This window comes from Sphingomonas oligoaromativorans, from assembly GCF_011762195.1.
GTDB lineage: Bacteria > Pseudomonadota > Alphaproteobacteria > Sphingomonadales > Sphingomonadaceae > Solisphingomonas > Solisphingomonas oligoaromativorans.
This window is the reverse complement of the sequence record NZ_JAASQK010000003.1, coordinates 386,450-474,321: the sequence shown is the minus strand read 5'-3', so window position 1 is coordinate 474,321 and position 87,872 is coordinate 386,450. Positions and strand designations below refer to the sequence as shown.

The window sequence follows — 87,872 nt, the reverse complement described above, 5'->3', positions numbered from 1 at the left end:
GGCGCTGTAGCGCTTCCTCGTCGTCTTCATTCCCGTACCAATCCATCAGGTCGGGAGTAGCTTAACACCCTGTCCAGAAAACCGGCACCACCTCATAATAAGGAGCCGCATCACCGGCTCGCGTGGCTGCACACGCTTCTACCCTACTGCCCCGAGAGCCTCGAGCTGCTGATCGACGAATGCCCATCCTGCCGCTCCAAGCTCGGCTGGCGCCGCGCCTGGGGCATCGGCGTCTGCGAGCACTGTCGTTCGGTTGTCGAACATCCGACGGGCGAAAGTCTGCCGCCCGCCCTTGCCGACGGATACCGGGGTTTCGCCACCCTCGCCGCCGGCACCGCCGAGCGCCGGTCCGCGGTCATGGCCAGCCTCGCACCGGCGCTGCACGACCTGTCGCCGCTCACGCTCATGCTCATGACCGTGGCGCTCGGACGCCTGTTCGTCCTGCCGGACGACGACGGACGCGGCGACGTCAGACGGTTCGGACCCGCTCCTGTCGGTAGGATCGTCGCCGCCGGCTTCGACCTGCTCAGCGGCTGGCCAACGCGACTGCGCGACCGCGTCAGCACCGAGATGGCCAGCCTCGTCGACCGCAGCCACGGTGAGCACCGCGCCTTCCTCGCCAAGGTCCGGGCGCTCGGTGATCCCCGCAACACACCCGACGGCCAAGCCGCCGTCGTCCGGACCGCCATGCCCGAGATCTTCGAGCACGCCAGCCGGGCGTTGAGAATCGGCCGCGACGTCCTCGGTGGCGCTGAGCTCTCCAGGCTCACCGGCCTATCGTCTGCGCAGCTCGGCCTGCTGCGCGACGGCGATGCTCTCCCGTTTGCCGTCCTGCGCGAAGGCGAGCGCATCGGCGCCCAGTATTCCCGTGCCGAGGCCGAGCGGCTCAACTCCAGCCTGCGGAGCTCGCATCCGTCCTCGCGCGTCGAGCGTCGCTTCGGTCTGCCGCACTACGCGGTCGAGCAAGCTGTCTGCACGGGCCTCCTCGAAATGGAGGATCATCCCGGCGCGGCCGCGCTCGGACTCGGCCTGCGCATCCGCGACGGCAGCGCGGACGACCTCGAGAACGCTATTATGGCGCGCGCTCTCCGAGGCATGCCGTCCCCCGACGCCATGCCCCTCGATCGCGCCGTCCGCGCCATCGGTGGCCGGCGCAAGCCGTGGGGCGTCATCCTCTCCGACGCCGCCGCCGGCTCGCTTCCCTTCTGGATCGCCGACCGCGGAAGCGGCGCTCCCCTCACCGCGCGGATGCTGGTCCGGCGGGACTCGATCGACCGCTTCCTCGACGTCGAGTTCGTCCGTCCAGCCGAGCCGCCCTTCCCCTTCGCGACGTCCGTCAGCCAGCGTGACGCCTGCGAGATCCTCAACCTCAACAGCCTGCTCATCCGCCCCGCCGTAGAGTCCGGCCTGCTGACGATGACGCCGGGGCCGAAGAAGTCCTTCGCCCACCCCCTGCAGGAGGTGCTCGCGCTCGCCGCGGAGATCATCGCCGCCGCAGAGATCGCGCCGCGCGTCGGCGTGCGAGAGAACAACGTCCGCAAGTGGATCGCCGACAATCTGGTCGACGTCAGCCCTGCTGTCGTCGGCTGGCCGCGCAATGCCATTATTCAAGGTTTGGACGCTAGATCGGCTCCGATCCAGACGCGAACAGTCTGCTAATTGCTTAGGTGTCTCCGCCTTCAGAACGAAGCTGGTTGACGAGCTAGTGTGGCCTGCAGCACATGCCCCCACAACCAAGCTCGTCCACCCGTGCAACCTCAACTGTCACGGGAACGCGGAATCGAAACCAACTAGGACGACATGAAAGCCCACGGCGCCCACTTAGGAGCGATGTCAGCGAAACCCCAGACGAGCGTCGCTAGGATCAGAAAGCTGGCTTGAATCCATGTTATCGTTCGGTCTGCAAGGTTGGTATTAGTGCGCGCGATCGCCTTAACGCGCTCACGTGATGCCGCCCCAGTATAGGTAAAAGTTTTCGTAAGGTGTGCGAAGAGGTCATCCACCGAGTCCTCACCCTTCTTCAAGGCACCCTTGTAGTCGTAAAGGGTGACAGCAACCGACACCGCAGTTGCAAAAGCGCCAGCATGGACCAAGGGGCTAGGATCAGAGGCGGTCGACTGCCTCCAACCGAGCACATAACATACCGTCGAAATAACCCCGGTAAGTGCTGTTGGCAGAGCATGCTTCCAAAGCGACCATCGCCTCTGTGTCCATTTTCTCAATTCCTCGAAGGACATTAACCTCAGCTCTCTGTGTGATTCATAACGGTTACGAAACTATCTGTTTCGAGCCCTCGCCGCTATCCCCAGAACCTCGTAAGCGTCATCGCCCCCACCTTCCAAAGGCACGAACCGATTGTCGCATGCTGCCTTAAAGGCACCTTCAGGATGTTTCTGAAAGGTTGTCAGATCTCAAAAGCCGCGACTTTCCGCACGCTTGGAAGGCAATGCAAGGCTGGCCCGACAGCTGGAACGTGTTGGGCATCCTGCGCCCAGGCTCGTCCATCGCCACAATGTTCTTGATTTGTTCTAACCGATCTGGTACATGTCCCTTCCAGGATTCGCTGGCGCCCGCGAGTTCTCCAACGCCCCGAAAGGCAAGCATCATGGCAAATGATGAAATCGAAAGGCTGCTGAACGAGGTAGGGAACGTCCTGGCCCAGGACACCGCCTATCCGCTCGATGGCACGTTCCTGTACACCGAAGCGGCATCACAGATGGTCGACATGTCGATCTTCAAGGATTTAGGGGACCATCTCCTGTTTCGGTTATCGATGCACGGGCTGAGCGACGTCCTGCTCGAACTGTGGGAAGCGAGCGATCCGAAGAAGCGCTGGGTGGCCATGCAATACTGGATCACGGACGGTCAATTCACCGCCTCCTTCACCTACCCGGAAGAGATCGATCCGAACGAACGCACGATGGATCGCCGCGACCGCATCGTACGGCAACGCTATGGCAACAAGCGGATCGTCTACCCGTCCCTTTGAAAGCGTGATCGCCACGCCGGGGCCTGATCGCCAACAGGCGCGGCCGCACGGTCCACGGCGATCACCGGCGGCCCCATCCGCCCTCCCGCATCGTCAAGACCGTGGCATCGGACGAGGTGGAGGCAGTTCACGCCAGGGGGCCGTTCGCCACCGGCTCGCCGAAGGACGGCACGCCTTCCGCCGTATAGCCGAAGGTCTGCACCCGCGTATGGCGATTGGGATCGAACAGCGGATCGCCCTTGATCGTCTCATAGTCGCGGCCGTGGTAGACGAGCATGTCGCGCCCCCGCTCGTCGACCGTGAAGCTGTTGTGGCCAGGCCCCCAGACCTTGTTTCTCGGGGAGGACTGGAAGACCGGAACCTGCGATTTGATCCAGGCGGCCGGGTCCATGATGTCGGCATCGTCGCGCACGCTCAACATGCCCATGCAATAGCGCGCGTCCGTCGCGCTCGCCGAATAGGTCATGAAAAGGCGGCCATGGCGCGCCAGCACCGCCGGCGCCTCGTTCACCTTGAACCCTCGGGTCTCCCATTCGAGCGTGGGGACGGACAGCCGCGACGGCCTGGCGGCGAGCGTCAGCGCGGAGGCCATGGGCGCGATATAGAGATTGGAGTTGGTGTCGATCCCCTCCTCACGCTGCGCCCAGGCGAAATAGCGCTGGCCGCGATGCACGAAGCTCGTGGAATCGAGGTTGAAGCTGTCCCACGCCATCCGAAACTGGCCCAGCACATTCCATTGCCCTGTCATCGGATCGTCGCCGTCGCAGGCGATCGCGTGGGTGCGGATGCGGAACACGTCCTCGCCGCCGCCGCTCGGGCCGGCGGCGAAATACATGATCCAGCGGCCGTCGACCTCGTGCATCTCCGGCGCCCAGATGAAGCCGGACAGCGGCCCGCTCGGCAGATGGCGCCACAGCACGCGCTCCTCGGCGGTGGCGAGGCCGGCGATCGTCTTCGCCCGGCGGAGGACGAGCCGGTCATATTGGGGCACGGACCCCGTCATGTAATACCAGCCGTCGGTGTGGCGGAACACCTGCGCATCGGCGCGCTGACGGACGAGTGGATTGACGATACCGCCCCGCGCCCGCGGGGTGCGCGCCGCCAGCGCCGTGGCGGAAAGCGCCGCCCCCGCCACGAAGCCGCGTCGATCGATCAGGCCCATGCATCTTCTCCCTTCGGCGGCTCGTCCGATCCGTGATGGCGCCGATCGGCCGGCATCACCGGGCCGAGAAGCGGAACATGATGTCGTTCCGGTAGGTCTGGCCCGGATCGAGGCGGACCGAGCCGAACTCCGGCCGGTTGGGCGTATCGGGGAACATCTGCGGCTCGAGCACGATGGCATCGCCCTCGCGATAGATATGGCCGGATTTGCCGGTGATCGTGCCGTCGAGGAAATTGCCCGAATAGAACTGGATGCCCGGCTCGCGCGAGAGCACCTCCATCACCCGGCCCGAGACCGGATCCTCCACGCGCGCCATCAACCGGGGCGCCGGCGCCATCGTGCGGCTCACCACCCAATTATGGTCATAGCCGCGGCCATAGCGGATCTGCACGTCGGACGCGTCGCGGACGCGATCGTTGATGACGGTCGGCTTGCGGAAATCGAACACCGTGCCGGCCACCTTGCGGAACTCGCCGGTCGGGATCGAGGTGGCGTCGGTCGGCGTATATTCGTCGGCCGGGATGGTGAGCAGCTCGCCCAGCGCACCGCGTTTCGATCCCTCACCCGCCAGATTCCAATAGGTATGGTTGGAGAGATTGACGATCGTCGGCTTGTCGGTGGTGGCGGTGTAGCTGACCGACAGATCGCCCTTCGCGTCGAGCGAGTAGGTGGCCGTGGCGGTGAGCGTGCCGGGATAGCCCTGATCGCCGTCCGGGCTCACGAGGCGCAGCACGACCTTCGCGCTCGGCCCCTTCTCGACCGACACGACCTTCCACACCAGCTTGTCGAAGCCCCTGGTGCCGCCATGGAGCGAGTTGGGGCCGTCGCTGAGCGGTGACTCGTAGGTCTTGCCGTCGAGCGTGAAGCGCCCCCTGGCGATCCGGTTAGCGACGCGGCCGACCGTCGCGCCGAAATAATTGGGCTTGGCGATATAGCCGGCGAGATCGGGATAGCCGAGCACGACGTCGGCAAGCTTGCCGGCGCGATCCTTCACGAGGAGCGACTGCACGCTGGCGCCCAGGGTGATGATGGTGGCGCTGCTGCCCGACGGGTTGCTGAGCGTGATCGCCTCCACCGGCGTACCGTCCGGCATCGTGCCGAACGGGCGTCGCGAGACGTCGGCGGCGGTCGCGGAGGTGGCGGTGAAGCCGAGAGCGGCAATGGCGATCGCCCAGGTTTTCATGACGTGTGTCTCCAGGGGAAAATGGTCAGAGCGCGGCCCGTGGCCAGCCATCGGCCGTCCACGGGACAGGGGAGATACGAAGCGTTGGGGGCGCCATCATGCTCCCTGTCATAGGCATGATGGACGATGTAATCCCTGTCTTCGCCGGAAACGAAGGCCGAATGGCCGGGGCCGCGCAAGCGCTGCTGTTCCTTCAGATCGGCGTCAGGATCACGGTACTTCCGCCGTCGAGCACCCGGCTGCCGTCCTCGCTGAGAGAGGGGCCGCGCACATCCTTCGAGCGGCCGACCACCGTGTCATTAGGTGCTGTCCACGCCCTTGCGGAGGCTCGCCCGGACGCCGGTGACGACGATATCGTTCGCGGCCGAGTTGGCGGTGCTGGACTCAGGCCCTTGAGAACCGGCCACATCCTGCGGTTCGGACGGTTTCGAAGATGGATTCGCCGCATCCTGGGCGAAAGCAGGCGTGGCGGCCATGCCGAGCGCAAGCGCCGACGCAGCCGTCATGAGCACATGACGATCAAGGACCATGGATTCCCCTTCCTATACCCAAGCACCGCTTTTGCGCGGTGTCGTGTTTTATTGCTCAGACAAATAGGTAACGAAATCGGAGATGGCTGGCAAGAGGCTTCCGAATCCTCTTGCGACAATCTCGCAAAGGCGCGGGCCGGCGCATCCCCAATGCCCGCCACGATCGGCGGATTCGCTCGCCATTCTTGTCTGAGTAGAGTTCGACGCTATGCGGACAGACGGTAGAGAGCCGAGCCGTGCGCCGGGAGCTGCCGCTCGATTCGGACGGCCTCGCGCCCCTGTTCCTCACCGCTCCACAGGTCGAGCACGCGCACCGGTCCGCCGAGGCCGAGCTCGGACAGGGCGATGCCGATCCGCTTCGGCTTGTCCGCGATGTTGAACAGCGCGAGATAGCGATTGCCGTCCGCCCCCTCGGGCCGCGCCGACCAGATCGGCGCATCGTCCTCGACGAAGTGCGGCCGGTTGTCGCGGCTCGCCTGATTGACGGCGATCACCGCGCGGTTGGTCAGAAGCGCGAGCGTCGCCGTGTCGAGATGCCGCAGATCGCCGCCCATGATGAGCGGCGAGCGCGCGATGCTCCACAAGGTCACCAGCGTCCGCTGCTCATCCGGCGTAAAGCGGCTATCGCGGGCGCCGAGCGCCAACCGGCCGAGCGGCAGCATGTCGGCATCGGGCCAGGCCCCCGGCGCCCGATAGACGCTCCAGTTCGCGAGCCGCACGAACTGCGCCTTGAGCATCGCCCAGTCATCCCAGAAATCATCCGAGATGCGCCACATCTGCGCGAAACGGCGGACATGATCCCCGCGCGGCACGGGCGTCTCGCCCGGTGAAAGACTAAGGATGATCGGCCGCCCGCAGCGCCCGATCGCGCGATGCGCCGCCTCGATCTCCGGCGCATGGGCGTCATAGGGGCGGCTCATGTCGTCCATCTTGACGAAATCGACGCCCCATTCCGCAAAGAGGCGGAAGACGCTGTCATAATAGGCCTGGGCACCGGGTTTCGTCATGTCGACGCCGAACATGTCCGGGTTCCAGGGGCAGATGCTCCCGGTGTCGGCGATGTCCGCCGCGCGATAGGGCGTGCCGAGGATCGGCAGGTTCCTGTCGACCGCCTGCCGGGGGATGCCGCGCATCAGATGGACGCCGAATTTCATGCCCAGCCCATGCACATGGGCGGCAAGCGGCGCGAAGCCTTTGCCGCCCGCGCTGGACGGAAAGCGATTTGGCGCGGGCAGCAGCCGGCCATGGGCATCCAGCGTCGGCCGCGCTTCGGCATGATAGTCATAGCCCGAGGCGGTGGGCTCATACCATTGGATGTCGACCGTGAAGACGTCGTAGCCGAAGGGCAGCAGCTTCGCCGCCATGATCGCCGCGGTCTCGCGCGCCTGGGCCTCGGTGATGGTCGTGGCGAAGCTGTTCCAGCTATTCCAGCCCATCGGCGGACGCGGCGCGAGAAGGGGACCGGGAGACGAAGCGCCCGATGCGGCCGCGGGCTGGACGAAGGGGGTGGTCGCGCCCGCCAGGGCACCGGCGATCACCGCCCTGCGGCTCGGTTTTCCGAACATTCCTCACTCCTTCGAGAGCGTATTACGCCATGGCGGGCACGGCTGGCTCGTCGTGAAAGGCCTCCACCTCGATCCGTTCCGCGCGGAGAAAGGCATCGGCGACGTGGCGCAGCGGCCGCCGATCCACATCCTGTCCGCCCGCCCCGATGAGCGCGGCGAAACGGGCATAGAGGCCGCGATATTCCGCCTCGGGCGGCAGCGGCTGCGGCACGCCGTCGATCGCCATCTCCGCCCCGCCCCTGGACAGGAGGAGCTGCCCCCGATCGGTCTCGATGCGGATGTCCCAGGTCTGCGGGCCGGTCTGGCGGAAATCGAGATCGGCCGTGAGCGGCGCGCCATCCACCATCAGGAAGCTGAGATCGGCGGCGATCGGCGCCTGCTGGTTGGCGGGATAGGACAAGGTGCCCCCGCTCAGCAGGAAGGGCGGCAGGATATGCGTCGCGATCGAGAGCGCGTTGATCCCCGGATCAAAGACGCCGAGGCCGCCCGCCTGCCATATCCACCGCTGACCGGGATGCCAGACCCGGACATCCTCCCGCCAGACGATCGCCGCCGAGAGGATGCGCTTGCCCTCCAGCCAGGCGCGGGCCGGCCCGACCGCCGGCGCCTCGCGGCTGTGCCACGCCGTGAACAGCGTGAGGCCGCGCTCGACGGCGAGATCGTGCAGGAGCGCGACCTCGCTCAACGTCGCGCCCGGCGGCTTTTCGAGCAGCACATGCTTGCCGGCGAGCAGCGCCGCGCGCGCGGCGGCAAAGCGCGCCTGTGGCGGCTGGCAGAGCGACACGGCCTCGATGCCGGGCTCCGATGCGAGCATCTCCTCCACGCTGCGATAGGTGGTGCCGGCCGGGCAATCCCCCTGGAGGCTGGCCCCGCAGACGAGATCGAAATCCCGCGAGGCCGCGATGGCGGGCAGATGCTGGTCCTGCGCGATCTTCCCCAGGCCGATGACGGCAAGCCCGATCGCCATCAGAGCGCCTTCACCACCGGCCTGTCCTCCTCCGCGATCGCGATCGGATTGCGGACGGCGAGCCGGAAGGGCGCGGCCTCGATCTCGAAGACGTCGCCGGCCTGCGTCTTCACACCTTCGCTGAACGAGAGCGTGGCGGTGCCGAAGAAATGGACGTGAACGTCGCCCGGGCGGCGGAACAGCCGATATTTGAAATGATGATGCTCGAGATTGGCGATGCTGTGCGACATGTTGGCCTCGCCCGAGAGGAAGGGCTTTTCCCAGATCGCCTTTCCGTCGCGCAGGATGCGGCTGGTGCCGCGGACATCGGCGGGCAGATCGCCCAGCAGCAGCTCCGGGCCGAGCGTCGCCTGACGCAGCTTCGAATGCGCCAGCCACAGATAGTTGCCGCGCTCTGTCACATGATCGGAAAACTCATTGGCGAGCGCGAAGCCCAGGCGGACCGGCGTCCCGTCCTCGTCGATCAGATAGATGCCGGCGATCTCCGGCTCCTCGCCCGCGTCGAGGCCGAAGGACGGCGAGCGCAGGGGCTGCCCCGGCGCGACGAGCTGGCTGCCGTCGCCCTTGTAGAACCATTCCGGCTGCGCGCCGATCGCCCCATCCGCGGGCTTGCCGCCCTCGACCCCCATCAGGAACATCTTCATGCTGTCGGTCGGTTCGGGATTCTCCCTGGCCGCGCGGTGCATCTTGTCGCGCCCCTCGGCCGAGCCGAGATGGGTGAGGCCGGTGCCCGTCATCAGCAGATGGGCGGAATCCGCATGGTCGACCGGCGGCAGCATCTCGACCGCGTCCAGATCGACCGGAGCGCCGGCGCCCGCGGCCTCGACCGTCCGGGCGAGGCTGCGGCCGGCGGCAAGCGCCATGCGCGCAAGGGCGACGACGCTCTCCGCGCCGGGCACGATGCGCGCCTGACCGTCATCCGACAGCGCGGCGACATGGCGCGTGCCATCGGCAGCCCGAAACTGGATCAGCGATAATGCCATCTCTTCCTCTCCGAAATCTGGAAAATGGCAGCCTTCAGGCCGCTGGGACGAACCTTCCGTCGATACCGCGATCAGGATCGATCCCTTGTCATTGCCCATTTAATACTCAGACAAATAATGCCTAGCAGCTTTGCCGAGCGGGAGCAAGACGGGCGCCCTTCCTTCCATCCCGTCGGATCGGGCGCGGCGCTCGGGAAAAGAGGATTGATCCCATCCGCCGTCCGGCGAAGAGTGCGGCCATGCGCTATGCCCTCACGATCCTCGCGGCTCTGGCTCTGCCGGCCATCGCCCATGCCCAAGGCGCGACGGCAAGCTCGCCGCCCGAATTCGCGCGCAAGGCCGAACATCTGAAGCCCGGAGAGTGGGTCTGGGCCTCCAAGATCGCGCCGACCGGGCCGCTGCTCGTCTATGTCGATCTCTCGCGCCAGCTCGCCACGGTGTATCGCAACGGGGTCCGCGTCGCGGTGTCGACCATCTCCTCGGGCAAGGCCGGCCATGAAACGCCCACCGGCGTCTTCACCATCCTCCAGAAGGACGCGAACCACCGCTCCAGCCTCTACAACAGCGCGCCCATGCCCTTTCAGCAGCGGCTGACCTGGGACGGCGTCGCCCTGCACGCCGGCGGCCTGCCGGGCTATCCCGAAAGCCATGGCTGCGTGCATCTGCCCTTCGGCTTTTCCCGGCAATTGTTCGCGATCACGACGCTCGGCGCGACGGTGGTGGTGATGGGCAACGCCGTCGATCATGTCCGCACCAGCGAGGCCGGCCTGCTCGCTCCCATCGACGCGAAGGGCAACCCGACCGCCGTGAAGGATCTGAGCGATCTGGAGTTCCGCTGGCAGCCGGAGCGCGCACCCAGCGGCCCGCTCACGATCATCGTCGCCAAGAAGGACCAGCGCATCGTCGTGCTGCGCAACGGCATCGAGATCGGCCGAAGCGCGGCGCTGATCGATGACGACGATCCGGGCTCGCATGTCATCACCCTGTCCTCGACGCGGGACGGCAAGCCGAAGTGGATCTATCTCGGCCTGCCGGGGCATGAGGAGGATGCCGGGCGTATGCTGGACGAGGCGACGATCAACCGCGTCCGCGTGCCGCGCGCCTTCTATACGGCGGTCAAGGCGGCGCTCCGGCCGGGCACGACCATTCTCGTCACCGCGTCCAGCGTCGGCGCCTCGGAGGGCCAGCGGATCACGATCATGGATGCGATCGCCCCCACGCCCTGATCCGCGAAGACGGGGACGACGGGGCGCACCATTGGGGCGGTGATGAGGATGGCCGCGTTCGACATGAGGAGGGGATCGCTCAGACGATCCCGCCATTGGCGCGCAGCACCTGGCCGTTGATCCAGCCGCCGTCGGGGCCGGCGAGGAAGGCGACGGCGCTCGCGATGTCCTCGGGCTGGCCGAGCCGTTCGAGCGGGGCGGCGTTGGCCAGCGTGTCGATCACCGCCTGCGGCTTGCCGTCGAGGAACAGGGCCGTGGCGGTCGGCCCCGGCGCGATCGCGTTGACCGTGATGGCCCGGCCGCGCAGCTCCTTGGTGAGGATGTGCGTCATCGCCTCGACCCCCGCCTTGGTCGCGGCATAGACCGCGTAGGAGGCCGGACGGAGCCCGACCACGCTCGACGACAGGTTGATGATCCGCCCCCCCTCGCGCAGCCGCCGGGCCGCCTCGCGCAGCGTGTTGAACACGCCCTTGAGGTTGATCGCCACCTGCGTGTCGAACAGCGCGTCGTCGCTGTCCGCGAGGGTCGCGAGCTGCATGATGCCGGCATTGTTGACCAGCACGTCGACGCCGCCGAACGCGGCCTGCGTCGCATCGAACAGGCGCGCGACGGCGACGGGGTCGCTGACATCGGCCTGGGCGGAGATGGCCTTGCCGCCGGCCGCCTCGATCCGGGCGACGAGCGCCTCCGCCTCGGCGGCATTGCCGGCATAGTTGACCACCGCGGTGAAGCCGTCCGCCGCCAGCCGCTCCGCGATCGCCGCGCCGATGCCCCGCGAGGCGCCGGTGACGATCGCAACCCTGTCCTTGCCCATGTCCATGCCCGTTCTCCTGGTTCGCATCGGCCCCGTGCCGATCGGACAAGGAGCAGATGCCCCCTGGAGGCGGAAAGATAATCCCGTTAGAAACGGCTTAACTATTCGTAGATATGGAATAATGCATGGACCGTCTGGACGCGATGCGGCTGTTCACGCGCGTGGTGGACCGGCGCAGCTTCACCCAGGCCGCGCATGATCTCGACATCCCGCGCTCGACCGCGACGCAGGTGATCCGGCAACTTGAGGAGCGGCTCGGCGTCCGGCTCCTCCAGCGCACCACGCGCACGGTCAGGCCCACGCTCGACGGCGAGGCTTATTACCGGCGCTGCATCGCGATCCTCGACGATGTGGAGGATGCGGAGGGCGCCTTCCTCGGCGCCACGCCGAAGGGCATGTTGCGGATCGAGGTGCAGGGCACGATCGCGCGTCATTTCGTCATCCCCGGCCTGCCCGATTTCCTCGATCGGCATCCGGGCATCGAGATCGCGATGAGCGAGAGCGACCGCTGGGTCGACGTGGTGCGCGAGGGCGTCGACTGCGTACTGCGCTACGGCGCGCTGCCCGACAGCGACCTTGTCGCGCGCACGGTGACGACGCTCGGCCGGATCACCTGCGCCGCGCCCGCCTATCTCGAACGCCATGGCACACCGGAAACGCCGACGGATCTCGCCCGCCACCGCGCCGTCGGCATCCGCTCGATCACCACCGGCGCGCTGACACCGTTCGGATTCGAGCAGGCGGGCGGCACGACGCGGATCGGCGTCCCCGCCCCTTTCTCGGTGACCGGCACGGAGAGTTTCCGCGACGGCGTTCTGCTCGGGCTCGGGCTTGCCCAGATGCCGCTGTTCCACATCGAACGCGATCTGGCCGAAGGGCGGCTGGTGCGTGTTCTCGCGGCCTATCCGGTTCCGTCCGCGCCCGTCTCGCTGCTCTATCCGCGCAACCGGCAGCTCTCTCCGCGCGTGCGGCTGTTCATCGATTGGGTTGCACGTCGGTTTGCCGATCATCGCGCTTTTTGAACGGCACGGCGATATTTTTCGGAGTCGATGGCCATAGCGACGAGCCATCATGACTGACAAATCCTTCAATTAAGCTGATAAATCCGCCTTATTGCCACTCTCGCTCAAAACCCTTGACAGCGAAGGGGCTGATAGCGCTATCAATATCCCTAATAAGGCCCAGCAAATGTGGCTTTTAAGAATAAAAACACAGAGGAGGGGAGAACCAATGAATACTCATAGTTTTGCGCGCGCCCTTTGGACGCGATCGCCGCGGAGCCTGCTGCGTGCGGGCGCCTCCATCGCCGTCGTGGCCGCCTGCGTTCCCGGCATCGCTTTCGCGCAATCCACTGACAGCGCTGCCAAGACGGCGCAGGGCGGCGATCAGCCCGCGCAGAGCGAGATCGTCGTCACCGGCCAGCGCGCCTCGATCGACTCCGCCCTCGGCATCAAGCGCCATGCGGACCAGATCGTCGACTCGATCAATTCGGACGATATCGGCAAGCTGCCCGACCGCAGCGTGACCGAGACGCTCCAGCGCATCACCGGCGTCACCATCGATCACTTCATCTCGCGCGCGGACCCGGATCACTTCTCGGTCGAGGGCTCGGGCGTGAACGTGCGCGGCCTCACCTTCGTCCGCTCCGAGCTGAACGGGCGCGACGCGTTCAGCGCCAATGGCGGCCGCACGCTGAGCTTCGAGGATGTGCCGCCCGAACTGCTCGCCGGCGTCGACGTCTACAAGAACCCCTCGGCCGATCTGATCGAAGGCGGCATCGGCGGCCTCGTCAACCTGCGCACGCGTATGCCCTTCGACAGCAAGGGCGAGGTGTTCAGCGTCTCCGCCTCGGGCACGCTGGGCGATCTGCGCAACCAGCTCGAGCCGTCCTTCTCGGGGCTCTATTCGAACCGCTGGCAGACCCCGATCGGCGAGATCGGCGTGCTGGCCGACGTCGCTTACTCGCGCAGCGCGACGCGCACCGACGGCATCCAGGTCGAGCCCTATTATCCGCGTCAGGATCTCGTGGCCGGCAAGACGGTCTACATCCCCAAGGGTATCGACTGGCGCCAGCTCGACTTCACCCGCCAGCGCTTCGGCGCCTATGGCGCGGTGCAGTGGAAGCCGGCCGACAATCTCGACGTGTCCGCCACCTTCTTCCAGTCGCGCTACAAGTTCCACTGGAACGAGCACGCGATCTTCGCACAGACCAATCCGTACAACATCGTGCCGGCCGCCGGCACGCAGTTCCAGTTCGACGACAACGGCGTCTTCCAGAAGGGCGACGAGACCGATCCGAGCCCGGCGGACGGCGGGATGCCGTTCAACGACGACGTGCGCAGCGCCGATCAGCGCTCCAACACCACCGACATCTCGGGCAACATCAAATGGCGCCCGACCGAGCGCCTGACGCTGCGTTTCGACATGCAGCATGTCCACGCCACCAACAACGGCCTCGATTCCACGGTCGCGACCGGCGTCAACCTGCCCGGCCAGACGGTGGACCTGACGCACGGCGTGCCCAGCGTCACGGTCGACCAGAATTATCTGAACACCGCGTCCAACTATTATTGGGCGTTCACGATGGACGAGCGCACCAAGAACGTCGCTAACGAATGGGCCTGGCGCGCCGACGCCGATTACGATCTGGATACCGGCGGCATCCTGAAGAGCTTCCACTTCGGAGGCCGCGTCACGCGGACCAACGCCGAAAACCAGCAGGCGCCTTATAACTGGCAGGCAGTCAGCCAGACCTGGATGGTGGGCTCAACCATCCCGCACCTCGCCTATCTGTCCCAATTCCCGCTCGCGAGCCAGAACTTCAATTTCGGCAGCAATTTCTATCACGGCGGCGCAAACGTGCCGATGAGCGTGATCTTCCCGTCCGCCTCGCAGGCGAACGGTTATCCGAACACCTATTATGCGCTGCACGCCATCACGACACAGCTCTGCGAGGAGATCAATCCGGCCTCGTCCTGCCCGACCTTCGCGCTTTCCGCGTTCGGCGACGCGCAGCGCAACTTCCAGCGCGAGCGGACCTATGCGGCCTATGGCTCGCTGAAGTTCGACTTCGACAACATCAACCTGCCGCTGAGCGGCAATGTCGGCCTGCGCTGGGTCCATACGACGAACAATGCCAGCGGCTTCGTGGTCGAACCGCCGGCCATCACCGGCGCGCCTCCGGGCGGCCCCGTGTTCGACGGTACGGCGCAGGCGATCAACGCCAAGAACCATTATGACGATTTCCTGCCGAGCCTGAACCTGCTCTACAAGATCACGCCCAACCTCCAGGCCCGCTTCGCCGCGGCCCGCGCGATGACCCGGCCTGATTTCAACACCTTGCAGGCCTATACGCCGCTGTCGGCCGCCTATGACCAGACGACCGGCACCTATACCTTCAACTCGACGGCATCGGGCAATCCCAACCTCAAGCCCACCCGCTCGACCCAGCTCGACGGCGCGCTGGAATGGTATTTCGGCAAGGCCAGCTCGCTGACGGGCACGGTGTTCTACAAGCATCTGACGAACATCATCCGCAACGTCACCACGCCGTACGAATTCGCGGGCGTGACCTACAACCTCACCGCGCCGCAGAATGTCGGCACGGCGAACATCAAGGGCCTTGAGCTCGGCTACAATCAGGCCTTCACCTTCCTGCCCGGCTGGCTGAGCGGGTTCGGCATCACGTCGAACTTCACCTATGTCGACAGCAGCACCAAGGTGAACCTGTCGAGCCTCCAGTCGAACAGCGCGGCCTTCGTGTCGGCCAACGGCGTGGACACCAACGGCGCGATCTTCGGCAGGCTGCCGCTCGAAGGCCTGTCGAAATACAGCTACAACCTGGCCGGCTATTACGAGAAGGGCATCGTCTCGGTCCGCCTCGCCTACAACTGGCGCAGCCGCTACCTGCTCTCGACCAACGTCAACGGCACGCAGGGCTCGGACGGTTCGCCGATCACCCCGGACGGCGTGCAGTGCGACACCGCCGCGAACGCGCATTGCGTGGTCTGGGGCCTGCCGGTCTACAACGCCTCCTACGGCCAGCTCGACGGCTCGATCTTCTTCAAGTTCCTGAACGACAAGATCTCGATGGGCGTCGAGGCGCAGAACCTCACCAACGCCACCAACCGCGTGCTGATGAAGCAGTCGATCGGCCTGATGGGCCGTGCGTGGTTCGTCTCCGACCGCCGCTACACGGCGACGATGCGCCTCACCTTCTGAGGCTGACTTGCGGCGGCGGCCATCCCGTTCGAGGGTGCCGCCGCCATTCCATCATCGAGCGGGAGGACATATGCGGGATCAGCGCGGCCGGCGGCCATTCCATCGGGTCTGGCGGATGGCGCTCGCCGCCTCCGCATGGCTCCCCCTCGCCCCCGCGATCGCCGCCCCCGCCGACCGGGCGATCGACATCGACGTCTCCCGCGCGCAAAAGCCGGTCGATCGCTTCTTCGACATCTCGGTCGGCTCGGACTATCCGGGCACGCTGATCCGGCCGGATTCGCAGGCCCAGCTCAAGACGGCGGTGGACGAGCTCGGCTTCCGCACTCTCCGTTTCCACGCGATCTTCCATGACGTGCTCGGCACGGTGCGCGTCGAGAATGGCCGCACCAGCTACGACTGGACCAAGATCGACGAACTTTACGACGATCTGCTCTCCAAGGGCATCCGCCCCTTCGTCGAGCTGGGCTTCACGCCGCAGGCGCTCGCCACCTCGTCCAACAGCATCTTCTACTGGAAGGGCAACACCTCCCACCCGAAGCCCGAGGCGTGGCGGGCGCTGGTCGACGCGTTCGTCCGCCACGAGCAGCAGCGCTACGGCGTGGCCGAGGTGCGCCGCTGGTATTTCGAGGTGTGGAACGAGCCCAATCTCAGCGGATTCTGGGAAGGCGCCGACCAGAAGGCCTATTTCGACCTGTATGACCTGACCGCGCGCACCATCAAGGCGATCGACCCGGATATCCAGGTCGGCGGCCCGGCAACGGCCGGCGCGGCGTGGGTGCCGGAGTTCCTCGCTCATGTCGCGAAATCGGGCGCGCCGATCGATTTCGTCACCACCCACAGCTATGGCGTCGACGGCGGTTTCCTCGACGAGAAGGGCGAGAGCGACACCAAGCTCTCCGCCGATCCGCAAGCCGTCATTGCCGACGTCCGCAAGGTGCGCCAGCAGATCGCGGCATCCACCTTCCCCACCCTGCCGCTCTATTTCACCGAATGGAGCACCAGCTACACGCCGCGCGACCCCGTCCACGACAGCTATGTGAGCGCGCCCTATATCCTCTCGCGCCTGAAGGCGGTCGAGGGGCTTGTGCAGGGCATGAGCTACTGGACCTATAGCGATCTGTTCGAGGAGCCGGGTCCGCCGCCCACTCCCTTCCATGGCGGCTTCGGCCTCCTCAACCGCGAGGGCATCCGCAAGCCCGCCTTCTTCGCCTACAAATATCTGAACGCCATCAAGGGGCGCTCCATTCCCGTCGCCGACGCGCAGGTGATGGCCGCGACCGACGGCACGCGCACCACGGCGCTGGTGTGGGACTGGCAGCAGCCGAAGCAGCCAGTGAGCAACCGGCCCTTCTATACGCATCTCGTGCCGAACACGGCATCGGCGACGGCGAAGCTCGCCTTCGAGCATCTGGCGCCCGGCCGCTACCGGCTGCGCGCGTACCGGACCGGCTATCGCCATAACGACGCCTATTCGGCCTATATCGACATGGGGATGCCCAAGAGCCTCGACCCGAAACAGCTCGGGCAGTTGCAGGGCCTGACCCGCGACGCCCCGGAGGTCGACCGCACCGTACAGGTCGGCGCGGACGGGCGCACCGGCATCGATCTGCCCATGCGCAGCAACGACGTGGTGCTCGTCTCGATCGACCGGACCGGGCAATGAGCCGCGACAGGAAGGACGCAGGGTGACGATGAAGAGGACCGCACGGCATATCGGAATCGGGTTTGCCGCGATGCTGCTCGCCGGCGCGGCGACGGCCCAGCCCCAGCCGGCCTTCCGCAATCCCGATCTTCCCGCCGAGCAGCGCATCACCGATCTCCTCTCGCGCATGACGGTGGACGAGAAGATCGACGCGCTCAGCACCAACTCCGGCGTGCCGCGCCTCGGCGTTCCCAATTTCGGCTCGTCCGAGGGCATTCACGGCGTCGTCCAGCGCGGGTCCGACAAGCGGCATCTCGCGCCGATCCCCACGACGCAATTCCCTCAGCCGCCGGGCATGGGCGCGAGCTGGGATCCCGATCTCGTCCGTCAGGCGGGCGGCGTCGAGGGGCATGAGGCGCGCTACATCACGCAGACCGCGCGCTACGGGCGCCAGATCCTGATGCTGTGGGGGCCGCAGGCCGATCTAGCGCGCGATCCGCGCTGGGGCCGCACGGAGGAGGTCTATGGCGAAGACCCCTTCCTCAACGGCACGATGGCCACCGCCTTCGCGCGCGGCCTCGAAGGCGACGATCCGAAATATTGGCAGGCGGCGCCGCTGCTGAAGCATTTCCTCGCCAACTCGAACGAGAACCAGCGCACCTCGACCAGCTCAAACTTCGACGACCGGCTCTTCTGGGAATATTATTCCCTGCCCTTCCGCATGGCCTTTCAGGATGCCGGCGCGAGCGGGGTGATGGCCTCCTACAACGCCTGGAACGGCACGCCGATGGCGATCAATCCAGTGCTGCGCGATGTCGTCATCAACCTTTGGGGGGTGAACGTCGTCTCCAGCGACGGCGGCGCGGTGAAGCTGCTGGTCACGGCGCACAAGCGCTTCGCGACGCAGAAGGACGCGGTGGTCGCGACGCTCAAGGCCGGGATCAACCAGTATCTCGACACCTACAAGGACGAGATGCGCGCGGCGGTCAGCGAAGGCACGGTCAAGGAGGCGGAGCTTGACGAGGCGCTCCGTCGCAAGTTCCGCATCACGCTGAAGCTCGGCCTGCTCGATCCGCCGGAGCGCGTCCCCTATTCCGCCGTGCATGACGGCCCCGCCCCCTGGGATGGCGCGGCGGATCAGGCGGTCTCCCGCAAGATGGCGCTGGAATCGATCGTCCTGCTCAAGAATGCCGGCCACGCCCTGCCGCTCCGCAAGGACCGGCTGAAGTCGATCGCCGTCATCGGCCCGCTGGCCGACAGCGTCCATTGGGACTGGTATGGCGGCCACCCGCCCCACGCGACGACGCCGCTCGAAGGCATCCGCGACGCCGTTGGCCCGTCTGTGAAGGTCAACTATGCGGCCGACGACGCGAAGGGCGCTGCCGTCGCCGCGGCCAGGGCATCGGATGTCGCCGTGGTCGTCGTCGGCAATGACCCCACCTGCGGCCCCAACATGGCCAATGAATGGGACGATTCCGGCACCCGGCCCTGCGCCGATCCCGGCGACGGGCGCGAGGGGCGCGATCGCGTCACGCTCACGCTGGCGCAGGAGGAACTGGTCAAGAAGGTGAAGGCGGCCAATCCGCATACCGTCATGATCCTCGTGTCCAGCTTCCCCTACACGATCAACTGGTCACAGCGGAACGTGCCGGCGATCCTCAACATGGCCCACGCCTCCGAGGACGAGGGCTGGGCGCTCGCGCAGGTGCTGTTCGGGGCCTACAACCCCGGCGGGCACACCATCGTCACCTGGCCCGCGTCGATGGCCGATCTGCCGCCGATGATGGATTATGACATCCGCCACGGGCGGACCTACATGTATGCGAAGCAGAAGCCGCTTTACCCCTTCGGCTGGGGCCTCAGCTACACGCGCTTCCGTTTCGCCCGTCTTCGGACGGACCGCTCCACCCTCGCCCGCGACGGCCGGATCGACGTCGCCATCGACGTGACGAACACGGGGCGGGTTGCGGGGGACGCCGTGCCGCAGATCTATGTCCGCTATCCGAACTCGCGGGTCGCCCGGCCGGCGCTCCAACTGGCCGGGTTCAGCCGCGTCCATCTCGAGCCGGGCGAGACGAGGACCGTCCATGTCCCGCTCAAGGCCACGCAGCTCGCGTATTGGGATCAGGGGCGCAAAGCCCTCGTCGTCGAACCCGGCACCGTCCAGCTCATGGCGGGCAGCTCGTCCGCCGATATCGGCCTGCGGCAGGATATCGAGGTGCGCTGACCGCCTTCGCTCCCTCAGCCGCGCCTCAGCGAGGCGCGCAGGCGGGCGCGGACGGGCTCGTCCCAGACGATGAGGGCTCCCCGGGCGACCAGCAGCAGGAACGGCACCAGCGCCGCACCGATCGCCAGCATCCGCTGCGGCGAAGGGTGCGCGTTGGCGACATAGTTCATCCAGACGTACAGGAAGGGGAAGTGCGTGATGTAGATCGGATAGGATATCCGCCCGCTCGCCTTGCACAGCCCCATCAGGCCCCGGCCCGCATCGGAATGCGCGCCGGCGACGATGATCGCGGGAAACAGCAGGATGACGCACAGCGCTTCATAGGCGCCGTTGAGCTTGAAGCCGCCGATCTCGGGCAGCGTGGGGAAGATCACGATCGCGATGAGGATCAGGGTGAGCGGCAGATAGCCCAGCGACATACGGGGCAGCCTGTCGCGCACGCGATAGAGCCATAGCCCCGTCAGGAAGGGAAAGCTGAGGCGGACGGGCGCCATCCACAGATGATCCCAGCCCGAACCGCAATCGAACGTGCCGAAGTGGACGGCGCACACCGCCAGCACGACCGCGCTGAGCACCGCGAGGAGCCCGAGAATGCGCGTCGGCAGACGGCGAAGCACGAGGGCATAGGCGATGTTGCCGAGATATTCCTGAAACAGCGACCAGCACGGCCCGTTCAGCGGATGCGTGTCGGTCCACCGATTGGGCAGCGACGGGGACGGCAACGCCAGCAGCCCCATGGCAAGCGCGATCAGCAGGGCGCTCCACGACACCGCCTGCGCCGCGCCCGCATAGGGATCGAGGAGATAGCTGGCGAAACCCAACAGCGTCCCGACGATCACCATCGGATGCAGCCGGATCAGGCGCAGCGCGAAGAAGCGGCCCACCGTCATCCGGGGCCAGCGGTCGTCATAGGCATAGCCGATCACGAAGCCCGAAAGCGCGAAGAAGAAGTCGACCGCGAGCGGCGCGTGATGGAAGAAGACCTTAGCGCCATCCCAGTTCACCGTGATGCCCTGGATGTGGAACAGCACGACCAGCATGGCGGCGACGCCGCGCAATCCGTCAAGCACCTCGAAATGCGGCTTGCCCGTGGCCGTCCGGTCGGGCGCGATGTCGCCTCCGCCCGATGTCGTCTCCCATATGGTCCGTTCCGCCACATCCGTCACAGCGTTGCCCTCTCCCGCGATATCGGTGCCTCTTGTGGTAGATTTATCGATAAACCTCAAGCGCTGGCGTACTCAGCCCGACGCCCGCTCCACCAGCGTGAAGGGCAGCACGACGTCGCGCGCCTCGCCATAGCCATCCGGGTCGCGCACGGCCTGCGCCAGCAGCTCGATCGCCTCCGATGCCATGGCGCGGATGGGTTGGCGGACGGTCGTCAGCGCCGGCCACACCCGCGTCGCCACCAGCGTGTCGTCGAACCCGGTGACGGCAAGATCGGCCGGCAGGTCCAGCCCGCGCCGATGGGCCGCCCAGAGGATGGCGGCGGCCATGTCGTCATTGGCGGCGACGATCGCATCGGGACGGGGGTCGAGATCGAGCAGGCGCTCGGCCGCCCTCAGCCCCGACGCGAAGCTGAAATCGCCTTCGATGCAGAGATCCTCGGCGAAGGGCAGGCCCTGCTCGCGCAGGGCGTCGCGATGCCCTTCCAGACGGGCGAGGCTGTCCGAATGGCTCGCCGGCCCCGCCACCACCGCGATGCGCCGGCGGCCCCCCGCCAGAAGGCGGCGCGTCACGTCCCGCGCGGCGGCGCGATTGTCGATCCGCACGGTCGTGACGGCCGGGAAAGGCAGCGCCGTCGCAATGGCGGCGGCCGGCACGCCGAGGCCGGCCAGCGCCGGGGAATGCCCCAACATCTCTGCGAAGGGCGGGATGAGCAGCAGCGCCTGCGCGCCCGAGCGAATGAGCGCGTGGGCATGGTCCACCACCTCCTCCGCCGAGGCGGCCCGCGCCGAGCGGATCATCAACTGGAGCCCCTTCTCCGCCGCCACCACCGCGACGGCGGCGAGCGTGGCGTTGATGAACATGCTCTCTACGTCGGAATAGATCAGGCCGATGCGCGCCACCACCGAGCCGCCGAGCCTGCGGGCGGCCTGGTTGGGGACGTAGCCCAGCTCCTCGATGGCGGCGAGCACGCGGGCACGGGTCGCCTCGCCCACCTTGCCGGTGCGGTTGAACACGTTGGAGACGGTCATGGTCGAGACGCCGGCCCGCCGGGCGACGGCCTGTATCGTCACGCGCTCATTCTGTTGCCGGGGGCGTCCCATGCCGCTCTCGCGATCCCTTGGTCTGGCCGGTGTCGATGCCCTGTCGCGCCGGCCGGGGCAAGCCTATCTCCTGTTCCTCGCGCGAAGCGGGCCGCGTTGGAGAATGGCAGCCGATCCAGGGGCCGGTTCGTCTGCCGACGGTCGGATTATGACGATTTCCGACAAGAGAGGCCCCAACGCATCAAGAGAAAGCCGATGGGATAGGATAGCCGACCTCCGCCGGCTTCATTCTCGAGGAATAGTGTATGCGCCACCACAGCTTTGACGCATACATTCCATGCGAACGGATCGGATATTGCGCAACCCACAAGAAATGCAGATATTCGGCGCCCCAATACCCATCTTACGCTATCGCCTCCTGTTCTTTTATTTTAGTCTCGGCTTCGCTGCGACAGCCCGCGTGAGGAGCATATGAGCCATATTGTCGATATCCCGGCCGAGGCGGACGTCACCGATCCGCCTCTCTCGCCCTGGTGGGTGCGGGCCGTCCTGATCGTCATGATGATCGGTTTCGCCGGCCTGATCGGCGTGACCATGCTGTCCTATCGCAACGCGCCGCCCACGCCCGCGCAGGTGGTGGACGATCGCGGGCGACTGCTCTTCACGCGCGAGGATATCGGCGCCGGGCAGGCCGTCTTCCTCAAATATGGCCTGATGGACAATGGCTCGGTGTGGGGGCATGGCGCCTATCTCGGCCCGGATTATGGCGCGGCCGCGCTGCATCGCTTCGGGCTCGATACGGCCGACGCGCTGGCCCGGCAGCAATATGGACAGGACTATGCCGCGCTGGACCCCGTCCGGCAGAGCGCGATCCGCGGCGCGACCGCGGAATCGCTCAAGACCAACCGCTTCGATCCGGCCACCGACACGCTGACGCTGACCGCCCCCGAAGCGGCCTCCTATCGCCAGCAAATCCCCTATTGGCGGGCCTATTTCCACGATCCGGCACATAATGGCGGCCTCAAGGCGGATCTCATCACCGATCCGGCCGAACTGCGCCAATTCTCCGCCTTCATCAGTTGGGCGGCGTGGGCGTCGGTCGCGCGGCGGCCAGGGGCGACCTATTCCTACACCAACAATTTCCCCTTCGATCCCCTCGTCGGCAACCTGCCGACCGGCGGTGCGCTGCTGTGGAGCGGGCTCAGCCTCATCATGCTGCTCGGCGGCATCGCCACGGTGCTGCTCGCCTTCGGCCGCTATGAGCATCTCGGCTGGATCAGCAACCGCTCGCACGTCCATCCGCACCTGATCCCCGGCGCCGCCAGCCAGGGCCAGCGCGCGCTGGTCAAGTTCTTCGTCGTCGTGGCGCTGCTTTTCCTCGTGCAGACGCTCGTCGGCGGCGCCACTGCGCATTATCGGGCGGAACCGGGCGATTTCTACGGCTTCCAGCTCGAACGCCTCTTCCCCAGCAACCTGATGCGGACCTGGCACCTCCAGACCGCCATCTTCTGGATCGCCACCGCCTATGTGGCGGCCGCGCTCTTCCTCGGCCGCTCCTTGCGCGACGCCGAGCCCAAGGGCTTCACGCTCGCCATCAACCTGATCTTCGGCGCCTTCGCGGTGGTGATCGGCGCCAGCCTGCTCGGCGAGTGGGCGGGCATGACGGGGCTGCTCGGCCGCTGGTGGTTCCTGTTCGGCAATCAGGGCTGGGAATTCCTGGAGATCGGCCGCTTCTGGCAATATCTGCTGGTGGCGGGCCTGTTCGCCTGGTTCGCGCTCCTCGTCCACACGGTGCGGCCGAAGTCGGTTCCCGACGCCAACGCCCGCCCGCTGGCGCGCCTGTTCCTCCTCGCCGCGCTCGCCATTCCCGTGTTCTACGTCCCCGCGCTCTTCTATGGCGCCAAGACCAACTACACGGTGGTCGACACCTGGCGCTTCTGGATCATCCATCTGTGGGTCGAGGGGTTCTTCGAATTCTTCGCGACCACCACCGTGGCCCTGCTCTTCTACCAGCTCGGGCTGACCGCGCGGAACACGGCGCTGCGCGTGATCTATCTGGACGCCATCCTCTATTTCCTCGGCGGCCTGATGGGCACCGGCCACCACTGGTATTTCACCGGCCAGACCAACGTGAACATGGCGCTCTCCGCGATGTTCTCGGCGCTGGAGGTGGTGCCGCTGACGCTGCTCACCCTCGACGCGTGGGATTTCGTGCGGACCACGCGCCGCGAATGCGACGCTTGCGGCAAGCCGATCGACCTGCCGCACAAATGGACCTTCTACTTCCTGATGGCGACGGGCTTCTGGAACTTCGTGGGCGCGGGCGTCTTCGGCTTCCTCATCAACCTGCCGATCGTCAGCTATTATGAGGTCGGCACCATCCTCACGCCCAACCATGGCCATGCCGCGCTGATGGGCGTGTTCGGGATGCTCGCGATCGCGCTGACCAGCTTCGTGCTGCGCCAGACCAGCGACGAGGAGCGCTGGACGAGGATCGAGCCCTTCATCAAGACGAGCTTCTGGGGCGCCAATATCGGCCTGCTGCTGATGGTGGCGCTGAGCCTCTTCCCCGGCGGGGTCATGCAGGTGTGGGACGTCACCCAGTCCGGCTACTGGCACGCCCGCAGCTTCGATTACACGAGCGGCGCGGAGGCCCGGTTCCTCGAATGGATGCGGATGCCCGGCGACGTGGTGTTCATCCTGTTCGGCGCGCTGCCGCTGGCGATCGCGACGCTCAAGGCCTGGATCGACGGCTTCCGCGCCGCCGGCTGATCGGACGGACCACCCCTTCGCCGCGGAACCCGCGGCGCGGCGAAGGGTTGGCTCCCGCAATCACAGTACGGGAGAGATTCGATGCTTTGGACGATCGCCGTCATCCTCGTCATCCTGTGGCTGCTGGGCTTCACCGCCTTCCATGTCGCGGGCGGCCTGATCCACCTGCTGCTGGTGGTCGCGATCATCGTCGTGATCGTCCAGCTCGTCAGCGGCCGCCGGCGTCTTTGACGGACTGGCCAGCGGGCTGCGCCGCACGGACGCGGCGCAGCCTTCCGGTCACATCCGCGCGCGCACCCCGAAGAAGAAGGAGCGGCCCGAATATTCATAGAAGGCCGGCACGTTGCGATAGGTGTTGAAGCGCTGGATCGCCGAGCCCAGCAGGTTCGATCCGCTGACATAGGCCTGGATATGGCTGTTCAGGTCGTAGCCCAGCGTCGCCGACATCTCGTGATAGGCGTCCTCCTTGATCGGCAGATAATCGATCAGGCCGGCCTGCGCCTGCGTGTAGCGCGAGGCGTAGTTGTAGGAGAGCTGGGCGTGGATGCCGTGGCTCTCGTAGAAGATCTTGGCGTTGGCCGAGAAGGGGATGGCGCCGGGCAGCGCCGTCTTGATCCCGCCGCTGGTCGCGCGGGAATGGTTGTAGGTCAGGTTCGCCTGGAAGCCGAGGCCATTGTCGAGGAAATACTGCCCGCCAACCTCAAGCCCCACCACGTCCGCCTTGTCGCCGTTGCGGACTTCCACGCGCGTGAAGTCGAAGGATTGCTGCTGGTCGGCGGGCTGGTTGGTCGGCGTGATCGTCACGTCTTCCGGCAGCGTCGTCACGAAATCCTTGATGTGCTTGTAGAACACCGCCGCTGACAGCGCGAAGCGGCTGCCCTTGTAGAATTCCAGCGAGGCGTCGAGTTGGTCCGCCTTGGTCGGCTTCAGATTGGGGTTGCCCGAGTCATAGATGATGAACGTGCCCGACTGCGCGTTGGAGGCGTCGCTCGCCGGCGACAACTGCCCGAAGGTCGGCCGTGCGATCGCCTTGGAGGCCGCGAGGCGCAGGCGCAGATTGTCGGTGAAGTCATAGGCGAAATTCACCGCCGGCAACGCCTTGGTGTAGCTGCCGCCGCCCTTCACCGGCACGGACTCGTTGAACTGCACGTCGTAGTCGGCCTGATTTCCCGGCCGCTTGACGATGCTGCTGATCGTGGTCGACCAGCCCTCGGACGAGACGGTCGTGTTGACGATCCGCACGCCGAGGTCACCGCGCCAATGGTCGCCCGAGAGGTTGGCCTGCACATAGCCCGCCCAGGTCCGCTCCGAAATGCGGAAGGAGAGCGGCAGATCGGGCTGGATCACCTGCGTCGCATAGCCGGACGGATAAGGCTCGCCGGTCACGGGGTCGATCACGTCGGGGTTGTTCTCCGCACGCGGGAGGGCCGCCAGATAGCTGTCGATATCGAAGATCGGGAAATTGCGCGGGAAATTGCCCGGCTGCTTCGACAACAGGCCGCTGACCGGGAAGGGCCGCACCACATCCGCGCCGATCTGCCCGAAGGAGAAGGGGTAACCGCAGAAATTGCACTCGGTCTGGAGATTGTCGATCACCGTGTCGACCTTGCGCCGGTTCGTCCACGAACCGCCGAAGGAGAGCGACTTGAGCGGCCCGAGATCCGTCTCCCAGGTGCCGTCGATCTTGGTGCCTTGCGTGCGGTCCTTCAGATTGTCGCCGTTGATGCCGACATAATGGGCGTGGAAATCGTCGTTGGTCGCCTGATCGATCGTGCGGCCGCCGGGAATGGTGATCGACAGATCGGGCAGATGGCCGTCCCGCGTCGCGAAGACACCGCTCGAATCCGGGATGCCCGCCACGACGAAGGCCTGCTTGCCGCCGGAATTGCGCGTCGCCTGCCCCGTATAGCCATCGACCACGAACTTGAGCCGCTCGGTCGGCTGCCAGTCGACATGGCCGCCGATCTGATAGGTGTTGACCGTGCGCGGCTCGTTGGTGGTCAGCACCTCGGCGACCAGATCGTTGAGCGCGAAATTGGTGACGACGCCATTCGCATCGATCTTCACCGAACCGGGCACCCACTTGATCGGCGAGTCCAGATCGTTGCGCGGGCTCAGGAAGTTCGACTGGCGATAATTATGCTCGATATCGGAATAGCGGCTGTAGAGGCCGTCGAGCGTGAAGGTCAGCTTCTCGCTCGGCTTCCACTGATAGGAGCCCGAGATGCCGAGCCGCTTGCGTTTCCCCAGCACCACGCCATTGCTGTAGAAGAGCGGCCAGACATATTGCTTGCCGTCGTTATCGATGACGCCGTTGCCGTTGAAATCGAACTGCTGGCCCTCCTCGGTGTCGCTCGCGGGCGAATATTCGCCGAGATTGTCCGTCCTCAGCTTATATTGCGAGTAGGTGGCCGAGAAGAGCAGGCCCATCGTGTCGTCCGCGAAGGTGTCGCTGACGACGCCGGCGGCGCGGAAGCCCACCTTGCCGGGCAGATCATTATACTGTCCTTCCAGCGAGCCCGATGCCTGAAAGCCGCGATGATCGAAAGGGCGGGCCGAGCGCAGATCGATATTGCCGCCGATGCTGCCTTCGAGCGACGAGGCCTGCACCGCCTTGGTCACCTCCGCTCCCGAGATCATCTCGGAAGGCAGCACGTCGAAGGCGAAGGAGCGGTCGGTGGAGTCGGTCGGCAGGATGCGGCCGTTGAGCGTGGTGATCGCGAAATCCTCGCCGAGGCCACGGATCGTCACCTGACGCCCCTCGCCACGGCCGTCGCGCCCCACGGTCACGCCCGGAATATTGCCGAGCGCCTCGGCCACGTTGCGATTGGGGAATTTGCCGAGTTCCTCCGCCGAGATGGCGTCGACGATGGTGGCCGCGTCACGCTTGGTCTGGATCGAGCGGAGCAGCGACCCGCGCACGCCGCGCACGATGATCTCCTCGGTGCCGAGCGGCGCGTCGGCGGCGATCACGGCCTGCGCAGGGGAGGAGCCGGTCGGCGACTGGGCCGTAATCAGCGGCGACTGGGCCGCCGCCGTGTCGGCCGGTGCGCCGTCTGCCGCGATCGCGGCAGTCGAGATGGCCAGAGCGAGGGAACTGGCGCCCACCCGGAAGCCGGCTTTCCACAAAGTCACGCGCATATCTTACCCCTCTTGTCCCGAATGCTCCGCGATGGCCTGCGTGCGCTCCATCCCACCGCCGGTTCGAGCCGGCGCGAAGTTTCGATGGATTATTATCTGCAACAAATCTGCATTCGTTTTGCATCCAATGTCAAATCGAAAAATAACGAAACTTTGGAGGTGGATTGAAGCCCGCCCTGGCTGCTGATATCTGGAGGCCTCGTTCAAACCTTGGGGGAATGGCGCGTATGGCGCGCGACACCAGCGAAAGGCGGCAGCAGATCAGCGCGCTCGTGCGCGAGCGCGGCAGCGTGCAGGTGGCCCCCCTGTCCGAACGCTTCGGCGTTTCGATGCAAACGATCCGCAAGGATCTGCGCTTCCTCGCGACGCGCGGCGTGATGGAGCGCTCCTATGGCGGCGCGATCAGCGCGGACGCGGTCAACGTCACCGCCGAGCCCGCCGTCGAGGCCAAGCGCTCCAGCCATGCCGACGAAAAGGTGCGGATCGGTCGCCTCGCGGCGGCGATGGTGCGCCCCGGCGAATCGATCGTGCTCGATTCGGGCACCACGACGCTCCAGATCGCGCGCTTCCTGCCCGATGACGAGGATATCACCGTCCTCACCAACGATATCGATATCCTCTCGGTGCTCGCCGCCAAGGAACGACTCAACATCGTGATGCTGGGCGGGATGCTGCGGCGGAAGAATCGCGCCTTCTACGGCGCGCAGACCGTCGCGGCGCTGGAGGATCTGCGCGTCGACAAGCTCTTCCTCGGCGTCGACGGCTTCGACATCGAGTGCGGCATCACCACGCATTACGAGCCCGAGGCGATGCTCAACCGCAAGATGGTCGAGGCCGCGCGCGAGGTGATCGCGGTGACGGACGGCTCCAAGTTCGGGCGCGTCTGCCTGCACCGGATCATCACGATCGAGAATATCCACCATCTCGTGACGGACGGCACGGTGCCGGAGGATATCCGCTCCGCCTCCGACCGGCTGGGCTTCCGCATCCACGGCGCCTGACGGGCGGCCTTCCGGCCGCCCTGCCGCCGGCGCCGGTCACCCCTTCAGGTGAAAGAAGCGCCGGGCGTTGGCGTAATAGATCTTGTCGATCACGTCGCGCGGCAGCGCGAGGCCGGGCGCATCGGCCTTGATCGCGTCGATATGCTGGGAAAGCGGCGTCGCGAGATAGCGCCAGTCCGAGCGCCAGACATCGTCCGCCTCCTTGGTGAAAAGGCCGGTCGCGGGCGGATTCTGCGCACGAGCCGCGGGATCGGGCGGGCTGTCGGTGAGGTCCGTGCCGTACATCAGCCGATCCTGATATTTGACGAAGAAGGCGCGGACCTTGGCGTGATCGGCGTTGGACTGGAACTGCACCTGCGTCATCCGCGCGGCGAGATCGACCACGGCATTGGGATAGCGATCGAGGAAGCGCGCCAGCTCGTCGACGCTCCATTCGAGGCTCGCCATGTGCGCGCCATCGAAGGCGAGATGCGGATGGCGCGCCACGAACCGGTCCCGCGCCGCCATGAGCGCCTCGTAGCTCGGCTCCTCGGGGTGCTTGAACATATAATATTCGGGATGCTCTCTGAAATAGCTCCGATCGTTATCGGTCGTCATCTGATCGAGCGGGAGCCAGCAATTCTTGGGCTCGCCCTGATGCGCGATCAGCGGAATGCCCCGCGACTGGATATGCGCCATGATCGGATCGAAGCGCGGATCGTCGAGGAAGACGCGCTTGCCGGCCGCATCCCTGGCGACCATGCCGATATTCTTCCAGACCTTCACCGCCACTGCGCCATGGCGGAGGCCCTCGTCGACCTCCCGCTCGGCCCGCGCCGTCCAGCCCGGCGCGCCGAAGCCCTTCATCGAGAAGGTGGTCGCGAAATGAAAGCGCCTGGGATCGCGCGCGCGCATCTTGTAGGCGACCGCCGCCTGCGTCGCGAGCGGCGGGAAATCGGGATAATCGACATTGATCGACAGCAGCTCGAACCCATCCCTGCGCGCCAGCGCGAGGAAGGACGGATCGTCGACATTGGCGTGGACATGCGCATCCAGCTTGGGAATCCGCGCGAAATCGGCATCCGCATAGGGGCGCGGCGGCGCGGCGGCGCCCGTCAGCAAGACGGCCGGAACCAAGAGCAGGGTTCGCCATGCACGCATCACCACCTCCAAAAAGAAACGTAACGAAACACATTCTATGTTGCGTTTTGGTTTGCGCAAGCGATAACGTTCGGGCACCATCTCTCCATCAGGGCGCGCCGGCGCGTTTCCGGCAGCGGCCCGATCTTCGGGAGGCTCACCCATGTCGCACCTCATCCTGTCCCGCCGCGGGGTCATCGCCCGGCTGATGAGCGCCGGCGCGGTGGTCGCACTCGCCCCGCCCGCCCTCGCGCGGATCGCGACCGGGGACGCCCCCACGCTGCGCCTGACGGACGGCGTGCTCGCCATCGAGTTCGACAGCGGGCTCCACTCGCGCATCCTCCGGGGCGAGACGGCGCTCACCATGATGGAACCCGCCGATGCGATCCGGCTCGACGATCAGCGCATCGTCGATCGCTTCCTGCTGATCGGACAAGGCAGCGAAGCCATCTCTGGCCCGCACGGTGCCGGCCATGTCCACCATCTGCGCGGCAGCGCGGAGGGGCGGATCGAGAAGCATGTCTCGGTGACCTTCCTCGATCGCTATCCGGGCCTCGCACTCCTCGACATCGCCTATCGCAACACCGGGCCGGACCCGCTCGCGGTCGCCGGATGGCAGGCCGCGACGCACGATCTCCTCCCCCATCCAGATGGCGCATGGAGCTTCTCCGGCGCTTCCTATCCCGATCGTCGCGACTGGGTGCAGCCGGTGACGCCCGGTTTCGGCCAGCGCAACTTCATGGGGATGAATGCGTCGGATTATGGCGGCGGCACGCCGGTCGCCGTCGTGTGGCGGCGCGACGCCGGCCTCGCCGTCGGCCATATCGATATCGTGCCGCGCCTCGTCTCGCTCCCCGTCGCGGGGCAGCCGGGCGGCACCCGCATCGCCATCGCGAGCGACGAGCCGGCGTTGCTCGCACCCGGCGCGACGCTCCAACTGCCGCCGCTCTTCCTGATGGTGCATGAGGGCGATCATTTCCGCCCGCTCGATGCCTATCGCCGGCTCATGGCCGAGCGCGGCCTCGCCGCCCCGGCCATCCCCGAGCCGAGCTACGCACCCGTCTGGTGCGCCTGGGGCTATGGGCGGGAGTTCACCACCGACGAAATCCTCACCGCCATGCCCAAGGCCAGGGAGATCGGCCTGGAATGGGCGGTGCTGGACGATGGCTGGCAGACATCCGAAGGCGACTGGAAGCTCAACCGCCGGAAATTCCCGCGTGGCGATGCGGATATGAAGGCCTTTGCCGACAAGATCAAAGCCGCCGGGATGCGCCCCCGCCTCTGGCTGGCGCCGCTGGCGGCCGATCCGGGCACCGACCTGCTGCGCGACCATCCCGACATGCTGCTGCTGGATCGCACCGGCGCCGCGCAGAATGTGAGCTTCTGGGATGCCTTTACGCTCTGCCCCGCCTACCCGCCGGTGATCGAGTATTTCCGCAGCCAGGTCCGCCGCATTCTGGGCGAGTGGGGCTATGAGGGGCTGAAGCTCGACGGCCAGCATCTGAACGGCGTGGCCCCCTGTTATAACCCGGCCCATAACCACGCGCGGCCGGAAGAATCCTACGAGAAGCTCCAGGATTTCTGGAAGGCGCTTTATCAGGAGGCGATGGCGATCAACCCGCAGGCGGTGATGGAAATCTGCCCGTGCGGAGACTCCTTCGCCTTCCACAACATCCCCGCCATGAATCACACGCCGGCGTCGGACCCGACCTCCTCGTGGCAGATCCGGCTGAAGGGCAAGAGCTTCAAGGCGATGATGGGGCCGTCGGCGCCGTTCGCGGGCGATCATGTCGAGCTGAGCGACCGGCACAATGATTTCGCCTCGCACTACGGCATCGGCGCGATCCCCTCGACCAAATTCACCTGGCCGCACGATCCCACCCACACCACCGATCCGCTGCCGCCGGGCGGCATCGCGCTGACCGCGGAGAAGGAGGCGCTCTGGCGCAAGTGGATCGCACTCTACCGGGCGAATATGCTGCCCAAGGGCGAATATCTGGGCGGTCTCTACGATATCGGCTTCGACAAGCCCGAGGCCCATGCGATCCGCGCCAACCGGCGGATGCATTATGCCTTTTATGCCGACAGTTGGTCCGGCCCGGTGACGCTGCGCGGGCTCCCGCCCGGCCGACACCGGCTGACCGACAGCTTCACCGGCCAGCCGCTCGGCACCGTCAGCGGCCCCGTCGCCACCCTGCCCGCGCATTTCGAGCATTTCCTGCTCGTCGAGGCCGCGCCGCTTCAGGAAAAGACCGCATGAGCGCATCCCCATCTCCCACCGGCCGCATATGGCTGGCGAATGCCCTGACGACCGTGGTGCTATGGGGCATATGGGGCGCCTATTCCGGCCTTTCCCCGCAACGCGGCTTCCCGGAAACGCTGGTCTATTGCGTGTGGGCGCTCACCATGACCCCACCCGCCCTGATCGTGCTCGCGCAAGCCCGCTGGAAGCTCGACCGGAGCCCGCGCGCCCTCGCCCATGGCCTTGCCGTCGGCCTGCTCGGCGCGGGCGGGCAGATGATATTGTTCCACGCCGTGACACGCGGGCCGGCCTATCTGATCTTCCCGGTGATCTCCCTGTCGCCGGTGGTGACGATCGCGCTCTCCTATCTGCTCATGGGCGAGCGGACCGGGCGGCTGGGCGCATTCGGCATCCTGCTCGCGCTGATGGCGCTGCCGACCTTCGATTTCGCACCCGGCGGGGACGTGCATGGCGGGAGCTGGCTGTGGATGGCGCTGATCGTCATGGCCTGCTGGGGTTTGCAGGCCTATTTCATGAAGTCCGCCAACCTCGTCATGTCGGGCGAGAGCATCTTCTTCTACATGATGCTGACGGGCCTCGCGCTGATCCCGGTCGCGTGGGCGATGACGGATTTCAGCCACCCCATCAATCTCGGCGCGGACGGCCCATGGCTGGCGGCCGCGATCCAGGTGCTGAACGCGATCGGCGCGCTGACCTTGGTGTTCGCGTTCCGATACGGAAAGGCGATCATCGTCGCCCCGCTCACAAACGCCGGCGCGCCGCTCGCCACCGCGATCATATCGCTCGTCACGCTGGGGGTCATGCCCGGATCGATCAAGCTCGTCGGCATCGGGCTGGCGCTGGCGGCCTCGCTGATGCTCGCGATCGAGCCCGATACGGCCAACCTTCCCATCGAGGCGGAAGCTGAATCGATTTGCTAGTTTCGTTTTAGCTCGCTTTGTTGCGAACTGCGCTCAATCCCGCTACGGGTGAAGCGAAAGGAGCGCTCGATGCAACTGATTCGAAATCTGATCGACCGTCACAAGCGCGGTGAACCCATCGGCCTCACCTCGGTCTGCTCCGCGCACCCCCTGGTGATCGAGGCGACGTTTGCCCACGCGCTCCGCCACGACACGCCGCTGGTGCTGGTCGAGGCCACCTCCAATCAGGTGAATCAGGACGGTGGCTATACGGGGATGGTGCCCGCCGATTTCCGCGCGTTCGTGGAGGGGATCGCCGACCGCCTCGGCTTCCCGCTCGCACGGCTGGCGCTGGGCGGCGACCATCTCGGCCCCAATGCCTGGACCGCGCTCTCCGCCGGGGAGGCCATGGCCAAGGCCGAAGTGATGGTGGCCGATTATGTCCGCGCGGGCTTCGGCAAGATCCATCTCGATTGCTCGATGAGCTGCGCCGACGATCCCGTCCCCCTCCCCGAGCGCACCATCGCAGAGCGCGCAGCCCGCCTCTGCCGCGCGGCGGAAGACGCCTATGCCGGCGATCCGGCCGACGCACCCGTCTATGTGATCGGCACGGAAGTGCCCGTCCCCGGCGGGGCGGCGGAGGATCTCGACACGCTGGCCGTCACCGCCCCCGAGGCGGCGCTCGCGACGCTCGACATGCACCGCGCCCTGTTCCGCGAGGCCGGGCTCGACGGCGCCTGGGATCGCGTGATCGCCACCGTGGTGCAGCCCGGCGTCGAGTTCGATCATATGAAGGTGGTCGACTATCGGCCCGAAGCCGCGACCGCGCTCAGCGCCGCGATCGAACCTGTCGATCATATCGTCTTCGAGGCGCACTCGACCGATTATCAACAGGCGACGGCCCTGGCGGCGCTGGTGCGCGACCATTTCGCCATCCTCAAGGTCGGGCCGGGCGTCACCTTTGCCTTGCGCGAAGCGTTATGGGCGCTCGATGCGATCGAAAAGGAAACCATCGATGCACCGAAACGCGCCCGTCTGCGCGACGTGTCGATCGCCCGGATGAAGGCCGAGCCCGGCCATTGGCGGCGCTATTATCACGAGGCGGGCGCGGCACTCGACCTCCAGCTCCAGTACAGCCTGAGCGATCGCATCCGCTATTACTGGCCGGACGCGGAGATCGCCGCGGCGCAGGCGCGACTGTTCGACAATCTGCGCGAACACACGCCGCCGCTGCCGCTGCTCAGCCAATATCTGCCGGCGGCCTATGCCGCCGTGCGCGCGGGCTCGGCGACGCTCGACCCGATCGATCTCATCGTCGCCCATATCGGCGCGACGCTCGATGCCTATCATGGAGCCTGCACTCCCCATGCCTGACACCTCGCCCACGCCCGGCGCCGAAAGCTGGACCCGTCGCGAAATCCTCCAGCAACCCGACACGCTGCGCGCGACGCAGGCGGTTCTGCGCGGCCGGCAGGCGGAGATCGAAGCTTTCCTCGGTCCTCTCCTCGCCAAGCCCGATCTGCGGATCATGCTGTGCGGTGCCGGCACCTCCGCCTTCATCGGCGAATGCCTCGCACCATGGCTGACGGCCACGCTGGGCCGTCCGGTCGAAGCGGTGGCGACCACCGATATCGTCGGCTCGCCGGCGCTTTATCTGGATGCCGCGCGGCCGACGCTGATGATCTCGTTCGGCCGCTCGGGCAACAGCCCGGAGAGCCTCGCGGCAGTCGATCTGGCGGACGCGCGGATCGCGTCGATCCATCACCTCGTCATCACCTGCAATGGCGAAGGCGCGCTGGCCCGTCGCGGATCGGCCAACAGCCATGTCGTGGTGCTGCCCGAGGCGACGCACGACCGCGCCTTCGCCATGACGTCGAGCTTCAGCGCGATGATGCTGGCGGCACTGTCGATCCTGACCGGCATCGGCGCCATGGACGCGCGCGTCGATGGGATCGCGAACGCCATCGCCACCCTGCTGCCGCGAGCGGACACCGCCGCGGCCACCCTCGCCGCGCGGGATTTCGAGCGCGTCGTCTATCTCGGCAGCGGCGTGTTCCAGGGGCTGGCGCGCGAGGCCGCGCTCAAGCTGCTCGAACTGACCGATGGCGCCATCCCCACGACCTTCGATTCCTCGCTCGGCTTCCGCCATGGGCCGAAAACCATCGTCACCGCGCGCACGCTGGTGGTGGTGTTCGTGTCCGCCGATCCGCTGACCCGCCTCTATGACCTCGACATCATCGAGGAACTGCGCGCAGACGGACGCTGCGGCGCGGTACTCGCCATCTCTGCGCGCAACGAAGGCGGAGAGACGATCATGGTGGATGATGCCACGGACCTCGACGATGCCGGCCTGCTTTTTCCCTATATCGTGCCGGCGCAGCTTTTCGGGCTGCATTGCTCGCTGCATCTCGGCCGCACGCCGGACCGGCCCAACGCCAGCGGCACGGTAAACCGTGTCGTGCAGGGCGTCCGCATCCACACGACGGCGGCATGAGCGTCTTCCTCGGCGTCGACGGCGGCGGCACCAAGACGGAGTTCGTCTGCATCGACGAGGCCGGCCGCGTCATCGCCCGCGCGGTCACGGGCACGACCTATCATCTCCAGATCGGGCTGGACGAGGCGATCGCGCGGCTCGGGCAGGGGATCGAGGCGGTGTGCGGACAACTCACCCTGTCGCCGGCGGGCCTGCGCCGCGCCTTCTTCGGGTTGCCCGCCTTTGGCGAGGACGCCGCCATCGATCCGCTGCTCGATGCGGCGTGCGGCCGGCTGCTCGGCCACGACCGCTATCGCTGCGACAATGACATGGTGTGCGGCTGGGCGGGCTCCCTCGCCTGCGCGGACGGGATCAACCTCGTCGCGGGCACGGGCTCGATCGGCTATGGCGAGCGACAGGGCCGCAAGGCGCGCGTCGGCGGCTGGGGCGAGATCTTCGGCGACGAGGGCTCGGCCTACTGGATCGCGATACAGGGCCTCAACGCCTTCACCCGGATGAGCGATGGCCGCCTGCCCGCAGGCCCCTTGAAACAGGCCCTCGCGCGCGAGCTGGCGCTGGCCTCCGATCTCGACATCTGCGCCCGCGTGATGGGCGAGAAGGGCATGGCCCGCGACGAGATCGCCGGCCTGGCCCGGATCGTCTCCGATGCCGCCGACCAAGGCGACGCGGAAGCCGCCGCCATCCTCGACCGCGCCGGATCGGAACTGGCGGCCATGGCGCAGGCGCTGCGCCGGAACCTCGGGTTCGGGGAAAGCGAGACGGTGCTGCTCTCCTGGTCGGGCGGCGTGCTGACGAAGCAGGCGACGGTACGGACGGCGCTGCGGCGGCATCTGGATCGACAGGGGCACTATGCGGTCATCGAACCGCGTCACGATCCCGCGCTGGGGGCAGCTCTCTATGCGGCGTTGCTGGATCGTGCATCACCGGCCTGAGCGCCCCCGCGATCGGTTCCGCCGTCCTCCGCTAAAGCGCCGCCTCAGGCGCCGAGGAGCAGCCGCTCGTAGAAGCCACCGAAAGCGCCGTCGGGCGACAGGAGGTGGATTTCCAGGATCCAGTGCCGCTCACGGCCGAAACCGTCCCGATCGCGCATCCTCGTCGGGTTCTCGGGGCGGATATGGCCGTGATGCTTGATGCCGGGCCAGCGGGCATGGGGAAATTCGCCGACGAGGTGCCGGCGATCGTCCCCCCGAAGCGCCAGCCCGCCTGCTCCGCGGATCGGCAGGCAAAGGCATAAAGGTCCGCCCCGCTGATGTCCGGCCGCTCCAGGAAATGGCGCTTCACCGCCTCGAACTGGACGGGCAGGGCCGCGACCAGCGCCGCCTTGCGGGGATCGCCGCCCACCGCATAGCTCCGGCCGACGTCCGCCTCCCATTCCTCGAACACCGGCCCGAGATCGACGAACACCATGTCGTCCTCGCCGATGACGCGGATCGGCGGATTGTCGCCGGCGACGGCCAGCGTGTTGGCGCCGGCGCGGACGATCCGCTTGTGCCAGTGCTTCTCCACGCCGAACCGCTCCTCTGCGAGGCGAAGAATATCCTGCTCCACCTCGCGCTCGCTGCGTCCGGGGGCGATCAGGCCGCCCGCCTCGATCGCATCGAGCAACGCCAGAGCGCTGGCTTCGGCGGCGATCAGGTTGCGGTGGCGCTCGCGCTCCTCGTCGGCGGTCGGCATGTCCGTCATCTATCCTCGTTGTAACCCCTTTCCCCTGTCGCACGAAAACCGATCAGATTCCGCTGACAAGAGACCCCATCCGTGCTGCTTTACATCATCGCCTATTTGGGCGGCGCCCTGACCATCATCAGCCCGTGCATCCTGCCCGTTCTTCCGTTCGTGTTCGCGCGCGCGGATCGCCCGTTCCTGACGAACGGCCTGCCCATGCTCGTCGGCATGGCGCTGATGTTCATGGCCGTCGCCACGCTGGCGGCGCTGGGCGGCGGCTGGGCGGTGGAGGCCAATCAATATGGCCGGGCGACGGCGCTGGTGCTGCTGGCGCTGTTCGGGGTGACCTTGCTCTTCCCCGCCTTCGCGGACCGGCTGATGCGGCCTCTGGTCGGCTTCGGCGCGCGGCTTTCCCAGCAGGCGGACGCGCAAGGATCGGGGCTGGGCGCGTCGCTGCTGCTCGGCATCGCGACCGGCCTGCTCTGGGCGCCCTGCGCGGGGCCGATCCTCGGCCTCGTGCTGACCGGCGCCGCGCTTCAGGGCGCGAGCGTGGGGACGAGCCTGCTGCTCCTCGCCTATGCGCTGGGCGCGGCGACCTCGCTCGGCATGGCGCTGCTGATCGGCGGGCGGCTGTTCAAGGCGATGAAGCGCTCGCTGGGCGTCGGCGAGTGGGTGCGCCGCGCGATCGGCGCGGCGGTGCTGGCGGCGGTGGCGGTGATCGCGCTGGGCGTCGACACCGGCTTCCTATCGCGCGCCTCGCTCGCCGGCACCAACGGCGTCGAGCAGGGCCTGCTCGATCGCTTCCAGATGGCCCGCAAGGCGGAACGCAGCGATCTTGCCGACGAAGGCGCGATGCCGCCGCTCGACGGCGCGGTGACCTGGCTCAACTCGCCGCCGCTCGGCGCGCAGGCGCTCAAGGGCAAGGTCGTGCTGGTCGATTTCTGGACCTATAGCTGCATCAACTGCCTGCGCTCGCTGCCTTATGTGAAGGCGTGGGCCGACAAGTATCGCGCCGACGGGCTGGTGGTGATCGGCGTTCACGCGCCGGAGTTCGCCTTCGAGAAGGACGTCGCCAACGTCCGCAAGGCGGTCCACGATCTCGGCATCGACTATCCGGTGGCGGTCGACAACGACTATGCGATCTGGCGCGCTTTCGACAATCATTACTGGCCGGCGCATTATTTCATCGATGCCAAGGGCCGCATCCGCCACCATCATTTCGGCGAGGGCGACTATGCCGGGTCCGAGCGGATCATCCAGCAGCTCCTCGCCGAGGCGCATCCCGGCAAGAGCTTCGGCGGCATGGTGACGGACGCCGGCAAGGGCGTCGAGGCGGTCGCCAGCGACGACGTGGCCTCGCCGGAGACCTATATCGGATATGCACGGGCGGAGCGCTCCGTCTCGCGGCCGGAAACGGTGCGCGGGCAGCCGGCCGTCTATGCTGCGCAGCCGACAGGCCTCAACCAGTGGGGCCTGGCCGGCGCGTGGACGGTCGGCGCCGAACATGCGGTGCTGGACAAGGCCGGCGGCCGCATCCTCTATCGCTTCCATGCGCGCGACCTGCATCTGGTGCTGGGGCCGGGCGCGAACGGCCGCCCGATCCGCTTCCGCGTCACCATCGACGGCAAGGCACCGGGCGAGGACCATGGAACCGACACCGACGCCGCCGGCAACGGCATGGTCGACGGGCAGCGGCTCTATCAGCTCGTCCGCCTGAAGAACGGGGCGGCGGACCATGCGTTCGCCATCGAGTTCCTCGATCCGGGCGTGGAGGCCTACAGCTTCACCTTCGGCTAGGGCGCGGGCGGCAATGCGGCGCGCGTATCACGTCTCCTCGATGCGCCGCTTGTCGTCGGGGAGGACGACGATCTCCCACCAGTCTATGTCTTCCAGCAGCCAGTTATATTCGTCGATGTTGATCCGGTTCTCGGCGCGCGCCTGTTCCAGCGTCGCCCGCTGGGTGGCGACGGCGGCGAGGGCCAGCTCCCGGAAACGCGCCAGCCGCCTCCCGTCGCCGGACGTGACGATCGCTTCGTTCGTGAAGCCGTAGATGGCCCGCAGCGGCGCGGCCTCCTCCGCCTCCGCATCGTCCAGCGAAGCGAGGGCCGCCCCGACAAGCTGGCGCTGGACGGCGGCGAAGCCGTCCGGCCCGTGAGGCTTGAGGTTCAGCCCCAACAGCCGGATGACCGGGCCGAGCGTCAGTCCCTGGACGACGAGCGTCGCGATCACCACGCCGAAGGCCGCCAGCACCACCAGGCTGCGCTGGGGGAATGCCGCCGGCAGCGCGAACGCCGTGGCGAGCGTGACCAGCCCGCGCATCCCGCACCAGCTCGCGAGCAGCGCCTCGCGCAGGCTGGCCCGCTGCGGCTCGCCGCGCCGCCGCAGATACCAGGCATAGCTCCGGTTGAAGCCGACCGCGACGATCGCCCGCGCGACCAGCACGATCATCACGACCAGAGCGGTGAAGCCCAGCGCCCGGTGCAGTTCCGCCCCCGACAGGTTCGCCATGATCGCCTGCGCCTGCATTCCCATCAGCAGGAACGCCATCACGTTCAGCACGAACACCACCGCGCCCCATATCGCATAGGACGACACCCGCATCCGCGCGGACGCGGGGCCGCCGCTGGAGCGCGCCAGCCCCATCGCCAGCGCCACGATGCTCAGAACGGGCGAGAGGCCGAGATGGCTGGCCGCGATCCAGGTGAGGAAGGTGCTGACGAACTGCAACAGCACGCCGCCGAGCGTTCCGGCGACGAAGCGGCTGAGCCGGGCGAACACCCACGCCACCGCCATGCCGAACAACACCCCGCCCGGCACCGCGATCGCCAGATGCAGCAGCGTCTCCGTCGAAAGCCCGCCCGATGTCTGCGCGGAAAGCGCGGTTCCGAAAAGCAGCAGGGCGGCGGCGTCGTTGAACAGGCTCTCGCCTCGGAGGACGGTGTCGGTCCGGCGCGGGATGGCCATCGAGGAGAGCACCGCCGTCGCCGCCGCCGCATCCGGTGGCGCCACGATCGCGCCGAGCACGATCGCCGCGGCCAGCGGCAATCCCGCGACGGCCCAGCCTGCCCAGGCCACCAGCGCCGTCGTCACCACCACCCCGCCGACCGCATAAGCGAGCAGCGGCGCCCAGAAGCGGCGCGCGGTGCCGATCGGGAAGTCGAAGGCCGAATCCATCAGCGCCGGCGCGATGAACAGCGCGAGCGCGGTTTCGGGGTCGATCGGCAGATGGGGCGCGCCGGGCACCAGCGCCACGATCACCCCGGCCAGCGCCAGCATCGAGGGATAAGGCAGGGAGAGCCGCCGCGAGATTTGCAGCAGCACGATCGCCGCCAGCAGCAGGACGAGAAGGCTCTCGAAAAAAGTCATGCTCCGACTGTATCGCAATCGGCGCCGGAATCGCCATCATGGAAGCTCTATGGAGGATCAGGGGGGCTTCATCATGAGCGATCGGGTGGATGTCGCCATCGTCGGCGCCGGCGCGGCCGGTATCGCGGCCGCGCGAAGCCTCGCGTCGCGGGGCCGCTCGATCCTGCTGGTCGAAGCCCTTCCCCGGCTCGGCGGGCGGGCGCACACGGATAGGATCGCGGGCGTGCCGCTCGATCTGGGCTGCGGCTGGCTCCACTCCGCCGAGCGCAATCCCCTCGCCGCGCTGGCGGAGGCCAGGGGCGAGCCTCTCGATCGCCGACGGAGCGCCTGGCACAAGCAGCTCCGCGATCTCGGCATCCCGGCCGGGGAGCAGCGGGACGCCTGGGCCGCCTATGAGCGTTTCGGAGAAGCCCTGCGTCGCGAGCCGCCGCCAAGCGACCGGGCGGGTGACGCGCTCGCGGCCACGGACCGCTGGCGGCCGTTCATCGACGGGCTGAGCAGCTTCATGAACGGGACCGAGCTGGAGCGGCTCTCGGTCGCCGATTTCCTCGCTTATGACGACGCCGCCAGCGAGAATAACTGGCGCCTGCCCGGCGGCTATGGCGCGTTCATCGTGTCGCTCGCCCGCGAACTGCCGATCGCGCTCGGCACCCGCGTAACCTCGATCGCCCAGGGCCGGGACATAACGCTGGAGACCAGCGGCGGGCCGATCACCACTCGCGCCGCGATCGTGGCGGTGCCGACCACCATGCTCGCGCGCGGAACGATCCGCTTCGCCCCGGCGGTGGACGATCATCTCCACGCCGCCGCCGGCCTGCCGCTCGGGCTGGCCGACAAGATATTCCTGTCCATCGCCGACCCGGACTCGGTGCCGCCGGAATCGCATCTGCTGGGGCGGCTGGATCGCGCCGCGACCGGCAGCCACTATATCCGGCCGCTGGGCCGGCCCGTGATCGAGACCTTCCTCGGCGGCGCCCATGCGCAGGCGTTGGAGGACGAAGGCGAAGCCGCCGCCGCAGCCTTCGCGATCGAGGAGCTGCGCCATCTGCTCGGCGCCGATTTCGCGCGAGGCCTGACGCCGATCATGGCGACGCGCTGGGCGCATGAGCCCACGATCGGCGGCTCCTACAGCCATGCCCTGCCCGGCCGCGCCGATGCCCGGAAGCTACTCCGCACCCCGGTCAGCGAGCGGCTGTGCTTCGCCGGCGAAGCTTGCTCGCCCGTGGATTTCTCCACGGCCCACGGCGCCTGGGAAAGCGGCCTGGCCGCCGCCGACTGGATCGAACGGGGCCTGCGGCGGGAGAAGGCATGACCGTCACGCGCGATCGGGGTGGAGCAATCCCATCAGGATCACGTCGGTCCATCGGCCATCGATGAAATGGGCGTGGCGCAACCGGCCCTCTTCCTGAAAGCCGAGCGACGCGTAGAGCCTCAGGGCGCGATCATTGCCGGCGAAGACGCTCAGCGCCAGCCGGCTGAGGTTGAGATGGCTCCAGCAATAGTCGACGGCCAGCCGCAGCGCCTCGCGCCCCTTGCCCTTGCCGCGATCGCGAGGGTGGCCGATCAGGACGCCGAGAACCGCGGATCGATGGATCGCGTGGATCTGCATGATCTGCACATAACCGACGATGTCGGTCGTCTCGCGCGATCGTATCGCGAAGAAGACGCGGCTGCGATCCTCCGCCGTATTGAGCCAGAACGCCTCCTGCCGTTGCCAATTGGGCGGATGATAGGGCTCGTTGAACCGGGCGGTGTCCGGCGTGTCCGCCCATTGGAACAGGGCCGGCAGGTCGACCGGCAGGATCGGCCCCAACGCGATGCTCTCGGCAAAGATCATGATGCGGGCACCGGCGGCGATACGCGGCTCGGGCGCGGAACGTGGCGGTCTGTTGCCAGGTGGATCGATCCGAAAATCCCGCGCATCTTCCTCAGCCATCCCGCTGCCCCGCGCGCTGCACCAGACGAATGTTAATGCCGGATGGCTGAATATGTCCCCGTCGACACGGAGAGGGCGCGGGCGCGCAACCCCGAGGCATGGGGAGTGAAATTCATTTCATTAGCCAGCCCGAAGCCATGACCGCATCATCAGCAGGCCGAACGAGCGCCGGCATGGCCTTAACCCCGCCATTCCCCGCGCGTTCAGCCCCATATGCTGGGTCGCCGATCCGCTCATCGGCGAAACTCGCCACCGCCGGTCTTCGGGCCGGTGGTGGCGAAACTCTTACCGGATATCCGCCTTCCAGATCAGTTCGGGCCATGCCGGTCGACGGATCGATCGACCGAGACCGTCCGCACATGGCCGCCGGGAGCATCGAGACGGACCGCCCAGCGAATGTCGTCCGCCGCGCCGTCCGCCAGCGAATATTGATGGAAGAGGCAATGCCGCACGTCGGGCGCGCGATGTTCGCTCCGGCATGTCGCGCCGGCACCGATGAGCATGGCCTGCGCGTCGCCCACGCCCGTGCCCGCCGGGATCGCCTCGGCAAGGCGGCGCTCCGCCTCGCCCGTTCCGCCGCTTTTCGCATAGCCGCCTTCGAGCTCCCGGAAGCCGGGCACGGGGACGCCGGCAACGGCCGCCGACGACCAGACAAGCGCGCAGGCAAGGCCCAGCAGGGCGGAATGTTTCGGCATCGTCATGCTCCTGTCGAAGGGGTCGTTCGGGAAGGGGTGGTCTGCGTCCGGGCGGTCTGGGCGCCGCCCCGCCAGCCGCCGCCCAGCGCCTTGATGAGGCCGACGCTCGCCTGAAGGCGCAGCGTCTCGAGCCGGATCGCCTGGCGGCGGGTGCGCAGCGCCGTGGTCTGCGCGGTCACCACGTCGAGATAATCGACCGCGCCCTTCACATAGCGGTTGAGCGACAGCCGCTCGGCCTGCGCGGCCTGGGTCACGGCCTGATCCTCGGCCACCGCCTCGTCGCCGAGATGGTGGAGCTGGGAGAGGCCGTCCTCGACGTCCTGAAAGGCCTTCAGCACATCGCCGCGATAATCGGCCGTCGCCTGCGTCCAGTTGGCCCGCGCGACGGCGACCTGCGCGCGACGGCGGCCGCCGTCGAACAGGTTGAGCACCGCGCTCGGCCCCACCGACCAGAAGATGTTGGGCGCCGTGAACAGCCCCGGCAGGCCGGTGTTCTGGAAACCGCCCTGCCCGCTCAGCGAGATGGAGGGGAAGAAGGCGGCCCGCGCCACGCCGATCTCCCGGTTCGCGGCGTACATGCGGCGTTCGGCGGCGGCGACATCGGGCCGGCGCTGGAGCAGCGTCGAGGGCAGGCCCGCCGGAATCGGCGGCAGGGTCAGGCTGGCCGGCGCGGCCTCGATCGAGAAGTTCGGCGCGGGCGTGCCGACGAGGCTGGCGATGGCATGCTCGGTGAGCGCGCGGGCGTTGCGCAGGTCGGCGAGCTGGGCCTGCGCCTCGGCGAGCTGGGCGCCGGACTGGCCCGTCTCGATGCCGGTGGCGATGCCGCCCGCGAAGCGGCGGCGCGTCATCGCATCCGCCTTGGCATAGGCATCGACGGTGGCGGAGAGCAGGTCGATCTGCCGGTCGTAACCGCGCAGCGCGATATAGCTCGACGCGAGCTGGCTCTGGAGGCTCAGGCGGATGGCGGCGAGATCGTCGGCGCTCGCCTCGGCCTCGGCGCGCCCGGCGGCGACCGAGTTGCGCACCCGGCCCCACAGATCGAGTTCATAGCCGGCCTCGCCGCCCACGGTGTCGGCCGGATAGAGATCCGGCTGGTTCGAGCCGCGCAGCGGGCGGTTGTCGGACTGGCGGTTGCGCGTGATGTCGGCGTCGAGGCCGATATGCGGGAAGAGCCCCGCCCGCGCCTCGCGCAGATAGGCGCTCGCCTCGTCATAGCGGCCGAGCGCGCCGGCCAGCGTAGGATTATCGGTGCCGATGCGCCGTTCGAGGCCGTCGAGCGTGGCATCGCCGAACAGCGTCCACCAGTCCCCGGCGGCCGAAAGGCTGGCGGGTTCTGCGGGTGTCCACGGCCCCTGCTCCTTGTAGGCGACGGGTGCCGGGGCCACTGGCGGATGATAGGCCGGCGCGAAGGAGCAGCCGCTGGAAGCCGCCAGCATCAGCCATGCGGCCGCGCGAAGACGCTCAGCCACGACCGCCCTCGCCGACGCGGACCAGCTCGCCCGACGCGATCGAGTCCGGCGGATTGTCGACGATGCGCGCGGCGGAGGAGAGGCCCGACACCACCTCCACCGTGCCGCCCAGATCGCGCCCGAGCGTCACCGGCTGGAGACGGATGCGATCGCCGGGGCCGACCATCGCCACCTGCGTGCCCGCCGCGCGGAAGACGAGCGTGCTCGACGGGATCGTCACCGTCCCCGCCTGCCCCGGCACCGCGAACTTCACCTGCGCATAGCCGCCGGGCTTCAGCACCTCGCCCGGATTGTCGGCGACGAGCTGGACCTGCAAGGTGCCCGTCCGGCTGTCGATCGCGCCCGAGGTGCCGATCACATGCGCGTCGAAGCTCCGGCCCGGATAATCCGGCACGCTGAGCGTCGCGCCCAGCCCCGGCCGCATCGCCGCCGAATAGGCCTGCGGCACGTTCACATAGAGGCGGATGCGGTGGACGTCGGCGACGGCGAACATCGGCTGCTGATTGCTCGCGCCCGGCCCGACGAGATCGCCGATGTCCGCATTGCGCGCCGTCACCACGCCCGCGAAGGGCGCGCGGACGGTGGCATAGGCCTTCTGCGCGAGCAGCCGGTTGAGATTGGCCTCCGCGCCCTGAACGTCCGCATTCCTGGCGGCGAGATCGCCATTCTTCTCGTCCGCCTCCTGCCTGGAGACGGAGGCGCTGGCGAGCAGATCGTTCCAGCGCGCCGCCGTCGATCGGGCGAGCGCCGCGTTGGCGCGCGCGCTGGCGAGCGCGGCGCGGGCCTGCGCGATCTGCTGGTCCAGCTCGGGCGTCTCGATCGAGCCGAGCGGCGTGCCGGCGGGGACATCCGCGCCGATATCCTTGTACCAGCCCTTCACATAGCCGCCGACGCGCGCATAGAGCCGCGCCGCGTTCCACGCCTCCATCGTGCCCGGCAGCGTCAGCCCGTCCGAAGCCGCCGAGGCCTTCACCGCGACGAGGTGGACGGTCGGCACCGATCGCGCGTCGGACCAGTGCTGCGCCTCATGCGCCTCGCTCGACCGGCTGACGACGCCCGCCACGACCACGCCCGCCGCCACGACGGCCGCCACGACACCGGCGATCTTCAGCCCACGCGGCGCGGCCGGGGCATGGGAAACGGCTTCATTCTGCATAGACCAAACCTTCGGGAGCGGTGCCGGCGGCGGGCTCGTCGGCGGGACGGTGCCTGCGGTGGGCGATCGAGAAGACGACGGGCACGAAGACGAGCGTGGCGATGGTGGCGCAGATCAGCCCGCCGATGACGGCGCGGCCGAGCGGGGCGTTCTGCTCGCCGCCTTCGCCGAGGCCGAGCGCCATGGGCGCCATGCCGATAATCATGGCGAGCGCGGTCATCAGCACCGGGCGGAAGCGGGTGGCGCCGGCCTCGGCCGCCGCCTTCATCGCGTCGCCGACCACCTCCAGCCGCTCGCGGGCGAAGCTCACCACCAGCACCGAGTTGGCGGTGGCGACGCCCATGCACATGATCGCGCCCGTCAGCGCCGGCACGGAGAGCGGCGTGCGGGTCGCGAACAGCATCCACACGATCCCCGCCAGCGCCGCCGGCAGCGCCGAGACGATCACCGCCGGATCGACCCAGCTCTGGAAGTTCACGACGATCAGCAGGTAGATCAGCACGATCGCGCCGAGCAGGCCGAGGATCAGCCCGGTGAAGGCGGTGTTCATCGTCTCCACCTGCCCGCGCAGCGCCACGGTCGCGCCCTTGGGCAGATCGCCCCTGGTCGCCTTGATGATCTTCTGGATGTCGCCCGCCACGGCACCCAGATCGCGGCCCTGCGTGGTGGCATAGACGTCATAGGCCGGCTGCACCGCATAATGCGAGATCACCGCCGGCGACGGCTCGCGATGGATCGTGCCCAGCGCGCCCAGCACCTGGAAGTCGCCGGGCTTCGAACCGGTGACGGGGATGTTGTTCAGCGCCGCCATCGTGTCGGTGCGATATTGCGGGGTCTGGACGACGATCGGGTAGGAGACGCCGTTCCTGGGGTTCAGCCAGAAGGCCGGTGCGATCTGGAAGCTGCCCGCGAGGTTCACCGCGAGGCTGCGCGTCACGTCGTTCTCGGTGATGCCGAGGCGATCCGCCTGCGTGCGGTCAACATCGAAGGCGAGTTCAGGATAGTCGCTCGCCTGCTGGAGGCGGACATCGGCGATGCCGGCGACATGGCCCATCTTCTCGACCAGCTCGTGGGCATAGGCCTCGTTGGCCTTCACGTTCGGCCCCGTGACCATCACGTCCACCGGAGCGGGCGCGCCGAAGTTCAGGATCTGGCTGATGATGTCGGCCGGCAGGAAGGAGAAGGTCGAGCCGGGGAAGGCATCCGGCAGCGCCTTGCGCAGCGCCTTCACATAGCCGGCGGTCGGATGATGATCCCTGGTCAGCGTGATGAGGATGTCCCCATCCTGCGGGCCGACGCCGCCGGTGTTGGAGTAGGCGCGGTTGATGCCCGACACCGGCAGGCCGATATTGTCGACGATCGAGCCCAGTTCGTCGGCGGGGATCGTGCCGCGGATGCGATCCTCGATATGATCGAACAGCGCCGCCGTCTCCTCGATCCGGGTGCCGACCGGCGCGCGGACGTGAAGGTTGATCTGGCCGGAATCGACGGTCGGGAAGAAGTTGCGCCCCAGCAGCGGGATCAGCGCGAAGGACAGCAGCACGACGCTCAGGAAGCCGATCACGAACCCCCGCCGCCGCGCCAGCGCGAAGGCGAGGATCGCGAGATAATAGGCACGCACCGCCTCGAAGCGGACCTCGAAGCCCTGTTGGAAGCGCCGGAACGGATTGCGGCTCTTCGGTCGCCCCGCCATCGCGTCATGGCTGACCATGACCTCGGCGGTGTGCTCCGACGCATGGTCGCGCAGCAGATAATTGCCCATCGTCGGCACCAGCGTGCGCGACAGGATGAAGCTCGCGATCATCGCGAACACCACCGCCTTCGCCATCGGCGCGAACAGGAAGCCCGCCACGCCCGGCAGGAAGAACATCGGCACGAAGGCGATGCAGATGCACAGCAGCGAGACGAAGGCGGGCCGCACGATCTGCTCCGCGCCGTCGAGGATCGACTGGCGGACCGCCTTGCCCTGCTCCAGATGCCAGTTGATGTTCTCGATGGTGACGGTCGCGTCGTCGACGAGGATGCCGACGGCGAGCGCGAGGCCGCCCAGCGTCATGATGTTGAGCGTCTCGCCCACCGCCGACAGCCCCGCCACCGCCGCGAGGATCGCAAGCGGGATCGAGGCGGCGATGATGACGGTCGAACGCCACGAACCGAGGAACAGCAGGATCATCAGCGAGGTGAGCGCGGCGGCGATCACGCCTTCGCGGATCACGCCCGACACCGCCGCCTTCACGAACAGCGATTGATCCGACAGCGGCTGGACATGGAGGCTCGCCGGCAGCGTCTCCTTGAGCTTGGGCAGCAGCGCCTTCACCTGATCGACGATCGCGATGGTGGAGGCCGAGCCGGACTTCAGCACCGTCATCAGCACCGCCCGCGCGCCGTCGACGCGCACCTCGTTGCGCTGCGGCGGCGAACCGTCGCGGACATGCGCCACGTCGCGCATGTAGACCGTGGTGCCGTCGACCGTCCTGATCGGCAGGTTGTTGAGGTCGTCCACCACCTCGGGGCTGTTGTTGAGGCGAACGTTATATTCGTACTGGCCAATCTTGGTGGTGCCGGCCGGCACGATCTGGTTCTGCGCGGCGAGCGCGAGGCCCACGTCCGTGGCGGACAGCTTGCGCGCCTGAAGCGCCGCCGGATCGAGATCGATCTGAATCTGCCGCTCCTTGCCGCCATAGGGCGACGGGATGGCGGCGCCCTGCACCGAGGCGAGCGACGGGCGGATGAAGTTCTGCCCTAGATCGAAGATCTTCTGCTCCGACAAATCCTTCGAGGACAGCGCGAGCTGGAGGATCGGAACGGTCGAGGCGTTGTAATTGAGGATCAGCGGCGGCGTGATGCCCGGCGGCATCTGCTTCAGCACCGTCTGCGAAACGGACGTCACCTGCGCGGTCGCCGTGCGGATGTCGACGCCAGGCCGGAAGAAGATCTTCACGATGCCGATGCCGTTCAGCGACTGGCTCTCGATATGGTCGATATCGTTGACCGTCGTGGAGAGCTGCCGCTCGTAATAATAGACGACGCGGCCGGACATGTCCTGCGGCGGCAGGCCGCGATAGGTCCATACGGCGGCGATCACCGGAATCTTGATGTCGGGGAAGATATCCGTCGGGGTCTTCACCCACGCGATCGATCCCGACAACAGGATCAGGATCGCGAGCACGACAAAGGTATAGGGCTTGCTCAGCGCAAGCTTGACGAGCTGAAGCATGGACTTCCCGGCGGATGTCTGGGTGCCGACGCTGCGTGACGGCGGGGTTAAAAGCCGCGCCGCAACGCCGACCGGAGGCCTATTCGCCCTATGCGCCTGGAATGGCGAGTGAAATGAATTTCACGGCGCCGCGCAGATTCAGCGGCCTGGACTGTGCAGCCTCGCAATCAAGCCGGGTTTCGCGTCATCGAAGTCCAGGGAAAGCTGATGAAGATGCGCGATCGCGGCAACGACACTGAGGCCCAGACCGGAGCCCTCGACCCCCTCGCTTCCAGCACCGCGATGGAATCGCCGCAGCACGGCCTTGCGCTGATCGGCCGGGATGCCCGGCCCATTGTCCCTGATTTCGATCCGCACCCCGTCACCGGCCGACCGGACACGGATGCCCACCCGGCCACCCGCCGGCGCGAATTTGATGGCATTGTCGATCAGGTTGCCGACCGCCTCGAACAACAGCTTGTCGTCGCCGAACATCCGCGCGCCGTCGGCCGCCTCGAGCGTCAGGGCGATGCCGCGCTCCTCGGCGAGCGGTCCGTAAAGATCGATGGCGGCACGCGCCAAGGCCGCCAGATCGACGGTATGGAAGCCGGCGCGGCGGCTCCCCGTCTCCAGCTCGGAGATGCGCAGCAGCGCCGCGAAGCGTTCCAGCACCATGTCGAGGTCCGCCAGCGCCGCGTCCACCTTGCCGGCCAGCAGCGGCGAGATGTCCGGCTGCTGGCCCGCGCGATAGAGCTGGGCGCGCACGCGGGTGAGCGGCGTGCGCAAATCATGCGCCACCGCGTCGGTGACGGCCTTCACCTGCGAGACGACGCGGCCCACCTCGTCCACCATGGTGTTGACCGTGCCGGCGAACAGATCCAGCTCGTCGCCGCGCCCGAGGATCGGCATCCGTTCCTCCAGATGGCCGGCGGCGATCTTGTGGGCGGAGCGCTGGAGCCGCCCGAGCCGGCGCAGCGGCGCGAAGCTCAGCAGCGTGCCCGCGATCAGGATCAGCAGCGCGATCGCCACGCCGCTGAAGGCCAGCACCTCGAACACGCGCCGACGCAGGTCCACCAGCGGCGTGATGTCGCGGCCGATCAGGATCGTCTCCCCCGCCGCCGTCCGCACCGCGAGCAGACGGACGGGGCCATGCCGCCCGGATCGCCCGGCGATCTCGCGCACATGCCCCGGCACGAAGCCGGACGAGCCCCTGAGATTGCCCGCCAGCGGCCGCCCTTCGCGATCGAGCAGGCCGTAATAGTTGAGCCCGCTCACGCTGCGGCGGATCGCGACCCGGATATGATCGGGAAGTTGATCGCGCCGAATCCCCTCCAGCCGTGCGGCCTCGGCGCGCAGGATGCGGTCGCTGCGGGAATCCAGCTCCCGCGCGGAAAGGCCATAGATCAGCCCGAGCAGCGCCACCACGCCGATCGCGGCCACCAGCCCGAGCAGCAGCGTCAGCCGGAAGGTGCTGGTGTTGCGGATATCCCGGAAGCGCAGGCCTTCAGACAGCATCGAGCCGATAGCCCTCGCCCTTCACGGTGACGATGGCGGAGGGCTTGTCCGGGCGATCGAGCTTCTTGCGCAGGCGGCCGATATGGACGTTGATGAGGTTCGCGCCGGGATCGAAATAATAGCCCCACACCTGCTCGAAGATGATCCGCCGGCTCACCACGTCGCCGGCATTGCGGGCGAGGAATTCGAGCAGGCGGAACTCCATGTGGAGCAGCCGCACCGGCTCGCCCTCCACCCGCACCTTGCGGCGGATCAGGTCCAGCTCGATACCGCCCACACGCAGGATCGCGCTTTCGGAGGATTGCTGGCGGCGGCGCAGCAGCACCTCGACGCGCATCGCCATCTCGTTGGAGGCGAAGGGCTTGATGAGATAATCGTCGCCGCCCGCGCGCAGGCCCGCGATGCGATCGTCCACGTCGCTGAGCGCAGAGATCATCAGCACCGGCAGCAGGACGCGCCGCTCGCGCAACCGCTCGACGAGGACGAGACCATCCATGCCGGGCAACATGCGATCGAGCGTGATCGCGTCGAACGGCTCGCGCATCGCCATGTCGAGCGCGGCCTGCCCGTCATGCACCTGCGCCACCTCATGGCCATGCGCGGTCAGCTCGGTGGCGATTTCCCGCGCGGTTGTGACATCATCTTCGATGACGAGGATACGGGCCATGGATGCAGGATAGAGCCTGAGCCGGCCGGAGCAAGGGACCGAGCCGGATCAGCCCCCTGTCTTCACCCGGTCAGTGCCGCGACCAGAGGCGATCCACCGCGAGGCTGGCGACCTTGTCGTCGACCAGATCGAGCTTCACGTTCCAGTGGACGTCATCGACATATTCGTCACGGGTGGCGACGTCGAAATAGCCGCATCGCTCAGTGGAAGCGCCATCGGCGCGGCACTTCGCGCCGGCCTTGCGGAGCAGCGCCTCGGCATTCGCGCGGGATGTACCGGCCGGGATCGCCTGGTTCAGCGCATCCGTCGCCGGAGCCAGATCGGCGGCGAGCGTGTGGTGCAGATCACCGATCGCAGCGTTGGAAGGCAGCAGCGGGTCACGCGGAGCCTGATATTCCAGCTCCCGGAAGCTCAGCCCCGACGCAGGATCGGCCGCAGCAGGAGCCGCAAAGGACAACGCCGCCGAAGCGATCGCACCGATCACAAGGATTTTGCGCACAATGATCTCCTTCGGGCGGGATCGCTCCCACCCCGATCTCTTCATGAACTCATTTGCATGTTCGCCGGTCAAAACGGCGATCGATCACCAGCATGACGAAGAAGGTCGTCTCTTCCATTCGACAATGAATCAGCATCGACTTCATCGTCCCGTTTTCATCGGCTGACGAGTGAAATGAATTTCACGACCATCCTGCGCCTCTTCGCAGCGGATACGGACGACGAGGCCGGGCTCCGCATCGTCGAACTCCAATCCGAAGCCATGCAGATGCACGATTGCGGCGACGACACTGAGGCCAAGCCCCGTGCCGGGGACGTCGGCGACATCGGCACTGCGATGGAAACGCCGGAGGACCGCACGCCGCTCGTCGGGGGCGATGCCGGGGCCGTCGTCGCGGACTTCGATGATCGGGCCATGGGCGCTGGCCGCCACCGCCACCGCCACATGCCCGCCCTCCGCCACGAACTTGATGGCATTGTCGACCAGATTGCTGACCGCCTCGAACAGCAGCTTGGCGTCGCCCCGCACCTCCGTTTCCGGCGAGGAGAGCAGTTCCAGCGACACCGATCGCTCCTCGGCGAGCGGCTCGTAGAGGTCGCAGACGTCGCGTGCGAGGCGGCTGAGATCGATCGCGCCGAAGCCCGCCCGGCGACCCCGCGCCTCCAGCTCCGAAATGCGCAGCAGCGCGGCGAAACGGTCGAGCACGACATCCAGATCCTCGGTCGCCGCCTCGATCATCGCCGCCGCCTGCGTCTCGACGCCCGGCGACTGGCGGACGCGATAGAGCTGGCTGCGGACGCGGGTGAGCGGCGTGCGCAGATCATGGGCGACGGCGTCCGTCACCCCCTTCACCTGCGCGACCACGCGGCCCACCTCCTCCACCATCGTGTTGACGGTGCCGGCGAACAGATCGAGTTCGTCGCCGCGCCCCATCAGCGGCATCCTCGCTTCCAGATTGCCGGCGGCGATCACGCGGCTGGCCCGTTGCAGATCCCGCAGCCGGCGCAGCGGCGCGAGGCTGAGCGCGAAGCCGCTGACCAGCACCGACAGCGCCGTGGCCAGCCCGCTCCAGATCAGGATCGCCAGCACGCGATGCCGGAGGTCGACGACCGGGCTGATGTCCCGCCCGATCAGCAGCGTCTCGTCCGAAGCTATCCTCACCGCCAGCAGGCGGATCGGCCGATCCCCCACCACGCCGGCGGCGATATCGCTCGCGTGATCGGGCGCGGGACTGCGTGACATGCGGATGTTGCCGGCGACATGCTCGCCATCGATCGCCTTCAGCTCGAAATAATTGAGCCCGCTGGTGTTGCGACTGATCTCGGTGCGGATGCGATCCGGCAATTGGGCGGCCGGCACCGCGCTCAGCAACACCGCCTCGGTGCGGAGGATACGGTCGCTGCGGTTCGTCAACTCGCGGGCGGAAAGCTCGTAGATCAACCCCAGCAGCACCGCCACGCCGAGCGCGAAGACCAGGCCGAACGCCAGCGTCAGCCGGAAGGTGCTGGTGTTGCGGACATCCTGGAGGCGCAGCGGCTCAGCAAGCATGACGGCGCGCGCACCGGATCGGATCGATCCCGCGCATCATGCCCACGGCCCGATTCCGACGAGACATGAAAATGCCCACCACCGACATGAATTTCCATTGCCATCGAAATCGAGTTCAATCTTTACATTTCCCATCTTCGCAAATCGTTCACTTTTTCAAAGTGAAATTAATTTCACCATGACCGAAACCACGACAATTCGGCCATTTTAGAACTGATACTTATCCCGTTGACTCTCGTGTCATAGAAGAGTCATGCGATCTACCTAGCGCCCCTTCCGGTTCACTCTTCCAAAGGGGCAAATTTCATGAAATTGCGTTCAGCGCTTCTCGCTGCCGCGGCGGCGAACATCCTGGTGGCGGGCGCCGCCGGCGCCGCCACCGCCCACAAGCCGCGCCACAAGGCGCCGGCAGGCGACCAGCAGCTCCAGGCGCAGGTGAAGGCGCTTCGGGAGGAGGTCGAGGCGCTGCGCAGCGAGATCGGCGCCCAGAAGAACTCGCAGGTCGCGACGCAGGCGCAGGTCGACTCGACCAACAATGCGCTCCAGGCGACGCGCACCGAGGTGCAGGCGGTGCAGACGCAGGTCGCCGCCACGCTGCCCGTCACCAGGGAGCAAGTGAACACCCAGATCGCCTCGGCGATCGACAAGGAGCATCACAACAGCAAGCTCTATTTCAAGGGCATCACCATCACGCCGGGCGGCTATCTCGAACTGGCCGGCATCTATCGCCAGCATTTCCAGGGCAACGACATCTCGTCGAGCTTCTCGATCCCCTTCCCGAACAACCGCGCGAGCCACACGTCGGAAGGCCGCTTCTCGGCGCGCCAGAGCCGCCTCTCCTTCCTCGCGGAAGGCGCGGTCAACCCGCATGTCCAGCTCGGCATGTATGGCGAGTTCGACTTTCAGGGCGGCGCGCAGACCGCCAACTCCAACCAGTCGAACAGCTATAATCCGCGCATCCGCACCCTCTACGGCACGATCGACTGGAATGAGGGCGATCATGGCTGGCACCTGCTGGCCGGCCAGAACTGGTCGCTGCTCACCACCAATGCCAAGGGCATCACCCCGCGCGCGGAGCTGACTCCACCGCAGATCGACGCGCAGTACGTCCCCGGCTTCGCCTGGGCGCGCCAGCCGGGCATCCGCCTCGCCGGCGACTTCCTCGATCACAAGCTCTGGATCGCGGTCGCGGCCGAGAATCCGCAGACGACCTTCGCCGGCACGGTGCCGCCCAACGTCACCAACAACCAGCAGGCCGGTTCGGGTTTCGATTCCGCCAACACGCTGTCGCTCAACCACCTGCCCGACGGCATCGCCAAGATCGCCTATGACACGCATATCGCGGGCAACGCGGTGCATGTCGAAGGCTTCGGGCTGGTGCGAAGCTTCGACGCGCATCTGAACGGGGCCGGCAACAATTCGGCCACCGGCTACGGCTATGGCGGCAGCATCGTGGCGCAGATCGTGCCGGGCGTGCTCGATGCGCAATTCTCCGGCATCGGCGGCAAGGGCATCGGGCGTTATGGCTCGGCTGGCCTGCCCGACGTCACCTTCTCGGCCGATGGGCGGATCCATCCGCTGAACGAGTTCATGCTGCTCGGCGGCGCGACCCTGCACGCGACCAGGATGCTGGATCTCTACGCCTTCGCCGGCGAGGAGCAGGAGGATCGCAAGATCCTGAGCGGCGGCACCTATGGCGTCGGCCTGCCGACCGCCAACAACAGCGGCTGCTTCATCGAGGGCGGCGCCTGCGCCGGCAACACCCGCCGCATCCGCCAGCTCACCGCCGGTTTCTGGGAGAAGCTCTATCAGGGCTCCTACGGCCGCGCGCAGGTGGGCATCCAGTACAGCTATACACAGCGCCAGCTCTTCGCCGGCGTGGGCGGGATGCCGCAGGTCAGCCAGAACATGGGCTTCCTGAGCTTCCGCTACTATCCGTTCTGATCGACGGGGCACGTCGCCGTTACTGCGACGGCGTGCCCTGACGGCGCCCCCGATACCGGGCGCGGCCATCGCCCCGTCGCACCGGCGAAGGGCAGAAAATCGAACGGGGGCTTGAAGCGAGGGAAGCCGGAAATGGTGACCCCAACGGGACTCGAACCCGTGTTTTCGCCGTGAAAGGGCGACGTCCTAGACCGCTAGACGATGGGGCCGTCCGGCTGTGGAGGGGCGCTTAGGGCAGGCGTGCCGCCGGGTCAAGCACGCTTGCGCATCAATCCGCCCATGCCGCGTCGTCGATGTGCAATTCCGCCGCGCGGCGCTGGCCCCAGTCGTCGATCTTCGCCCGCCCGGCGAGCCACAGCCGGCGCCCAGGCCCCGCCCCCAACAACGCCGCGCCCAGCGGCGTGTCGGCCTGACCGAAGGCCATCGCCTTGATCGGCCGGCCGTCCTCACCCGCCACGATCGCGCGGACATGGTTCTTGCCGACGATGTCCGCCTTCACCACGCGGACCCGCCCGGCCGCAACGCGCGGGCTCGGCCAGCCGGCGCCGTAGGGGCCACCCGCCTCCAGCGCCTCGACCAGTTCCGGCGTGACGCCGCCCGGCCCGACCACCGCATCCACCAGCAACGCCCGCGCCTCGGACGCCGCCGCGACGTCGGCGGCGAGGCGCTCGTCGAGGAAATCCGCCAGCGCATCGAGACGTTCCGCGTCCACCGTCAGGCCCGCCGCCATCGCATGACCGCCGCCTGCGACCAGCAGGCCCGCGTCCTTCGCCGCCATCACCGCCGCGCCGAGGTCCACCCCCGTCACCGAACGGCCCGAGCCCTTGCCGATGCCTTCGTCCACCGCGACGATGATCGCCGGGCGCTGGGCGCGCTCCTTGATCCGGCTGGCGACGATGCCGATCACGCCCGGATGCCAGCCCGCGCCCGAGATCAGCACCACCGAGCGATTGCCCTGTGCGGCGAGCAACGCCTCCGCCTCGTCGCGCACCGCCTGCTCGATGGCGCGGCGCTCCTCGTTGAGCTGGTCGAGTTCGGCGGCGATCGCGCGGGCCTCCGCCTCGTCCTCGGTGGTGAGCAGCCGCACGCCGAGATCGGCGCGACCGACCCGCCCGCCGGCGTTGATGCGCGGGCCGAGCGCGAAGCCGAGATCGGTGCAGGTCGGGTCGCGGGTGAGCCGCGAGGCTTCGAGCAGCGCGGCGAGGCCGATGTTGCGGCGACCGGCCATCACCTTCAGCCCCTGCGTCACGAAGGCGCGATTGAGGCCCTTGAGCTGCGCAACGTCCGCCACCGTACCCAGCGCGACGATATCGAGCAGGTCGAGTAGCCTGGGCTCAGGCCGGCTCGCGAACCAGCCGCGCGCGCGGAGCGTTCGGATCAGCGCCGCGCCCAGCAGGAACGCCACGCCGACGGCGGCGAGATGGCCGTGCGCCGCGCCCTCCTCCTCGTCGAGGCGGTTGGGATTGACGAGGGCATGGGCGACCGGGAGCGCGGTCGAGCATTTGTGGTGATCGACCACGATCACGTCGAGCCCGGCATCCCTGGCCGCCTGGAGCGCCTCGAACGCCTGCGCGCCGCAATCGACGGTGACGACGAGGCTCGCGCCCTGCTCGGCCAGCCGGACCAGCGCGTCGGCGGAGGGGCCATAGCCCTCCAGCAGCCGGTCCGGGATATAGATGCCCGCGCGCAACCCGAGATCGCGCAGCAGGCGGACGAGCAGCGCCGCCGAGGTCGCCCCGTCCACGTCATAGTCGCCGAAGATGGTGACCGGCTCGGACCGCTCGATCGCGTCGGCGAGGCGGTCGGCCGCGCGGTCCATGTCGCGGAAGATCGACGGGTCGGGCATGAAGCCCCGGATCGTCGGGCTGCGATGCGATTCCAGCGCATCACGCGGGCAGCCGCGCGTGAGGAGGAGCTGGTCCACCAGCGCGTCGGGGCGGAAGCCCGTGTCGCTGTCGTCATTGGCAAGGCCTCGCCAGCGCCACGGCTGGCCGAGGATCGAATGGGTCACTCCGCAGGGGGCACTCGCGCTCATGCCCGCGGGGGTAGCCGATCGGCGCCCGCTTGGGAACGCCGACCGGCCTCCGGCTCAGCGCTGGCGGTGATGCTCGCCCTTCACCCAGCGGATCGTGCGCGAGGAGGCGCGCATCACCACGCTGTCCGTGGTCATCACGCCGTCCTTGCGGCGCTTGACGCCGGCCAGCAGCGAGCCGTCCGTCACACCGGTGGCGGCGAAGATCGCGTCGCCCTTCACCAGATCCTCCAGCTCATAGATGCGGTTGAGGTCGGTCACGCCCCACTTGGCGGCCCGCGCGCGCTCGTCGTCGTTGCGGAACAGCAGGCGGCCCTGGAACTGCCCGCCGACGCACGACAGAGCGGCCGCCGCCAGCACGCCTTCCGGCGCGCCGCCCGAGCCCATATACATGTCGATCGTCGTGTCCGGGTTGGTGACCGCGATCACGCCCGCCACGTCGCCATCGGGGATCAGGTGGATGCCGCAGCCGAGGCCGCGCAGCTCCGCGATCAGCTTCTCGTGGCGCGGGCGATCGAGCACCATCACGGTGATCTCGTGCGGGCCGACGCCCTTGGCCTTGGCGAAGGCGCAGACATTCTCGGTCGGCGTGCGATCGAGCGAGACGAGCCCGCGCTCATAGCCCGGCCCGATCGCCAGCTTGTCCATATAGACGTCGGGCGCGTTCAGCAGGCAGCCTTCCTCGGCGATGGCGAGGACGGCGAGCGCGTTCGGGCCGGCCTTGGCGGTGATGGTGGTGCCTTCGAGCGGATCGAGCGCGATGTCGATCCTGGGGCCGTTCCCGGTGCCGACCTTCTCGCCGATATAAAGCATCGGCGCCTCGTCGCGCTCGCCCTCGCCGATCACGACGGTGCCGTCGAACTCCAGCTCGTTGAAGGCCTGGCGCATCGCCTCGACGGCGGCGGCGTCGGCCGCCTTCTCGTCGCCGCGCCCGACCAGATTCGCCGCCGCGATCGCCGCCGCCTCGGTGACGCGCACCATTTCGAGAACAAGAACGCGATCGAGAACATGACTTGCGGCGACGTGGTTGCTCGGCATGATGCCTCCTGCGGCCCTGAAAACTGCGTCGAGCGTTAGGGAAGGCGTGTTACGATGTCGAGCATGGCAGCGTTGGTACTTTTCGCTGCCGCAGCATCCCAGGCACCGCCTGCCGCAAGCCCGCCGCCGGAGCTGACGGCGGAACAGGCGATGGCGCGGTATCGGGCGATGATCCATGACGCCACCGCCGAGCCGCCGCCGGCGACGGCGTGCCCCGAGGGAAAGGCGGACCAGATCGTGGTGTGCGGCCGGCATCGCGGCCCGCCGCCGCGCCTGCCCTTCCCCGAGGCGCGGGCCGAGGATGGAGAGGTGGTCCGCCATCCCGGAGAGCCGCCGACGGGCGATCCGGGGCGCCCCACCGGCCCGCCCAGCAAGCAAATGCAGACGATCTCCAAAGGTTTTCGCCTTCTAAAGAGCATCTTCACCGGGGAAGACCCGATCGACTGACCCTCACACGTCGAGGATGTGCATCCACATCGGCTGGCCGATCAGGCTCGGCGAGCCCTCCAGCCGGGCGAGCGCATCGGTGACGGCGCGTTCCGGCCCCTCATGCGTCACCATCGCGATCAGCACGCCGCCATCGGGCGTGGTGCCGCGCTGGATCAGGCTTTCGATCGAGACGCCCGCGTCGCGCATCGCCGCCGCGATCTCGGCCAGCACGCCGGGGCGATCCTCCACCGAGAAGCGCAGATAGGCGCGGCCGCGGCGCTCGCCGGTCGGCGCGGGGGCCATCTCGGCGAGGCTGTCGACCGGCATGGCGAAGGCCGGGCCATATTCGCCGCGCGCGATGTCGATGAGGTCGGCGACCACGGCCGAGGCGGTCGGCCCCTCGCCCGCGCCGCGCCCCTCGAAGAACAGGCGGCCGACGAAATTGCCCTCCGCCACCACGGCGTTGAGCGAGCCCGCGACATGCGCCAGCGGATGCGAGGCGGGCACGAGGCAGGGATGGACGCGCTGGAACAGGCCGGCGATCGCGCTGCCCTCCGGCTGCGCCTCTGCCACGCCGACGAGGCGGACGCGATAGCCCAGCGCCTGCGCCTGCGCGATGTCGGCGGCGATGACGTGGCGGATGCCGGAGATGGCGGCCGAGCCGAAATCGATCCTGGTGCCGAAAGCGAGGCTGGCGAGGATCGAGAGCTTGTGCGCGGCATCGACGCCGTCGATGTCGAAGCTCGGATCGGCCTCGGCATAGCCCAGCCGCTGCGCCTCGGCGAGCACCTCGGCGAAATCGCGGCCCTCATCCTCCATGGTGGTGAGGATATAATTGCAGGTGCCGTTGAGGATGCCATAGACGCGGCCGATCGCATTGGCCGCCGCGCCCTCGCGCAGCCCCTTGATGACCGGGATGCCGCCCGCCACCGCCGCCTCATATTTGAAGGCGACGCTTTTTGCCTCGGCGTCTCCGGCAAGGCCGAGGCCGTGATGCGCGATCATCGCCTTGTTGGCGGTGACGAAATGGCGGCCGGCGGCGATGGTGCGGCGCGCGAGCGTCAGCGCCGGGCCGTCCGCCCCGCCGATCAGCTCCACCACCACGTCGACGTCATCCCGCTCGGCGAGGGCCGCGGAATCGTCCACCCAGGCGAAACGGCCGAGGTCCACGCCGCGGTCGCGGGTCCGGTCGCGGGCGGAAACGGCGGTGATCTCGATCGGCCGCCCGGCACGGCGCTCGATGATCTCGCGATTGGCATCGATCAGCTTGATGACGCCCGCACCCACGGTGCCAAGCCCAGCCAGAGCGACGCGCAATGCCTTCGACATTAAAAACCCTCCCGAGATACCGGCTTTTCCGCTGGCACGTCGGGAGGGTAAGGGCAAGCCGTCAGACGGCTCAGAAATCCTTTATATCAGCGGCAGCGCACCTTGCCGCGATCGATCGAGCGACCGAGCAGCGCGCCGCCGCCCGCGCCCAGCAGCGTGCCGAGCGTGCCGCCGCCGACGACGTTACCGAGCACGCCGCCGCCGATCGCGCCGATCACGAGGCCGGTCGTGCCGTCGTTGCGCTTGCAGTAATAGCGCCCGTCATGGCCGCGATAGACCTGGTCGTTCCGGCCCAGGCGGCGCTCCCTGTAGCGGCGGTCGTTATGATAGCTCCTCGAGGGATCCCAGTCGTGCCGGTCACCCTGCCAGTTGCGATCATTGTGCTGCCAGCCCTGCGCGAGCGCCGGCGCCGGCAGCGCCATCGGAGCCGCCATCAGGGTCGCCGCAACCGCACCGAAAATCAGCTTCTTCATCGCTCCACTCCTCACCTTGCTTGCCCCTCAACCGACTGCGCGACGAATGGTTGCGCAGCCGGTTCGATTTATGCGCCGCCCCGGATGGAGCGGCGCTGAACGGCTCCGTCAGGCGCCAGACAGGTTTCAGCCCGCCTTGCGCGTCGGTTCGGACGATCCCGGCGTGTTGATCCCCATCGACTGGAGATAGCGCTTGATGTTGCGCGCCGCCTGCCGGATGCGATGCTCGTTCTCGACGAGCGCGATGCGGACGAAGCCCTCACCCTCCTCGCCGAAGCCGACGCCCGGCGCCACCGCGACCTGCGCGTGGGTCAGGAGCTGCTTGGAGAACTCCATCGCGCCGAGATGCTGGAGCGCGGGCGGGATCGGCGCCCAGGCGAACATCGAGGCTTCCGGCGGCGGAATCTCCCAGCCGGCGCGGCCGAAACTCTCCACCAGCACGTCGCGGCGGCGCTTGTAGAGCTGGCGGTTCTGCTCGACGATGTCCTGCGGGCCGTTCAGGGCCGCCACCGCCGCCGCCTGGATCGGCGTGAAGGCGCCATAATCCAGATAGGACTTCACGCGGGTGAGCGCGCCGATGAGCTGCCGGTTGCCGACCGCGAAGCCGATGCGCCAACCCGCCATCGAATAGGTCTTGGACATCGAGGTGAACTCGATCGCCACGTCCTTCGCGCCCGGCACCTGGAGGATGGAGGGCGTCGGCGTGTCGCCGAAATAGATCTCGGCATAGGCCAGATCGGAGAGCACCCAGAGGCCATGCTCCTTCGCGAACTCCACCACCTTGGTGTAGAATTCGAGATCGGCGACATAGGCGGTCGGGTTGGACGGATAGCCGATCACCAGCACCTTGGGCTTGGGCACGGTGTAGGCGACGGCGTGCTCCAGCCGGCGGAAGAAGTCCGGCCCCGGCGCCGCCGGGATCGAGCGGATCGCCGCGCCCGCGATGATGAAGCCGAAGGTGTGGATCGGGTAGCTCGGGTTGGGCGCCAGCACCACGTCGCCGGGCGCAGTGATCGCCTGCGCGAGGTTGGCGAGGCCCTCCTTGGAGCCCAGCGTCACCACCACCTCGTTCTCGGGATCGAGATCGACCCCGAAGCGGCGCTGATAATAGCCGGCCTGCGCCTTGCGCAGCCCCTTGATGCCCTTCGACGCCGAATAGCCATGCGCCGCCGGATCGCGGGCGACCTCGGCCAGCTTCTCGATCACATGCGGGGCCGGAGCGCCGTCGGGGTTGCCCATGCCGAGATCGATGATGTCCTCGCCTGCCGCGCGCGCCGCCGCCTTCATCGCGTTCACTTCGGCGAACACGTACGGGGGCAGACGACGGATACGGTAGAAATCTTCGGACATTCGTAGACCTTTCGAATGGGTCGCCATTGACGCGACCCGCGCGTTATAGCGTGAGAGGGCGCGCGGTCACAGGCGCGTTTCAACGGGAGACTCAGGTGGCGGGCAAGGACCATGCAACATCGGACACCCCAGGCGCGCCCGGCTTCGCGCCGACGCTCGACGAACTCCAGCACTGGACAGGCGTGATCGGCCGCGCGCAGCAGCTTTTGCTCGAATATGGCGCCCGCAAGGCGATCCAGCCCGCGATGCCGGCGATGCCCGATCTCTCCCGCCTGATGGCCGGCACCGGCCCGATGCATTTCGGCTTCGACACCGACGCGCTGATCGATGCGCAGGCCGATTTCTGGAAGGACAGCCTGTCGCTGTGGCAGCGATTCCTGAACCCGGCAACGCCCGCCCCCGCCGGCCATGACGAGGATCGCCGCTTCGCTGCCCCGCAATGGCGCGACCACCCGCTGTTCGACCTGATTCGCCAGTCCTACCAGCTCGTCTCCGGCCATATGCTCCGTTCGGTCGAGGCGGTGGAGGGGCTCTCCGACAAGCAGCGCGAGCAGCTCCGCTTCGCGACGCGTGCCTTCACCGAGGCGCTCTCCCCCTCCAACTTCGCGCTGACCAACCCGCTGGCGCTGGAGAAGATCGCCGAGACCCGCGGCGAGAGCCTGCTCAAGGGGCTGGAGCATCTGCTCGCCGACATGGAACGCGGGCAGCTCACCCATTCCAACCGCTCGGCCTTCCAGATCGGCAAGGACATCGCGGCCACGCCCGGCAAGGTGATCCACGAAACGCCGCTCTATCAGCTCATCCATTATGCGCCGACCACGCCGGACGTCGCGAAGATCCCGCTCATCATCTTCCCGCCGTGGATCAACCGCTTCTACATCCTCGATCTCAACCCGAAGAAGAGCTTCGTCCGCTGGGCGGTGGAGCAGGGACTGAGCGTCTTCATGGTCTCGTGGAAGTCGGCGGACGAAAGCCTCGCGGGAGTGACGCTGGACGACTATGTCGCCGCCCAGATCGACGCGATCGACACGGTGCGCGCGCTGCTCGGCGTCGAGGCGGCGCATGTCGTCGGCTATTGCGTGGCGGGCACCACGCTCGCCGCCACGCTGGCGCTGCTCGAATCGCGCGGCGAGGCGGCCAGGGTCGCCACCGCCACCTTCTTCACGGCGCAGGTGGATTTCAGCGCGGCGGGCGACCTGTCGCTGTTCGTCGACGACACCCAGCTCGACATGCTGGCCAACCTCTCGGCCGACAAGGGCTATCTGGACGGCCGCTACATGGCGGTCACCTTCAACCTGCTGCGCGGGCGGGATCTGATCTGGAACTATGTCGTCCAGAACTATCTGCTCGGCGAGGACTATCCGGCGTTCGACCTGCTCCACTGGAACGGCGACACCACCAACCTGCCTGCCGCCTGGCACCAGGCCTATCTGCGCGACTTCTATCGCGACAATCTGCTCGTCCGGCCGGGTGGCATCCGCGTGGCGGAGACGCCGATCGACATCGGCAAGGTCAAGACGCCCTCCTATGTGCAGGCCGGCCGCGAGGATCATATCGCGCCGCCCGAAAGCGTGTGGAAGATCACCGAGCATTTCGCCGGCGAGGTGAGGTTCGTGCTGGCGGGCTCGGGCCATATCGCGGGCGTGGTCAATCCGCCGGCGGCCGGCAAATATCAGTATTGGACCAGCGACGAGGCCGCCGCGTCCCTGAGCGACTTCGCCCAGCAGGCGCGGGAGACCAAGGGGAGCTGGTGGCCGGACTGGCGCGGCTGGATTCTGGCGCATGACGGCGAAACCGTGCCCGCCAAAAGCGCCCGCATCCCCGGCAAGGGCAAGCGCAAGGCGATCGAGGACGCCCCCGGACGCTACGTCACGCAGCCCTAACCGTTCGTCGCGTTTCCCGGACCGTTCGACCAAAACCCCCATAACGGGGCCATGTTGCACTGCACAAAAACCTTGCGCAGCCGATGCGAATCGGATATTGTGCATCGCAACATAAGTGTAATGGATCAGCCTTGGAGCAGGGCATGGCCGAGAACACGAAGTCGACGACCGTGACATCGAAGAAGCAGGCCCCCGCGGCGAAGGCGACGGTGAAGACCGTGTCCGCAGCGGCGCCCAGGCCTGCGCCCGCAGCCAGGCCGGCCGTCGCGAGCCCGGCTCCGAAGGCCGCTCCGGCGGTGGCCGCCAAGCCGACCCCGGCGCCCCGGCCCGCTCCTGTGAGCGCCAAGGCGGCTCCGGTCGAAACCAGATCCGCGCCGGCCCCGCAGCCGGTTGCGACCGTCAAGGAAACATCCGCCGTCGCGCCCGCCAAGGTCGCTCCGGTGGCTGTCAAGCCGGCGTCTGCGGCGCCCAACACCAAGTCGGCCCCCACGGCTCAGGCGCCCGCGCCGAAGCCGGCAGAAGTGGCCGCAACCAAGCAGGATACGCCGACGGTTCCGGCCCCCGTGGCCGCTCCCGTCGAAACTGGGACGAAGAAGGCGGCGTCGATCACGACCGCTGCCATCACCGAGGGAAGCAAGACGATGAACGACACCGTTGCCAAGGCGCAGGAAACCGCCAAGAAGTTCACGGCCGATGCCAGCGAGCGCGTCCAGGCGCTGTTCGGCGAAGTCAGCGAGCGCGCCAAGGGCGCGTATGAGAAGAGCGTGAAGCTCGGCGAGGAACTCACCGAGTTCCAGAAGGGCAATGTCGAGGCGATCGTCGAATCGTCGAAGCTGGCCGCCAAGGCCGCCGAGTCGCTCGGCCAGGAAGCCGCCGACTACGCCCGCAAGTCGTTCGAGAGCAGCAGCACGGCCTTCAAGACCTTCGCGTCGGCCAAGTCGCCGACCGAGCTGTTCAAGCTCCAGAGCGACTATATGAAGTCGTCGTTCGACGCCGCCGTGGCGGAAAGCTCGAAGGTGACCGAGGCGTGGCTCAAGCTCGCCGGCGAGATCACCCAGCCGCTGTCGAACCGCTTCGCGGTCGCGGTGGAGAAGGCCAAGGCCAACGCCGCTTTCTGATCCGCTTCGGCGAGAGATGAAGGAGACGGCCGTCCCATCCGGGGCGGCCGTCTTGCGTTTGGGGCCTCCGCCTTTTGGCGGGCCTCGCCGCATTAACCGCGCCGGCCTCTTGCTCTGGTGCCGGCCGATACCATATCCTGCGCCCTAGCCATGCAGACCGATATCCACAGCATCGACAGCCGCACCATGCGCGCCATGGCCGCCGGCAAGGAAGGCGACGACGCCGGCACCGGCCTCGGCGTGGCCACCCGCACGCGCACCCGCACCAAGAAGCCTTCGCTCTACAAGGTGCTGATGCTGAACGACGACTACACACCGATGGAGTTCGTCGTGCTGTGCCTCCAGCGCTTCTTCCGCATGAACATCGAGGATGCGACGCGGGTGATGCTGCACGTCCACCAGAAGGGCGTGGGCGTGTGCGGCGTGTTCAGCCACGAGGTGGCCGAGACCAAGGCGACGCAGGTGGTCGACTTCGCCCGCCAGCACCAGCATCCGCTCCAATGCACGATCGAGAAGGCCTGAGCCCTCTCCCCTTGCCCGCTCAGTAGCGCATCGCCGTATCCACCGGCTCGCCCGTGATCGGGTAGCCGGCGTCGTCCGGGATGCGCAGCCAGTCGCCGTCGGGGCGATGCTCCACCCAGGGGGTGATGATCCGTTGGGGCAGTCGTTCGGCCTCCGCGCGCGCGTCCGCGAAACGGGTGAAGCGAGCCAAACGCTCCAGCAGGCGCCGGGTCGGGAAGATGGCTCGCCCGTCACCCCGCGCGCAGCGGGCGAGCAGGTCTCCGGCGGTCGTCCAGAAGGCGGCGGCCGTCTCCACACCATCCGCCACGGGGATCGCCTCGCCCCGCGCCTCCGCCAGATAGAAGCGCGTGTCGAAACGCCGCTTCACCTGCTCCTTGGGCAACCAGCGCGCGAAGGGCACCAGCGCCCCTGCCGCTGGGGTTACGATAGCCGTCTCCTCCAGCGTCTCACGCACCGCCGCGATGCGGGCGGCGCCCTCCTCGGGCCCCAGCGCGGGGCAGAGCCGGCGCGCCGCCTCATAGTCGGCGGGGTCGACACGGCCACCCGGAAACACATAGGCGCCGGCCGCGAACACCAGGGAGGCGCTGCGCTGCACGATCAGCAATTCGGGCGGCCCGGCCCGGCGCTCGCGCATCAGGATCAGCGACGCGGCCGGAAAAGCGGGATCATCCTCGGTCATCGGCCATCCATGACGCCGATCGACCGCCGCCCGCAAGAGGCGGCGAACAGCCTCACCGACCGCCGGAGCGATATCGTTTCAGCCAGTCGAAATGTGAGGAAAGACCCGGCGGGGCTGGTGGAGCTGAGGGGAATCGAACCCCTGACCTCTGCAGTGCGATTGCAGCGCTCTCCCATCTGAGCTACAGCCCCGCACCCGCCGGGGCCGTCCCTTTAGCCGCCCCTTTCGCGCGCTGCAACACGCAAAAATCAAAAAATCGGATTCGCCCCTTCACGGCCCGTCTCCGGCCGGCCCCGGCCGACCGCGCGCGCCGCCCAACGCCAGCGTAACGATCGGAACATCAAGGATTTTCTTCCGTTCCCTGGTCGATCGTCCGGGCAACGCGCGAGCCGTCGACACCGGGCGGCGTCCGTCTTCCAGGAGAAAGGATCAGCCATCATGGGCTATGAACGCACCGATCGCCGCTACCACACTGCCCGCGACTATGATCGCGACGCGGGCGATCGCTATCGCCGCTATGACGAGGATCGCGGCTTCTTCGATCGGGCCGGCGACGAGGTCCGCTCCTGGTTCGGCGACGAGGAGGCCGAACGCCGCCGCCGGCTCGATGAAATCTATGACGAGCGTTACAACCGCGATCGCTACGAGGGCGGGCGCTACGCCCGCTATCAGCCGGGCGGCTATTCGAGCCCGGACGGCTATCCGCGCTGGACGCGCAGCAACCAGTCCGGGGATGCACGCCGGCGCTATGCGTCAGGCTACAGCCCCTATTCCACTTATTATCCGGGGCCGGGCGAGGATCGTCAGTTCGGAACGGACTACGGCACCCATCGCACCTATGGCGATGCGGGCTATGATGACGACGATAGCTGGCGAACCGCCGAATATCGCGCGCTCTACGGCCGGCGCGGCCACCCCGAGGATCAGCACGGCTATCATGGCTGGCGCAGCCGCCAGCTCAGCGAGTTCGACCGCGACTATGACGAATATCGCCGCGAGAACCAGTCGCGCTTCGAGAGCGAATTCTCGGCCTGGCGCCAGAACCGGCAGACGCAGCGGGAAGCCCTGCGCAAGGCGAAGGAACATCAGGAGGTGGTCGGCTCCGACGGGGAGCATGTCGGCACGATCGATCATGTCCGGGGCGACCGCATCCTGCTGACCCGAACCGATCGCGACGCGGGCGGCCATCATCACTCGATCCCCTCGTCCTGGATCCAGATGGTCGACGACAAGGTCCACCTGTCCAGAACCGCCGAGCAGACCCAGCAGGCCTGGCGCGACGAGGAGGATCGGCGCGGCCTGTTCGGGCGCGACGATGATGGCGACGGCCGCAGCGGCGTCGATCTCAACCGGAGCTTCTCCGGCACCTATTGATCGGGCGGGCGGCTACGCCCCGCCCTCCCGACAAGGCGAAGGCCCGGCCGAGATGATCGGCCGGGCCTTCGTTATATCAGCCACGCTGTCGCGACAGCGGCTTACCAGTGGAACATCGTCCCGTCCTCGAGGCGGTTCACCGGCAGATAGGCGCGCTTATATTCATACTTCGCGGCTAGTTCCTCATCGAGGTCGACGCCGAGGCCGGGCTTGTCGCCGGGGTGCATCAGCCCATCCTCGAAGCTGTAGGCGTGCGGGAAGACGGCGTCCGTCTCCGGCGTGTGGCGCATATATTCCTGGATGCCGAAATTCGGCACCGACAGATCGAAATGCAGCGCCGCCGCCATGCAGACCGGCGAGAGATCGGTCGCGCCATGGCAGCCGGTGCGGACATTGTGCATGTCCGCGAAGCTCGCGATCCGGCGCAGATGGGTGATGCCCCCGGCATGGACGACGGTGGCGCGGATATAGTCGATGAGCTGCTCCTCGATGAGTTGCTTGGCATCCCAGATCGAGTTGAAGATCTCGCCCACCGCGAGCGGCGTGGTGGTGTGCTGGCGGACAAGGCGGAAGTTCGCCTGATTCTCGGCCGGCACCGCATCCTCCATCCAGAAGGGACGGAAGGGCTCCAGATCCTTGCCGAGGCGCCCGGCCTCGATGGGGGTCAGGCGGTGGTGGACATCGTGGAGCAGATGGACGTCCCAGCCGAGCGCCTCGCGCGCCTTCTCGAACAGCGGCGGCACGGAGCGGAGATATTTCTCGGTGGACCAGAGATTCTCGGTCGGCAGGTCGGCGTCGGCGGGCTCGTAGAAATAACGGTCCTTGGAGACGCCATAGGTGGAATTGAGGCCCGGCACGCCCGACTGGAGGCGGATCGCCTTGTAACCCAGCGACTTGTAGTGGAGCGCGTTGTCGATCGTCTCCTCGATCGTCTTGCCGTTGGCATGGCCATAGACCATCACGCCCTCGCGGCTGGCGCCGCCGAGAAGCTGGTAGACCGGCAGGCCCGCGACCTTGCCCTTGATGTCCCAGAGCGCCGTGTCGACGGCGGCGATGGCCGACATCGTCACCGGGCCGCGACGCCAGTAGGCGCCCTTGTAGAGATACTGCCACACATCCTCGATGCGGTGCGCGTCGCGGCCGATCAGGCAGGGGATGACATGGTCGGTGAGATAGCTGGCGACCGCGAGCTCGCGGCCGTTGAGCGTGGCGTCGCCCAGCCCGTAGATGCCCTCGTCCGTCTCGATCTTGAGCGTGACGAAGTTGCGGCCGGGCGAGGTGACGATGACCTTGGCGCCGGTGATCTTGGGCATGGTACTGGGCTCCGCAATAACAGGGTTGGGAAGAAAGAGGCGGTGACGGTCAGGGGCCGCCGCCACCGCCAGGAGGGGTAAGCGATCAGAAGCTATAGGACGCCCTGACGCCCGCGTAACGACGGAAATCGCGCGGGAGATAGCTCTGGATCGCCAGAGCGTTCGCGTAATTGCCGGACGAGTTGGTCAGGTTGTCGTAATAATGCTTGTCGAACAGGTTGTTGACGAAGGCCATGACCTCATAATGCCGGTCAGGCTGGCGGATGCCGAAGGACAGGTTGGCGATGCCATAGCCCTTCTGGATCGTCTGCGGATCCTGATTGAGCGAGAAGTTGAACTTGCTCTGATAGGTATAGGCGCCCGTCACCACCGCCTGGAACGGCAGCGATCCCAGATCGTGGCTGTAATCGAAGCCAGCGGCGAGCTTCCACTTCGGCGCCTGCGGCGGGCGTGAGCCGGACAGATCCTGATGCGCCGGCACCGACGGCGCGCCCGGCGCCGCCACCGTCGCGGGGATGCAGCCCTGCGCCGCCGTCTGGCTGGTGTAGCACTGGGCGAAGGGGAAATCGGTGATCTTCGCGTCGAGATAGGTGGCCGAGACGTTCAGGTTGAGGTCCGGGGTCGCGCGAAAAGCGCTCTCCACCTCGATGCCGCGCGTGCGCAGCTTGCCGACATTGTCGAGACGGAAATTGGGCGTTCCGTCGATATATTCGACGCCCTGCGCCTGGAAATTCTTGTAGCGCGTGTTGAAGGCGGTGACGTTCAGCGTCACGCGCTTGTCGAAGAACTGGGTGCGGGCGCCGATTTCCCAATCCTTGGAGGTCTCGGGCCGCACCGGATTTTCACGCGTGGCGTTGAAGCCGGTGGAGAGATCGTAGGTCTCGCCCTTGTGGCCGGTCGCATAGGTCGCGAACAGCATCACATTGTTGCCGACATGCTGCTGGACGCTCAGCTTGTAGGTGCCGAAGCTGTCGCCGTCGCTGCCATGGTAGAAGGTGTTGTTGGCGAGGATGTCGAGGAAGGTGTTGCGCACCTTCTCATGGCTGTAGCGGCCGCCCGCGATGAGGGTGGTGTGCGACAGGATGTCATATTCGAGCTGGCCGAAGCCCGCTTCCTGGATCGAGCCGGCGGTGGCGTGCCAGCGCGCCTGCGAATAGACCGGCCCGCGCGTGAAATCGCGGCTGTAATCCACGTCGGCGTAGAACAGGCCGAGCGTGTAGCGGAAGCGATCATGCCCCGGCGAGACGAGGCGCAGTTCCTGCGTCCACTGGCGCGAGCTGAAATTGCCGAACTGGCGGTTGTCGATGCTCGGCTGCGCGGTCTCGTCCTGATCGAGCTGGTCGTGCATCAGGAACTTGTCGTGGCTGGTGATCGACATCAGCGTCGGCCCGCCCATGTCCCACGAGACGCGAAGCGATTCCGCGAGATCGTGATACTGGGTGCCGGTGGTGAAGTTGTTGACCACATCGCGGTTGTTCGGGCCGACCGTCACGCCCGGCGAGATCACCGACTGCGGATAGGCCGGATTGCCGCGCAGCAGCGCGCCGTCGGCGATGTCGATGAAGGGACGGCCGGTGGTGGTGCGGCCATTGATGTAATCGAGGCCCGCATCGACCGTGACGTTGGGCGCCGGCTCCCAGCGCAGCTTGTTGCGCGTGGAGAGGATGCGGCGGCCGTTGATCTTGTCGCCGTCGGCGAGGTTGTGAATGTTGCCGTCGAACTTGTCGTAGTTGAACGTCGTGCGGAAGCCGAGATTCGGCGTGATCGGGCCGGACAGCATCGCCTGGCCCTGCCACTCGTCGTCGGTGGTGGCGAGGCCGGTCACCTTGCCGGTCAGATGGTCGCTGGGCGCCGGCGTCACGATGTTGATGAGGCCCGCCGAGGCGGACTTGCCGTAGAGCGTGCTCTGCGGCCCGCGCAGCACCTCGATCCGCTCGACGTCGGAGAGGTCGGCGAAGGCGCGCGCCTGGAAGGAGATCGGCACGTCGTCGACGACGACGGCGACGCTCGGCTCCACGCCGATCGAGAAGGCGAAGGTGCCGACGCCGCGGATCGAGACCGAGGCGTTCACCGGATTCTCCGCCGGGCGCACGACCAGCGACGGCGCCACGCGGTTGAGATCGGTGAAGGCGCGCACGCCGTTCGACTGGAGCTGCTGCGCGCCGACCACCTGCACGGCGAGCGGCACGTTCTGGAGATTCTGCGCGCGCTTCTGCGCGGTGACGATGATCTCGCCGCCGCCCGGCGCGGACGCATCCGCCGTCTGCACGGCCGCGGCCGGCTCCGATGCCGTCTGCGCCTGTGCGCCCGACGCGATCAGCAGCGCCAGTGCGGCGCCGGCCGTTGATCGCGACAAGATGGTGGCATCGAGCAGGTTTCGCATGGTTGTTCCTCTCCGGGATTTTTGTTTCTGCGGCACAGGGCGCGCCGCTCCCCGCTCTCGGCGATACATCAGTGGTCAGGCCTTTTGCAACATTGGTAATGCATAACATCTCCATCGGCCTGACAGGGCTTCTGCAAGCGTGGCAAATCCGCCACGGAGATGATGCGCGACGATCGGCGGGTTTCTCTTCTCGGTGCTTGCCGCATGTGGCCTGACCAGCTAATCCGGTGTGCATCGGCCGAGCCACAGGCGTGGAACAGCGTCGCGGTGTCGCCCGTCACAGGATCAGGAGAGGACTGACATGACCGACACCCCGCCCCGCCCCGCGACGGAGATCACCCGCCGGCAGGCGTTCGGGGCAGTCGGCGCGGCCGTGGCGGTCGCCGGCCTCGCGGATGCCGCCACGGCGGCGGACGGCCCGATCCGGGCGCCCCTCCCCGCCCCCGAAGGCCCGACGCGCCTCTATCCGCACGCCAGCGCCACCCGCGCGACGCGCGACCTCTCCGGCCTGTGGCGTTTCAAGCTCGACCCGAAGGACGAGGGCGAGGCGCAGCGCTGGCATGAGGGGCTCGCCGGCACGCGCGCCATCCCGGTGCCGTGTAGCTGGAACGACCTGTTCGACGATGCCCGCAATTATTTCGGCGCGGCGTGGTACGAGACGGAGTTCCACCTCGATCCCGCCTGGAAGGGCGAGCGCGTCCATCTGCGCTTCGGCTCGGCGGTGTATCGCGCCAAGGTGTGGGTGAACGGCCAGCTTCTCGGCGAGCATCTGGGCGGCCACCTGCCCTTCGCCTTCGACATCGGCGAGGCCGCCCGCTTCGACCAGCCCAATCGCCTCGTCGTGATGGTGGAGAACAAGCTGGAGCTGGCCCGCGTCCCCGCGATCCCAGATCCCGCCACCTCGCGCTTCTATCTCGAGGATTTCCCGCAGACATCCTACGATTTTTTCCCTTATTCGGGCCTGCACCGCCCCGTCTGGCTGTTCACCACGCCGGCCGCCCACGTCCATGACGTGAGCGTCGTCACCACGCGTTCCGGGGCGACCGGCGTGGCCGAGGTGTCCTTCACCGTCGCGGGCGGCTGGTCGGGTGCTGCGACGCTCACCGTCTCGGGCGGCCCCTCGCCGATCCGCGTGCCGGTGCAGGTGTCGGGCGGGCGTGGTGCCGGGACGGTTCGTATCCCGTCAGCGAAGCTCTGGGGGCCGAACCACCCCTTCCTCTACACGCTGACGGTGACGCTGGGAGACGGGCTCGACGAATACAGCTTCAGGATCGGCATCCGCACGATCGAGGTGAACGGCGACCGGCTGCTGCTCAACGGCGAGCCCGTCCACCTGACCGGCTTCGGCAAGCATGAGGACTTCATCCTCCACGGCCGCGGGCTCGATCTGCCGGTGCTGGTGCGCGATTTCGAGCTGCTCAAGTGGATCGGCGCCAACAGCTTCCGCACCTCGCATTATCCCTATTCGGAGGAGGCGATGATGCTGGCCGACGAATATGGCTTCCTCGTCATCGGCGAGACGCCGGGGGTGAGCCTCACCTTCTCGGACCGGGCGGACATCATCGCCGCGCGCCACAAGCAGCTCACCGCCGATCTCACCGACCTGATCGACCGCGACAAGAACCACCCCTGCGTCATCCTCTGGTCGATCGCCAACGAGTCGCTCACCAAGCCCTTCCACACGCTCGACGAGGCGCCGGCGGACGCGGTGGGCAAGGGCACCGCCTTCTTCAGGGACATGTTCGCCCATGTCCGCGCGCTCGATCGCACCCGCCCGGTGGCGATGGTGAGCGTGCAGGGCGGGCCGGCCGAATGGGTCGGCCAGGGCGACGTGATCTGCCAGAACAGCTATGATGGCTGGTACGCCGTCTCCGGCCGGATCGACGATGCGGCGGTCGTGCTGGAGAAGGAGGTGCAGGCGCTGCGCCAGGCGCATCCGGGCAAGCCGATCATCTTCACCGAGTTCGGCGCCGACGCCATCGCCGGCAGCCACGCCCACCCCGCCGAGATGTGGACCGAGGAATATCAGGCGGATCTGATCGCCATGTATCTGCGCGTGCTCGGCCGCTTTCCCTTCGTGGTCGGCACGCACCCTTGGGCCTTCGCCGATTTCCGCACGGCGCAGAGCATCATGCGGATCAGCGCGCTCAACCAGAAGGGCGTGTTCACGCGCGATCGCCGGCCCAAGCTCGCCGCGCACCACCTGCGCAAGCTCTGGGCCGGCAAGGAGCCCGAAGAGGCCTGATCGCTCAGGGCCGGCCCAAAGCGTGGCGGAGGCGCAGGAAGCGCCCCGCCCAGCGCCGCCGCACCGGCTCGGGCAGGAAGGCGCAGGCGACCGCCGCCGCCACCAGCCCGAGCAGCCCCAGCACGCCGAACAGCATCGCGCTGTCCGCGCCGATCGCCATCAGCCCGGCCACACCCGCCGAGACGAGCACCATGCCGGCCGCGTTGACGATGTTGTTGGCGGCCACGTCGCGCGAGCGGCTGGCCGGATCGCCCAGCGTCTGGAGCAACGCGTAGAGCGGCACGATGAACACGCCGCCGGCCATCGCGATCACGCCGAGGTCGGCAACCAGCCGCCAGCTCGACGGCCGGGCAAGGAAGTCCGCGACACCGACGGTCGTCTCGGCCGGATGCAGGCCATGGACGGTGAAGCCGAGGTCCATCACCGCCAGCGCCAGCACCAGCGCGGAGGCCGGCACATAGCGCGCCGAGATTTCGCCGCCCAGCAGCCGGCTCACCAGCAGCGATCCGATCGCCACCCCCACCGAGAAGAGGCCGAGGAAGAAGGCCCCCACCTCCGGCGCGGCATTGAGATGGCCGACCAGCGGCACGAATTGCTGGGTCAACACCGCGCCCAGCGCGAAGAACCAACTGATGCCGAGGATGGCGAGGAAGAGCGGCCGATTGCGGCGCGCATGGCGCACGATCTCGGCGGTCGAGCGGACGAGGTTCAGCTCCACCGCCGGGCGATCCGCGGCAGGTGGCGCGGGTGGGATGAACAGGCTGGCGGCCAGCCCCAGCGCCGCGACGCCGAGGAGCAGCACCGATGCCGTATCCGCCGACATCAGCCCGCCGGTGATCTGACCGAGCAGGATGGCGAGGAACGTCCCCGCCTCGACGAGGCCGGTGCCGCCCATCAGCTCGGTCTCGGAAAGATGCTGGGGCAGCATCGAATATTTGACCGGCCCGAACAGCGTCGAATGCGTGCCCATCGCGAACAATACGGTCATCAGCAGCGGCATCGAACCGCTGTGCAAGCCCCACCAGCCGATCCCCATGATCCCGACCTCGGCGATCTTCACCACGCGGGCGATGCGGGCCTTGTCGATCCGGTCGGCAAGCTGCCCCGACACCGAGGAGAAAAGGAAATAAGGCAGGATGAACACGCCGCCGGCGATCACCACCACCATCGCCGCCCGATCCGCCTCGCCCCGGTAGAGCGTGAAAGATACCAGGAACAGCATCGCCGACCGATAGAGATTGTCGTTGAACGCACCGAGGAACTGGGTCGCGAACAGAGGCAGGAAACGGCGCTTGGCGAGCAGGCTCAGCTCAGGTGCGGACATGGACGATCCCCTTGGCAGCGCGATTCGCCCTGCGACACCGCCCTTGATGCCAAAGAAAGGAACATTGCGCGCGTCAAGCACGTCCGTTCCGACCGCCCCCCTCACCCTCGTGCGGGTGAGGAAGGGGCCGGCAGACTAGCCTGCCTCAGTTGCCGCAGGCCGGGACATAATGGTTGAGCGACGGATCCCAGACCGGCTGGCACGCATAGCCATCGCCATAAGCGCCATAACCGGCGTCGGGATAGCCATAGCCATAACCGTCATCATAGGCCCCCGCCCCGAGCGCATAGCCCAGCGCCACTCCGCTCCCGCCCCAGAACCATGGGTCGTACCAGCCATAATCATAGCCCGGATACCAGCCGCCCCAGCCCCCGCGATAACCGCCGCGCCAGCCGCCGCCGCGATAGCCGCCATGCCAGCCACCACCGCCGCGCCAGTTTCCGCCGCCGCCATGCCAGCCGCCGCCTCCGTGGGAACCTCCGCTGCCGTGGAAACCGCCGCCACCGCCATGGAAACCACCGCCGCCGTGCGAGCCGCCGCCGCGCTGGGCCAGCGCCGGCGAGGCCACGAGAAGCGCCAATCCGCCCACCGCCGCGACCAGGAAGTTCCGCTTCTTCACATCAAGCTCCTATGGCCGGAGAAGACCCCGCACGCGACGAGCACCGAGCCTATATGGGAAGCGGTCGATGGCATTTACAGAGGGGCGGCCGCTTTCACTCGACGAGTTCGAAGCTGCCCTCCAGCCCGTCCGCGGCCGAAGGCGCCACCCAGACATCGAACCAGCCCGGTTCGACGGTGGGCTTGAGGTCCGGCCCGACGAACAGCAGATCCTCGCGCCGGATGGTGAAGCGCACCTCCTCGCTCTCCCCCACCCCGACGGCGACACGCTGGAAGTCGATCAGGCGGCGCACCGGCTGGGTGATGCTGGCCGCCCGGTCGCGGATATAGAGCTGCACCACCTCGTCCGCCGGCCATGTGCCGCGATTGGCGATGCGAGCCGTGACGGTGAGCGGCGTGTCGGCCGACAGCCGGCTCTTCCCCATGTCGAGCCCGCTATAGACGATCCGCCCGTAAGTGAGGCCATGCCCGAAGGGGAAACGCGCCTCGTTGGGCGAGGTGCGATACTGCGCCTTATAGGGCTGCCGGGGGCCGGCCGGCGCGGGGCGACCGGTGGGCTTGTGGTCGTAATGATAAGGCTCCTGCCCGGATTCGCGCGGGAAGCTGACCGGCAGACGCCCCGACGGCGCGACCCTGCCGAACAGCACGTCGGCCAGCGCATTGCCCGTCTCGCTGCCGAGGAACCAGGTGACGAGGATCGCCTCTGCCGCCAGCACCGAGCCTTCCAGCGCCAGCGCGCGACCATTCTTGAGGATGACGACCACCGGCTTGCCGGTGGCCGCCACGGCGTCCGCCAGCGCCTGTTGCGGCGCGGGCAGCACCACCTCGGTGCGCGACTGCGCCTCGCCGGACATTTCCTCGCTCTCGCCCAGCGCGAGCAGCACGATGTCCGCCATCCGCGCCACCGCCACCGCCTCGGCGATGCCGCCGGGGATCGCCGTCTCGACGTCCGAGCCGCGCGCCACCTTGAGCAGCGTCGGATCGCGCATCGCGGCGCCCAGCCCGGTGGCGAGATCGACCGCCTGCGCATCGTCGCCATAGACGTTCCACGGGCCGATCAGGTCATGCGGCCCCTGCGCGAACGGCCCGATCAGCGCGATCTTCTGCCCGCCGTCCGAACGCAGCGGCAGCAGATCGTCCTCGTTGCGCAGCAGCACGACCGAGCGCGCACCCGCCTCGCGCGACAGCTTCCGCGCCTCGGGGGTCAGCACGCGCGCCCGCTCGCGTCCGGGGACGAGGCGGCGGAAGGGATCGTCGAACAGCCCCAGCTCGGCCTTGAGCGTCAGCACGCGCCGCACCGCCTCGTCGAGCCGCTCTATCGGCACGTCACCGGACGCAACCAGCGCCGGCAGATGCTGGAGATAGAGCCCGCTCTCCATGCTCATGTCGACGCCGGCGAGGAAGGCGAGCCGCGCCGCCTCGCGCCCGTTCCGGGCATAGCCGGCGGCGATCAGCTCCTCGTCGGCGGTGTAGTCGGAAACGACGAGGCCGCGGAAATTCCATTCGCCGCGCAGCACGTCGCTGAGCAGCCAGTGATTGGCCGTGGCGGGAACGCCCGAAATCTCGTTGAACGCCGCCATGGTGACCGCCGCGCCCGCCGCGAAGGCGGCCTGGAAGGGCGGGAAATAGACCTGCCTGAGCGTCCGCTCCGAAACGTCGACGCTGTTATAGTCGAGCCCCGCCTCGCCCGCGCCATAGGCCGCGAAATGCTTGGCGCAGGCGGCGACCGCATCGTCCGCCGCGATCGATCGGCCCTGGAATCCCGCCACCCGCGCCGCGGCGAAGCGGCAGCCGACCAGCACATCCTCTCCGCTCGCCTCGACGCCGCGGCCCCAGCGGGCATCGCGCGCGATGTCGACCATCGGCGCGAAGGTGAGGTCGATGCCCGCCGCCGAGGCCTCGACGGCGGCGGCGCGCGCGGTGCGGCGGGCGAGTTCGGGATCGAAGCTCGCCGCCTCGCCCAGCGGCACCGGGAAGACGGTGCGGAAGCCGTGGATCACGTCGGCCGCGAACAGCATCGGGATGCGCAGCCGGCTCCTCATCGCGGCCTGCTGGAGACGGCGATGCCAGTCCGATCCCGCGCCGTTGAAGATGCCGGTCAGCCGCCCCGCCCTCGCATCGGCGAGTTGCTGGGAGACATTGGCCCGGCTGCTCGGCGGGTTGAGCCGGGTGGCCGCCCCGCCGCCGATCGCCGAAGCCATGATGGTGAGCTGGCCCGCCTTCTCCTTCACCGTCATGCGCTTGATGAGCGCCTCGATGAACGCCGGTGTCGCCTTGCCCGTCGGGCCGAGCGCGAAGCCGAAGGCCGGCCGCGCCGCCATCGCCAGCGTGCCCGCGCCCGCCAGCACGGCGCGCCGCCCGATGCCGCCCCGCCCGCTCATGCCGCCGACAGCCAGCCGCCGGTGAACCCGGCCTTGGTGAGGCCCGCGCGGATATATGGATTGCGCCGCATGATGCTCCAGATCAGACCTGTTCGGTAATTCTCGATCATCGCCAATATTGGCCCCTGATCTATGCCCAACCAATCGGTGTCGAACCAGCCCTGACCGGGGATGACCCGGCCGTTCTGGGCCTTGCCGACCGCCTGGAACGTCGGATTGAAGGCATCGTAGAAACCATAGGTTCCGTAAAGATGATCGCCGTAGCGATCGCGCATCGCCATCAGCGCCGGGATGCAGATTTCCGGCGCGAAGGGGATGGAGCCCCCCGGCGCGGTCGGCGCCAGCGTGCCGTCGTCCACCGCCCCCACGCCCCGCGCCAGATAGGAATGGAAGGTCCGCTGCTCGCCATTGATGTCGATGGTGACGTCGCCCGGCCCGTCGCAGGCGGTCAGCCCCCAGAGGTTGGCGTCATAGCCCCGCCAGCCGAGCGGATTGGCGAGCGCATAATTGCGCTGGGCGATGGTGGCGCGGCGGCTGTTCTCGAAATAATCGCTGCCCTTGCTCCGCATGAAATCGTCCTGGATCTTGCGGAAGTCGATCCAGACATGGCTGTACTGATGGCCGAACAGCGGCGGGAAGCGCAGCATCGAGAGGCTGCCCGAATCCGTCCAGAAGGTGGCGAGGCGGACGCTCCAGGCATCCCAGCTCTCGCGCGGCAGGCCATAGATCGGCGCGCCCAGCGCCAGCACATAGACCAGCATCGCCTCGTTATAGGCCACCCAGTCATAGGGGATGAAGCCACGCTCGGGCGTCCAGCCCAGCGCCACGACCGGCGCGCGCGTCATCGCCCAGCGCCAGTCGACCTGGCTGTAGAGCTTGTCGGCCAGCGTGCGGATCTCGGCCTCCTCGGGCCGGTCGTAATAGGTCTGGGCCAGCAGCACGCCCGCCATCAGCAGCGCGGTGTCGACGGTGGAAAGCTCGGTCTGCTGGAAACGCGTGCCGGTCTTGAGGCTCAGGAAGTGATAGAAGAAACCCTGATAGCCGATCATATCCTTGGGCTTGGCGCCCTGCTCGGTCGCGGCGAGGAAGCGCAGCATGGCGAGCGTGCGCGTCGCCGCCTGCTGGCGGGGGACATAGCCGCGCTCCACCCCGATCACGAAGGCGGTGAGCGCAAAGCCCATCGCCGCGATGCTGGCGAAGTTGAGCGTCGGGAAGCGATCGGGGGCGAGGCCGCGCCTGGGCTCGGTGGTCCACCAGAAATAGGCGAAGGTGCGCAACTGCACATCGTCGAGGAAGGCCTCGATCTCGGGCGTGTTGGCGAGCGGCGGCATCCCCGAGGAGGCCGAGGTCTCCACGATCGGCGAGCGCAGGCTGATCGGCGAGCGGAGCTTCACCGACGAGCAGCCGGCCGCGAGACCGGCCAGTCCGCCGATCAGGGCCCGCCGCCCTATCCGTCCGGTCCCGTTGCTCATCCGCGCGGGGACGATCTGCCGGAATGTACCGGATACGGATCGCTCGCCCGCATCAATGCCTCCGTGAACACAAACCCCTCCTACGACGCGCGCGCCAGTGCCGCGAGGGAAGATCGGACGTGAAACAAATTGGTTCCACCGTCGAGCCATTCGGCGCATAGGACCGCCGCGCTTTTCCGCCCGCCGGCCGGGGGACGGGCTCACAAGGGAATAGCTTTGATGATCCGACAGGCCCTTCTGCTCTCGGCCCTGCTCGCCTCCCCCGCCTTGTCGGCGGTGCGGCCGACGAACCTTCAGAGTTCGGTTCTGCCCATCCGGTCCCGCGTGGTGATGCGGCCGGACGGGATGGACGTGTGGTCCGGCCGGCGGCTGACGCGGGTGACGGCGCTGGCGGTGGGCGCGGTCCGCGTCCGCATCGGGCTGGAGGGCCAGCTTGGCGAGGACGCCTCCTGGGCGGTGCTGCCCGAGGCGCGGCAGGCGACCGCGCCGGTGACGCCGCTGACATGGGGCTTTGCCGGCGCCGGTCTGGTCGTCACGGTCGATCCCGCGACGGGCGGGCTGACGGTGGCGGACACCGCCGGCCATGTGCTGCTGAAGGATATCGACGCGCCGGCCAGGCGCACCGCGACGGGCGGCGGCGCGGGCTTCCAGCTCGCCAAGGCGATGCCGGCCAACTGGCGCTATTTCGGGCTGGGCGACAAGACCGGCCCGCTCGATCGCCGGGGCGGCAGCTTCGTCACCTGGAACAGCGACTCCCCGTTCCAGGAGACGACCGATCCGCTCTACAAATCGATCCCCTTCGTCATCCCGGTAGGCCCCGACGGCACCGCCGCCGGCCTGTTCCTCGACAATAGCTGGCGCGGCTTCTTCGATTTCGGGAAGGGGCAGAGCGACACGCTCCGCTTCGGCGCCGACGGCGGGCCGATCGACTATTATGTTCTGGCCGGACCGACGGTGAAGGACGTGGTGCAGCGCTATGCCAGGCTCACCGGCCCCTCGCCGCTGCCGCCGCTCTGGGCGCTGGGCTTCCAGCAGTCGCGCTGGAGCTACATGTCGGCGGACGAGGTGCGCGGCATCGCCCAGCATTATCGGCAGGATCATATCCCGCTCGACGCGCTCTGGCTCGACATCGACTATCAGGATCGCAATCGCCCCTTCACGGTCAACACCAAGACCTTCCCCGACATGGCCGGGCTGGTCTCCGATTTGAAGCAGCAGGGCATCCGCACCGTCGCCATCACGGATCTCCACATCGCCTTCGCCCCGAACCAGGGCTACGCCCCTTACGACACCGGCTTCGTCGGCGATCATTTCGTCAAGAAGGCCGATGGCGTCCTCTATGTCGGCCCGGTCTGGCCCGGCCCGGCGGTGTTCCCGGACTTCACCCGCGCCAGCACGCGCGACTGGTGGGGCGGGCTCTACAAGGATTTCGTGGCGGACGGCATCGCCGGCTTCTGGAACGACATGAACGAGCCCGCGGTCTTCAACACCCCGTCCAAGACCATGCCGCTCAGCAATCTCCACCGGATCGAGGAGCCCGGCTTCGCGACGCGCACCGCCACCCACGCCGAGATCCACAACATCTTCGGCATGGAGAACAGCCGCGCCACCCATGACGGCCTGCTCAAGCTCCGCCCCGACGAGCGGCCCTTCGTCCTCACCCGCGCCAGCTTCGCGGGCGGGCAGCGCTATGCCGCGACCTGGACGGGCGACAACAGCTCGACCTGGAACCAGTTGCGCATGACGGTGCCGATGCTGCTCAACCTCGGGATGAGCGGCTTCGCCTGGTCGGGCGCCGACGTCGGCGGCTTCCTCGGCACGCCGTCGGCCGATCTGCTCACCCGCTGGATCGAGATCGGGGCCTTCCAGCCGATCTTCCGCGATCACAGCGCCAAGGACACGGCCTATCAGGAGCCCTGGGTCCACGGCCCCGTCCACGAGGCGATCCGCCGCCGCTTCATCGAGGAGCGCTACCGGCTGATGCCCTATTTCTACGCCGTGGCGGACGAGACGGCGCGCACCGGCCTGCCGATGATGCGGCCCGTGTTCATGGACTATCCCGACGCGCTCGACACCGATTGCCCCAGCGACATGGTCTTCACCGTCGGCGGCAAGCTGCTGGTGGCACCGCCGCCACAGCCGGAATCGCCCGGCTGGTATGACGTCTGCCTGCCCAAGGGCGGCTGGTTCGACTATTGGACGGGCAAGCCCGCCACGCCCCGGATGCGCGGCACGCGGCAGGTGGTGCAGGAGAAGCCCGCGCTCGACCAGTTGCCCGTCTATGTCCGCGCCGGCACGATCCTGCCTCGCCAGCCGCTGGTCCAGTCGACGATGGAGACGCCGGTCGGCGCGCTCGAGCTGGCCGTCTATCCCGGCGACGGCTGTGCAGGCACGCTCTATGCCGACGACGGGCACAGCCTCGGCTATCAGCGCGGCGCGTATCTCCGCCAGACGGTCCGCTGCTCGGTCACGCCCACCGGCCTCGAACTCCGCTTCGACAAACGCGACGGCAGCTATAAACCGTGGTGGCACGACATCGACGTGGTGATCCACGGCTGGAACGGCCCCGCCCCCACCGCGACGCTCGACGACAAGCCCGTCCCGGCCACCGCCGACGCCACCGCCGCGACGCTGACCGTGCGGATACCGGATCGGCGGGATATCTCCTTCCTCCGGCTCGTCCGCACGGCATCGGATCATTAACGCCGAAGAGACCGCCGACCGCCCGGAAACGCCGGTTTCAGGGCGTTTACGATTTGGAAACTTAAGTCTTTGGTAAGAGACCGGCGGCCATAGAAACGGCATGCAGCCGGAACTTGGTCAGCCCTTCGAACCCAGCGAGTCGGTCCGCTCCGTCTATAGCCTGCCCCTGGGGGACGACGGGGTCTGCCTGTTCGACGTGTCGCCGGCGCTGGCCCGCTGCATCGGCCTCTATGCCCGCATCCCCGAATTCGCGCGCGACGGCCATCTGCTCCAGGTGTCCCGCCTGGTCGGCGGGCAGACGGATTAGGCGCCGCCGTGCTCCTCAATGTCTTCAAGGTCCGCCCCAAGGACAAGGAGCTGAATCATGCGGTGCGAGTCGCGCTGATCGAGGCGCTCTACGCCTCCCGCGCCTCGCTTGCCATCGGCGCCCTGCTCGGCGGCGCGGTGGCGGCCGTCACCTCTTATTATTGCCGCACCACGCTCATCGAGGTGACCGGCCTTCTGCTGACGCTGTGCGGCGCGCTGCGCGTGGCGAGCTTCGGCTTCTTCCGCCCCGGCAATCTCAGCGCCGGCGCGAAGAAGTGGGAGATTCTGTACGATATCGGCGCGGTCAGCTATGCCGCGCTGCTCGGCCTGCTGACACTCGAGATCCTGCTCGTCAGCACCGACCTCAGGCTCCACGCGCTGATGGCGACGCTGGCGACCGGCTATGCGGCGGGCGCCGCCGGCCGCAACACCGGCCGGCCCTTCATCGCCATCGGCCAGCTCCTGTCGAGCGCGCTGCCGATCAGCATCGGCCTGCTCCTCACCGATCGCGGCCCGGCGGGGATGCTGCTGGCGGTCGCCAATCTGCTCTTCATTATCGTCGTGACCGACATCACGCTCCTCACCTACAAGACGGTGCTGGAGGCGTTCATCGACCGGCAGGAGAAGCTCCAGCTCGCGACCGTCTACGAGAAACTCTCCAAGACCGATCCGCTGACCGGCATCGACAATCGCGGCACCCTGCGCCTGACGCTGGAGCGGCTGCTCCACGGCCATGAGCAGGCGATCGCGGTGCTGTGGCTGGATCTCGATCGCTTCAAGCAGATCAACGACACGATGGGCCATGCCGCAGGCGACGACCTGCTCCACCATGTCGCCTCGCGCCTCTCCAAATTCGCGACCCCGATGGCCAGCGTCGCCCGCTTCGGCGGCGACGAGTTCATCGTCGTCGTGCCGGTCGAGAATGTCGAGCACGCGATGAAGCTCGCCGAGATGGTGCGCGAGGTGATCGCCAAGCCGGTCGGCTCCGGTCAGGGGATGATGGACCTGACCGTCTCGGTCGGCATCGCCATCTCCTCGCCGGGCATCTCGTCCGACGATCTGCTGCGCCATGCCGACGTCGCGCTCTACGAGGCCAAGGCCAAGGGCCGCAACCGCGTCATCCTGTTCGACCCCGAGATGGAGCGCCGCCTCGTCGATCGGCAGCATCTCGAGCATGATCTCAAGCGCGCCATCGCGCAGGAGGAGCTGGACCTCCATTTCCAGCCGATCGTCAATCTCTCCACCAAGCGGGTCGAGAGCTTCGAGGCGCTGCTGCGCTGGCACCACCCGATCCACGGCAACATCCCGCCGAGCACCTTCGTGCCGATCGCCGAGAGCATCGGCATCATCGATTCGCTCACCGCCTGGGTGCTCCGCGTCGCCTGCGCCGAGGCGCAGCGCTGGCCGGACAGCATCTCGGTGGCGGTGAACATCTCGGCCGGCCTGCTCAAGGGCCGCGACCTGCCGACCATGGTGGTGGAGGCGCTGATGGCCTCCGGCCTCTCGCCGCGCCGGCTGGAGCTGGAGATCACCGAATCCGCGATCGTCGAGGACAATCCCAACGCCGCCGGCCTGCTCGACGGCTTCCAGAAGCTCGGCATCCGGGTGTCGCTCGACGATTTCGGCACGGGCTATTCGTCGCTGAGCTATCTGTGCCGCTACAAGTTCGATCGCATCAAGATCGACCGTTCCTTCATCAGCAGCCCCGACCGGCAGAGCGAGACGCGCGCCGTCGTGCAGGCGATCTCCAGCCTCGCCAAGTCGCTCGACCTCTCGGTGATCGCCGAGGGGATCGAGACGACCGAACAGGAGGACTATGTCGCCGGGCTCGGCTGCGCGGCAGGGCAAGGCTATCTCTTCGCCCGTCCCATGCCGCGCGAGCACATCGCCGGCTACCTCGCCGGCACGCCCAACGGCGCCGACACGGTGTCGCCCCGGATCACGCCCCTGCGGGTAGTTCGGTCGAACGCCTAGCCTGAATGCCGGCCAGCCGGCGCATCACCTTCACATGCTGCCCGCCGATGCCGAGCGCCGTCTCCGCCCAGATCCGGGCGACGCGCTGAAGCTCCTCCATGGTGATCGGGTTCACCTCGCGGCTGGCGCGGTAGATGCCGAGATGGCCGCCCTGCCGCTTGCCGTTGCGGGCGATATAATCCTGCACTGCCGCCTCGCCCTCGCCCGGCTCGGCGAGCACATGGACCAGGCCCATGTCGTATAGCTCCTCCGCCGTGAAGGTCTTGCCGCTGAGCATGATCTGCTCGGCCTTGGCGGCGCCGAGGCGGCGGGTCAGGATCGAGTGCGCCCCCACGCCCGGAAACAGGCCGAAGGCATTCTCCGGCAGCGAGAAGCGCGCCTGACGCTCCGCCACCAGCACGTCGAAGGAGAGCGCCGTCTCGAAGCCGCCGCCCACCGTCTCGCCCTGGATGAGCGCGATGGTGACGACCGGCAGCCCCTGCGCCGTCATGTTGCGATAAAGGATCTCGACGCACAGATAGGCATAGCGGACGAGGCCATCGAGATCGCCCGCCTCGATCATGTCGGCGACAACCGCAAGGTCGCCGCCGAGGTTGAACACTCCAGGCACCCGCGAGCCCAGAATAACATATTTGAGCTGCGGATCACCCGAAGCAAAGCTCCGCCCGATTTCGTTCTGCCAGGCCTGAAGATCGCGCAACAACAGCGGATTGAATGCGGGCCGAAGAGTCGGCGTCATGAAACTCCACAACGCCTGCGTCGAGGGATCCCAACGGACCTCGATCTCGGAAAGATCGAAGCGATATCTTGGGCGGGGCCGGTCAACATCGCTCGAATGAGAGAGGTCGACGGCATCAAGCAAATGCTTGTCTTCGCCCAAGAGCTGACTGTGCTGGTTTTCCATATCGAGCCCCACAAACGCCAACAACATATTAACTATAGCAAAATGTTTAGTCGCGCCATCGATGTTCGCCGACAAGGCGGTTTGTTGCGCCGCCGTATCAGTCTGAGACGCCCGGAGCCGGCCCGGCATTTTTTGCCGCCTGCGACCCGCCCCTCTCCCTGTTGCCTCGATATTATGTCGAACCCGCGGCGCTGTCCGCGCCGAAATCGGACAAGGTGCCCCAGATCGGAGCGATTCTCCTCCGATCGCCATCCGCCAAGATTTATGGTTTTGTGCGTCGCAACACGCGCCCTTCGCCGAAATAGGGCTATCTGCTGCAAATAATCAGCCATAGATATCGCCGAATCCGCTCCGACGACAGCGCACCAAATCTCGCCCCATCCCGGCCGGCCGGCGGGAATCTGGACTCGAAACGCCCTGCTCGAATAATAAATCGGCGGAAATCCTGATCGAGATTTCCGTGGCGTCTATTGTACCAATCGCCAGATCATCACGCATCCGACTTTGCCGTGACTGGCGCCAACGGCACCCCCATCATCGAAGGCGCCCCACTCCCCGACCTCGGCCTTCTGGATCGGACAACACCCAAACCCTGCCGGGCCTCGACGCAGCACCATATTCAGCGTCGAGGCGAGTGATCCGCACCATGTGCCGAGTGCGCCCAACTTCCCGGCCACCGATTTCATGGTAGCCTGAGCGCATCTGCGGGCAGCCCTCGTCCAGGAACGCAGGGGCACCCGATTGCGGCCAAGGGGACAGGCGGAGTGGTGGCGACGAAGCGCATCTATGGCCTGGATGTCGCCCGATCCTGGGCGATGCTGCTCGCCCTGACGGCCCATGCGATGGTTCAGGTGGGCACGCCCATGCCTTCGCCGCTGATCGGCATCGTGATCCGCACCTCGACGCCGATCTTCATCCTGCTCTTCGGCGCGATGATCGCGCTGGTCCACCTGCCCCGCGCGGAGCGTGACGGCCTGAAGGCGCTGACCCGACGGAGCTGGGCGCGGGGCATCCAGTGCTATCTGCTGTTCCTCGCCAACGTGATCGCGCTGTGGATCGCCGTGCCCTACAGCGCGCGATACGCCTTCCTCTGCGCGCTGATGCTCGGCAGCACGCCTTATGCCGGCATCCTGCAATATTATACGATCATGTTCATGGCGATGCCGCTGGCCATCCTGCTGCTGCGGCGGGTGCCGGCGCCGCTGTGCCTCGCCGCCGCCGTCTGCGTACATCTGGCCTTCCCGCAGCTCAAGAGCCTGCCGACGCCGCCGCCGGTGATGGGCCAGCCGATCCTCGCCCGGATCGTCGATCTGACGATCGGCACGGGCAGCGTCCCCCAGATCGCGGGGCCGTCCATCCTCCATAGCCTGGTGCTGGTCTTCGCGGGCTTCCTGCTGGGGCGCTGGCTGACGGGCGCCTCCCCGCGCGGAAGGCTGTGGCCGCTGCCGCTGCTCTTCGCGGCGGCGGGCCTCTGGTCGCTGACCCAGACCCGCTACGGGCCGATCGACCTGACCAGCCTCTCCTCGATGCGCCTGCGCAACCTCAATCACCCGGCCTACACCTTCATCATGGGCGGGTTCGCGCTGGTGCTGATCCTCGCCGCCGTCGCGGCGACCCGAGGGCGGCGGGTGCCCGATGCCCTGCTCGTGCTTGGCCGGCGCTCGCTGTTCGGCTTCGGCTTCGGCAATGTCATCATCACCTTCTGGCCCCGGACGATCGCGACGCAGCTCGGCGCCGCGCCATCCGCATTGCTGCTGCTCATGGTCGTGATCGCGGTGATCTTCGCCTATGATCGCGCGCTGGCGCGGGGGAAGCCGGGCGAGGCGGGCCGCTTCTCCTTCCCCGGCCTGATCCATGCAACGGCCACCGCCGCCGACCGCCTCACCACGCGCGCGGCCAACGCCCTCATTCGGCCCGCCAGGCACATCCGGCGCTCCTGCGCCCGCATCGCGGCCCCGGAACTCAGCGATAGTTGAAGCTGATGCTGATCCGTTCGGATTTCGCCTGCCCGGCCGGCACCTCGTGCCGCAACCAGCTCTCCCACAGGAAGATGCTGCCTTCTAAGGGCGTCGCATAGACGAAGGTCTGCGCCTCCTCCGGCGCGTCCCGGCGGCGGAGCGGCGCCGCCATCATCATCGGCAGGCGCGGATCTTCCAGCTTCAGCCCCTGCGCCCCCTCCGGCACGCGGACATAGATGGTGCCCGATACGATGCTGTGCGGATGGATATGGCCGGAATGACCACCCGATCCCTTGAGGACGTTGACCCACAGGCTGTCCAGCTTCGGCCGGCGCCCGCCCAGATCGAGATAAGCCTCGTCGACGAAGCGACGGACATGCTTGTCGAGCGCGCGGCGCAGATCGTCGAACACCGGATTGCGGACGGGCAGATCGTTCAGCGACGCATAGGAGGTGTAGCCGGGATAGCCCTGCTGCCTGCTCCAGGCGCGCCCCGCGCGATCCTCGCGGGCGAGCGACAGCGCGGCCTCCTCCAGCTCGGCGAGCAGACCGGTGTCGTCCAGCTCGCCCTGATAGAAACGTGTCGCGAAAAGTGTCCGGGTCGTCATCCGCCGCCAAGCCCCGATATTCGGATCGTCCCTGCCGGGATGGACGCGCGACCTACAGGACTCGCGGAGCCGCCGCAACATGATGGCCCCCGCGCCGGAAACGCCCCACAAAATGGCCCATCGGCATTTAACTTTGGTCGAACCCTAAACTCTCGGGGCCGCCAGCCGTTATCAAGAGGGCTAACGGGAGTTTAACCTTGAGCCAGCCGCTGCCGACACGAAAAGCCCCGCTCGGGCCGAAGGTGACCCAGCCTGCCGGTCAAGCCTTGCCTGTGGACATCCTGGCGGCGCTGGTCCGCCTCGATCGCCTGCATCGCACCGCGCCGACCGCACGATAAGGCGGAAACCTCTTCAGAAAGGCGGATGGAGCCTGCACGGGATGCAGGCCCGTGGTCATCG

Annotated in this window: 64 protein-coding genes, 2 tRNA genes and 1 pseudogene; 29 read left to right on the top strand and 38 right to left on the bottom strand. The window is 67.4% G+C overall.

What is annotated here, in order from left to right:
- Positions 1-357 precede the first annotated feature (357 nt).
- Positions 358-1,659 (top strand): hypothetical protein, encoded by a 1,302-nt coding sequence (locus tag FHS98_RS08635; RefSeq protein ID WP_167102944.1) that lies wholly within the window; start codon positions 358-360, stop codon positions 1,657-1,659.
- Positions 1,660-2,605: 946 nt separating this feature from the next.
- Complete coding sequence (locus FHS98_RS08630; RefSeq protein ID WP_167102941.1) at positions 2,606-2,989, top strand: hypothetical protein; 384 nt, start codon at positions 2,606-2,608, stop codon at positions 2,987-2,989.
- Between the two features lie 133 nt (positions 2,990-3,122).
- Here FHS98_RS08630 and FHS98_RS08625 read toward each other — a convergent pair.
- The 6 genes and pseudogenes from FHS98_RS08625 to araD1 all read right to left on the bottom strand — a co-directional run.
- A pseudogene (locus FHS98_RS08625) lies at positions 3,123-4,151 on the bottom strand (glycoside hydrolase family 43 protein); the annotation flags it as partial.
- Between the two features lie 55 nt (positions 4,152-4,206).
- Positions 4,207-5,334, bottom strand: a complete 1,128-nt coding sequence (locus FHS98_RS08620; protein WP_167102935.1) for an aldose epimerase family protein — start codon at positions 5,332-5,334, stop codon at positions 4,207-4,209.
- A gap of 299 nt (positions 5,335-5,633) precedes the next feature.
- The gene (locus tag FHS98_RS08615; protein WP_167102933.1) at positions 5,634-5,864 is read right to left on the bottom strand and encodes a hypothetical protein; all 231 of its coding nucleotides are present in this window, start codon (positions 5,862-5,864) and stop codon (positions 5,634-5,636) included.
- A gap of 206 nt (positions 5,865-6,070) precedes the next feature.
- Positions 6,071-7,429 carry a glycoside hydrolase family 27 protein gene (locus tag FHS98_RS08610; protein ID WP_167102931.1) on the bottom strand — a complete coding sequence of 453 codons (1,359 nt, stop codon included), beginning with the start codon at positions 7,427-7,429 and terminating at the stop codon, positions 6,071-6,073.
- A gap of 22 nt (positions 7,430-7,451) precedes the next feature.
- On the bottom strand, positions 7,452-8,399 hold the full coding sequence (locus FHS98_RS08605) for a Gfo/Idh/MocA family protein (RefSeq protein WP_208402156.1): 948 nt from the start codon (positions 8,397-8,399) through the stop codon (positions 7,452-7,454).
- Positions 8,396-9,379, bottom strand: coding sequence for an AraD1 family protein (gene araD1 / locus FHS98_RS08600; protein WP_167103091.1), 984 nt, complete (start codon positions 9,377-9,379; stop codon positions 8,396-8,398). The genes FHS98_RS08605 and araD1 overlap by 4 nt, the downstream gene beginning before the upstream one ends.
- Positions 9,380-9,618: 239 nt before the next feature.
- Between araD1 and FHS98_RS08595 the strand changes: the two genes are divergently transcribed.
- Positions 9,619-10,605 carry a L,D-transpeptidase family protein gene (locus FHS98_RS08595; RefSeq protein ID WP_167102927.1) on the top strand — a complete coding sequence of 329 codons (987 nt, stop codon included), beginning with the start codon at positions 9,619-9,621 and terminating at the stop codon, positions 10,603-10,605.
- A 79-nt stretch (positions 10,606-10,684) separates the two neighbouring features.
- On the opposite strand, the gene FHS98_RS08590 is transcribed toward FHS98_RS08595, so the two are convergent.
- The gene (locus FHS98_RS08590; RefSeq protein WP_167102925.1) at positions 10,685-11,425 is read right to left on the bottom strand and encodes an SDR family oxidoreductase; all 741 of its coding nucleotides are present in this window, start codon (positions 11,423-11,425) and stop codon (positions 10,685-10,687) included.
- 119 nt (positions 11,426-11,544) lie between these two features.
- Here FHS98_RS08590 and FHS98_RS08585 point away from each other — a divergent pair, with 119 nt between their 5' ends.
- The 4 genes from FHS98_RS08585 to FHS98_RS08570 all read left to right on the top strand — a co-directional run bounded on the left by FHS98_RS08585 (position 11,545) and on the right by FHS98_RS08570 (position 19,509).
- Positions 11,545-12,441, top strand: a complete 897-nt coding sequence (locus FHS98_RS08585; RefSeq protein WP_167102923.1) for a LysR family transcriptional regulator — start codon at positions 11,545-11,547, stop codon at positions 12,439-12,441.
- Between the two features lie 208 nt (positions 12,442-12,649).
- Positions 12,650-15,640, top strand: a complete 2,991-nt coding sequence (locus FHS98_RS08580) for a TonB-dependent receptor (RefSeq protein WP_167102920.1) — start codon at positions 12,650-12,652, stop codon at positions 15,638-15,640.
- A 70-nt stretch (positions 15,641-15,710) separates the two neighbouring features.
- Complete coding sequence (locus FHS98_RS08575) at positions 15,711-17,303, top strand: GH39 family glycosyl hydrolase (RefSeq protein WP_425057337.1); 1,593 nt, start codon at positions 15,711-15,713, stop codon at positions 17,301-17,303.
- Positions 17,304-17,331: 28 nt separating this feature from the next.
- Complete coding sequence (locus FHS98_RS08570) at positions 17,332-19,509, top strand: glycoside hydrolase family 3 C-terminal domain-containing protein (RefSeq protein WP_167102917.1); 2,178 nt, start codon at positions 17,332-17,334, stop codon at positions 19,507-19,509.
- 14 nt (positions 19,510-19,523) lie between these two features.
- On the opposite strand, the gene FHS98_RS08565 is transcribed toward FHS98_RS08570, so the two are convergent.
- Both FHS98_RS08565 and FHS98_RS08560 read right to left on the bottom strand, forming a co-directional pair.
- Positions 19,524-20,675, bottom strand: coding sequence for an acyltransferase family protein (locus FHS98_RS08565; RefSeq protein ID WP_167102914.1), 1,152 nt, complete (start codon positions 20,673-20,675; stop codon positions 19,524-19,526).
- Between the two features lie 72 nt (positions 20,676-20,747).
- A complete protein-coding gene (locus FHS98_RS08560; RefSeq protein ID WP_341786043.1) occupies positions 20,748-21,746 on the bottom strand; it encodes a LacI family DNA-binding transcriptional regulator in 999 nt (332 codons plus the stop codon).
- A 441-nt stretch (positions 21,747-22,187) separates the two neighbouring features.
- On the opposite strand from FHS98_RS08560, the gene FHS98_RS08555 reads away from it, so the two are divergent.
- Both FHS98_RS08555 and FHS98_RS08550 read left to right on the top strand, forming a co-directional pair.
- Positions 22,188-24,488 (top strand): nitric-oxide reductase large subunit, encoded by a 2,301-nt coding sequence (locus FHS98_RS08555; RefSeq protein ID WP_167102907.1) that lies wholly within the window; start codon positions 22,188-22,190, stop codon positions 24,486-24,488.
- Positions 24,489-24,569: 81 nt separating this feature from the next.
- Entirely contained in the window at positions 24,570-24,719 is a 150-nt protein-coding gene (locus FHS98_RS08550) for a lmo0937 family membrane protein (RefSeq protein ID WP_167102904.1), read from the top strand.
- 48 nt (positions 24,720-24,767) lie between these two features.
- Here the strand turns inward: FHS98_RS08550 and FHS98_RS08545 are convergent, their stop codons facing one another.
- A complete protein-coding gene (locus tag FHS98_RS08545; RefSeq protein WP_167102901.1) occupies positions 24,768-27,629 on the bottom strand; it encodes a TonB-dependent receptor in 2,862 nt (953 codons plus the stop codon).
- Between the two features lie 227 nt (positions 27,630-27,856).
- On the opposite strand from FHS98_RS08545, the gene agaR reads away from it, so the two are divergent.
- Entirely contained in the window at positions 27,857-28,630 is a 774-nt protein-coding gene (agaR, locus tag FHS98_RS08540; protein WP_208402118.1) for a transcriptional repressor AgaR, read from the top strand.
- Positions 28,631-28,666: 36 nt separating this feature from the next.
- Here the strand turns inward: agaR and FHS98_RS08535 are convergent, their stop codons facing one another.
- Entirely contained in the window at positions 28,667-29,770 is a 1,104-nt protein-coding gene (locus tag FHS98_RS08535) for an amidohydrolase family protein (protein WP_167102895.1), read from the bottom strand.
- Positions 29,771-29,912: 142 nt separating this feature from the next.
- On the opposite strand from FHS98_RS08535, the gene FHS98_RS08530 reads away from it, so the two are divergent.
- The 5 genes from FHS98_RS08530 (at position 29,913) to FHS98_RS08510 (ending at position 36,337) form a co-directional block, all read left to right on the top strand.
- Positions 29,913-32,009 carry a glycoside hydrolase family 36 protein gene (locus FHS98_RS08530; protein WP_167102892.1) on the top strand — a complete coding sequence of 699 codons (2,097 nt, stop codon included), beginning with the start codon at positions 29,913-29,915 and terminating at the stop codon, positions 32,007-32,009.
- Positions 32,006-32,932: a DMT family transporter gene (locus tag FHS98_RS08525; RefSeq protein ID WP_167102889.1), complete on the top strand. Its 927-nt coding sequence runs from the start codon at positions 32,006-32,008 to the stop codon at positions 32,930-32,932. Before FHS98_RS08530 ends, FHS98_RS08525 begins: the two co-directional genes overlap by 4 nt.
- A 69-nt stretch (positions 32,933-33,001) precedes the next feature.
- Positions 33,002-34,285 carry a D-tagatose-bisphosphate aldolase, class II, non-catalytic subunit gene (locus FHS98_RS08520; RefSeq protein ID WP_167102886.1) on the top strand — a complete coding sequence of 428 codons (1,284 nt, stop codon included), beginning with the start codon at positions 33,002-33,004 and terminating at the stop codon, positions 34,283-34,285.
- A complete protein-coding gene (locus FHS98_RS08515) occupies positions 34,278-35,405 on the top strand; it encodes an SIS domain-containing protein (RefSeq protein ID WP_243847913.1) in 1,128 nt (375 codons plus the stop codon). The genes FHS98_RS08520 and FHS98_RS08515 overlap by 8 nt, the downstream gene beginning before the upstream one ends.
- Positions 35,402-36,337 carry an N-acetylglucosamine kinase gene (locus tag FHS98_RS08510; RefSeq protein ID WP_167102880.1) on the top strand — a complete coding sequence of 312 codons (936 nt, stop codon included), beginning with the start codon at positions 35,402-35,404 and terminating at the stop codon, positions 36,335-36,337. Before FHS98_RS08515 ends, FHS98_RS08510 begins: the two co-directional genes overlap by 4 nt.
- Before the next feature lie 31 nt (positions 36,338-36,368).
- On the opposite strand, the gene FHS98_RS08505 is transcribed toward FHS98_RS08510, so the two are convergent.
- On the bottom strand, positions 36,369-37,088 hold the full coding sequence (locus tag FHS98_RS08505) for a M24 family metallopeptidase (protein ID WP_208402117.1): 720 nt from the start codon (positions 37,086-37,088) through the stop codon (positions 36,369-36,371).
- A gap of 72 nt (positions 37,089-37,160) precedes the next feature.
- Here FHS98_RS08505 and FHS98_RS08500 point away from each other — a divergent pair, with 72 nt between their 5' ends.
- Complete coding sequence (locus FHS98_RS08500) at positions 37,161-38,864, top strand: redoxin family protein (protein ID WP_167102878.1); 1,704 nt, start codon at positions 37,161-37,163, stop codon at positions 38,862-38,864.
- Between the two features lie 27 nt (positions 38,865-38,891).
- Here the strand turns inward: FHS98_RS08500 and FHS98_RS08495 are convergent, their stop codons facing one another.
- Positions 38,892-40,433 carry a cation:proton antiporter gene (locus tag FHS98_RS08495; protein ID WP_167102875.1) on the bottom strand — a complete coding sequence of 514 codons (1,542 nt, stop codon included), beginning with the start codon at positions 40,431-40,433 and terminating at the stop codon, positions 38,892-38,894.
- Positions 40,434-40,482: 49 nt separating this feature from the next.
- Between FHS98_RS08495 and FHS98_RS08490 the strand changes: the two genes are divergently transcribed.
- Positions 40,483-41,745, top strand: a complete 1,263-nt coding sequence (locus FHS98_RS08490; RefSeq protein ID WP_243847912.1) for a flavin monoamine oxidase family protein — start codon at positions 40,483-40,485, stop codon at positions 41,743-41,745.
- Between the two features lie 3 nt (positions 41,746-41,748).
- Here the strand turns inward: FHS98_RS08490 and FHS98_RS08485 are convergent, their stop codons facing one another.
- From FHS98_RS08485 to FHS98_RS08445, 9 genes are all read right to left on the bottom strand, one after another.
- Complete coding sequence (locus FHS98_RS08485) at positions 41,749-42,270, bottom strand: GNAT family N-acetyltransferase (protein WP_167102872.1); 522 nt, start codon at positions 42,268-42,270, stop codon at positions 41,749-41,751.
- A gap of 407 nt (positions 42,271-42,677) precedes the next feature.
- Positions 42,678-43,064 (bottom strand): hypothetical protein, encoded by a 387-nt coding sequence (locus tag FHS98_RS08480; protein ID WP_167102870.1) that lies wholly within the window; start codon positions 43,062-43,064, stop codon positions 42,678-42,680.
- Positions 43,065-43,066: 2 nt separating this feature from the next.
- A complete protein-coding gene (locus tag FHS98_RS08475; protein ID WP_167103082.1) occupies positions 43,067-44,500 on the bottom strand; it encodes an efflux transporter outer membrane subunit in 1,434 nt (477 codons plus the stop codon).
- Between the two features lie 25 nt (positions 44,501-44,525).
- Positions 44,526-45,689 carry an efflux RND transporter periplasmic adaptor subunit gene (locus FHS98_RS08470; RefSeq protein ID WP_167102867.1) on the bottom strand — a complete coding sequence of 388 codons (1,164 nt, stop codon included), beginning with the start codon at positions 45,687-45,689 and terminating at the stop codon, positions 44,526-44,528.
- The gene (locus FHS98_RS08465) at positions 45,679-48,906 is read right to left on the bottom strand and encodes an efflux RND transporter permease subunit (protein WP_167102864.1); all 3,228 of its coding nucleotides are present in this window, start codon (positions 48,904-48,906) and stop codon (positions 45,679-45,681) included. Before FHS98_RS08465 ends, FHS98_RS08470 begins: the two co-directional genes overlap by 11 nt.
- A gap of 138 nt (positions 48,907-49,044) precedes the next feature.
- Positions 49,045-50,400 carry a sensor histidine kinase gene (locus FHS98_RS08460; RefSeq protein ID WP_167102861.1) on the bottom strand — a complete coding sequence of 452 codons (1,356 nt, stop codon included), beginning with the start codon at positions 50,398-50,400 and terminating at the stop codon, positions 49,045-49,047.
- Positions 50,390-51,067 carry a response regulator transcription factor gene (locus tag FHS98_RS08455; protein WP_167102858.1) on the bottom strand — a complete coding sequence of 226 codons (678 nt, stop codon included), beginning with the start codon at positions 51,065-51,067 and terminating at the stop codon, positions 50,390-50,392. Before FHS98_RS08455 ends, FHS98_RS08460 begins: the two co-directional genes overlap by 11 nt.
- A gap of 70 nt (positions 51,068-51,137) precedes the next feature.
- Entirely contained in the window at positions 51,138-51,566 is a 429-nt protein-coding gene (locus FHS98_RS08450; protein WP_167102855.1) for a hypothetical protein, read from the bottom strand.
- A 141-nt stretch (positions 51,567-51,707) separates the two neighbouring features.
- Positions 51,708-53,114, bottom strand: coding sequence for a sensor histidine kinase (locus tag FHS98_RS08445; protein ID WP_167102852.1), 1,407 nt, complete (start codon positions 53,112-53,114; stop codon positions 51,708-51,710).
- 306 nt (positions 53,115-53,420) lie between these two features.
- Between FHS98_RS08445 and FHS98_RS08440 the strand changes: the two genes are divergently transcribed.
- Positions 53,421-55,058, top strand: coding sequence for a hypothetical protein (locus tag FHS98_RS08440; protein ID WP_167102849.1), 1,638 nt, complete (start codon positions 53,421-53,423; stop codon positions 55,056-55,058).
- A gap of 133 nt (positions 55,059-55,191) precedes the next feature.
- Here the strand turns inward: FHS98_RS08440 and FHS98_RS08435 are convergent.
- The 3 genes from FHS98_RS08435 to glpX all read right to left on the bottom strand — a co-directional run bounded on the left by FHS98_RS08435 (position 55,192) and on the right by glpX (position 58,128).
- Positions 55,192-55,267: transfer RNA gene (locus tag FHS98_RS08435), tRNA-Glu, on the bottom strand.
- 59 nt (positions 55,268-55,326) lie between these two features.
- Entirely contained in the window at positions 55,327-57,093 is a 1,767-nt protein-coding gene (recJ, locus tag FHS98_RS08430) for a single-stranded-DNA-specific exonuclease RecJ (protein WP_167102846.1), read from the bottom strand.
- A gap of 54 nt (positions 57,094-57,147) precedes the next feature.
- Positions 57,148-58,128 (bottom strand): class II fructose-bisphosphatase, encoded by a 981-nt coding sequence (gene glpX / locus FHS98_RS08425; protein ID WP_167102843.1) that lies wholly within the window; start codon positions 58,126-58,128, stop codon positions 57,148-57,150.
- 150 nt (positions 58,129-58,278) lie between these two features.
- On the opposite strand from glpX, the gene FHS98_RS08420 reads away from it, so the two are divergent.
- A complete protein-coding gene (locus tag FHS98_RS08420; protein WP_167102841.1) occupies positions 58,279-58,575 on the top strand; it encodes a hypothetical protein in 297 nt (98 codons plus the stop codon).
- Positions 58,576-58,578: 3 nt separating this feature from the next.
- Here FHS98_RS08420 and FHS98_RS08415 read toward each other — a convergent pair whose 3' ends face one another.
- The 3 genes from FHS98_RS08415 to FHS98_RS08405 form a co-directional block, all read right to left on the bottom strand.
- On the bottom strand, positions 58,579-59,886 hold the full coding sequence (locus FHS98_RS08415) for a homoserine dehydrogenase (protein WP_167102838.1): 1,308 nt from the start codon (positions 59,884-59,886) through the stop codon (positions 58,579-58,581).
- An 86-nt stretch (positions 59,887-59,972) separates the two neighbouring features.
- Entirely contained in the window at positions 59,973-60,359 is a 387-nt protein-coding gene (locus FHS98_RS08410; protein WP_167102835.1) for a glycine zipper 2TM domain-containing protein, read from the bottom strand.
- Positions 60,360-60,485: 126 nt separating this feature from the next.
- Positions 60,486-61,709 (bottom strand): LL-diaminopimelate aminotransferase, encoded by a 1,224-nt coding sequence (locus FHS98_RS08405; protein WP_167102832.1) that lies wholly within the window; start codon positions 61,707-61,709, stop codon positions 60,486-60,488.
- Between the two features lie 95 nt (positions 61,710-61,804).
- On the opposite strand from FHS98_RS08405, the gene FHS98_RS08400 reads away from it, so the two are divergent.
- The 3 genes from FHS98_RS08400 (at position 61,805) to clpS (ending at position 65,232) form a co-directional block, all read left to right on the top strand.
- Positions 61,805-63,592 (top strand): class I poly(R)-hydroxyalkanoic acid synthase, encoded by a 1,788-nt coding sequence (locus FHS98_RS08400; protein WP_167102829.1) that lies wholly within the window; start codon positions 61,805-61,807, stop codon positions 63,590-63,592.
- Between the two features lie 143 nt (positions 63,593-63,735).
- Positions 63,736-64,710, top strand: a complete 975-nt coding sequence (locus FHS98_RS08395) for a phasin family protein (RefSeq protein WP_167102826.1) — start codon at positions 63,736-63,738, stop codon at positions 64,708-64,710.
- 195 nt (positions 64,711-64,905) lie between these two features.
- On the top strand, positions 64,906-65,232 hold the full coding sequence (clpS, locus tag FHS98_RS08390; protein ID WP_425057340.1) for an ATP-dependent Clp protease adapter ClpS: 327 nt from the start codon (positions 64,906-64,908) through the stop codon (positions 65,230-65,232).
- 19 nt (positions 65,233-65,251) lie between these two features.
- Here the strand turns inward: clpS and FHS98_RS08385 are convergent, their stop codons facing one another.
- Both FHS98_RS08385 and FHS98_RS08380 read right to left on the bottom strand, forming a co-directional pair.
- On the bottom strand, positions 65,252-65,911 hold the full coding sequence (locus FHS98_RS08385; RefSeq protein ID WP_167102823.1) for an NUDIX hydrolase: 660 nt from the start codon (positions 65,909-65,911) through the stop codon (positions 65,252-65,254).
- A 115-nt stretch (positions 65,912-66,026) separates the two neighbouring features.
- A tRNA-Ala gene (locus FHS98_RS08380) sits at positions 66,027-66,102 on the bottom strand.
- Between the two features lie 247 nt (positions 66,103-66,349).
- On the opposite strand from FHS98_RS08380, the gene FHS98_RS08375 reads away from it, so the two are divergent.
- The gene (locus FHS98_RS08375; protein ID WP_167102820.1) at positions 66,350-67,285 is read left to right on the top strand and encodes a DUF2171 domain-containing protein; all 936 of its coding nucleotides are present in this window, start codon (positions 66,350-66,352) and stop codon (positions 67,283-67,285) included.
- A gap of 101 nt (positions 67,286-67,386) precedes the next feature.
- On the opposite strand, the gene manD is transcribed toward FHS98_RS08375, so the two are convergent.
- Together manD and FHS98_RS08365 are read right to left on the bottom strand one after the other, a co-directional pair.
- Entirely contained in the window at positions 67,387-68,598 is a 1,212-nt protein-coding gene (gene manD, locus FHS98_RS08370; RefSeq protein ID WP_167102817.1) for a D-mannonate dehydratase ManD, read from the bottom strand.
- A gap of 85 nt (positions 68,599-68,683) precedes the next feature.
- Positions 68,684-70,981: a TonB-dependent receptor gene (locus tag FHS98_RS08365; protein ID WP_167102814.1), complete on the bottom strand. Its 2,298-nt coding sequence runs from the start codon at positions 70,979-70,981 to the stop codon at positions 68,684-68,686.
- Positions 70,982-71,282: 301 nt separating this feature from the next.
- On the opposite strand from FHS98_RS08365, the gene uidA reads away from it, so the two are divergent.
- Complete coding sequence (gene uidA / locus FHS98_RS08360) at positions 71,283-73,226, top strand: beta-glucuronidase (protein ID WP_167102811.1); 1,944 nt, start codon at positions 71,283-71,285, stop codon at positions 73,224-73,226.
- A gap of 4 nt (positions 73,227-73,230) precedes the next feature.
- Here uidA and FHS98_RS08355 read toward each other — a convergent pair whose 3' ends face one another.
- The 4 genes from FHS98_RS08355 to FHS98_RS08340 form a co-directional block, all read right to left on the bottom strand.
- Positions 73,231-74,550 carry an MFS transporter gene (locus FHS98_RS08355; RefSeq protein ID WP_243847911.1) on the bottom strand — a complete coding sequence of 440 codons (1,320 nt, stop codon included), beginning with the start codon at positions 74,548-74,550 and terminating at the stop codon, positions 73,231-73,233.
- A 145-nt stretch (positions 74,551-74,695) separates the two neighbouring features.
- A complete protein-coding gene (locus tag FHS98_RS18660) occupies positions 74,696-75,169 on the bottom strand; it encodes a hypothetical protein (protein ID WP_208402116.1) in 474 nt (157 codons plus the stop codon).
- Between the two features lie 94 nt (positions 75,170-75,263).
- On the bottom strand, positions 75,264-77,549 hold the full coding sequence (locus FHS98_RS08345; protein ID WP_167102807.1) for a glycoside hydrolase family 3 N-terminal domain-containing protein: 2,286 nt from the start codon (positions 77,547-77,549) through the stop codon (positions 75,264-75,266).
- The gene (locus FHS98_RS08340; RefSeq protein ID WP_167102804.1) at positions 77,546-79,021 is read right to left on the bottom strand and encodes a glucoamylase family protein; all 1,476 of its coding nucleotides are present in this window, start codon (positions 79,019-79,021) and stop codon (positions 77,546-77,548) included. The genes FHS98_RS08345 and FHS98_RS08340 overlap by 4 nt, the downstream gene beginning before the upstream one ends.
- Before the next feature lie 219 nt (positions 79,022-79,240).
- On the opposite strand from FHS98_RS08340, the gene FHS98_RS08335 reads away from it, so the two are divergent.
- From FHS98_RS08335 to FHS98_RS08325, 3 genes are all read left to right on the top strand, one after another.
- Positions 79,241-81,724 (top strand): glycoside hydrolase family 31 protein, encoded by a 2,484-nt coding sequence (locus FHS98_RS08335; RefSeq protein ID WP_167102800.1) that lies wholly within the window; start codon positions 79,241-79,243, stop codon positions 81,722-81,724.
- 100 nt (positions 81,725-81,824) lie between these two features.
- On the top strand, positions 81,825-82,031 hold the full coding sequence (locus FHS98_RS08330; RefSeq protein WP_167102796.1) for a hypothetical protein: 207 nt from the start codon (positions 81,825-81,827) through the stop codon (positions 82,029-82,031).
- A gap of 8 nt (positions 82,032-82,039) precedes the next feature.
- Positions 82,040-84,004, top strand: a complete 1,965-nt coding sequence (locus FHS98_RS08325; protein ID WP_167102793.1) for an EAL domain-containing protein — start codon at positions 82,040-82,042, stop codon at positions 84,002-84,004.
- On the opposite strand, the gene FHS98_RS08320 is transcribed toward FHS98_RS08325, so the two are convergent.
- Entirely contained in the window at positions 83,970-84,908 is a 939-nt protein-coding gene (locus tag FHS98_RS08320; protein ID WP_243847931.1) for a crotonase/enoyl-CoA hydratase family protein, read from the bottom strand. The genes FHS98_RS08325 and FHS98_RS08320 overlap by 35 nt on opposite strands.
- A 767-nt stretch (positions 84,909-85,675) precedes the next feature.
- Between FHS98_RS08320 and opgC the strand changes: the two genes are divergently transcribed.
- Entirely contained in the window at positions 85,676-86,884 is a 1,209-nt protein-coding gene (opgC, locus tag FHS98_RS08315) for an OpgC domain-containing protein (protein ID WP_167102790.1), read from the top strand.
- Here the strand turns inward: opgC and FHS98_RS08310 are convergent.
- Positions 86,871-87,473, bottom strand: coding sequence for a TIGR02466 family protein (locus tag FHS98_RS08310; RefSeq protein WP_167102787.1), 603 nt, complete (start codon positions 87,471-87,473; stop codon positions 86,871-86,873). The two genes, opgC and FHS98_RS08310, sit on opposite strands and share 14 nt — an antisense overlap.
- A gap of 197 nt (positions 87,474-87,670) precedes the next feature.
- On the opposite strand from FHS98_RS08310, the gene FHS98_RS08305 reads away from it, so the two are divergent.
- Positions 87,671-87,811 (top strand): hypothetical protein, encoded by a 141-nt coding sequence (locus tag FHS98_RS08305; RefSeq protein ID WP_167102784.1) that lies wholly within the window; start codon positions 87,671-87,673, stop codon positions 87,809-87,811.
- Positions 87,812-87,872: the final 61 nt, after the last annotated feature.

Coding starts and splice junctions, on each gene's coding strand:
- FHS98_RS08330 (WP_167102796.1), top strand. CDS start 81,825: ATGCAGCCGGAACTTGGTCAGCCCTTCGAACCCAGCGAGTCGGTCCGC.
- FHS98_RS08470 (WP_167102867.1), bottom strand. CDS start 45,689: ATGCAGAATGAAGCCGTTTCCCATGCCCCGGCCGCGCCGCGTGGGCTG.
- FHS98_RS08345 (WP_167102807.1), bottom strand. CDS start 77,549: ATGAGCGGGCGGGGCGGCATCGGGCGGCGCGCCGTGCTGGCGGGCGCG.
- FHS98_RS08440 (WP_167102849.1), top strand. CDS start 53,421: ATGAAATTGCGTTCAGCGCTTCTCGCTGCCGCGGCGGCGAACATCCTG.
- FHS98_RS08465 (WP_167102864.1), bottom strand. CDS start 48,906: ATGCTTCAGCTCGTCAAGCTTGCGCTGAGCAAGCCCTATACCTTTGTC.
- FHS98_RS08375 (WP_167102820.1), top strand. CDS start 66,350: ATGGGCTATGAACGCACCGATCGCCGCTACCACACTGCCCGCGACTAT.
- FHS98_RS08320 (WP_243847931.1), bottom strand. CDS start 84,908: ATGGAAAACCAGCACAGTCAGCTCTTGGGCGAAGACAAGCATTTGCTT.
- FHS98_RS08480 (WP_167102870.1), bottom strand. CDS start 43,064: ATGCCGAAACATTCCGCCCTGCTGGGCCTTGCCTGCGCGCTTGTCTGG.
- FHS98_RS08550 (WP_167102904.1), top strand. CDS start 24,570: ATGCTTTGGACGATCGCCGTCATCCTCGTCATCCTGTGGCTGCTGGGC.
- FHS98_RS08365 (WP_167102814.1), bottom strand. CDS start 70,981: ATGCGAAACCTGCTCGATGCCACCATCTTGTCGCGATCAACGGCCGGC.
- FHS98_RS08475 (WP_167103082.1), bottom strand. CDS start 44,500: ATGCTGGCGGCTTCCAGCGGCTGCTCCTTCGCGCCGGCCTATCATCCG.
- FHS98_RS08535 (WP_167102895.1), bottom strand. CDS start 29,770: ATGCGTGCATGGCGAACCCTGCTCTTGGTTCCGGCCGTCTTGCTGACG.
- FHS98_RS08485 (WP_167102872.1), bottom strand. CDS start 42,270: ATGATCTTTGCCGAGAGCATCGCGTTGGGGCCGATCCTGCCGGTCGAC.
- FHS98_RS08455 (WP_167102858.1), bottom strand. CDS start 51,067: ATGGCCCGTATCCTCGTCATCGAAGATGATGTCACAACCGCGCGGGAA.
- FHS98_RS08405 (WP_167102832.1), bottom strand. CDS start 61,709: ATGTCCGAAGATTTCTACCGTATCCGTCGTCTGCCCCCGTACGTGTTC.
- agaR (WP_208402118.1), top strand. CDS start 27,857: ATGGCGCGCGACACCAGCGAAAGGCGGCAGCAGATCAGCGCGCTCGTG.
- recJ (WP_167102846.1), bottom strand. CDS start 57,093: ATGAGCGCGAGTGCCCCCTGCGGAGTGACCCATTCGATCCTCGGCCAG.
- FHS98_RS08495 (WP_167102875.1), bottom strand. CDS start 40,433: ATGACTTTTTTCGAGAGCCTTCTCGTCCTGCTGCTGGCGGCGATCGTG.
- uidA (WP_167102811.1), top strand. CDS start 71,283: ATGACCGACACCCCGCCCCGCCCCGCGACGGAGATCACCCGCCGGCAG.
- FHS98_RS08460 (WP_167102861.1), bottom strand. CDS start 50,400: ATGCTGTCTGAAGGCCTGCGCTTCCGGGATATCCGCAACACCAGCACC.
- FHS98_RS08490 (WP_243847912.1), top strand. CDS start 40,483: ATGGAGGATCAGGGGGGCTTCATCATGAGCGATCGGGTGGATGTCGCC.
- FHS98_RS08310 (WP_167102787.1), bottom strand. CDS start 87,473: ATGACGACCCGGACACTTTTCGCGACACGTTTCTATCAGGGCGAGCTG.
- FHS98_RS08575 (WP_425057337.1), top strand. CDS start 15,711: ATGCGGGATCAGCGCGGCCGGCGGCCATTCCATCGGGTCTGGCGGATG.
- FHS98_RS08525 (WP_167102889.1), top strand. CDS start 32,006: ATGAGCGCATCCCCATCTCCCACCGGCCGCATATGGCTGGCGAATGCC.
- FHS98_RS08420 (WP_167102841.1), top strand. CDS start 58,279: ATGGCGCGGTATCGGGCGATGATCCATGACGCCACCGCCGAGCCGCCG.
- FHS98_RS08510 (WP_167102880.1), top strand. CDS start 35,402: ATGAGCGTCTTCCTCGGCGTCGACGGCGGCGGCACCAAGACGGAGTTC.
- FHS98_RS08580 (WP_167102920.1), top strand. CDS start 12,650: ATGAATACTCATAGTTTTGCGCGCGCCCTTTGGACGCGATCGCCGCGG.
- FHS98_RS08340 (WP_167102804.1), bottom strand. CDS start 79,021: ATGAGCAACGGGACCGGACGGATAGGGCGGCGGGCCCTGATCGGCGGA.
- manD (WP_167102817.1), bottom strand. CDS start 68,598: ATGCCCAAGATCACCGGCGCCAAGGTCATCGTCACCTCGCCCGGCCGC.
- araD1 (WP_167103091.1), bottom strand. CDS start 9,379: ATGGCATTATCGCTGATCCAGTTTCGGGCTGCCGATGGCACGCGCCAT.
- FHS98_RS08355 (WP_243847911.1), bottom strand. CDS start 74,550: ATGTCCGCACCTGAGCTGAGCCTGCTCGCCAAGCGCCGTTTCCTGCCT.
- FHS98_RS08595 (WP_167102927.1), top strand. CDS start 9,619: ATGCGCTATGCCCTCACGATCCTCGCGGCTCTGGCTCTGCCGGCCATC.
- FHS98_RS08615 (WP_167102933.1), bottom strand. CDS start 5,864: ATGGTCCTTGATCGTCATGTGCTCATGACGGCTGCGTCGGCGCTTGCG.
- FHS98_RS08515 (WP_243847913.1), top strand. CDS start 34,278: ATGCCTGACACCTCGCCCACGCCCGGCGCCGAAAGCTGGACCCGTCGC.
- FHS98_RS08415 (WP_167102838.1), bottom strand. CDS start 59,886: ATGTCGAAGGCATTGCGCGTCGCTCTGGCTGGGCTTGGCACCGTGGGT.
- FHS98_RS08335 (WP_167102800.1), top strand. CDS start 79,241: ATGATCCGACAGGCCCTTCTGCTCTCGGCCCTGCTCGCCTCCCCCGCC.
- FHS98_RS08590 (WP_167102925.1), bottom strand. CDS start 11,425: ATGGACATGGGCAAGGACAGGGTTGCGATCGTCACCGGCGCCTCGCGG.
- FHS98_RS08530 (WP_167102892.1), top strand. CDS start 29,913: ATGTCGCACCTCATCCTGTCCCGCCGCGGGGTCATCGCCCGGCTGATG.
- FHS98_RS08630 (WP_167102941.1), top strand. CDS start 2,606: ATGGCAAATGATGAAATCGAAAGGCTGCTGAACGAGGTAGGGAACGTC.
- FHS98_RS08545 (WP_167102901.1), bottom strand. CDS start 27,629: ATGCGCGTGACTTTGTGGAAAGCCGGCTTCCGGGTGGGCGCCAGTTCC.
- FHS98_RS08410 (WP_167102835.1), bottom strand. CDS start 60,359: ATGAAGAAGCTGATTTTCGGTGCGGTTGCGGCGACCCTGATGGCGGCT.
- FHS98_RS08395 (WP_167102826.1), top strand. CDS start 63,736: ATGGCCGAGAACACGAAGTCGACGACCGTGACATCGAAGAAGCAGGCC.
- clpS (WP_425057340.1), top strand. CDS start 64,906: ATGGCCGCCGGCAAGGAAGGCGACGACGCCGGCACCGGCCTCGGCGTG.
- FHS98_RS08385 (WP_167102823.1), bottom strand. CDS start 65,911: ATGACCGAGGATGATCCCGCTTTTCCGGCCGCGTCGCTGATCCTGATG.
- FHS98_RS08445 (WP_167102852.1), bottom strand. CDS start 53,114: ATGCTTGCTGAGCCGCTGCGCCTCCAGGATGTCCGCAACACCAGCACC.
- FHS98_RS08570 (WP_167102917.1), top strand. CDS start 17,332: ATGAAGAGGACCGCACGGCATATCGGAATCGGGTTTGCCGCGATGCTG.
- FHS98_RS08505 (WP_208402117.1), bottom strand. CDS start 37,088: ATGACGGACATGCCGACCGCCGACGAGGAGCGCGAGCGCCACCGCAAC.
- FHS98_RS08555 (WP_167102907.1), top strand. CDS start 22,188: ATGAGCCATATTGTCGATATCCCGGCCGAGGCGGACGTCACCGATCCG.
- FHS98_RS08520 (WP_167102886.1), top strand. CDS start 33,002: ATGCAACTGATTCGAAATCTGATCGACCGTCACAAGCGCGGTGAACCC.
- FHS98_RS08585 (WP_167102923.1), top strand. CDS start 11,545: ATGGACCGTCTGGACGCGATGCGGCTGTTCACGCGCGTGGTGGACCGG.
- FHS98_RS08635 (WP_167102944.1), top strand. CDS start 358: ATGGCCAGCCTCGCACCGGCGCTGCACGACCTGTCGCCGCTCACGCTC.
- FHS98_RS08610 (WP_167102931.1), bottom strand. CDS start 7,429: ATGTTCGGAAAACCGAGCCGCAGGGCGGTGATCGCCGGTGCCCTGGCG.
- glpX (WP_167102843.1), bottom strand. CDS start 58,128: ATGCCGAGCAACCACGTCGCCGCAAGTCATGTTCTCGATCGCGTTCTT.
- FHS98_RS08620 (WP_167102935.1), bottom strand. CDS start 5,334: ATGAAAACCTGGGCGATCGCCATTGCCGCTCTCGGCTTCACCGCCACC.